Consider the following 115,343-nt stretch of genomic DNA (forward strand, 5'->3'; position numbering starts at 1 on the left):
AGAAATCGTTGCTCGATTGAAAGATGAGGAGAGTGTTAAAAATTGCCGCACTACGTCCAGTCAGCAAGAACCTCTCCGCCTTCGTACCGACTTCGAGCTGCTTTTGGGTACAGGAGGATGAGTTCGAGATTCGTGCTCCGCGCTCTGGTGTCGTAGAGAAGGTCCATTGGACCAAGGGTACTTCCGTTATCGAGGGGTCGATCCGCCTCCACGGTGTATGCCAATGATGATCTTGAACTGGTCGGCAATCTTATCTGCCCAGAGCAATATAACCTCATCGACAAGCACCGGAGCATCAACAGTGTCTTTAACCCGCGGCTCGGCCAGGCCTTCAATGCTTGGTTCCAGGGTGCTCACTGGTGTCCGTGACGATTTTTTTTCAGATGGGACCATCGCACCAGTCCAGAATGACGCGGTAAAGAAAAACGAGATGTACGAAATTCGGTTCTCGCTCAATGAAATAAAGGAAGAAGGAGGATCCTTTATTGAAGGAGAGAAGTTCAGAGGTCATCCTCCGGGAAAATCATGATGTCGGTTAGTGCTGAAGCCTCTATCGTCTTTGGCGGATGTGGGAACAGCCTGATCCTTGGGACAGATTTCGACGCGCTCCGTAAATACAATGAAGGAAATAATAATGACATTCCCAAGACTGGAAGGAATCTCAGCAAGTACATCCTCGGGGCGTGTAACAGCCGTTATCGGCAGTTCCGCCCTTTTTGGTTTGTCTGGTCACAGAAGTCGGCTGATCCGATAGTCACTCCAAAACACGAAGAAGTAACCGTTTATACCCCGAAAGAGCGAAGCGTCGGGGAGCGGACCAACACCTGGTTTTCCAGCCTGTACCGACGTTTCCCGTCCGCACCACTTTTTGTCTTCCCAGGATCCTATCAGTTTACGGAAATGGCGTTATCCACTAAAGTGGAACTGCAGTCCGTCCTGACTGAAAAAACGCTGTACGGGAAAGCCTCAACCCGGTTTGTACAGTGAATCGGCACCATCTCGGTCAAGAACGTCACGGTGGAACGCTATGGCGACTGGGATGTTTCCGTCGCGGTTGAGCCATCAGTGGGGATTCCCTTGAGAGCGCAGCTCGTCCAGGGTTCGCCGATCGTGAATATCTCGGACTTTGTTTCCGACAGAAACCAGCCCCGTGGAGATAGTGTCCAGCCGTCAAGATATCGCCGACGCGACTTCAAAGCGCGGCGACCAGCCGGTACTGCTTATCCAGGCGATGGATGCCGAAGCAACAGAGGGTATCGTCTCTCGGTTCGAATCTGACCGGTACCGAGTGATCCAGCCTCCCAATCTCTACCGACAACACTGATTTCTTCCTCGATCTCGCTTCTGGGATCGAGTTCTGATACCCAGTACGACTGGTCCGAAGATCAGAGTACTGAACGCATCAGACTCGTCACGCTCACCGAGAGTGGTCAGTCAGCGCCCTCACCACCGTCTGGCCACATCACCGTCTGGCGGGTGAGTATGACATCATTTGGGAGCTATTCGACGGTGTATGGTCGTCCTGATCTCGTCCGATCCGATCGATCGAATTCCGCCAGTCACGACTCCAAGGAGCTCCTGATCGGATTCGCCGGTAAGTGACGAGCCGGAACGGGCTAAAATCGAGGAATCTCTCCGCACAGACATGGCGGTATCAACGGAGAGCGACCCATCCGGCGTGTATTTCCGTGGCGCCCGGTTTGGCGGCTTTTAGCGAGCCTCATCCTCTTGGCGGATGCGTACGGCTTGAGGACGAGCGATCGAAACTGCTTGATCTACTCGAGTCATTACCGTCCCGCGCTCGTTGACTTTGCGTATGATGATGCAAAGAAAATGCTCATTGCTGCGAAGAATTCGAAACCGGCAACGAAAAGGGGAATGATCACCATTTTCATTACGGCTACTATCTCCGCTCGGTGCCGCGCTCGTCCAGTATCGTCCAGAGATCCGGGAGAGTTCGTGCCGATTCTGAACGAAATGGCGCTCGATATCGCGAATACCGATCGATCATCTGATCGTTATCCGTTCCTGCGCCACTTCTCGCCGTACGCCGGTCATTCGTGGGCGGATGGGGAAGCGCTCTTTCAGGATGGCAACAATCAAGAATCAAGCTCGGAGGCGTTGAACGCTTGGTACCGCCCTCTCGCTTTGGGGAGTGACCGGCCAAGAAGTCTATGCTACTACGGGGCGGAATCTCTACGCGCACGAACTCCTCGGCATCCGGTCATATTGGTTTGGCGAAGGGAATGCTTCTCCGTCGAATACCGTCACCCGATCGTTTCACTCGTCTGGGGTGGAAAGCGTGACTACGCGACCCGGTTCAGCGCTGACCCGATGCATAATCCAGGGGATACAGTGGCTGCCGATGACACCGGTACCGATCCTACTCGGCCGACCCCCGGGCCATGAGGCACGGATGCGTGATCTGGGGATCGAGTGGAGCTCTTGCAGCGACTCATGAGTGGGGCGACCCATATCGCGTATCTGTCGTATCAGCGATCCGGCGGAAGCGCCCGGAATCTCGAGTTGGCCGTCCCACGCCAGGCAATCAAACCAACCGCACTCCTCCGGCACAGCGTCTACACGAACTCGTCCTCAGGTAATCGCAAGCGGTGAGGAGAAGCTGTAGTAACAAAATCAACTTCCGCCAACTGGCGGATTGATTTTTTAGTGAGGTGGGGGACTCTCTTACAAGAGTCCGACCTGGACGCCGAAGAAAGGAGCGCGAGGACCGGTACGAGAGCGAGGAGGAACGCCATCGACGTTTCCTGACTTTGCGCTTGTTCCTGTGCGACTTTGGCACAGTTCTCACACGCGGGTCCGCTGCACGGAGCCTCCATCAGGGGCTCATTGCCTTTCATCTCCATAGGAGTGTTTGTTTTTATTAATTATTTAAACGACCTGTTGAAAGAAAAACGGGGACCTGGGTCACCCGTTTCGCTCACTTCAACATATTTAGTATACTCCTGTTTTTGACAAAAGTCAACCCCTACCACCAAAGCTTTTCAAGGATTGGCGATTCTGATATTGACCGGAAGCAAGGGCTTCCAAAGACTCGGCGGATAGGAGCTGGCGGCGCTGTCTGTCTGCTGCCGGATGCTGCCCGAACTGGAGAGTGGATAAAAAATAGTGTACAATAGAATACACTAAAGGAGACACATGCATATGCAAAAACGGAAACATCAACAACTGGCGATCTCGATCGCACTCCTCGGTGGAGCCATGCTCATCCTCGCGGGGTTGCTCTTGGGAGAGTGCCCCGGTTGCAAAGGACCCGAAGCCGGCTGAGCTCCCGCTCGACAAACTGAAGCGGGCCGAGACCGACAAGACACTCGCCGAGGAAGCGAAAAAGAAAGAACAAGAAAAAGAAGTCGCTAAACCAGTAACCACCGCACCTGCTATGACAAGCAAACAATATCCGTCAGCGCCTGTGATGAGTATCGATCCAGCCAAGAAATATACAGCCGTACTCCCACACGGAGAAAGGCGACATCGAAATTGAGCTGGCCGCTGCCGCGACACCGATCACCGTGAACAATTTTGTTTTCCTCGCCCGCGAGAAGTTTTATGACGGTGTCGTCTTCCATCGGACGATTCCCGGGTTCATGATCCAAGGAGGTGATCCGACGGGGACAGGGGCGGTGGCCCAGGTTATCGCTTCGATGACGAATCATTTTCTGGGGAGTACAAGCGCGGGACAGTCGCGATGGCCAATGCTGGACCGGATACGAATGGAAGCCAGTTCTTCATCATGCATGCTGACTATGCCTTGCCACCAAACTATGTTATTTTCGGCCAGGTCATGAAAGGCCTCGAGGTAGTGGACACGATTGTATCTGCGCCGACTCAGACTGGAGGTGAAGGATCGAAGCCGGTGACTCCGGTGAAGATCCCGCCATCCGGCATACTGTGTCTGGGGAATATGGTGCGGGTTGACCGAGGCCCTTTCGGGCTATACTGTGATTGCTCAAATAAAAGGCGGAAACGCCTTTTTCGATACATAACGTCTGGGATACACATATATGGAGACACGCAACGTCGCAATTATCGCGCACGTCGACCACGGCAAGACAACTCTGACTGACGCTCTCATGCGCCAGACGGGAGTCGCGATGGCCGTCGGTGCCTCGATGGATTCGAATGCGCTCGAACAGGAACGCGGCATCACTATCTACGCCAAGAACTGTTCATTGTTCTATAAGAACACCAAGATCAATATCGTCGATACGCCTGGTCACGCGGATTTCGGTTCGGAAGTAGAGCGCGTGCTTCGCTCCATCGATGATGTCATCCTCGTCGTCGATGCTCAGGAGGGTCCGATGCCGCAGACCCGCTTTGTCTTGAAGAAATCACTCGAGCTGGGTCTCCGACCGATCGTCGTCATCAACAAGATCGATAAACCAGCCGCTCGTCCAGACGAGGTGAAGGAGATGGTCTATGAACTCTTCCTCGACCTCGGAGCGGACGATCATCAGCTTGATTTCCCGGTGGTCTATGCCATCGCCCGCGAAGCGGTTGCTATGAAGGAGCTGGCTGATCCGCGCACCGATCTCTCGCCGCTCCTCGATACCATCCTCGAGCGTGTTCTTCCTGCTAGCCACGATGTCGATAAGCCGCTCCGTGCTCAGCCGTTCAATCTCGGCTATGACAATTTCGTCGGTCGCCTGGCCATCGCTCGCGTCTATGATGGTCGTCTCGCAGTGAACGATTCGGTCATGCTCCGGAACGTCAATGGCAAACAGTCGTCCGGTCGCATTGTGAAACTCTTCACTTTTCGTGGAATGGAGCGCGTCGAGAGTCAGTCTGTCGAAGCGGGGGATATCGTCATGATTGCCGGATTGCCGGATGTCGAGATCGGCGACACGATCACGACCGATGCGAACGCCGAGCTTCTTCCAGCCATCGCGATCGATGAGCCAACCATTTCGCTTGACTTCATGGTAAATGACTCTCCTTTTGCTGGCCGCGAAGGAAAATTTGTTACGAATAAGCAGATTCGCGAACGTCTCGAAAAAGAGCTCGAGATCAATGTCGGTCTCCGGATCGAATTCGCTGATGACCACTACAAAGTCTACGGTCGCGGTGAGCTCCACATCTCTATTTTGCTCGAAAACATGCGCCGTGAGGGCTACGAAGTCCAGGTGTCACAGCCACAGGTCATCATCAGGATGTCGACGGCGTGAAGTCAGAACCGTTTGAGGAAGTGACCGTCGAGTGCCCGATGGAAGTGACTGGCCCTGTCATTGAAAAGATGGGCAAGCGCAAGGGTATCATGATGGATATGCGTGAAGGCTCGGGTGGGTACCAGCGACTGCTCTTCGAAATCCCAACGCGTGGCCTCCTCGGCTATCGTGGTGAGTTCATGGTGGATACACGCGGTGAGGGGACACTGTATACTCGTGTTCTCGGCTTTCGGCAGTACGCGGGCACGATTGATCACCGCGATGTCGGCGCCATGATTTCGATGGAGACGGGCAAGGCAGCTGCGTTCTCGCTCGACAATCTCCAGACGCGTGGTACGCTCTATATCGGCCATGCGGCTGAAGTATACGAGGGATGGTCATCGGCAACGCCACCAAGGGCGAAGATATGTCGGTGAATCCGACCAAAGGTAAAGCGATGAGCAATATGCGCTCATCGGGGCCGATGAAGCGATCAAGCTGACCCCGCCGTGGGAGCTGAATATCGAACGCGGCCTGGAAGTTATGAACGCGGACGAGTACCTTGAGATCACTCCGCTCTCGGTTCGGCTCCGCAAGCAATTTCTGAAAGAGACTGACAGAATACGGGCGACTCGAAGTAAAAAATAAGATAGGTGAAAGCCCCGAGAGCCGGGGCTTTTTTCTATGTATTGAATGGAAAGAGGATGAAGATCTATTTCTCAACTCGGAAGACTTTCACATAGTTGCCCGGACGGTCATCGAGCTCGAGCGACCAGACGGGTGGGATAGCGGTTTGGCGGTAGTAGCGATGGGCGGTAAGTCCAGAGAGGCGTTCCCAGCGGTCGAAGCGTGACATATAGCGAGCCTCGCCGCGCCGAGTGAGGACATAGTAGTCGGGCTTAATCTGGGTGCCATCAAAGGTATAGGCGGTGAGGCAGCGCCCTACAAAGAATTCGCAGACACCGTAGTAGTCGCTCCAGACGGTGAGTGCGGAAGCGTTCGGGAGCGTGTTTAGGTATTGGGCGGCTTCATAACCACCATAGCCCCAGGCATCAGCGATGAGAGCGTTTTTCGGCAGGAGGGTATTGGCGTAGTTTGCATAGAACGGGTAGATGGCACAGAGCGAAACGGCCGAAGCGATGATCACACTGATCGCGACGATGTTGCGGAAGTAAGACCATTTCCTCTCGCCCCAGAGAGCGAATTCACGCAATCCGAAGGCGCCGAGGACAGCGAGAAGTGGGAAGAGGATAATGGCGTAGCGCGCGGTGGCGAGGATATTGGAGTGGATCAGGATGAACGTGAAACCGAGCATGAAGAGTGACAGTGTGAGAATAATAGATCCGTCAGTGATTGCTCGACGCCGGAGTGCGATAATCCCAAGTCCGAAGAGGCTCAGGAGAAGCACTGGCGGGAGCGAGAAGACAATGGCATTCCATTCGAGGAAGAAGGCTTCGAGAAAGTTCGGTACACTCGCATGGTAACGGGCGTCGGTCAGGTCTTTGATGTCGAAGGGGATCGCATAGATGTTCCAGCCGGGGAAGGCATACCGGCTGATGATGACAGCAGTGAAGAGGAAGAGGAAGAAGATCGGTACGAGTTTGACGCTTGGCGCAGCCTTTCGGAGAAGGTAGCGGAGCTTCAGAAGGCACCGGGACTTGAGGAGGAAGAGATCAATGAGAAAGAGCAGCACGACCGGAGCGAAGGAATAAAGAAGGACTTCTTTGTCAGGGACGGTCGCGAGATACTCGGCCAGATATTTTCGGTCAAGGAAGAAGGCGGGGACGGCAGCGAGGACAAGGACGACGGAGGCTGCAGCGATCATGACGAGACGGTAGAAACCGGTCGAGAGTTGCGTGCGGAGCGAATCAAGAGTCTCCTCTTCCGAAGCAGCGATGAAGTGGATGATGTACGCTAAGCCGAAAGCTGGGAATAGGATAAGCGCAGTGTATTTCGAAAGGAGTGCCAGCGTGGTGAACAGGAGAGTCGCGAAGAGGTCGCGCCGAGTGTCGAATCTGAGCAGCGCGAAATAGGAAAGAAAAGCGGCGGTCGAAGTTGACCAGAGAAGGGCATCGGGGTTTACGATTTGTGTCATGCCAAGAAGCACTGGCGAGAGCGCGGTGAGGCCCGAAGCGAAGAGTGCGGTCCACGGATCGAAGAGCCGGGCGAGGAGGAAAAAGATGTAGATGAGAATGAGGCCGTTCGCGAGGAGGAGCGGTAACCGGAAGGCGAGGAGGAGCGGCGCAGTTTCATCGACCTGGCACTGGTACAGCCGATTGTCTTGCTCCACGCAGTGTGTGGCCGTGTCAGGGAGGGCGAGGAGGGCTGGGCCAGTGATGAGGGCGAGCGAGACTCCGGGTTTGTCATTGATGAAGGTTTTTCGAAGCTCCCAGTCACCCCAGGCATTCCAATATTTCGGTACCCGCTCGTAAAGCCAGTAGTGTTCGTCCGCGGTCAGAAACTGAGTCAGGTGGAGCGAGCTGAAGAGCGCATAGAGCCCCATGACCAGGACGAAAAGCGGCTTGGGTTGGAGGAGGTTGGTGAGGAAGGACATAGGTTGGGATCGGATGACAGTTGTATATGTAGCATAGCATCCACTTTCGAGCGAGACTCCTCGGGAGTAGGGTACAATAGGGATATATGCTCATCGAATGGATCATTCAATTCGGACCGATTACAAGCTTCTTCCTTGTTTTTGAAGCATCAGGATGGAATTTTTTTGCGGCGACTGCGGTACTCATGGCGACGGTCGTCCTCGCGACTGCTGCGAGCTGGTATCGGTCGAAGCAGGTGGCTTGGTTTCCGCTTTGGAGTGCTGGCTTCAGCCTCGTCTTCGGCGGCGCGACACTCTATTATGTGGACCCGCAGTGGCTCATCCTGAAGGACACACTCTATGATGGCCTCTTCGGGCTGATGTTGCTGTTCGGGCTGGCGTTTCGGAAAAACTTGCTTCGGAAATTCTTCATGCCACTCTTTGCGATTACCGATCGCGGGTGGCATATCCTCGCCGTTCGCTGGGCACTCTTTTTCCTCGTCTCGTCGGCGCTCAATGAAGTGGTCCGGCATTGGGTGACACCGGAAGTCTGGGTGCACTACAAGATTGCCAACACACTCGCTCTTATCAGCTTCGGGCTGTATCAGTTGAGGCTCACGGGGCGAGAGCGACTCACCACGGAAGCGAATCGGTTCGGTATGCGGCTCACTCGGGAGAAACGCTGATCCCGGTGATGGGTGATGGTAGGGAAGGAATATCTCTTAGTAACTATCTCAAATCTCCGTATTCTACTGCAAAAATATGGTTTTGGTTGCAAAACGCTCAGGTCTCGTCACGTTACTCTCCGAGTAACCTTCCTCACCCTTTACATTTTTCGCTCAAAACCATACTTCTTCGTAACGAAAGAGAGATTTGAGATAGTTACTGAGGCATGGATAGAAAAGAAGAAACCGCGGACCGAATCATCGGCACCGCGGTTTTCTGTAGGGGATTGAAATGGGGCTACCGCCTCGCTTTAGCTTCAAGTTCCGTGAAAGTTCTTGAGATTTCGGTGGCGTGGCCCCTGACGAGATTCAGGAGGTTTTTCAGGAGAAGGTCAGCGAGATCTCGCATGCCCCTGACAAACATGCTCTCAGAAACACCATCAGGGATATGGACTTGCCCGCCGAAATTGGTTTCTTCAAGAATGCTTCCTCGGATGACCCCAGCCAAGTTCTCGGCCCGGTACTGGTGCGCCAGGTACTCGTGCACCGAATGGGGAATAATCAACGCGTCGGGGATGAAACAGATTTTTCCCCGTATGGGCTCCCTAATACCAACGAAGACGGCAAACGTACCAGTTGTGCTGCTGCCGATAGTGGTCGACAGGAATGGTGGACCGGCATCGCGGCAATTATTCAAACAGGCCGTGTATGTTTTGAGCGTGCTCATAACAAGCTCTTTGCATAGCTCGAGATCTTCCTGCGTGAGACGTTCCACGTGACTCTCCTTGTGTGGTGTATGACGGGTGGGTGGACAAGTTGGGAAAGGACGGTAGAAGAGCGAGTGTACTATGCCACGTTTGGTTTGTCAACGGTTGGCGGCTTTTCTCTCACATCAAACCACATCTCGTAGATGACCGGGATGAAGAAGAGCTTGGCGACACCGGAGAAACAGAGTCCAGCGATGATGGCACCGCCGAGTCCCTGCCAGATCGGGTCGGAGAGAGTGATCGGGATGAGGCCGACGATGGTCGTGAGCGCAGTGAGGAGGATCGGTTCGAGCCGGCTCGTGGCGCCCTCGACGACCGCTTCACGGACGGGGAGTCCGAGGTCGAGGTTCTTGTTGATCTTGTCGACCATGATGATAGAGTTGTTCACCACGATGCCGAAGAGTGCCAGGACGCCGATCAAGGCTGGGAAGGAAAGCGGGATCCCGAAGAGCGCAAAGATGACAAAGACACCGGAAACGGCGATTGGGATCACGAGAAGGACGATCAAAGCTTTCCGGAAGGAATTGAACTGAATCACCATAGTGCCGAAGATAAGGACGGCCGAGAGGATCATCGCGTAGAGGATGGACTGGACGGACTTGTTGTTCTCTTCATTCACGCCCCCAGTTTTCCAGCTGTAATCGGCCGGGAGACCCAGCTCGGTATCGGCGAAGGTTTCAAGTCCTTTGTTGAGTTCAGTGACCGAATAGCCTTCGGCAACCGCGGCAGAGATAGAGATCGTTCTCTTTTCATCCTCGCGGGTGATGAGAGTTGGATTTTTCTCAATGCTGACGGTGCCGAGTGAAAGGAGTGGTATCTGCTTTCCGGCAGGAGTCATCACGGACAGTCGTCCGAGGTCTTCGGGTGAGCTGAAATCCTCGCCGGTAAAGCGGATCACGATATCGCGCTTTTCGCCGTTGAAACGCACATCTTCCTTTACCGTATAGCCACTCCCAAGAGTACGGATGAAGAGGGCGGTGTCAGCGGGACTGAGTCCGCTCGCTGCAAGCGCAGCTTCGTTCGGTGTGAAAGTGAGTTTCTTTCCGGCACTTGAAAGCGAGATAGAGACATTGCTCGTTCCTGGAACGCTCTGGAGATAGGTTTTCGTCTTTTCCGCGAGGTGTTGAAGGGTATCAAGGTCTTTGCCGAGCAGCTTGAGCTGGAGATCGGCACCTGCCGGCGGTCCACCAGAAAGCTGGGAAGCTGTCACAGTGCCGCCGTTCCAATCGGCGAATTCCCAGTCGAGCTCCTTTACGATTTCACCCGAGGATTTCAACCGTTCCTTGGCCTTGATGAGGTGAACCGTAAAGAGGATATGGTTGAAGTCTTTGCCGGTTGTACTCGTATTGCTGTCAGTCGGGGCGCCGGCACCGATTTCCGCAAGGACAAAATCAAGCTCGGCGAGCGAACGGAAGCGAGGAAGGAGTTCGTCGACGACTGCCCTCGCGCGGTCCTGGTTGGAACCGATAGGGAGTTCGGTACTGACGTAGACGGTATCGATATCGTCTTCCGGGAAAAATTCGTTCACGACGAAGCCGAGAGGTAGAAGGGCGTAGGAGGAAAGCATGAAGACGACGAGGAGAATGATGGTGAGTCGTCGCGCTCGCTTCGAAGAGAGAATGCGCTCGATCAGTGCCGAGTACCAGGTACTCAAGCGATCGAACGAGAGGAAACCGTGATCTTTGAAGCCGTCCCAGACTTTACCGGCTTGGGTCTGATGCCAGGCGGTGACGGACAAGAAGAAGGAATGTGCGAGACGGAATACGAGGAAGAGCATGACCACCCCGAGGAGGTAGAAAGCCCACTTGAACGGACCTCCGGGCATGAGGAAGTACAGCAGGGCGGCGACCAGAATGTAGGCAATCGTCTGGAGCAGGAGAACGACGCGACGGGGGAAGTTTCCTTCGAGAAACACTGCCATATACGGGATGACGAGGAGAAGCGCGGTTGCAGCCGAGAGGGCGAGTGCCGAGGAAACGACAATTGGAATCGGCCGGATGAATTCGCCGATGATGCCTGTTGCAAGGAGGAGCGGCACGAATGCCCAGACTGTCGTGATGGTCGTGGTTATGATGACACCACTGAAGTCGCGGTAAACCAGAAGCGCTGTTTCAATCGGGGTGAACTTGCCCGATCGGTGATAGCTCGCCAAGGCCGAGATGACGACGATCGCATTATCAACGATGATGCCGAGTGCGATGAGGAGAGAGAAGAGGGTAATGAAGTTAATGGAGATTCCCGCGGCCCCCATTACGAGGAAAGTGACGAGGAAGGTGAAGGGAATGGCGAAGGCCGTGACAAGTGACTGGCGGATGCCGAAAAAGAGGAGGAGGACGACGAAGACGAGGCCAAAGGTTACGAGGAAGTCATGCTGCAATTGGCTGAAACTCCGATCGATTTCTTCCGCTCCATTGAAATAGTAGGCGGTTTCAAACGGAACTGACGAGGTTGAACGATAACTTTCGATCGCTCCTCGGACGCTATCGACGGTCTCGCGGGTATCGGAGCTTTCGGTCTGATAGACGGAAACGAAGATGGCGCGCGAACCGCTGACGGTGTGGCTCGCCATTGAGGCAGCGAGACTGCCGGGCTTCTCCGTCTCCTTGATGTTCGCTACCGATCCAAGCGGAACGATCTTACCATCGAGAGAGAGGGGAATATCGCGTAAATCTTGAACGGTTTCGGCTGATTTTGCCTGATCGAGAGAGAGGGCGGTGGCGCTTGAAGCGATAGTACCACCAGGAAAACTGTTGAGTGTGCTCGCGACCCGCTGGCCGATGCCGGCAATGTTGAGTCCGTACCCCTTAATGATCTCCGGTGAGAGCAAGATCGAGACTTCGGGATCGCGACGATAGGAAAGACTTGCTTTTTCAACGGCGGGAAGTCGTTTGATCTCCTCGAGGAGGATGTCGGCAATTTCTGGGAGGGCACTTTCGTTACCGGGTGCCGAGAGTGCGAAGAGCATTACAGGCTGATTTGTAAAGTCTATCACCTCGACGGATGGATTCTGGGCGGCGTCGGGGAGCGTACTTACCTTGTCGATGGCATTCTGGACATCGGTCTTCGCTTTGTCCGGATCCATCGATGAAGCAAATTCGACGACAATCGTCGAGACGCTCTCCTGGGAATTCGAAGTGACCCGAGTCACATCAGAAAGACCGCTGACGGCATCTTCGAGCGGGACAGTGACCAGGTCTTCGATATCCTCGGGACCGGCGCCAGGGAAGGCTGTAGCGACGATCACGGTTGGAATCTGAATATCCGGATTGAGCTCCTTCTTCAGAGTGGAATAGGTTGCGACACCAGCAAAGACGAGCGTCACGGTAATGAGCGTGATGGTCCGAATGCTCGCAAAATATCGCCCGATGAGGCTCGTTCGAAGCGATTCGTCGAAGTGAAGACGATCAAAGAAACCTTTGGTGTAGGACATAGTCGGTTAGCGAATGGGTTCAATAGTTTCGTCCGGCAGCACGGATGTTTCAAGCACAAGAGCGTTGCTTTTTTCGAGCCCACTTTTTACCACAACGGAAGCACCAATCGTTTCACCGAGCGTGACGTTTATCTCAGTGGTTTGATGGTTAGCATTCATGGTGACAACAGAGTTTCCGCTTGCGGCTGAACGGATAGCATCAATTGGAATGAGAAAGCCGCGCTCGGTTTCAGAGCGGAGTGGGAGCTCGAGCGTGACATAGCTGTTTTGAGCCACCGTATTGGCGACCGACGCGGGGAGTGGATAGGTGGCAACGACGAGACCGTCGGCATTTTCGCTCCGACTAATATAACCTTGGGAAAGCGCGATCGAACCATCGACCGTTTGAATCAGGGCAATACCCGTATCAACGAGCGCATCGGCAGTCGCTTTGGGGAGCGTCGCTTCAATGGTCGTTGCCTGGGCCTGGCTGCGGATAGTCATCAGGACCGTTCCGGCCGAAACGAGTTCACCCGGACGGACGGCGATGTATTCGACGGTACCTGAGATAAGGCTTTTCGGCTTGAGTGCAGCATCATTTCGTTCTGCGAGGGCGAGATCGAGTGCGGAGCTCGAGCGACTGAGTCGGAGACGTTCCAGTTCAAGCTTTAAGTTTTTCACACTTACTTTCTCTTCGCGGTCGGTCTTGGTATCGTCAGCGCGAGCGATGCGTCGTTCAAGCTCGATGATTTCCTTATCGAGGGCGAACGTCCGTTCGGTGAAGTCGGTTTGAAGACGCGCTTTCTCAACGGCAAGGGTCGCCGCACCGCTGTTCTAATCGCTGGTCAGCGTGGCGAGTGTTTGGCCAGGTGAAACGGTCTGCCCAGGACGAACGGCAATGGTTTTCACGACGCCCGGTGCGACAGCGACAATATCGGTAATGCCAGATTTCTTAACCTGAGCTGAAACGGTCACTCGTCCCTGATCACTTCCAACGGTAAAGATCCGAGAAGTCTTGGTCATTTTTTCTGGGAGGGTCACTTCCGCTTTTGGGGCGCGAAGCCAGTGGGCGAAAGCAATCGTCGCAAACAGAATGACAACGACGGTCAAGAAACTGAGAATTGGCCGATTTTCGAGCCTGGTGAAAAGCGCTTTGAACATAGAGTGGGTGAAAAAAAAGCGGATAAAGGTTTCGTTGGATAATAGCAGAAAAAAAGCCTTTAGTCAAGCCATTGTCATTCCGTGATACCATGGGAATATGCATCGATTCATCCAAGAAAATCCGGCTAGTCTGGCGCTTCTCGCCTTGCTGGTCCTCGGTCTGAGCTGGCAACAACCGTGGCCGTATATCTTGGCCATCGTGGCGGGGCTCATCATCCTCGGGACCCAGTCCTTCGAACGGATCAGGATCGGCAAATGGGACCTCGACTATATCGCGCTCCTGACCTTGGTCACGGCCTTGTTCCTCGGCGAGTGGCTGGCAGGGGCGATCATCGCGCTCATGATTTCGCTCTCGCGGGCCCTCGAGCAGTACGGGACGCGCCGGGCCGAAGCTTCACTCGAGGAGCTCTTTCGGCTGCTTCCGAAAAGCGCGCTCGTAGAACGTGAGGGCACCTTTGTCGAAGTACCGCTCCAGGCCATTCACATCGGTGAGACCCTCTCGGTCCGTCACCAAGAAATGGTCCCGCTGGACGGGACGCTCGTTTCCGCGGGCGGGCTGTTCAGTGAAGCGAATCTGACTGGTGAGATGGAACCGGTCGAATACCGCGCAGGCAAACGTCTACGGAGCGGTAGTGTGAATATGGGTGAAGCCGTGACGCTCACCGTGACCGGAGATTTCGACCACTCAACGTATCAGAGCATGCTCGGCATCGTCATGGCTGGGAAACGCGAGCCGTCGCATCTGGTCCGACTGGCCGGACAGCTCAATTGGCCATTTACGGCCGTCACGCTCATCCTCTCCATCGGCACCTATCTTGTGACGGGCGACATGGAGCGCTTTCTCGCAGTGCTCGTCGTCGCGACACCGTGTCCGCTTCTCATCGCTGCCCCGATCGCCTTCCTCGGTGGACTTTCCAAGGCGGCGCGCCGGCACATCATCATCAAGACACCCGAGACCCTCGAGCGACTCGCCAAGACAACTACCATTTTCTTCGACAAGACCGGGACGCTCACCCTCGGCATCCCGGCGCTGCGAACGATCGTCCCCCTCGATGTCGCTGTCCCCGAGACCCAAGCCTTGGCCCTCGCTTCAGCGCTCGAAGAACACTCGCTGCACCCATTGGCCCGAGCGTTGGTCTCGGCCAATCGTGAACGACACGGTGAGGATCTCGATGCGACTGGTGTCACTGAGAATCTCGGCGAAGGCATCCGGGGTGAGGTGGGCAAAGAGCAGTACCGGATTGAAAAGAGTCTTTCGACCGAAGGGATGGCGGTGGAGCTGGTCGGGCCGGCGGGGCCGATCGCGCGCTTTGTCTTTGACGATGTCCCCAAGCCGGGTATCACTGTGACCTTTGACTATCTGAAGGCACGCGGGTTCACCTTGTCAGTCCTGACCGGGGACAAAGCAGCCAACGCTCATCGTGTCCTCGATCAGTATGGTTTACCGATCATCGCGGAGTGCGACCCCGAACGGAAAGTCGCCACCGTGAAAGCAGCTCAAGCGCGCGGAGAGGTGGTCGCCATGGTGGGCGATGGTGTGAATGATGCGCCGGCCCTCGCTCTCGCTGATGTCGGGGTCGTCTATTCGGGGACCGAGAACAGTCTCTCACTCGAAGCGGCGGATGCCGTTATCTTGAAGCGCGACATCGGACTCTTCCGTGAGCTCATCCATATCAGTCGCCGCTCATATCGGATCGCGCGAGAGAGTATGGTCATCGGTATCGGTCTATCCGTCATTGGTATGTTCGCTGGCGCGTTCGGCTATCTCCCCCCGGTCCAGGGCGCCATCCTCCAAGAGGTGATCGACGCGCTCGTCATCGTGAATGCTGTCCGCGCCGCGTACCGGTAGACACAACTGTGAGCGATGGAGCGGCACTTCTGCACCGTTTAATCTGATGAGCGACACTACGCCTCCCGCCGCACCGACGGGATTGGGGATACAATAGGAGAAAATGGTATACTGACAAAAGAAGAGAGGATCTTTCTTGAATTTTTGAGTTTGTTTTCTCGTATGTCAGAAACGCGCGCTAGAGTCATCCAATATGTTTTTATTCTTACTGCACTCCTTGTTCTGGCGAGCGTCGGTTGGTGGTACTACCACCAGTCCCAAGCCTCGACCAAGCTGCAAAACTCGCAGGCAGGGAGTTTGACCAATGGCCTCCAGGGCTATTGGCCGCTCGATGGTGACACAGTCGTCTGGACAGATACAACGACCGAGCTCAAGGACAAGTCTGGCAATAATCGGCACATGAATTCTTCTGGACTCGGTATCGACGAGTCAGTACCGGGCCGGATCGGGCAAGGGCTACTCTTCACGCCTGGCGGTGGTGCCTATGGCGTTACCACGAATTCTTTCAATGCCTATACGACGGGGACGATATCGATGTGGTTCAAATACAGTGGTACGCCGGGGCAGGTGGGTACCTCTGGGACGCTTTGGGACCACGAGGACTGCGGCAACAACAAAGGCCAATTCCAGATCGCCATGGACACAGATAACAGTGAGCTGTATTTGTGGATGACACAGTCCGGTGCCGGGTGTACCGCGGCCATTGGTGCATCCGTCAATCTGCCCAATCCGACGGCCTGGCATCACTTTGTCTTTACGGATGATACGGGTGGGCACAAGCTCTATATCGACGGTATCTTGCAAACTCTGACGTATGCGAGTGGCAATGCATCTATAGACTTTTTCCTCGACAATGTTGTCGGTTCGAGCAATACGCCTCAGATCGGTGAAGTAAATAATGAGAACTTCAGTGGCACACTCGACGAGGTTCGTATCTACAATCGGGCGCTGTCGGCGGACGAAGCCTGGTCGCTGTACCGCCTCGGCCAAGTGACCATCAACACCCGGCCCGGTGATGATGTGTTGGAAGAGGGTCTGGCCGGGTACTGGAAGGTGGATGAAGGAACAGGGACAAGCACGACCGCCGATGCAACGGGCAATGGGAACAGCGCGACTATGACAAACATGGAGTCGGGCGACTGGGTGGCGGGACAAGTTGGTCCGTATGCGCTTGATTTTGATGGCACGAACGAGTACCTGAGTGTGACAGATCCGGCGAGTGGAGTCCTCGACTTCGCTGATAGTACGAACTTTGCGCTCACGGGCTGGTTCAATCGGGACACCTTTGCAGCTGATCACACCGTGATCGCGAAGAAAAACGATCAGACGACCAATCAGGGATATGTCGTTTGGGTAGACAACAATGGCAGCACCGATACGCTTATCTTCGAAGCATCCGATGGAACTGATACCTATCAGGTGCCCTCCAAGACACAGTTCAATGCGACTGGCTGGCATCACTTCGCGGTCAACTGGAATGATACGGCAGGCGTCAGTCTCTACATCGATGGGCACCTCGACACAGGTACGCCGACGGGTACGTTTGCCAATGTGAACGTGCTCTCCAACGCCCTCGCCTTCCGAGTGGGCGCCGAATCGGATGCCGGCGTTCCCTTTGATGGGAAGCTGGATGAGATCAGAGTCTACCGGCGGGCGCTTTCGGCGGGTGAAGTATCGCTCCTGTATCTCGAGACGCACCCCGATGATCCGAATACGAACTTGGTCGGGTACTGGACGTTCGATGGGATGGATGTGAGCGGTACGACCGCCATCGACCGCGGGCGCGGCGGGAATACCGGGACGCTCACGGGTGGTCCGACCGTCACCCCGGGTCGCATCGGCCAGGCGCTCAAGTTCGATGGGGTGGATGACTATGTGAATGCCGGAGTGTCAGCCGTCCTCGATGACATCGCCACGCTCTCCACCTGCGCCTGGATCAATCCGCGGAGCGCTGGTGAGATCTATAGCGGTTCTGACCGCTTCGGTGGCATCGTGACCGAGGGCATCCCTGGAGGATGGTTTTTCATGACGACCAATGTTTACGGATCAGTCAGGTTACTCTTCTATGTCTACTTTTCCGGAACGGACGGGGCATGGTATCCAACTTCCGACACGATCCCACTGAACACATGGACGCATGTCTGCTTCACCTACAACAATACGTCCGCGAGCAACGACCCCGTGCTCTATATCAACGGAGCGTCGGTGTCTTTGACGGAGGACAGTACGCCGACCGGCACGGTGGATTCCAATGCTGGGAGCGAGCTCCATATCGGCACCAATGACGTGACGGATCAGGTCTTCGACGGACTGATCGATGATGTTCGCGTCTATGATACGGCCCTGACACAGACGCAGGTCACCGAGCTGTATCGCTCGACCGGGGGCAAGGCGATCACCGCGTCCTCGGGCAATGATACGCTGCGGAGCGGTCTGGTGGGTCTGTGGAGTATGGACGGGCAGGATGTAAATTGGGCTGACACGACGACCGAGGTGAAGGATGATACAGCCGGTGCCAATCACGGCGACGCGACCAATATGTCGGCCGCCTCCGTCGCTCCCGGCCGTGTCGGTCAGGCCATCGACCTCGACGGCACCGACGACTACATTAGCGTCACCGACACCGCCACCCTCGACTTCACCGACACCGCCGACCTCACCCTCTCGGGCTGGTTCAACCGCGACACTGCCACGACTGACGATACTCTCATCGCCAAAAGCAACGGCATCACCGCTGGTGACACCGGCTATCTCGTCTACCTCGACGATGCCACCGATCAGCTCATCTTTGAAGTTTCAGATGGGACCGATGAATACTCCCTGACATCGACCACCACCTTTACCACGACTGGCTGGCATCACTACACCATCACCTGGGACCAGGACTCCGCTGCCAACTCTGAAATCTATATCGATGGGACTGCCAACAGTGCCACCGATACCGGGACCATCGGGAATATCGGTGACCTCTCCAATGCCCTCGCTTTCCGCGTGGGTGCGGAGAGTGATAATGGTAACCCCTCCGATGGGAAGATTGATGACGTCCGAGTGTATAGCCGGGTGCTCTCCGCCAGCGAAGTGACCCAGCTGTACAACATGGGGCGGTAGGAAAACCTCAATACTATTTTTCAGTGACACCACCCCTCCCGCCGCTCCGACGGGCTTGGGGGTAGAATAGGGAGGGGATGTCATCGCGAGCTCAACTTATTCCAGCGGACGAAGAATCGAGAAAGTTGATTCTAACCGGTAAAATGCCTGTAGTTTGCTTTATGTAAATTTTGTGTATAATGAATACGTAAATAGAGTATAATGTATGTATCAGAAATACATAAAATCATGATTAAGCGGTTTTATAGCCCGTTAGAGCCATTTTTGAAGCCAAACAAGGTTCTGGTTCTCTATGGACCACGGCGGGTGGGGAAAACAACTTTACTGAAGGAACTCCTGGATACGACGTCACTGAAATATCGCTTTGATTCTGGGGAAAATATCCGCGTCCAGGAAATATTGGGGTCGAATGATTTTCAGGCGATCAAGGAATACTTGGCCGGATACGAACTGCTCGCGATTGACGAAGCGCAGCAGATTCCCAATATCGGTCGCGGGCTGAAAATCATCGTTGATAGCATTCCCGGTATCAAAGTCATCGTGACGGGATCATCGAGTTTTGACTTGTTCAATCAGGTCGGCGAGCCGCTCGTGGGCAGAAAGACGACACTGACGCTCTATCCGTTTGCGCAGTGTGAACTGGCGGAGAGTTTCAATACGTCTGATCTCAAGGAGCGACTGGAGGAATTTCTGCTCTTCGGTTCCTACCCAGATGTACTGGTAGCGTACACACGGGAGCAGAAGATCACGTTTCTCAACGACATCGTTGACGCGTATCTTCTGAAGGACGTCTTGGCACTCGATGGCGTGAAGAAATCGAGGACGCTCGTCGATCTCGTCAAACTGCTCGCGCTGCAGGTGGGAAATGAGGTTTCTTTGAATGAGCTCTCCAATACTCTGGATACCAATATCCGGACGATTGAGAAATATCTAGACATTCTGGAAAAAGGCTTTGTGATCGTGTCGCTCGGCGCATTGAAGCGGAATCTCCGCAATGAGGTGCGGAGCAAGCGGAAGTACTATTTCTACGATACCGGCGTCCGGAACGCGCTTCTGTCCCAATTCAATCGTCTGTCGGAACGGAATGACGTCGGAGCACTGTGGGAGAACTTCCTCTTCATTGAACGCTTGAAGAAAAGCACGTATCAGCAGCACTATGCAAACCGATATTATTGGCGGACCTACGAGCAGCAGGAGATTGACTATATCGAGGAGTATGGAGGAGCGCTCCACGCGTATGAGTTCAAGTGGAACAAAGAGAAAGCGCCGCTCCCAAAAAAGTTTTTGGACGCGTACGGACAGTCTTCTTTCGATGTGGTGACAAAAGAGAATTATTGGGATTTTTTGGTTCGGCTGAGTTCGTGAGCGAGTCCAGAGCGGAATATGCTGTGATCAATACTTCAAACTTTCGACAATTTCTCGCACCGTTGTAATCGCATGCAGTAAAGTTCGCCACCCGCCGCGCCGACGGGGCTTGCCGTCGAGTAATCGAAGGCGGGCAGGGTTATTTTTTTTGGGGGGGTACAGTGAGTGTCGCAGTGTTATTTGGAGGTTCGACCTCCAAGTGGATTGGAGGCTGGTTGGATCCATAATCGTATCATTTTGATAAGAATTCCAGCTTGATTGCCAGTCTATTTTTGGCTACAATAGTGGCATGTCTACATATCCGGTCTCAGCGATAGTTTTTCGGCAGAGCCTTTTTTGGGATGCAGATCCCAAAAGACTCGATACCGAGAAAAATGCCCGTTATATCATCGAGCGGGTGCTTGATTTCGGGAACGCTGAAGAGATACGCTGGCTCTTCCAGCGGTATCTCTCGGAACAGGGAAAGTGGGTGACGACGCTTTGGGAAAAGGGGACATTGTACGGACTCTTTCTGGGAGCCAAGGTGAGTTTCATTGCGTATCCTTCTTTTCGTCCCTTGGACGATCGCGTGCGGTATCAGTCTATACACCTTCTCTCGCCGAGGGATATTGCCGCGATGAAGATCGTGGCCGTGAGCCAACGTGGGAAGAAACGTGATTTCTTTGACCTGTACTGGCTGGCGCATCATGGTATCCCTCTGAAAGAGGCGATTCTTGGGGCTTTGGAGTAGTATAGGAATCAGCAACAGAGCCTGCCACATTTCCTGAAGAGTCTCGTGTATTTCGCGGAGGCTGAAGACGATCCGATGCCTGAGATTTCTTTTCAGACTGATTGGCAAATGGTCAAAGAGTATTTCGAAACGAACGTGCCTACCCTGACGAAGGAGTTGCTCCGGCTGGAATAAACGCACGATTTCGGCGATTTTTCATGTCCGTTCATAGCACGGGTACCGTGAACATGAGTGACTCCCAATCACCATTGGTGGTACTCCGACATCACCCCGCCGGCGGCGCCGACAGCGCTCGGGGTACAATAGAAAGGAAACACATGCACAAAACTCTTCTCCCAACACTCAAGGTCGTTTTCTTCCTCGGCCTCTTTCTCCTCTCGAGTCACTCGGTCTCAGCCGCCGGCCGGGTGTTTTCTGATGGGTTCGAGGACGGCACTACAACTCAGTGGACAGATGGTACGACTGCTGGTGCAGAGGGGAAGTGTAACATCGTCACGTCAGCTCTCGACGGCGGTACGGGACCGAAATCCGGCACCAAGATGGCCCGGTGTAACTGGGATGGAACGCAAGGAGCGCTCTACGGACATTCGCATCAAGAGATGGATACGAGCTGGTCCATGGGGAATGAGGCGCTCATACGTTTTCATGTCAGAGTCGATAGCGACGTAGATGTAAAGGCGGGGTCAAAGTTATTCCGGTGGAACGGCTTCAACAGTTTTGGCGCGATCCAGTTCGAGTATGGTAACGGGGCCACACTGTACACGAGATCACACTCAGAAGATGGAACACAGCTTGGACCGACGAACTACGGGGGCGGAAACGCTTTCCGTAACGGTCAATGGCACCAGATCGAGCTGTATATCAAGAAGGGCAGCGGGGGCATCATCAGGGTATGGGTCGATGATGCATTGGTGTCTGAAGGACTAAATATCAACACGAACGATTCAACATGGAATCAGTTTCACATGATGTCGAATTGGTCGCTGAATGACGGCTGGGAGCATGATGCGAACAACCACATGTACTGGGATGAGTTTGAGGTGTATTCGGACACCGGCACGAGCGGCACGGGTTCGCTGTCGGCTGGGACGGCAGCGCAGGGGTCAAGCGACACCACCGCTCCCGCCGCGCCGACCGGGCTTGGGGTACAATAGAGACATGACGAACACGAACCAAAAACTTCTCACCCTTACCACATGCCTTACCTTAAGCTTTTTTAGCCTGGCTGGTTCTGCGTTGGCGGCACCGTCGATCAGTGGCACGTCCGGGACGTGGTCGCATGGTGGATCGGTGACGGTTAATGGTTCGGCTTTTGGGAGTAAGTCACCTGCGGCTCCGCTCGTGTGGGATCACGGGCAGTATGCCAATTTCACAGCAGCAGGATACGTCGGAGCTTGGCCGAATACTGGGCCAGGAGCGTCGAACATTGTGTATTCAACTGGCGTAAGTGGGGTCGTGATGCCACATGCGCGCACCACGACGTACGCAACAGGGTCACACCTTGGCGTGAACGACGAGACAGGCGGCAACAACGTCCAACTCTGGACAACGTTCAACAAATCCAACGGTCAGCGGGTGTATGTGTCGTGGTACTCACGGCTAGACCCTGCGTGGCAGGGTGGGCTCGGCTCGCCATCAGACGGAAACTTTAAGACCTTTGGGTATTCCGGCGGCGGATACGGCCTGATCGTTTCGGGGGGAACAAATTGGTACCACGCGGGGTTCCTGAACCCAGCGAGTTCCGATGCCCAGTATATAATCAACGACGATAACGGATCGACGCTTGATAACCCGGACGCAAACGGCGACAACTCATTTCATGAAAACATGGTATCTCCCGGTAAGGGGTCGGCTAGTGACGCGTCGAAGTGGGTTAAAAATGAGGTCGAGATGCGGATTTACTCTACCAGCGGCCTGGGCGGCGGTTACGTAAAGGCATGGGATAACGGCGTCCTAGGAATCAACTATGTGGGCAAGACGGACAACTGGTCCGGTACGTCGCGTAGCATCGGCGTAGGCGGATACGCTCGCGCGCAGGGCGCCACGACTCAGCGTCGCTACTTTGCCGATGTCTATATCGATACCAGCGCAGCTCGGGTGCTGCTGTGTCAGGGGTCTACTCTTGCGTCGCGCGGGGTGTGTGAGCCGCAGCCGCCGACGGCGTGGGGCGCATCGAGTGTAGCGGTTACGGTAAATGCCGGGAGATTCACGGACGGCTCGACAGCATACTTGTACGTTTGTGACGATATTGGTTTATGCAATGCCAACGGCACAGCCATCACGATAGCCGGAAGTGGCGGGGGAGACACCACCCCACCCGCGGCTCCGACGGGGCTGGGGGTACAATAAAACCATATGCATAAAACACAGCGGCTTGCATCTCTCTCGGTCTTTGGCATCATCCTCGGCCTCTTTCTCCTCTGGAGTCACTCGGTCTCAGCCGCCGGCCGGGGGGTTTCGGATGGGTTCGAGGGCGGCACTACAACTCTTGGGCAGCTGGTACGACTACTGGTTCTGACGGCAAGTGTGATGTCGTCTCGAGTGGCCCTCGACGGCGGATACGGCAGACGGTGGATCCAAAATGGCGCGATGTAATTGGGACGGGACTCAAGGAACTCTACGGCCACCGCAGCCAGAGATGATCAAGCGCGCCTGGTCGAAGTCGCGCGCTTCATCCGGTTCTGGGCGCTCGACAGCGATGTGGATTAAAGCAGGGCAAAGCTTTTCCGGCCTGGGGCCGTTAGTTTTTCAGGATTCCAGTTTGAATACGGGAGGGGCTACCCTTCTTTCCACTATTTACAAGAGCGATTCAACCCAGCTTGGCACAACGAATTGGGGCGGTCCGAGGTGAGGGACGGTCATGGCACCTATCGAAATCTACTTGTTGGAATCAACACGGTCAGAATAAGGGCATTGCACGAATATGGGTAGACGAGGCTTGTGTTGGGACAAGGGGCAGCTGGGCCGGTTTTCACATGATATCAATTGGTCACTGAATCAGGCTGGGATCACGACGCGAACAATCACACGTACTGGGATGATTTTGAGTTTCCGACACGGGACGGCACTGGTTCGATGTCGGCAGGGACGATCCAGGGCAGCGACACCACCCCGCCAGCGCGCCGACAGGGTTGGTGGTACAATAACGCAAAGAGATAATACCTATGCATAAATCGATGAGAGTTCGACACCTCGCTTGTTTGGTGGTAGTTCTCGGTGTGGGCATGGCTTTCGTTCCGTCTACTCAGGCGGTTGATTACCTCGGATCGACCGGAGTAGGGGAAACCTGGGAGACTCCGACCACCATCCCGACGAACTAGCCCTATCAGCAGTCCGCTTCGAACAGCTGTTCGCAGGCGAGTTGGAACGGCTGGGCAGGACGTGGCCTGGGGTGATACCTCGACCGAAGTGAAGGACACTTCCAGCAATGCCAATCACGGCGATGCAACCAATATGTCCGCTGCCTCCGTCACTCCGGGTCGTATCGGGCAGGCACTCTCTTTTGACGGGACGGATGACACTGTCCTCGTCACGGACCCGGGGAGCGGCGTACTCGACTTCGGTGACACGGCGGACCTTACTGTTTCTGGGTGGTTCTACCGTGGCACGGCGACGACAGACGATACGATAGTCGCCAAGCGTAACGGCATCACAGCCGGTGATACCGGGTATCTGGTTTTTATTGATGATGCGACCGATAAGCTTATTTTTGAGACCTCAGACGGAACGGATGAGTATAGCCTCACTTCGAGTGCGGCCTTTACTGCGGCCGGCTGGTATCATTTCGTCGTCGTGTGGGATCAGGACTCGGCGGCCAATTCCGAAATCTATATCGACGGTGCGGCAGATGGCGCGACCGATGCGGGTACCATAGGCAATATTGGCGATCTTTCCAATGCTTTGGCTCTGGCGATCGGAACGGAGTCTGATGCCGCCAACCCCTTTGATGGCAAGATCGATGACATCCGTGTGTATAGTCGAGCCTTGTCGACTGCTGAAGTAACGGAACTCTATAACCTGGGACGATAAAAGAAGGCTATGAAAACCTACAGAGTGAGGCTTAGACTATCACGGTAGTGTGCCCCTACTGCTTGCGTTAGTTCGAGAGGCGTGTAATAAACGCATCGTTTTGACGCGGTTTGACGGGCTATGTATACTAATAGCGAAGGGCTGGGTATTGACAAGGTCGACCCATAGCCATTTTTTTCTAAGGTCCCACTTTGGGGGGGGTGAGTTCCCTCGCCTTCAGGCGATAACTTCCAGTACGATATACTGAAAGTATGACCACTGAATATCGAAAGTCTTCCCACTCCGTCTTCAGTATCCAACTCCACATCGCCTGGATTACCAAGTACCGCTACAAGGTCCTGAAGGGTGAGATTGGACAAAGAGCCAGAGACCTCATCCGGCGCATCTGTATCGAAGAGAATGTCGAGATCATCTCTGGTGCGTTGCTCCTGATCATGTCCACATTCTCGTCTCAGTCGACCCCTCGACCGCTCGAGCACCCTGGTCAAATGGAAAGGCAAGACATCCCGACAACTCCAGATGGAATACCCTTCACTCAAGAAACAGTACTGGGGCAGCACCTGTGGGCGAGAGGCTACTTTGTCGTCAGTGCCGGCAATGTCACCAAAGATATGATTAGGAATATATCGAACACCATTTTGAATCGAAAGAGACCGAAGATAGTTTCCGGGTCGAGGAGACGAGTTCCTAGATTTCCAATCTAATCCCAATCTGTGCACTTCCAGTGCACAGTGGTTGAAATGTTCGGATTTTTTTAATAAACCATACCGTATGCAGTATCGAAACAGAGACGCCGTTTTGGAATCAGAGAAAGGATGTGGGATAGATCGATGTACTAGACAGCAGCGTGTTTCCGTCGGACTCACCTCTTGTTTGATATTCTTGGGTTTCGGTTTATTTTTTGTCCCAGGTGTTTCTCTGCGACGCCTGTTTTTGATGAGACGACCATCGACGTTACGACGAGCGGTGATGTGAAGGCGGCGGGCGATATCAACAACGATGGCTTCCCTGATGTCATCATGGGTGGGGCAGAGATGAGCTGGTATGAATATCCCGCGTGGACGAAACATACGATCGCCACGGCAATTGAGGAATTTACTACTGACATGCAGGTTGTCGATGTTGATCTCGACGGAGACCTCGACATTGTGACGGCCGAGTTCGTCGCGGGCTCCAATGTCATCTGGCTGGAGAATCCTCTTCCAAGTGCCAGTCCCGCCACCACGCCGTGGACACGACACGTGATCGGTTCGCATGGCACGTGGGCCCATGATATTGAAGTCGGCGATGTCGATCGCGACGGAAAAGTTGACGTCATTGCACGCAAGGCGAACACCTCTATTATCTTCCAGGACACGCCAACCACGTGGACACAAAAAGATATCACGAGCGCAGTAGGAGGGGATGAAGGACTCGGCATCGGCGATGTCGACCGCGACGGCGATATCGATCTGGTGGCAGACGGAGCATGGATCGAGAATCCCACCCATACCCGTACCGGAACGTGGACAGTGCATGCTGTGGCGAGCGGTTTTCCGGCGGACACGACCGGCACGGTGGCTGATATCAATGGTGACACGCGTCCCGATATCGTGTTCATCGGTCAGCACGCGCGGGGAAAATTCGCATGGTATGAAGGACCGGCAGATCCGTTCTCAGGAGCCTGGATCGAGCATGTCGTCGATACCGCCATGGGAAGTCACAAGCTGAGTATCGGTGATGTCGATCGTGACGGCCGGCTCGATATCGTTGCGGGACTTGAGTTGCTTGAACTCGCGGTGTATACACAGGCGCCCGACACGACCTTCACGAAAACTATCGTCTCGACGGTTGGTACGCACAATCAGCGGCTCGTCGATATCGGGAGCGATGGCGACCTCGACATCTTTGGTGCGAACTGGATCGGAAACCCTCCGACGACGATCTGGGAAAACGTGACGAACTTCACCGCGTCGCTCGATCAGTGGACATACGTGGAAGTCACCGGCAGTCATTCGCAGACATTCGGATTGAACTTTGGCGACATGGACAATGATGGAAAGCGCGACATTGTCTCGGGACAGCATTGGTACAAGAATCCGGGCGGCGATCTGACCGGTGCGTGGACACAGTCGGCAGCTTTGCCGAACGCGATCGAGGCGATGCTGGTCGGCGATGTCGACGGCGATGCCTTGGCCGATGTGATCGGACAAAAGACCGAAGGAAGCGTGCTCGCCCTCTACTGGCTCGAGGCGGCGAATACTTCAGGGACAAGCTGGAATGCCGTCCGCATGGGCGATGTGCCGGCCACAAGCCATGTCTTAGGCGCGCAGGGATACCGCTTTGCTGATCTGCGTTCAGGTGGGAGACCGGAGATCGTGACATCGAGCAGCGTGGGAATTTGGTATTTCACGATCCCGCTTAATCCCGCAGTCGATCCCTGGACCAAGGTGCAGGTGAACGCTAATCCCTCCGATGAAGGGTTCGGTGCGGCTGATATCGATCATGACGGCGACATCGACATTGCCGCTGGGACGGGTGATACCAAGCTCGTCGAGTGGTACCGCAATCCCGGGACAGGTCTTGGCAATTGGCAGTCTTTCACGATCGGCAATATGAACGAAGCGGTCTACCCCGATCGTTTCGCGGTGGCTGACTTGAACGGCGATAATCGTCCCGATATCATCGGCACGGAAGAAAACGGCGTGGCCTCGGGTGCGCAGACGTTTTGGTGGGAAGCGCCGGCTGATCCGACCACGGCTAACTGGGTGCGTCACGCGCTGGTCGCGCAGGGGAGTACCAACGCCATGGATATCGGCGATATCGATCGCGACGGTGACATCGACATCGTGCTTGGTGAGCACAAGGGCTCGCTCAAGACGGCGGTCTGGCAGAATAGTGGTACGGGCGCGTTTACTGAACATGTCGTGGGATCCGGTAAAGAGGCGCACCTCGGTGCACGCGTGGTCGATATCGACCAAGACGGCGACGACGATCTCGTGAGTATCGCTTATGACACGCCGCAGTTCATCCATCTCTACCGTAATGACGCGTCGGGAATCCCGACTCCTCCCGACACGACTTCCCCGGTGATTTCAGGTGTGAGTGCGACGAGCATTGCTAGTGCGAGTGCGAACATCGTGTGGACGACAGACGAAGCTGCGAATGGGCAAGTGGAATATGGCACGACGGCTGCCTATGGACAACTCTCCACGCTCCAGAGCGCTCTTACGCAGAACCACGATATCGCTCTCCCTAATCTGACGGCCAATACGCTCTACCACTATCGCGTGCACAGTGCCGATGGTTCCGGGAACACATCCGTCTCCGGCGACTTCACCTTTACCACGACGAACCAGCCTGCCCTTCCGGGTCTGGTCGCTGCCTATAACTTTAATGCAGGGAGTGGCACGACGGCAGCCGATTTCTCGGGTAACAATATCACGGGCACATTGGTGAACGGTCCTTCATGGACAACGGCAGGGAAAAACGATGGCGCGCTCTCGTTTGATGGCGCGAATGATTATGTGAACCTCGGCGCATCCAGCGCGCTGCAGCTTCCCGGAAGTTTTACGCTCTCTGCCTGGGTCTATCCGACAACGTTTTCCGGTGATCGTGACATCATCACCAGGGTGAGCGCGGTTTCCTCCGAATATCACCTGCAGACTACCGGCACCCAGATTCAAGTCGGGTTTTCCAGCGGTGGGAGCTGGTACTATCAGAACGCTTCGACCGCCAGTATGCCACTCAATGCGTGGAGTCATGTGGTCAGCGTCTTTGATGATGCGAATAATACCTTCACGATGTATATCAACGGTGTCCTGCAAGGGACGCAGTCGGTCGCTGCATCGCCCGCTCCCAGTACCAATGAAACGCACATCGGCATGGGCTGGACCGGCCAGTCATGGAGCGGCAAGATCGATGATGTCCGTGTCTACAACCGCGCACTCATAGCGAGTGAGATCGCGACGGATATGAATACGCCCGTAGGAGGCCCCGTCGTCGATACGACGCCGCCAGTACGGACCAACGGCGCGCCGACAGGGACACTCCCGGAGACGACCACGCAGGCCACTCTGTCGCTTGTGACCGATGAAAACGCAACCTGCAAATACGGCACGACGGCGAATACTGCCTATGCTGCTATGACCGCGGTGATGGGCACGACGGGCGGGGCGAATCATTCCACAGCGGTTACCGTTACTGCCGGAACTGCGTACACCTACTTTGTGCGTTGCGAGGATACGGCCGGCAATCAGAACACGACAGACTACGACATCACCTTTGCTGTCGCGGCGCCGGATACGGTAGCGCCGACCGTTTCTATCACGTCTCCTGCAAATGGTGCGATCGTCGCCGGAACCGTGGCAGTCGCCGCCAACGCCTCTGATGACCGGGGAGTGGCTTCTGTTGAATTCAGTGTCGATGCCGTCTCGCATGCTACCGACACGACCACACCGTTCACGGCGAATGTTGACACGCTGCTTCTCTCGGAGGGGACGCATACGCTCTCCGCTCGCGCGCTCGATGCGGCCGGCAATGAAAATACCGCGACGGTCACAGTAACGGTGCAAAATACCGACACGGTCGTCCCAAGTATGCCGACGAATCTGCTCTCTACGGCGGTTTCGACGACGCAGATCAATCTCGCTTGGAACGCGAGTACTGACAACGTCGGTGTCACCGGATACCGCATATGGAGGAATGGTGTTTCGGTCGCGACGACGACCGTGCTCTCCTACCAAGATACCGGACTGACTCCGTCAACGGCGTACACGTATGCCGTGAGCGCCTTTGATGCGGCGGGGAATGAGTCGGCACTGTCCGCGACTGCTTCTGCCACGACGCTCACTCCGGATACGACCGCCCCGGTGATCAGTGCCATCACTGCAGCCGCAATCACTACCACAGGAGCTACGATAACTTGGACGACGAACGAAGCCGCGGATACTCAAGTGGAGTATGGGGCGACCACAAGTTATGGACAGTCGACGACACTCAATACGGCTATGCTCACGAGTCATAGTCAGAATCTTTCCGGACTCTCTCCCGGCACGCTCTATCACTATCGCGTGAAGTCGAGGGACGCGGCGGGGAATCTGGCCGTGTCAGGCGATATGACATTGACGACCACATCGGCCCCGACCGGACTGATCGGACACTGGAAGTTTGATGAGGGGACTGGTACCACGACGAGCGACGCTTCATCGAACGGGTATAGTGGCACGCTCACCAATGGTCCGGCATGGACGACGGGGAAAGTCGGTAGCGCGCTCAATTTCGACGGTGCCAATGATTACGTCAACATGGGGTCGCAGACCGGGCTTCGGCTCCCAGGGAGCTTCACGCTTGCCGCCTGGGTCTATCCCACGACACTCTCCGGAGACCGCGACATCATCACCAAGGTGAATCCAAGCTCGTCGGAGTATCATTTTCAGGTGACGGACAACAAGCTGCAGCTCGGATTCTCGAACGGGAGCAATAACTGGTACTATTATGAAGTTCCCACTACCGGTATGTCGCTCAACGCCTGGAGTCATGTTGCCGGTGTCTTCGATGACGCGGGCAATGTCATGAGAATCTATATCAACGGCGTGGCACAGGGGTCTAAGGCAGTGACCGCCTCTCCGGTCGTGGGTACGAGCCAGGTGCGTGTCGGTATGGGTTGGAACGGCCAGTCATGGAAGGGGAAGATCGATGATGCGCGTATCTATAGCCGCGCCCTCTCCGCGAGTGAGATCACCGCGCTTGCCACAGGCAACTGAGTCCATCTCTATCACATTTGGACTTTGACCGCTCGGAGACAATTCAAACAGTTCAAACCAATGATGGCATGAGACGATCGTTTCTCATCACCCTCTACTCTCTCCCTCTTTTCGTGGGCCTTTTCTTCGCGAGTGACGCCTCCGCCGCCGGGCGGGTGTTCTATGACGGCTGGGAGAGTGGGAATGCGAATGCGTGGGTGTCTGGAGGTACGGGGATATATGGCAAATGTGATGTCGTCACGTCGGCGCTGGACGGCGGGGTTGGCCCACTGTCCGGCACGAAGATGGCTCGATGTAACTGGGACGGCACGGCAGGACCCTTCGGGCACCAGAATCAGGCAATGGCAATTTCAGGGTGGTCAAAGAGCCGCGAGATGCTCATTCGGTTTTGGACGCGTGTCGATAGTGACGTGGACGTTGCAAAGGGAGCAAAGCTTTTTCGCGGGCCGGGGGGCACGAGTTATTCAGGCTGGCAGTTTGAAGAAGGTGCGGTGGCAGCGCTTTTCTCGGCGCTCTTCAAATCAAATGCTCAGTCGATTGGGAGCGCCAATTATGGTTGCTCTGCGCAACCAGGGTATAACTACGACCCGCCGATCCGCAACGGCAACTGGCATCAGATCGAAATATATCTCAAGGAATCGACTTCTGGCAGTACCAACGGGGAGGCTCGGATCTGGGTAGACGATAAACTTTGTTGGGAGGCATTGAATCAGAATACGGATGATCCGCTCGGACCATCCTATTGGGCTGATTTCCACGTGATGTCGAATTGGTCGCTGACCGAAGTCGACTGGGCGCACGATGCCAACAATCACATTTATTGGGACGACTTCGAGGTGTACTCCGACACCGGCACCGGTGGCACTGGCACCCTGTCAGCTGGCACGATGACACAGGGGAGTACCGACACCACCCGCCGGCGGCTCCGACGGGACTGGGAGTACAATAGAAAATATGAACAGGATATTTCTCGCACTTTTCGGTATCACCCTCGCTCTCGGATTCTTTTTCCTCTCTCCACATTCAGCCTTAGCCGCGGGGCGGGTGCTGACAGACGGTTTTGAGTCCGGCAACAATAATCTCTGGTCGCAGAATCCGTTAGGCAAGAACAAATGCCCTGTCGTCATCCAATCGACGTCGGTCGGAAGTGTCGCACCGCATACCGGTAGCTACGCGGCCCAGTGTAATTGGACGAACCTCGACTGGCAGGATCCCAACTTTTATAACGCCAATTTTTTTGAATCCAGTAACTACACCTCAGATGTCTTTATTCGTTTTTGGGTCCGCTACGACAATGATGTGGACTTAAACACTGGTTCTAAACTACTACGTTTTGGTGATCTTGGTGGTTCGTTTTGTGACTTCCAATTGGAACAGGGAGTGAGTGCAGGAGTTATTTGTCAGATATATGCCGTCCGCGGAGGAAATGCCAATTGGCTCAGTCCCAACTGCTACTCAGCGGCGACAAACATCAGGCAGTGGAACAAATTTGAGATCTATATAAAAGAGGGCGTTAGTGGTCAGGCAAAAGTGTGGCTCAATGATAATTTATTCTGTGACCGAAGCGGCAACACGACCCAAGACGAGTCATGGGCGCGTGTGAACGCCGTTTCAAATTGGTCCAATGAAGTCGGTTGGGAACACGACATGAATAATCATACGTACTTCGACGATTGGGAAATCTGGACCGACAATGCCAATGAAGCACACACGGGCACGATGGCAGGCGGTGACATCGCCGCCAACGGCACCGACACCACCCCACCCGCCGCGCCGACGGGACTGGGGGTACAATAAACTCATCATGACCACTGCAAAATACAAATCAATCTTTCTGGCTGTTTTTTTACCCCTCCTCTTCTTCAGCTTGGCAAAAATTGCACTCGCTGCTCCCTCTATCAGTGGCACCAGTGGAACGTGGTCGCACGGCGGCAGCGTGACGGTCAACGGGTCGGCCTTTGGGACCAAGACCACGGCCGCGCCGCTTGTTTGGGATGATGCGACAGGGGGGACGCTGCTGGACAAGTGGGATGGCAAATACCCAAATTGCACAACCGACCATCGGTACGACCCAAACTACACGACCAGCATTCGGGGGATCTCGCTGCCGCATGCCCGTGCGACGAAATACATAGCTGGCGCGCATGCGAGTACAGGATCGGCGAATTCAGAATGCGGTTATGACGTAGGGTTTTGGAAGTTTCGGCCTACGATGCCTGGCTATCCGTCGTATACCTACTTTAGCTACTATTTTCGGGTCGATGACAACTTCCAGTTCGGCCTGAACGACGGGGACAACAACTTCAAAATGGCGTCCGTCGATCAGGGCCATGTCGCGGCGTTGGGTAGTCCGTACACCATGTCGGTCAACATCGGCGTGCCCTATTCACCCCCTGGATCCCCGCAGTACGTCATTTATTCGACCAACGAACGATTCGACATCCCTGATCTGAACGGGCACAGCGGATTCTGGAATTTCAACGGGAATGATTGGTGGTCAGGGGTATGGACGAAAATAGAATACGAATACAAACATTCCACGCCCGGCACGGACGGGTGGCTAAAAGTTTGGGAAGACGGCCGCGTGCTGGTCGATTACAGGGGGCGTTTCGGCCTGCCGCCGCCTGAGAATGACCTGACGCAAACGCATCTTATTGGGGGTTACTCGCGTAATTACCAGATCAACACCACAACTGGAACTAACTACCGGTATTACGCCGATGTGTACTACGACACGTCCGCGGCGCGTGTCCTTTTGTGCCAGAACAACACATACTCATCGAGAGGAATTTGCGAGAACCAGCGCGCGACCTCTTGGGCTAGCGGCTCGATTGCGACGACAGTCAATGCCGGCCGGTTCGCTAACGCGAGTACGGCTTATCTGTATGTGTGCGACGACGCCGGGGCATGCAACGCCAACGGAACGGCGATCGTCATTGCAGCTGGCGGCGGCGGGGACACCACTCCTCCTTCCGCGCCGACCGGACTGGGGTACAATAGAGACATCATGAAAAACTCATTTCAGAAATCATTTCTTATTCTTTTCACGCTCGCTTTAGGTTTGTCACTAGACTCAAGCAGCGCGTTCGCCGCCGGCCGGGTGTTTTCTGATGGCTTCGAGGACGGTACGACGAATGCTTGGGCACCCGGCGAGAGTAGTGGTTATTACGCCAAGTGTGATGTCGTCTCGAGTGCCCTCGATGGCGTGATAGGCCCGCACGGTGGCTCGAACATGGCACGCTGTAATTGGGACGGGACTCAAGGAACTTATGGCCACCGCAGCCAGGAGATGATCAAGAGCGCTTGGTCGAAGTCGCGCGAAAGCTTCATCCGGTTCTGGGTGCGCATCGACAGTGATGTGGATTACAAACAGGGAGCTAAGCTGTTTCGCGGTCCTGGGGCCGTTAGTTTTTCAGGATTCCAGTTTGAATACGGGACAGGGGCTACCCTTCTTTCCACTATTTACAAGAGCGATTCAACCCAGATTGGCACAACGAATTGGGGCTGTGGTCCTGAGGTGAGGGACGGTGCATGGCACTCTATCGAAATCTACTTGTTGGAATCAACACCTAGTCAGAATAATGGCATTGCACGAATATGGGTAGACGACGGCTTGTGTTGGGAAGCGACAAGTGTCAATACCGACGACCCGCTGGGGGCCGGGTACTGGGCCGATTTTCATATGATATCCAATTGGTCACTGAATCCAGGTTGGGATCACGACGCGAATAATCACACGTACTGGGATGATTTTGAGATTTTCTCTGACACGGGTACCGGCATGACTGGTTCGATGTCGGCAGGGACGATCACTCAGGGGGGCAGTGATACCACCCCGCCAGCTGCGCCGACAGGGTTGGTGGTACAATAACGCAAAGAGATAATACCTATGCATAAATCGATGAGAGTTCGACACCTCGCTTGTTTGGTGGTAGTTCTCGGTGTGGGCATGGCTTTCGTTCCGTCTACTCAGGCGGTTGATTACCTCGGATCGACCGGAGTAGGGGAAACCTGGGAGACTCCGACCACCATCCCGACGAACTGGCCCTATCAGCAGTCCGCTTCGAACAGCTGTTCGCAGGCGAGTTGGAACGGCTGGGCAGGACGTGGCCTGGGGCGATACGACGACCGAAGTGAAGGACACCTCCGGCAACGGGGACCACGGCGACGCGACGAATATGTCGACTGCTTCCGCCACTCCGGGTCGTATCGGGCAGGCGCTGAACTTCGACGGAGTGAATGACTATATTGCATTGGGGTCACCTGCTGTACTGGACGATATCGTCAATCTGACAACATGCGCGTGGGTCAACCCGGACGGTACGGCTGATGGGAGTATCGTCACCAAGGATGATTCTACAACCGGCTGGAACGTGTACTACACTGAGGCGGATGGTCGCGCACGCTTCGTACGGGGGTGGTCGGGCGGTGACGCTTTTTGGCAGACGGGCAGTGGGGTAATTCCAGATAGTACATGGACGCATATTTGTCTCTCATACAACGATAGTTCAACCACCAATGATCCAGCGTTCTACATCAATGGCGCCCTGGTCTCGTCCACGGAAACGGTAGCTCCGTCCGGGACGCCCAATAGCGATGCGACCTTCGTAGGGGCGATTGGGTCATATGGCAATGGCTTGAATGATTTTTTCGACGGCAAGATCGACGAAGTCCGGGTGTACAACCGGGTGATCACGTCCGCCGAAGTGACTCAGCTGTATAATCTGGGGCGGTAGCCTCTTATAAAAATGAATGAGCAGTACTGCAGCGACACCACAGCGCCTGCTGTGCCGAGGGGGCTCGGAGTACAGTGATTTGAAATGGTATGACTGGAAATTCCTTCGGAAGGAGACGAGCTTCAGTGGCAGTCGTGGTCATCAGTCTATTCGTTGCACCATCGGCGGCGGAAGCTACAGTCTACATTAACCAAAATGCTGAATCCCTCACGTGTGGAGCGAATATTCCGGAGTCAGTTTTTTGGCCGGGGGGCGATGGGAATCCAACGGCGGCCACGGGGCATGTGAATTGTGGAGGTGCTCCTCAAGGCAATAAGTATTTTGAGTGGACCACGGTTGCCGGGCAGGGGGACGGCGGGAAATTCAACTCCCGTGGGACCCACGAGACCGACCCCGAATTTGCTCGGGACGACGATTTACCTCGGCATGTATTTTAATTTCACTCGGATCAACGGGGTGGATATATGGTACAAGCCTGGAAATGATACCGGCGATAAAGGAACTGAATTATTTGGAAATGGTATTCGCTGGGATATCGGTCAAGGGTGGGGCACGTGGGGTGGTACGCAAGGATCAGTCGGACACTATACGATATGGGAAGCGAATCCGTCGTTTCACCTCAACCCTTCAATCGAATACTATGATGCGATTCCCAATAATCGAGGGGGGTATGGAGTAGGGCATTCCGTGCAGCTCGCGTATGACACCTGGCACTCACTCGTCCGAGTGATCAGGTTTTCGAATACCAATACGGGGTACGTTGCATTGTATGCTGATGGTGTCCTTATTTCAGAATATGACAATATAATCACTGCAGCGAACAATACTCCAGACATCGACATCATCGGACTCGGTGGAACGATGTGTCAGCCAGCGTATGATTGCCCGCCCCATCACCGAAGATATGATGCATTCTTACTCACCGACAGCTGGCAAGATATCGTAAACGGTGGTTATCTCGGTGGGAGTGACACCACCCCTCCTGCGGCGCCGACAGCGCTCGGGGTGCAGTGATTGCGCGAGACACGATGTCATGTTAATCTGTACGTATGAGTACAGAAAAAATGGACGGTAAAAACGAGCGATTCACGTACTTGGCTCGCTCCGGCGAGACGGTGTTCCATGCGCGTGACCTGGCTAACTTGTGGGGAATCACCAGCGCGAATACGCTCTATACGACGCTCAAACGATATGCTCAAACCGGGGTACTGTTTCGTATCTACAAGGGTTTCTACTCTCTCCACCCACCATCAGAGATCAATCCGTATCTCCTGGGTGTTAAAGCACTGCATCAATACGCCTACGTCAGTACCGAAACAATCCTGAGCCGCGAGGGCATCATCAATCAGCCGATGCGACACATCACTCTGGTGAGCGCACAATCGAAACATCTGACCATCGGGCAACGACAGTATCTTTCCAGAAGATTGCGGGCCGCTTTCTTGTTTAATAATGCCGGTGTCGTTGAGAAGGACGGAGTGTACTTTGCAAGTGTCGAGCGGGCGGTTGCCGATATGCTCTATTTCAACCCACGTTTTCATTTCGATGCAGAGGCACTTATTGACTGGAAAAAGGTCAGGCGAGTGCAACAGCAAGTGGGGTATTTGCCAATAACGAGAAATATATGATATTACCCCACCCCGAAGATGCCATTCATAAGGCCTGGCTGTACCGGCTCCTCTCCGCATTGGTCGACGATATGATGCTCGCTTCCGTCTTGCGTTTCAAGGGCGGGACATGTGCCGCTATGCTCGGCTATCTGGACCGATTTTCCGTTGATCTGGATTTCGATCTTGTCGTAGCGACCGCAGAAGCACTTCCATCTATCCGAGAGAAGATGGAAGCGGTATTTACTGGCCTCGGATTGGAGATCAAGGATGCGAGCAAAAATACCGCACAATATTTCTTGCGGTACCCTGTCGTGGGAAACAAGAGAAACTCGCTGAAGGTGGACGTCACCTTTCCGCCGGTATCCGCGAACAAATACCAGACGGTGCGTTTGCCAGAAATTGACCGACTGGTCGCGTGTCAGAGCGTCGAGACGATGTTTGCGAACAAGCTCGTGGCCCTGATTGACCGTTACGAAAAGAACGAGTCGTTGGCCGGAAGGGACGTGTATGACATCCATCATTTCTTTTTGCGCGGTTTTCGGTACACCGATGAGGTGATTCGAGAGAGGCGCGGGACGGATTTGGAGACATTTTTTCGACAGCTTTTTAATTTTGTGGAAAAGCATGTCACCGAGAAAGTGCTTACGGAAGATCTGAATTCGCTTCTCCCATATGCGGAGTTTTCTAAACTGCGCAAAGTATTAAAACAAGAGACGCTGATGTTTTTGCATGATGAGCGGACGCGGGTGTGCGGGAAGAAATAGTCCGCGGTGCCTACCTCTTGAGAAACAGCAGCAACATTGCAGTTGTCAGCGTTCAATTTAAGTTCGATGGTACCAACCTCTCCGTCGAAGACACCACCCCTTCCGACACCACTCCTCCCACCTCACCGACGAGTCTCGCCGTCGAGTAATTGGAGGCGGTCGGGGGGTATGATTGGCAGTGTTATTTGGAGGTCGAACCTCCAAATGAAAATGTGCAGTTCAAGTTCCAGTATAATTCAGGCAGCGGATCACCCGGGACTGGGAACACGGCAATCTGGATCGACGATACCCAGATTTATACGGCGACGGATGACTGGGTCGATGGGAACAAGGGCTTTAACTATATCCTCCTCTCGGACTTCTTCTCGGATCGGGATGGATCGAGCTTCACCGCTCAGATCGATTTTGATGACTTGCGTGTGACTGACACTCGCCCTGCGATGCCGAGCGGCGGTGGCGACACCACCCCGCCAGCTGCGCCGACGGGGCTCGCCAGAGAGTAACCCTCGGAGGCCGACTGGGTTGGGGGTACAATGAAAACTATGCGTTTGAAGAGTTCGGGTCTATTGTTTCAGCTGCCACATAAGTCTGTCATATGCGGAGTGTTTCTCTTCGCCTTGGTCGGACTGTTTGCATTCTCAGGAATGATCGCGCAGGCCGCGACATACTATGTCGGCAAATCCGGTTCAAACAGCAACACGTGCGGGACGGCGACGAGTAGCACGGCAGCTAACCGGAAATTGACGGTATCGGCCGGACTGGGCTGCTTGTCTGCCGGCGATACCCTTACGATTGGCGATGGCACGTACAGCGAAACGCTGCAATCGATTCCCAATGGCACGTCCGGCAACTACATTGTCGTTCGCGCCGAGAATAATCACAGCGTTGTGATGACCGGGTTGTCGATGATCAACACCGATGCCTATATCAATGTCATTGGCATCAATTTTCGCAGCGGCAACAACGGTAAAGAAATCCTCGGCAATCATCTGAAGTTCCAGAAGTGCGAATTCCGTGGCGGGGCGTCGAGCGGTAACCAAGTCAATTTGCTCATTGGCTCAAACGACTTCAACGACACTGCCGACATTCTGCTTGAAGACATCGTGGTGCACGGAGTGGCAAACGGGCGCTACAACGTCCTCGTCTACAACGCTGATCGCGTGGTGCTGCGACGTGCCGTGATCCGCCACGACGGCGGTTGGACCGGGCCGAGCAACCCGTCAAGCGGAATCAATTTCTACGTCAGCAGCGACTCATGGTGCCTCAACTGCGTCGTGCTGGACTCGCTCGCCTCGCTCGACTGGTCAGGCGCGTTCTACATGGTCAAAAACTCGTCGGTGGCGCATGCCAACAATGGTAACGGCATCGTCGGATCAATCATCCTCAATAATCCCGACCTGGGCCTGCGGATGGATGCATCGGCCTCGGGGAATGACATCAGCAACGTGACGTTGACGGACAATGTGCTGTGGGACAACGCCAACGGTGGCATTGCAATGTGTTGTGCCGGCAGTGTCACATCGACCTCGACGCGGCTCACCATTGGACGCAGTACCGTGACGTTGTCCGGTGATTGGAAGGGCGGTATCGGCGATTTTTCAGCTGGGTCGAACACAGCAATCAGCTCGATCTTCCACGATATAGATGCGGATGTCAGCGGCATGACTGCCACTTACTGCGACACGTTTTCCAACCTATCGACCAACTGTTCGACAACTGGCCGACAGACCTACGATCCACTGAGTAATGGCTTGCTCTACCTGCCGCGCATCGAAGCAGCGTCGAACCTCAAGACAGCGGGCAGTGGTGGCGGGCAGCTCGGGGCGCAGATCGTCAACAAGATTGGTACTGACGGCACGCTGCAGGGCGAGAGCGGCTGGAATACGGACACGGGAAATGTGCTGTGGCCGTGGCCCGACGAATCGTGGGTTAAACAGGTGATGTGCACAGATGTGAGCATCACGCGCGGATTTTGTGGCAGTGCGTCGCTCACTCAGTACATCATGAACTACCTCGGTAACGGTAACCCGTATAGTGGCACCGACACTACTCCTCCCGCTGCGCCGACGGGGTTGGGAGTGAATTGAGGAGAGAGGGTTTTTCAATGCCCGATTCACAGTTTTCAATGAAGACGAATTGAACCGATAGTTCAATCATGTGCCTTGCTCCTCGGCTAATTCCGTGTCATACTGCTTTCGCCGTATTTGGCGTTTTCTTTTTTTCTCCACCCCAATGGCTCGCGACAGCGTCGTTCTCCGATTCGACAAGGTGTCCTTCGAACACGGACACAAGAAACCCATCCTCGATGAGGTGAGTTTTGCGGTGCGGCGGGGAGCGAAGCTGACGCTCATGGGGCAGAACGGCGCGGGTAAAAGCTCGCTCTTTGGACTCATCACGGGCGAGTCAAAGCCGCAGAGTGGCCGCATCTCGATTGATCGCGATGAGACGGTCGCCATCGGCCGGCAGACAATTCCTCGACACCAACTCGATCTCACAGTCCTGGACTATTTCCAGCAGTTCTTCCACGAGAAACAGTGGGATCTGCCAAAACATATCGAAAACGTGCTCGAGGTGGTCCATCTCCCCATGCCACCCTTGGATCGGACCATCCGAGAGTTCAGCGGCGGCCAGCAGGCGCGGCTCCTCCTCGCTTCGGCCCTCATTCAGAATCCAGACATTCTCCTCCTTGACGAGCCGACGAACAATCTCGATGCCGAGGGGATCGCTCATCTGACCCAGTTCCTCATTGATTATGACAAGACGGCGATCGTCATCTCGCACGACGCGGACTTTTTGAACTCTTTCACTCACGGCGTGCTGTACCTCGATATCTTCACGCACACCATCGAGCAGTACACGGGCGACTACTACGATGTCATCGAGGAAATCGCGAAGCGCATCGCCAAGGCCGAGAGTGAAAACGTCCGCCTGGAGCGCACGATCAAGGAGAAGAAGGACCAGGCGAATGTCTTTGCCAACAAGGGTGGTAAGCTCCGTGCCGTGGCCAAGCGCATGCGGACGCTCGCCGAAGACCTGGAAGAAAATAAGGTGGATGTTCGGAAAGAGGACAAGACACTGCCAGCGTTTGAGATCCCAACGCACGGTGTTGTTGGACCGATCGTTGATATCAAGACGGTGTCCCTCATTGCACCCTTGGGGCCCGCCGTGAAGCGGGTTGACCTCGTCCTGAAGAAAAACATGCACCTCCTTGTGACGGGGCCGAACGGCATCGGCAAGAGTACCTTCCTCGAAGCGCTCGCGACCGGGGACACGGACCGGGCGATCATCACCTCGGGGGTGAAAGTCGGCTACTACCGGCAGGATTTCTCGACGCTGGACTTCAATGAGACCGTCGCCAACACGCTCCTCGCCGCGATGGATGAGAAGAATATCCAGCTCGCCTATGCTATCGCTGCGAAATTCCTTATCCCCGCGGAACTCCTCCAGAACAAAGTCGATAGTCTGTCCGAAGGTCAGAAGGGACTCCTTATGTTTGCCTGTCTCTATGCTGAGCGGCCGGACCTCCTCATCCTCGACGAGCCGACCAATCACATCAATTTCCGCCACTTGCCGGTGATCGCCGCTGCCCTCGACCAGTACCAGGGCGCGATGATCCTGGTCTCCCACGTGCCCGATTTCGTTGCTCAGATCAGGATCGATGAGGTGCTTGATCTCGAGAAGCTGATCTAGATCGTCTCTATACTCTCTGTCGATGAGATATAAGAAATGGCTTAGATAAAGCAATCTTTGGTTTATCGGGTGTGCTACTATGGAGGTGATTCAATCAGTTACTATGCCCGGGGACACCCAACAGGAAAAGCAGCGTTTGGTGGCCAGAGGGATAGCCGTCTCGGTCATTCTTATCTCGGCAGTGTTCGTGATTTTTTTTCTCCAGCCCTCGCCTCGTTCCAAACCCGCTACGAGTGGATCGGACGGGGAAAAAAGTCGAAGCCTGCACGGGTCTTTCATCGACACCATCGTCGAAGAGACACGGATAATTGGAGAAGAGGTCGTAGAAGCGATCATTCATCCCGGATCAAATAAAGACACTACGGATGGATCGGGTGAGTCGGACTATTATCTCCATGAACAGATCTCGGCGACACTATTCTGGGTCGGAGAAAAGGCAAATGACGACAATCAAGACATCCCCAATAGTCGGAGCGCTTGGGATGACGCTTGGCAAGACCACTATGGTGGATTTGATGATCCTGTTAAGCGAGACACTGATTATTTCCCCAGCGACTTCACGCCAAGAGAGAACCCGTATTACTTTGCTCTGCCCTTCAATGACTTCGATGAAGATGGTGAGCGGAAGCCGGAAGTCCAAACCCTCGTTCCATGGAGCGGGGAGCGAACCTGGGGGACGAGGGAATCCATGCTGAAGAATCGCTGGATCAAGATCATCAGTGGAGAGAAGACAGCCTATGCCCAGTGGGAAGACGTCGGCCCATTTGATGAGGATGATGCCACGTATGTGTTTGGAGAGGCTGAGCCAAAGAGTCAGGAGAATAAGCATGCGGGTCTCGATCTCTCACCGGCCGTGAACGGATACCTCGGTTTGGATGGTGAGGACGCAGTCGATTGGCAATTCATTGAAGAGCAAGATGTGCCGGATGGTCCCTGGAAGGAAATAATCACTCGTTCCCAGATCACCTGGAAATAAAAGTGCCATCCGCTACGGCGCTCAAGAACAAGAAGTAGAAAGTGAGATGGCCGACTGATCCTCTACTGTCACGCCCGAGAACCCTATCCGAATCGAGAGAAAAGAGTATGAACAAGAACGAAGGGAAGAGAATATTTCATGATCAGCATGGAGCTCGGGGACGCTATGTCGTTTCAGGGACAGTCCTGCTTGGTCTATTGACCTTTTGTGTTTTCAGCGTGACAGCCGTGAGTGTATTGGTGACACCGCCGCTCCTCTCCTCTCTGGATCCAGGGGCATCTTCACTGAATCATCTCCCGGATACGGCTCCCGCCGATACGGTCTTGACGACTCCACTAGGAGTGACCCCGTGGCAGACCCTGTTCACGGCGCCTTCCCCGAAAGAGGGCGTAGCTGTGCCGTCGGAAGTGCTCGGCTTCTTCGTCAACTGGGATGACAATAGTTTGTATTCGCTGAAAGCCCACGCGGATTCACTGGATGGTCTCATCCCGGAATGGCTCCATCTCACGAGCGGGACCGGGGATTTCGCTCTCGACAATCCGGATCGGACGCAAGAGACTCGAGAGTTTCTCGATACCGAACACGCTACATTACCGATTTACCCTCTCATAAATAACTACAATCCTCAGACGGACGGATGGGACAGTGAGAGTCTGGCCGGAGTTCTCGCTACCCCCGAGACGCGCCAAGCCCTCATCAGCCATCTCCTCGACTATGCTGTGAGCCAGCGGACGGCCGGTATCACCATCGACTTCGAAGCGGTCCCCGATACTAGCCAAGCCTCTCTCGTGATCTTTATGGGAGAATTGTCACGCCAATTCCATGGGCAGGGGCTGCGAGTCATGCAGTGCATCCCGCTTACTGATGATTCTTTCGATATCGCTGCACTCGGGAGAGCGAGCGATCAGATCATCCTCATGGCCTATGATGAACACGTGCCGAGTGAGCCGACGGCCGGGCCGATTGCTTCCATGGGTTGGTATGCAACCGGTATCGCGGAACGTTTCCGTGCACTTTCTCCGGATCGGTATATCGTGGCGCTCGGGAACTACGGCTATGTTTGGCCGCAAGACGAATCAGAGGATAGCTCACTGACTTTCCAGGAGGCCATGCGGAAGGCGGAGATGGCCCAAAGCCGGATCGGGCTTGAGTCGATTTCGCTCAATCCTACTTTCTCATACACGGATAAGCAGCAGGTCTCTCACCGGGTTTGGTTTCTGGATGCCGTCTCAGTCTTCAATCAGATGGTAGGAGCCCAGAAGCTCGGCGGTGCTGGTCGGTATGCATTGTGGCGACTGGGCTCAGAGGATCCAGCGATCTGGAGTCTCTTCCAACGTCCGCGGTCGCTCGATCGTGCGGCTGCTGAAAAGCTCGAAGAATTGCGCTTCACCTACGAACTCAGCTACGAAGGAACAGGAGAAATTCTCCAGCTGGCTGAGACCCCACAAAACGGTCATCGGGACCTCGAGTACGACGAAGCGACTGGGCTGATTCGGGCAGAGACGATTACGGATTTCCCGACGCCTTTTGTCCTGAGACGGTGGGGGGGAAGTGATGAGAAGAAAATCGCGCTCACATTTGATGACGGACCAGATGCCACCTATACGCCCGAGGTCTTGGCAGTTCTGAAGCGATACGATGTCGCCGCGACGTTCTTCGTCACGGGGCTGAATGCGAACTTGTATCCCGAAATATTAAGAGACATCTTTCGTCAGGGCAGTGAAATCGGCAATCACACCTATACACATCCGGATATCACGGCGATTTCTCGTCGGCAGTTTCGTCTCGAGCTCGATAGTACGGAGCGCATTATCGAAGGGATACTCGGGAGGAAGACACTGCTCTTCCGACCTCCGTATGCCGAAGACACTGAGCCGGCGAATGTGGAAGAAGTTACCCCACTCGTTCTGACTCGTGATCTCGGCTATTACACCGTCGGTATGCATATCGACCCGAGCGATTGGAAGCAACCGTCAGCACAACATATCGCCGACGAAGTGTTGGCCCAAGCCAAAGCTGGGGCGGGTAATGTCGTGCTCTTGCATGACGCGGGTGGCCGTCGCGAAGAGACCGTCGCAGCGCTCCCGATCATCATCGGACGACTGAAGGCCGAGGGTTATGAGATCGTTACGCTATCGCAGCTGATGGGACTCACGCCGGAGACGGTTATGCCACCGGTCACAGCTGGCGACAGACTCCTCTCTCATATCAATGGCCTCACGGTGCTCTCTATGAGTTTCTTCAATGCCTTCATGCGAGCGATGTTTGGCATCGGCATCATTCTCGGCATCGGACGGTTTGTCGTGCTCGGGACACTGGGACTCGGGAACACGATGAAGGCACGCTTCGCAAAGAAAGGGCTGGAGCGAAGAGAACAATCCTACCGTCCGACGGTGAGTGCTATCATCCCGGCGCATGACGAGGAACGCGTGATCGTTCGGACCGTGCGCTCGATCCTTGATTCAGACTATCCGCTTTCGAGTATCATCGTCATCGACGACGGATCAGTGGATCGGACGGTAGCGGTGTTACAACAGTCCTTTCCGAACTGCCCGAACCTGCGGATCATTTCCCAGACGCATACTGGCAAGGCCGCCGCGCTGAATCGAGGCATCCGAGAGTCAGACGCCGACATCATCGTGAGTTTGGATGCGGACACACTGTTCCTCCCACAGACGATTCGGAAAATAGTCCGGCATTTCTCTGACCCGAGAATCGCGGGCGTATCTGGCAATACGAAAGTCGGCAATCGGCTCAATCTCCTGACGCGTTGGCAGGCACTTGAGTATGTCACGAGTCAGAACCTGGATCGGCGCGCGTTCGAGGTGCTGAACTGCATCCCGGTGATCTCTGGTGCCGTGGGAGGCTGGCGCCGCTCGGCTCTGGTGGAAGTTGGGGGATTTTCCGACGCGACTCTGGCGGAGGATGCCGATGCGACGTGGAGTTTACTGCGGTCAGGGTACGAGATTGTCTATGAGGAGGAAGCTATCGCTTTCACCGAAGCGCCCGCGACGGTCAGGAATTTCGTCAAACAGCGTTTCCGCTGGGCCTATGGTACGTTTCAGACGGCTTGGAAGCACAAAGGTGCGTTTGTTCTCGGACCACCAAGCGTGGGTTGGGTGGCCGTCCCAAATGTCTTCATATTCCAAATATTGTTCCCTCTCGTCGCCCCGCTGATGGATCTGCTCCTCGTTTCTTCGCTCGCGTGGTACGGTTGGCAAAAGTGGCAGCATCCACTCGCCTTTTCTGGATTCCAAGGTGTACCTGAGGTTCTCGGTTACTATCTACTCTTCCTGGCACTGGACTTCTTCACCGCCCTCATTCCCTTCCTCTGGGAGCGACATGAGCGACTCAGTCTCCTCCTGTGGCTTCCCTTGCAGCGGTTCTTCTACCGACAACTTCTCTACTACGTGACCTTCCGGGCGCTGTGGACAGCCGCCAAGGGGACACTGGCCCACTGGCGAAAAGTCGAACGCAAAGCGACTGCGGAGATACTCACCTAAAAATTTTTCGAGTACTCGTTGAATAGTGTATTTTCTTCCAGAAGGACAACCTGAATGCAGTGTTTCTATTTGTACCGCAGGGCGTCGACCAGCCGGCAAGAGCTACGCCCTAGCGTTGCTGGCGGGGGCGTAAGAACTTATTTGTATCGTAATGCATCCAGTGCATCAATTCTACTCGCTGAGCGAGCCGGGAAGACCCCGGTGAGGAAGCCGACGAAAGCACCGAAGCCGATGACGGTCATCACAAACCAAAGCGGGGAGTAGAAGAGCGAGACGGCCTCGCCACCGAAGCGCGTCGCCACGGCATTGATGAGGACATTGATGATAAATCCACCGACATAACCAATACCGACACCGCCGACGGAACCCAGAAAGCCCATGAGAGTGGACTCCATCACAAACATGAGCGAGATATCAGATTTGGATGCGCCGATAGCCTTCATGATACCGATCTCCTCGGTCCGCTCGAGGAGGGTGATGGTCATCGTGTTAAACATACCGATGGCTGAAACGACGAGCGCGATCGTACCGAAAACCATGAGGACGATTTGGATGGCGCGGAAAACTTTATTGGCCTGATCGATCGTCTCCGAGATAGAGGAGGCCGTGAGACCGAGGGCATCGATCGCAGTGCGGACGGGCTCGATGACATTCGTCGATCGGCACTTCACTTTGAGCTTGGTGTACTGGTCGATAGTGAGCGAGCCGAGAGAATCGAGTGGTACATAGACGATGTTTTCAGCTCCTTCGCCGATGCCGACGATAGTGTAGGCTTGCCCGAGATCGACCGAGGTACCCCGGCCGGCCGCGTCGGGGTTGATGAAGAGGGTGATGGCCATAGTTTTCCCGAGCATTTCTTCGGGTGTGACACCATAGACCTGGGCGACGGCTTTGGTGATGACAATTTCGTGCACATTGCCCTTGTCAAAGAGGCGACCGTCCTCAATCTTCAATCCTTCACTTTTCAGATAGGCGGGTCCGGTCGAGACGGTCGAAACGTCGAGTGTGATGTTGTTGAAGCGACCCTGGCCGGCGAGCTCGAGCGCGGGGATGACATCGATGACATCGGGGATCGTGCCGAGCTTTTCGATGGTCGTTTGGTTTAGTTTGGCTGCTTTGTCTTCTCCGAGAGTGACATCGAGTGAAACAAGTGCGTCGGACGTGGTGATCTTCTGGAGGAGGGTACGTTGGAGTCCATAACCAAAAGAGACGAGGAACATAATGGCCGAGATGCCGACTGACATGCCGAGGATGGTCAAGAGGGTACGCATCGTGCGCGCCTTGAACATGCGGAGCGAGAGTTTGAGGACATCGAAAAATCGCATAGACTAGCTGTATTTGAGAAGCATGATGATTTCGATCTCGCGAGTCATCTTCTCGACCGTGTCGCGACGGAGGCCGACGCCGCCTTGGATGATGGACTTATCAAGTTTTCTGGATAGCTCGATTTGGCCGATCGCGCTCTCGAGTCGGAGCTTCAGTGCTGCCTGGAGCCGCAGTCGGGCTTCATCGGAGAGTTTCAGATGGAATTCTTTTTCGAGATAGAGCGCGAGAGCGACGGCACCCTCGTCGGTCGTGGTGCGGAGTGCCTGGGTCATATTCAAGATATTTTCGACCCGTTTGGCAAATTTGATAGCACGCAGTTTATTCCAGCCAGCGCCACCCTGATCGAGTTCGAGATCGAGCCGATTGGTGAAGAGCGGTACGTCGATGTTCTTGAAAAGGAGCTCTTTCAGGAAGGCTTCGGCCATCGAGACCTGTTCATCAGAAAGTTCGGAGAGGAGATGGGCGAGGAGTTGTTTGGCTTTGAACGGGATGAGGAGCATGTCGACTTGCTGTGGCAAAAGGTTTTTGAAAGAGTTCATGAGAATCTTCAGCTCGCTGTTCTCCTCCTTTTCTTCCATGAGGAAGTCTTCCATCTTCTTCTCCTTCAGGATTGGCCGCTTTTCCTTGAAGACCTGTTCTTTGATAACACGACCATCCTTCATGTGAATGACACGATCAGCGTAGACGAGGTGGTCCGGATTGTGTGTCACCATGATGACGGTCTTCTTGTCGACGTCGTTGAGCTCCTTCAGAATATCGAGCACATTTTGGGCGGACTCGGAGTCGAGGTTACCGACCGGTTCATCGGCCAGGATGATATCGGGATTATTCACGAGAGAGCGGGCGATGGCGACACGCTGCTTTTGACCGCCCGAGAGCTGATTCGGCATCTTATCGCCCTGTTCGGCGATACCGAAACGGCGCAGGAGTGAAAAGCCGTCTTTCTTCCTCTCGGCCGGCGTTTCACCGCGGAAGACGCGTGGGAGGCAGACATTGTCGAGGATATCGAGTGACGGGATGAGGTAGAACGCCTGAAAAACCATCCCGAGCGTGCTCTGATGGAGGTCAAGCGTTTCGCGTTCTGTCATTTTGGAAATCGGTTTGCCCTTGATGAAGACATCGCCGTAGGTGGCAGACTGGAGGCCGGAAATCGAATAGAGCAAGGTCGACTTGCCGCAGCCGGATGGCCCAAAAATGATCACGTACTCCTGAGGGTAGATCGAGATATTTGTCTCCTCGAGTGCGCGCATCTCATTCGGTTTGCCGCGATTGTAGATAATGCGAAGCTTGTCGATCACAATCAATGGATCGACCGACTGTTTGGTGGGAGCGAGAGCGGGTTCAGGCATGTTCTTTTTCCTGTAGGATAGCATATCTTCGCTTAGTTTGGGCATGATTCGCTGTACGGCCGAGAGTGCTTTCGGTATGATGAGGATGCCTGTATGAAACTTTCGACTCAAACCATTCTCATCCTTGGTCTCGTCCAGTGCATCATCCTGACGCTTGTGCTCGTGCTTTTCTTCCGTTATCAGCACTCACTCGAGTCAGCCAAACCGGCCGCGGTCCCAGGAACCAACCCCGAAGTCAGGAAGTAAATAGTCTCAATGTTGTTATGGAAAACCTTCTCAAATCCCTACAGCCGATCCTTCATTGGGGCTATCAGTTGCATGACTGGGTGAGCGATTTCCTGGTGAAGCATATCTTCGCCGTGAAGCGAACCCTCTTGGTCTTGGCGCATCTTTCACTCTTCGGCTTTCTTTTCCCTGAGATGCGCAAGGATTTCGGCGAGCTCGCAGCCAATCTCCTCATCGTCATTCTCTTCATTAGCCCCTTGTCGAAGATCTTCCGGATGCGGCTCCTTATTCAGCTCATGATGCTGCGGCGCGAGCTCGGCATCATGATGGGGTATCTCGCGACGGTGCACGGTGTCGGTTATCTCATCGATCCCGACTGGGCGGATTTCATCATCCAGCCGATGCTGGCCGGGAATTTTTGGGGAGATGATCCGCGGTATACGTTCGGGATTCTTGCTTATGCTCTGACCTTACCGCTTCTCCTAACCTCGAATGCGCTCTCTCAGCGGTTCCTGGGGACGAAGTGGAAGTTGCTCCATCGGTCGGTCTATCTTATGTTCGCCTTCGCTATTATTCACCGCTTCCTCGTCAAGGGTGCACCGGTATTTGTCATTGTTGAAATCATTGTTCTTCTCGGTTCGTATGGGTTACTGAAGGCACTCGCTTGGAAGAACTTCCTTCCACCCCTTGCCACGGCAATTCGTTTCGTGGCCGAGGACTATCGCCGTTTCAAACAACTGGGCCCTCCGGTGGCGGCGGCCCCACCGTCAGCTACGATTTGAATGGGTTTTCGACCATGCTGCGGCCGCAAGTATGGTATAAACCCTGCTAATAGCCCTGCAGAAGGGTGATATATAGTGACGTATTTGGTGTGATGGTATACTGGGAAGGCTAATTCTTTAGACTGTCGAGGCGTATGGATGAGATGCAACCGATCCCTGAGAGAGAGGATGTGCAGGGAGAAAAGTCCTGTTGTGGTGGCAAGGCCGCCGGCCAGTGTCGTCACGGGGGTGACCGAGAAGAGAAAGGGGCCTGGATCGTTGCGGGCGCGGTGCTTCTTTCGGGCCTCATGGTCGCGGCGAGTCTCCTCGTCTCCGTGAAACCAGGGAAGTTAGTCGAAGCTGGGACACCAGCTGCGCAACAGGCGGCGGCCCAACCAGCGGCCCAGCCCACTGTGACGCTCGATCAGGTGAAGACCCTCTTTACTTCGAAGAACCTGGCCTTTGGAAACAAGGATAGCAAGGTGCTGTTCGTCGAATTCAGCGATCCGAGTTGTCCGTTCTGTCATGTCGCTGCCGGAAAAAACCCGAGCCTCAATAAGCAAGTCGGGGGTCAGTTTGTCATGGTGAAGGAAGGTGGGACCTATATCGCACCAGTGCCTGAAATGAAAAAGCTCGTTGATGCCGGTAAGGCCGGTTTCGTCTGGCTCTATGCCAATGGGCACGGCAATGGTGAGATGGCGACCAAAGCCCTATACTGCGCTCACGAGAAAGGGAAGTTCTGGGAGGTTCATGATCTTCTCATGAATGAGACGGGGTATGGTCTCCTGAACAATGATGTGAAGAATGATGTCGCAAAGGCTGGCACGCTCGCTACCTTTTTGAAGGGTGCGGTGAGCGCGAGTGAGATGCAAGCCTGTCTCGAGAGTGGCAAATACGACAGTCGAATCTCTGACGATATGGCCGTGGCTCAGCAATTTGGCTTCCGTGGGACACCAAGCTTCTTCATCAACCAGACCAATTTTGCTGGCGCGGTTAGCTTCAAGGACATGCAGTCTACGGTGGACGCGTTGCTCAAGTAATCGTCGCTAGGACTGGAGACTGATCGTGACAATGAAAAAACCCGCGTGAGCGGGTTTTTTCATCAATCTTGAAAGTATCTTGGTGCTTACTTTGCCAGCACGCTTTTGACCAGGGTGGCAAACACGGTGGGGTTCTCGACCGCCATCTCAGAGAGGACTTTCCGATCGAGAGCGATGGTCTTGGTCTTCAGGAGGGCGATGAATTTGGCATAGGTCGTACCGTTTTCCCGGAGGGCATTGTTGAGCCGGACGATCCACAGGGCGCGGAAGGTACGCTTCTTGGCACGGCGGTCACGGCGGGCATATTTTCCGGCTTTGATGACGGCTTCCTTTGCCTTGGTGAAGAGCTTCTTGCGGCCCCAACGGTAGCCCTTGGCTTTCTTCAGGATGTTCTTGTGGCGCTTCTTGGTCATCACGCCGCGCTTGACTCGGGACATACGGTGGAAAAATCGATATTAGGAATGCTCTATTCTGTCTCAAAAGGGCGGAGAAGTCAAATCCCTTCCCTCTTCTGTTGTGGCTAGGCGTGTCGGAGGGCCCGTTTGACGTTCTTCACATCGACAGCCAAGACGACATGGTCGGCACGCTTGGCTCGAGTGGCCTTGCCAGTGTCCCGGGTATTGTAGTGGTTCTGGCCGGTCGAGCGGCGCTTCAATTTCCCGGTCCCGGTGACTTTGAATTTCTTCGAGACATTCTTCTTCGTCTTCATCTTGGGCATAGGGTTAACTGACAACCAACCACTGACAACCGACAACAAATACAGAAGACGATTGTCGGGGATGCGAGTGGTGGGTCGTGGGTGGTTAGTGGTGGGTTATTATAATTATTCCGGAGCGATGAGAATGCTGAAACCGCGTGGTCCGCGAGTCACATTCTCCTCGATCTTGTGGGGGACGGTGATCGTTTTCACAAAAGCGAGGAGATTCTCTTTGGCTTTGTCACCCATCGCTTTCTCGCGGCCGCGGAGCATTAGGTCGATCTTGATCTTGTTACCCTTCAGCATAAACTTTTCTGCCTGGGTCTTCTTGAAGAACAAGTCATGCTTTTCGGTCCGGTAGCCAAGACGGACGCCCTTGGTCTCGACCTTCTTCTGCTTCACCTTGGCCGCCTGTGCCTGCTTGGCCTGCTGATATTGCATCTTGCCGTAGTCGGTGACACGACAGACTGGCGGGATGGCTTGCGGCGAGACTTCGACGAGGTCGAGCCCCTTCTCCTTGGCGAGGATGATCGCAGCGGCCGGCGCCATCGTACCCAGGTTCTCGCCTTCCTCAGTGATCACGACAACCTCCGCGACGAGGATTTGCTCGTTCACGCGGTACCGTTGCTTGATGACGACTTTCGGTTTTGGCCTGTGGTGCCTGCGGCGTCTCATGGGTAGCGGGTAGCGGGTAGTTGGTAGTGGTTAGCTTTTCGGGTTCGGCGAACCGTCGTCCGTACAAGCTTTATTACTACAACCTACAAGCTAAGTTTAATTGGTGGAGTTGATGGGAATTGCACCCATGTCCAGTAACGAGTATCTAAAATAGTCTACAAGCGTAGTCGGCTTTGGGTACGATCAGAAGGTAGAAAGCTGACAAAATCCTTCCGAACGCTGCTCCTTTGCAATACAACTTGAGAATGAAGGAGTAGGAAATATCCTCGCGTCGCCTCGATGATATGGCACCGGAGAAATCCTTATCGAGAATGAGGAGTCCGATGCCCGCCAGCAACGCTGGAGCGTAGCCCTTGCGGGCTGGGCTCTCTCACCTAACTTTAGGCGAGAGCAGGAGCGAAAGACGGAGCAAATGCTTGCGCGATTGCGTTCTTTGCTTTGGTGATGAAGTTTGCATTTATCATCGTGAGAGCGAGTTTTACGACCATGCCCTCAAGGTCGGCTTGCCTATTTTAAAAGTACGCCCTGTCGAGTCTAGACAACCCCCGTCCGCAATACTCTGAAGAGGATTCCGGGCGGCAGCAGTCTAGTAATTTTTCATCTCGCGGCGGATGCGGCGGTCACTCTCACGACGGCCGATGTCGGCGCGCTTGTCGAACTGCTTTTTCCCCTTACCGACGGCGAATTCAAGCTTCACGAGTCGCCTCTTAATATACAGACGAATCGGGATCAAAGTCAAGCCTTCGGTGCGGGATTTCCCGATGAGTGAGCGGATTTCTGATCGGCGGAGGAGGAGGGTACGCGGCCGGCGATCCTCATGGTGGATCTTCACGCTTGCCCTCGCATAGCGAGGGATGAGGGCATTGGTCAGGACGAGTTCGGTACCATGGACGGTGACAAAGGCACCCTTCAGGCTCGCATGGCCGGTTTTCACGCTCTTTACTTCGCCGCCGGTCAAGACCAAACCCGCCTCGTACCGGTCCTGGAGGGCGTAATCAAAGGTCGCGCGGCGATTGTAGGCGATTTCCTTGGTCGGCTTCATACCATTTCGTCAACTTCTGTATACCAGATATGGCCCTATAAAGCCATTCTTCAATAATTCCTGGTAGTTGACAGAATATACGAGATATGCTAATATGTCAAGTCGAAGATTTTTCGGCTCTTCTTTACCAATTCAACCTGGCCTTTACTGGTCACAACCAACCGGAGTTCACCATGAACGCTACTACCCTGACCCCGTCCGTTGAAACCACACGGAAGCTTTTCCACTTTGGCATGCTTCTTGCGGGCATCGTCATCGGGCTTGTCGCTGCCACTTCCTCCGCATTCGGTCAGACGAAGACAAGCGAAGCGGAAGTCCTCGACATTTCCGTTCTTCGCACCGAGAGACTCTCGACGGACCTGAGGCGCCCCGACGGTGCCCAAATAGCGGTTGCAGCGATATGCTTGATCTTCAATGGCCAACCGATGGAAGGCTGCGAAGAAGTGAAGGGACACTATCGGATGGCGGTGCAAGTTCTCACCGCTCGAAAGTACGCATCGGTCGTACCGCTCAAAGAAGGAAAGATTCGGCACGATGTCGCATTTTCGGTAGAGTCAAGTACGGCCCACAAGGCGTTTTTCGTTCGTGCTTTCAAGCCAAAGGAGGGGCTCGAATTCCAAATTGCGATTCCGCTTTTGAACAGGGATGCGGATAAGCTCCCTCAGAAGATCGATGAAGCCTACCGAATCATCAAGAGGATGGCAAATGCCTCTGGCGATCCTGGCTCAAGAATCAAATAAGCCGCCCGATCCATCACTGCTGCATGTCCCAACCGGGGTATGCGGCAGTTTTCTTTTTGTTTGCAATATGAAAAAGCTTCACTTTTTGGCTTTTTTTGGCTACGATAGGGAGCATGAAAGCAAAAATTGCCCTTTTACTAAGTGAGGTCTTGAGCGAACTTTCTTCAGAGTTTCCATATCATGGAAACCAGGAGGTAAAGGTTGAACGGCCCACAGAAGAGAAATTTGGAGACTATACGAGCAACGTAGCGCTAACAGCCTACGCCGGTTTTACGCACGTGCTTGATGGTCACGCGGACGAAGGTATTGTAGTAGCTCGGGGAGCAATGAAAGTGAATAGTCCCAGAGCCTTGGCGGAAATTATACAGGAGAGAATTGTTTCGAAGAATATTGATTTCCTGAGAAGTGTTGAAATCGCTGGACCGGGGCATATCAATTTCTATCTGAGTGATGCGGCGTATGCTGAAACGGTTGCGTACATATTGAAAGAAGGTGGCCGTTATGGGAACTCGATGCAGGGTGCTGGGGAGCGAGTCAACAATGAATTTATCTCGGCCAATCCGACTGGACCGCTGCACCTCGGCAATGGCCGCGGCGGCTTCTATGCTGATAGTCTCGCGCGCGTCATGAAGAAGGCCGGCTACGATGTGACGAACGAATACTATGTGAATGATGCCGGGGAGCAAGTGATGAAGCTCGGTCACAGTGTCTTGAAAGACAGCGAGGCGGTCTATGGTGGGGAGTACATTGATGAGATAATTTCGAAATTAGAAATTAGAAATTCGAAACTTTCGGTTCGGGAGGTGGGAGAACGAGCAGCCAAACACATACTTGAACATTTGATTCAACCGATCGTGCAGGACACGATGCGGGTACATTTCGATGTCTGGACTTCGGAAAAGGAACTGATCGAAGACGGGTATGTCGATAAAGCTCTCGGCATTCTTTCCGAAAAGAAACTTACTTTCGAATCAGAGGGAGCGTTGTGGCTGCGTACCACTGAGTTCGGCGATGACAAGGACCGGGTGCTGGTGAAGAGCGACGGCTCGAAGACCTACTTCGCCTCGGATGCCGGGTACATCCTGAACAAGATGGAACGGGGATTCACGACTTTCATCGAAACGTGGGGGGCGGACCATCATGGCTATATCAACCGGTTCAAAGCCGTGGCTCGAGCGCTCGGATTCACGGGCGAGATCCATTTTCTCATCGTGCAGCTCGTGAAGTTGGTGAAAGACGGCGTCGAGGTCCGCATGTCGAAGCGGGCCGGAAATGTTGTCGGGATCGATGAACTCATCGAGAAAGTAGGGCATGATGTCGCCCGTTTCTTCTTCCTCATGTATTCGCCTGATACGCACATGAATTTCGATTTGGGGCTCGCCGAAGAGCGGAGTGAAAAGAATCCGGTGTACTATGTGCAGTACGCGTTCGCTCGTCTCTCGAGTGTTGAGCGGAAAGCAGTTGAGGCGAGCCTCGTGGCTTCATCAGAGCATCTCGAACTCCTCGTTCATCCGAAGGAGCGCCTACTCATCCGCGAACTCTTGGCCTTCCCGGAGATCGTTGAACGCATGGCGAGTGAAAAGACTGTGCACCAGTTGCCGCAGTATGCGGTCCGGCTCGCTGATAGGCTGCATTCGTTCTATGCTGATTGTAAAGTGATCGATGAGACGAATCCCGAACTCTCGAGCGCACGGTTGGTACTTATCGGTGCGACGAAAACGGTGCTCGCTGAAGCGCTCCGGCTGATGGGCGTGAGTGCGCCGGAAAAAATGTAATTTTGCCTTTGAGATGTAAAAAATATGGAAAAGTATTCACTTCAAGCGGCCGAAGATGAAGCACTTGAAATTAAAAAAAATGCGACAGCAATAAGTGTAAGTCCTGACAGGGGGAATGCGAAAAAGCTTTTGTCATCTCCTCGCCACGAGGATTATCAATCGGCGGATGAAGCGTTTGAGGATTCTCGCGAATTGCGTAGATTCCAACTCCCTGAAATCTATAAGATGCCTGAGAGTGGCCGTGATGTGTATCTCACCCTGTATGATGGCACCGCATTGCTTTCTGAGCTAAAGCGGCAACGAGAATCTTTGGGTGGAGAGGCCCGAACACCACTGGCAATGAGTATTTTTAAGAGTTCTTATATAGGTAGCGCCGGCAAGAAGACGCTTTTGATGAAGTCAGCCACAGCGGATTATATTCCTGCTGATAATAATACGGAGCTCGTTGTTTTTTCATCGGATAATGCCCGATTGGCGGAGGATATCATGGCCTTTTTCTCAGATAAACTTGTGAGAATAGCAACGAGAGCAGATGGCATTAGGACATTAAAACCAAATATGACGGATGCATTGAAGGAAGGTGTTTTAAGGAATCTGAAGACTGCCGAGTATGAGAAGTCAACCGTTGACCCGGAATTAAGGGGCTATGATGAATGGTCTATGGACGTTCAATTCAGTGTGTATCCGGGATTGGCCCACAGTGTGAGATTTGGAAGTACATGTAACTCTCAGTCGTCCCTAGAGAGGTATCCTTTTATCGATGTAAAGAATTTACCATATGCAAAGCAACTTTGGTTTAGTGGTGGTTCGGATGCGCAAGGTTATAAGAATGAGGTCTGTGATGTTGCGACATTATTGGAGCTCAATGTATTCTTGAAGCAGCGGGGACATGCGCCGGTCTTGAGGTTAAATGAGAATCCCGGAATGAGTGCTGACCTCCCAGATAAAAAACATTATATGTATGTAGTATAACCACGGGCAATAAGTCTTTATAGATTTCTTGAAACAAAAAGACAAACGCTATGTCGAAAAAACCAGTCCGTGAGGATGTGTACATGCTCTTCTTTGCTGCCAAACTCTATGTCATAGTTGTCGGGGCGTTCATCTTTGCAGTCGGTCTCGATATCTATCACACGGTCGAAGCAATCGAAAAAATGTATGGTAGCTAAGTACGAAGCGAACGTTTACTACCTCGTCCGCCACGGTGAGGCGGAAACCAATGTCCTTGGTATCGTGAGTTCGGTCGGTGGCAAACGCGAGTATTCACTGACACGGCGTGGCAGACGGGCGGTCAGTGAGACAGCGGTGTTTCTCGAGCACGAACAGCCGGATTTTATCATCAGCTCGCCGGTCTTGCGCACTCAGCAGACCGCCGAGATTCTCCGTGACGCTCTCAGTATCCCACTGACAATTGATGAGCGACTCTGTGAGGTGCGCTTCGGCAATTTCGAAGAGACTGACTATCGGGCATTTCTCGACTTTATGGCTGAACATGGTGGACGCATAGCGGGAGCGCCCGAACTCGGCGTCGAAGGATATGTGGATGTACGGGAGCGAGTGACGTCCTTCCTAGCGGATGTGGCCGGAACCTTTTCCGGGAAGAAAATTGTTATTGTCTCACACGGTGACACGCTGCAGGAGATACACGGGGAACTATTGGGGACGCCAGTCGGGCCTTCGCAGGACGGCTGGTATCCGGCCAAGGGATCGTGTCTCTCGGTTTCCCGTAATGGGAAAGCGGAATATATCCCGCCCCTTTATTTCTACAGCGGGCACGACGAACTATCCAACTTCTTCCCTGCGTCGTTTTCTTGGCGTGACCGGGTGTGGCCGACCGCGGAGCATGCGTACCAAGCCGCGAAATATTTCGAAACAGACAAGGAACGGAGCGAAGCGATCCGGAATGCCTCCAGTCCTGATGCTGCAAAGGTGCTATCGAAAGCTGCGAGAGCGCGGCGTGATCCAGATTGGCCAGCGAAGAAGCTGGCTGTCATGGAGGAGATACTGCGCGCAAAACTCGAGCGATACCCCGGCATTCAGCGATTGTTGCTTTCTTGGGGAGAACGGGAACTGGTCGAGGACTCACCAGAGGATGGTTTCTGGGGCCGGGGACCAGATGGTCGAGGAGAGAATCATCTTGGCCGACTCTGGATGAAGCTTCGATCGGAACTCATAAATCCGGCTGTGTAGAAACCGCGAGGAAAGGGTGATAGACTAGTGAATAATTTCCAGTAAGTCGAACATCACCATGGACAAGGCCCGACATGAAGCGCTGTTGAAAACACTGGAAACACCGGAGGCACTTGCTGCGTACAAAGAGTCATACGACAACTACCAAGTCGGTCTCATCCCCAAAATCCTCGGAACTATTCTCGTCACTTGCGGCAATCTGGTCTATGGTCAGGATCCGTCATATGGGAAATTCAAAGCCGTCGAAGTGATCGCCCGCATCCCATACCAGTCCTGGGAGGTGGCGAGTTATACGCTCCTCACCATGTTCTACTCGAACGAGCAAAAGGCGATTGATCTCTCCAAAGTCTCACGTTTCAGCCGAATCTCGCAGGACAATGAAACGATGCATGTCGTCGTGCTTTCGCAGCTCGCGAAGAAGTATGGCGAGAACGGCCTCATCCGCCACACCCTCATCCCGCTCCTGTTCTCCTTTGGCTATGCGGCCGCGTCATTCGTCCTCTATCTCTTCAGTCCCAAAAGCGCGCTTCAGTTGAACTACTTGTTCGAAGACCACGCCTTTTTGCAGTACTCACTCTTTGTCGAAAAGTACGCCGAGGAACTGAAACAGAAACCGGTCATGATCGACTTTCTCGAGTTCTACGGCCGGCACGTGAAGAGCGAGTACGAGCTCTTCGTCTCGATCAAGAATGACGAGATTATTCACCGCAATATGTCGGCCCATCGCGCCGACGAGCTCTAACGAGCTAGCCGCTTACTTCGCGGGCACTTGACAGACGTGAAATATTTCGGTATGGTCATGCGGTACCAAGAACTTTACAGAAGGTTCTTTTCTTTTGCCTTGGTATGAGGAAACAGACTGTTTTTTACAAACCTATATCGTGAGCGCGCTCATGATACACTATGAGGATATGATCATGTCTTTGCGGCAGAACACATGGCGGCTACTCCTTCTCGGGGCCTTCCTAGGACTTTTCGGAATCGGGGCTTGGGCCGCGACTCCACATCTGGCCTGGATACCCGATCGTCTCGCACCCGATAGCTTCGTGCCAGGAACGAATACCTCTTACCTGGTGACGCTCCAGAATCTCGGTCCGAAGCCGCTATCCGAAGCACCACATCTCACCGTCCTGGTCCGGGGCGATATCGCTCCCTATGTCACGGTGCAAGACCCGAAGTTTCCGGGGGCGATCCGTTCCGGCGGAACGATCGGAATCACACTGCGGGTCATGGTGCCGGCTGATGTCCCGCTCAGCGTCAAACGAGGGGAATTGGTGCTCTTGAAGCGCCTGCCTGATGGAACAGTGAAGGAGGAATTCTCGCCGTCTCTACCAGTAGAGTTCACTTTCTCGACTATACCCATGCCGGGGGACCCTGGCGAAGCGGGGAAGCGGGACCTCCTCGGAATCGATGTCAATGGAAACGGCGTCCGAGATGACATCGAGCGTTATATCGTCTTCGCCTATCCGGATTCCACGAAGAAGCGTGAAGCCTTGATGCAGAATGCGCGAACACTCAATGACTATCTGCGCGATCATGAAGACAAGACGAAGACGCGCGAGAATGGCAAAACGGGAGATAGGGCAATCGACTGCCTGGCCCATGTCTTCAATGATGATCTCGAGGCGAGCAATAAGGCCGGAGAAGAGCTAGATGCGAAGTTCCTCAACACTAAGGAGCGCAGTCGGGCGTATCGGAAGGCCGATGTCCAAATGAGCGGCTGTGTGTCGGATACCGGCCTGGCAGTCCATCGTCTGAACCGGCAGAAAGCGGCTTGCCTCTTCAATGCTGATGCTTTGCCCAACTGAAACGACTACGAAAGGAGAGTGTGACATGTCATGCTATTGGAAAGTACTTCTCATCGCGCTGACGTTTGTCTGGCCGATGTATTCCCGGGCGGCCTGTCCAACCCAAGAGACCGCGATTCTCTACATCAATGGGGTGGATAGTTCCAGGGGAGGCGTCGAGAGATCAAGGAAGGAGTTGGAAAAAGAAGTCCTTGCGAAGACTTCGGACAATTCGAAGGATTGCCTCATCTTCGACGACGTCTACAACACCAACGAGCCGCTTTACCTTGATTTCCTCGAAGCCGGGCTGCAGAAGGCTGAGGAGGAGGGGGAGGCCCCAGAGACATTCTGGCGACTTGTCTTCCGTCTCGCGAGTAGCAATGCCTTCCCGTGGTTCAGTCCCTTTGTGGACGATCTCTACGGAAAGGTAGCGCGCGAAGCGACGCTCTATGTGCTGGGCGACCAGACGGATGAGCATCTCGTCAAGTATCGAGAGCATCTCGCACTCGGCCGGCGCATCGTTCTCGTCCCGCATTCGCAGGGCAGCCTCTACGCCAACGAAGAGTGGCAGATGCTCTCGACTAGCGAGCGGTCTCGAGTGAAGACGGTCGCGGTCGCGACGCCGAGCGATCGGGTAGCGAGTGGCGGATCGTACACGACGCTCTTCGAGGATAACTTCGCCCGATACCTCTTCATCCTGGCGTTGCCGGCGAATGCGGCCAACACGGAGCCCTGCGAAGACGACTACCTCTGTCACGGCTTCCGGGAGTCCTATCTCCGTGGGACGAACAGCCGGACGCGGATCGTCAACGATATTCTCGCGCTGCTCCCAGTGCCCGTGACTGGCGGCACGATCGAGGGCGTTGTGGACGACGGGTTCGGAGGCGTTCTCCCGGGCTGGGATGTGCGACTCTACCGTAGCGTCACGACATCGGCGATTGCTGCGACGGTGAGTGATGCGCAGGGCCGCTATCGACTGGCCGGTATCACAGCGGGAACGTATCTCATCCGAGCGACGACCAATGGGGATGCCTATGGCTTCCAGCAGGTGACGGTGACGAATGACCAGACAATAATCGTCAATTTCCCGCCGCCTGTCCCGTTGTAATCCATTTGTACCGCGATTTGATCCGGTCTTCCTCGCGAGGAAGACCGGTTTTTTCTTGATTTCTCGGGGCAGGAATGATAGGCTCGAGATACAATTTCGAAAGGCATCGAAGGGGTAATCACCCCTGAGCCGTGAGCAGAACGCTTGTAAAAGTTAGTAGATCTCACCGGGTTAGCCCGTGATAGCTATGTAATGAGTCCGCCTCGGGCGGAGAAGCAAGGTGGTACCACGGTGAGCTAGTCGAACCGTCCTTAGCACAAGCGTGTTAAGGCTTTTTGTTTTTTTAGGACCATGCAACACATCGCATTTTCATTGGATGACTTTGACCTCGGCATTGGGCTGTTGGTCTTTGTCGCGTACATGCTCATCGACGGATTGTATGTCGCCTACACGTACTCTATCGTGAAGAAAGAACCGGCCATAGCAGCGACGATGGGTGCGACGATGTACCTCCTTATCGCTTTCGGTGTCATAAACTTTGTCGACAATTTCCTCTACGTGGTCCCGCTCGTACTGGGTTCTTGGCTCGGGACATACCTTGTCGTCAGGCGCGAGAGAGATAAGAAGTAACCAACAATTTCAATAACCTATGCCATTCAAAAAAGTTGATGCTAAAGTAAGTTTCCCGAAGCTCGAAGAGGAGATTGTCGAGTACTGGGAAGACAATAAGATTTTCGAGAAGTCGGTGAAGAAGGATTCACCGGCAGGGGACTTCATATTTTACGAGGGTCCGCCGACTGCCAACGGGAAGCCGGGATTGCACCATGTCCTAGCGCGCTCGTTCAAGGATATTATCCACCGTTACAAAACGATGAAAGGGTATCGTGTGGCGAGGAAAGCTGGCTGGGATACCCATGGGCTCCCGGTCGAACTTCAGGTTGAGAAAGCACTGGGACTCAGGAGCAAGCAGGACATCGAGAACATCGTGCCGGGTGATGTGCGGGCGAGCGTGATCGAATTCAACAAGCGGTGCAAAGAGTCAGTCTGGGAATATCGCGACCTCTGGGAAAAGATGACGAAGCGGATGGGGTACTGGGTGGATATGGAGCATCCGTATGTGACGTACGAGAACGAGTACATCGAGTCGGTGTGGTGGCAGCTCGCGCAGATCGCGGAGCTGAAAAATGAAGCGGGCGAATCGTTTGTTTACAAAGGACACAAGGTCGTTCCGTATTGCTATCGTTGCGGCACTGCGTTGTCGTCACACGAAGTGGCGCAAGGGTACAAAGTGGTCAAAGATCTTTCCGTGACGGTCGAATTTGAATTGGTTGGTGAATCAGCGAAGACCTCGGTGCTGGCGTGGACGACGACCCCGTGGACGCTCCCGGGCAACGTCGCCTTGGCGGTGAACAAGGATATCGATTACGTTACGGTCGAAAAGAAAGACGAAGGCGGCAGTGAGACGGTTCGCTTTGTCGTGGCCAAGGATCGTTTGAAAACTATTTTTGGCGATGATGGCTACGCTGTGGTGGGTGAATACAAAGGCTCTGAGCTCGTCGGTAAAGCGTATAAGCCGCTGTTTGATTACTATTCGAAGGATGAAACGCTCAAACATCGCGAGAACGGTTGGAAGATCTATCACGCCGATTTCGTGACGACTGAGATGGGTACGGGTATCGCTCACGAGGCGCCCGCCTTTGGCGAGGACGATATGGATCTGGCGCGAGCCGAAAAGCTCCCGATCATCCATCATGTGAAGTTGGACGGGATGTTCGAGAGCGTAGTGACCGACTTTGCCTCGCTCCTCGCGAAACCGAAGGACGAACCGCAAGCAACCGATGTCGAGTTGATCAAATATCTGGCGCATGCCGGACTCCTGTTTTCGAAAGAGAAATACGAGCATGAGTACCCATTCTGTTGGCGCTGCGATACACCGCTCATTTACTATGCTAAGCCGTCATGGTTCATTCGGATGAGCGAGCTCGCCACGGCTCTCGTCGCGAATAACGAAAAAATTGTCTGGGTACCGGAGAATATCAAGGAAGGGCGTTTCGGTGAATGGCTGCGTGGCGTGAAGGACTGGGCGATCTCTCGCGAGCGGTACTGGGGGACACCATTGCCCATCTGGGAATGTGAGCAATGCGATGCCCGGAAGATCCTTTCATCGGCCCAGGAATTGAGCGGATTGGAGGATCTGCATAAGCCCTACATCGATGATGTGACCCTTGTGTGTGCATGTGGCGGAACGATGAAGCGGACGCCTGAGGTGATGGATGTCTGGTTTGACTCCGGCGCGATGCCCTTGGCACAGTTCGACTATCCAAATGCGGTCACGGAAGATGACAAGCGAAACATCGAATCGGGGAAGTATTTCCCTGCGGACTATATCTGCGAAGCCATCGATCAGACGCGCGGCTGGTTCTATACGCTCCATGCTATCGCGACGCTCCTTAACAAGTCAGGAAAGGTGCCGGCGGGTAATGCGTATAAGAACGTCATTTGTCTCGGGCATGTCCTCGATGGTAAAGGGAAAAAGATGTCCAAGTCCAAGGGCAATGTGATCGACCCGTTTGAGATGTTCGATCAATTTGGCGCCGATCAGTTGCGCTGGTTTTTCTTCGCTATCAATCAGCCGGGACTGCCGAAACGATTCGACCTGAAGGGGATGCGCGATGTGCAGAATCGGGTTTTCCGCATGCTCTGGAATTCGTATTCGTTTTTCACCATGTACGCGACGATTGATAAATGGGAACCGAGTGAAAAGAGTGAACTGTCCAAGAATCTCCTCGATCGCTGGATTCTCTCAGAGCTCGCAGTTCTTGTCCGAGAAGTGGATCAAGATCTCGAGAAATACGATGTCTATTCGCCAACTCAAAAGATCGAAAGCTTTATCGACAATCTCTCCAATTGGTATATCCGCCGAAGTCGTAAGCGCTTCTGGAAGTCCGAGGATGACGGCGACAAGGAACAGGCGTATCAGACGCTCTATACTGTCCTCGTCACGCTCGCGAAACTGATGGCACCATTCACGCCATTCATCGCCGAGGAAATCTATCGCAATCTCACTGATGAAGAATCTGTCCATCTCGCTGAGTATCCGGTTGCGGATGATTCACTCATTGATGAGAAGTTGGCAATAGAGATGGAAGTGGCTCGATTCATAGTATCAGCAGGCCTTCAAGAGCGAGCAGTACAGAAAATACAGGTTAGGCAGCCTTTGAAGTATGTAAGTGCGACAGATTTACCAGAATTTCTGCAAGAAATAATCAAAGATGAATTGAATGTAAAGGAGTATAAAGTTTACGACAACATACAGGATAAAGACTTTGTTGGATTTCACGGACTCGATGTAGAAATCACCCCCGAACTGAAACTCGAGGGGGAGGCGCGGGAAATCATCCGGGCGATTCAGGAGGGGCGCAAGAAGGCGGGGTTCAATGTGGAGGATCGCATTGCCCTTGGCTTTACCGGCAAAGATGCTGTCTTTGCGGATGCAGAATTGAATGAGCTCATCGCCCATGAAGTCCTCGCGACATCCGTAACGTCGGGCGCACTTGCTGATGCTGATTACTCTGAGACAGTCGATATCGAAGGGGAATCGTTTACTCTCTTACTAAAACGAAATTAATGGAAACAAAAATCAATAACTGGGAGGAGTTATCCCGCGAGGTAGTCTTTCAGAAATATGGCCGAGGCGTAGAGAAGCGTGTGTTCCGATTACCAGACGGCAAGGAGGCCGATTTCTTTCTCTCAACGGGACATTCGAGTATCGCCTGTCTCGCATTGACCAAGGATTGGCAGGTTATCCTCGTTCGAGAATTCCGTCCGGGTCCGGCTGAAGTGTTAATTGAACTGCCAGGGGGTGGGGTGAGTCCGGGAGAAAATGTCGAATCCGCCATCGCTCGTGAACTTCTCGAGGAGACGGGGTATCGAGGGAACGTGACATTCATCACAAGCGTACTGCCGAGCGCCTATGCCACCTACAGGAAGAATGCCGCTGTTGTAATCGATTGTGAAAAAGTGGCCGAACCGAAACTTGAGGATAATGGCGAGGAAGTCGAGGCCTTGCTTATGTCTCTCGATGAATTTCGGGCGCATATCCGTACCGGCCATATGACGGATGTCGAGATTGCCTATCTCGGTCTTGATTACTTGGGATTGCTATAGAATAGAATTATGCCTGAGAAATCCGAACCATCTATGTTGGGGTCGTCGCCGAGCACACCGCCCGAACCGCTAGAAGCGCATACGGGGCCGTCTGTTTCTGAACGTTTGCCCGAGGCCGGTATTGATTCTGATCGGTTGCCGGAAGCACTGCTCGTGGACAAAGACATAACATCTTTCGAGATGCGGGCCACGGCTTTTCGTAAAGCGCTTGATGACATTCGGTGGTCCGGGCGTGGCAGTGAAAAACGTGAGATGTTGGCAGCCGCTTTCGAGGAGTTTTTCCGTCCATATCAGGATAGCGATGGAGCATTGTCGGATATTCTGTCTGATGACAAATTGACAGGAGACGCTCTCCAAACCTTGCGAGAGGCGTATCTCATGTATCGGGACAGGGTTGATGGGAGAAGTTGGCAAGAGCGCGGTCCGGCGCCAGAGGCATTGCCCGAATTTCTCTCTCAGGAAATAGTCGGTTCATTGGACGCCCTCGATAAGCTGGATTGGAGTTTGGATTCTACCTCCACGGGTAATCAGAGGGAATTATATAATTCATTATTTCTCGTGAGCGAGGCACTCGATACGGCAGTCGGAGAGAATCGCAAGAAACTCGAAGTGTGGCTTGCCAAACATGCGGGGGATATTGGGAAGTTGAAGTTCGAGTATGAGTATAAGGAGGGGTCATATGATACATCTCTCTATCTCGCATTGGAGAACATACTCGCGCGAGTCGAAGATCAGAATCTCGCCAGGGAGATATTGAAAATAGGGGCAGAGAAAGCGGTTCAGGACAATGAAGGGACTACCGTGAGTGAGTTTTTCGAGCGAGTTGAGGAGCCGCTTTTGAAACAAGTCAGGCCAGATGATTCGAGTTTGGTTCGGAGACAGGAAATGACGGCCCGTGTTGCCGCTGAGATGTTGGGTCTGGATCCTGATACCGTAGACAAATGGAGAGAGGCGAAAAAAAAGATGAAATCAGAAGCGGGTGATGAACAATACGTTCCAAACTATGTGGGTAACTTGAGATCAGCCATTGACCTGGAGACAGAACGCCCTGGCGTAGCCAAGACGCTCAACGAACAGTTTGGTATCGCAGATTTTGCCCGGTACGATAAACAAATGCTGCTGAGGCAGGCAGAGAAAATCGATGCTGATGTCCCATACGGCATCGTGGCGTATCCCGAAAGTGATTATAATGGTGCGTTTTACCAGGATTCGACATCGCTCGCGGAAATGGCTTTGAAACTACGGATGGGAGGACTGGAAACCCGGGTCATCGAGGCAGGCTCGCAGAGAGAGCTGGCACGTCAGCTGGTTGCCTTGCATAGGAAATATTCTCCTGCTGGGAATAAGATCGCGTTCGCAGTTGTTGGCGGGCACGGGGCAAGATCATCAGTATCTCTCGGGTCGAAGGGAGAGTATTCATCGCCACCCCCGCTGTCAGAGGAGGAAGAAAATTATCTTGCTGAGGTCGAGAAGTGGAAGAAGCGAAATCTCACAACGGACAGTGGGCGATTTACAACAGGCGATATCATAAATGGACCAGGTATAAGAAAGGCTGCGGAGAAGTTCTTTGATTCTGACGCTCCGGTCGTGTTGGTCTCCTGCAGGACAGGCGAGGAAGGTGGGATTGCCGAGACAGCTTCGGGGAAGCTCGGATTCGAGATGACCGCCCCAGATAAGCCAACCAGCCTCAAACGCATCGACGTTTCGTTCAATGAATCCGGAAAGTTGAAACTTGATGTTAAGTATGATGATGAGGGGAGTACGAAACAGTATCATCGGGGGAAATCGAAAACAGACAGTTGAGAATTTACGGGGTGTGGTCTTCGGAAAGCGGACACAAAGTGGGGTTTGCTGCATGGCTTTTTTCGGTTGACTCATCCCGTGCCGCGTGGTACGCTGACACTCCAGTTTCTTCACAACCGATCCATCTACACTCGGTATCCGAGTTCTTTCGCAGGAGGCAAATCATGCCATCTTACAGCTCTGTAATTGGGCGCTGGCTCGCGGGGCTTGTCCTCGCCGTTCTCGCACTCATCGGTGTCGTGTCAGACGCCTCGGCACAAGCTGTGACACCATCGGTTTCATCCGATGAAATCGAGTACCATGTCCGCCAGGGTGACACGCTCTCGGACATCGCTCGCCGTTTCTGTAGCGACTATCGGGTTATCGCCCGAGACAACCGCATCGCGAATCCGAATCGGATTTATGCAGGACGCACCGTCCTGAAGTTCAAAAATGGTTGTTCCCTCAACGCTCCCTCGGTTTTAGAGAAACAGTCTGTTTCCCTGAGGGAGCTTGCTGGTAACAGTGAGGCTTCTTCAGGAAAACAATCTTTTCCCACTGAAGCCGAACCGCTTCCCCTGATCCGACTCGCTCGGAAATCCACTCGGTTCACGTCTGCTGACCTCACGCTGATCGAGCGTTCCCAGGTTGCCAGTTGCCAGATGGCCGGCAATCAGCAGAAACGCTGGGCTACCCGCATTTCGGATATCGCTGCCTGTATTCGGAGGCTCCATGGCGAGCATATCCGTGAGGCCGCGACACAGTATGACTTGTCCGAAAAGCTGATCATCGCCGTGATGATCAAGGAGTCCGAAGGTAATCCCAATGCGGTGTCCTCATCGCGCTGCCTCGGACTGATGCAGCTCTTGCCGTCGACGGCTCGTGGCTATGGTATCGACCTAGCCCAGATCTTCGATCCCCGCACCAATATTTTGGTCGGCGCGCGCGTACTCCGTGACTACGGAGCCAGTGCGAATCTCGATCGAGGTCTCGCAGCGTACAATCTTGGGCCCGGTGCCGTGAACCAGAGGATGAAGAATGAAAACTTCAATCCCTCCGCCTTCGACTATGTAGTCAAGGTAAAGAATATCCTTCGTCTCCTCTAAGAGAGGTAAGGATTCGAGCGAGAGGCATCTGACCTCTCCTCGTAATGCCCGTCTGATCTATCACTCTGATATGATCGGCGGGCTTTTGAATTTTTATACGCTTCGAGCTACGCTTTTCTGCGTGCTACACTTTTCTCTGTATGGAATATCGATTCACGAGTATCATGCTCCGGAAGCGCGAAGTGGCGGAGACCGACCGTTTCTATACATTCTTCACGCGCGAGCAGGGCAAGGTGACCGCGATCGCTAAGGGGGTGCGCAAAGCCGAAGCGAAACTCGCAAGTTCGCTCGAGACAGCAACGCTCGCCGAGATCATGGTGGCCCGGACACGCGGTGTGGGCAAGATCACGGGTGCGGTCCTGGAACAATCCTATCCGGCGCTGCATCGTTCCTTTGAGCTCTTGCGTGAGACGGTCCAGTTCTTCGCCGCGGTTGATCACTTGGTCGAGCCAGAGGAGAAAGACGAGACGCTCTTCGCCCTCCTCCGGACCTATCTCGAGACCGGCGAGCGTATTGCGACCGAAGGGAAAGATATGCACCAGGGACGGCTGCTCACTGAGGCGGCTTTCTTCCGACTTTTTGTCTTGCTCGGCTACCAATTTGAATTGAGCCGTTGCAGTATCTCGCATGAACGGCTGAAGCAAGGCGGGCGGTTCTTCCTGAGCTTCGAAACCGGCGGTGTCGTGTCAGAGTCGCATGTCCGTGAGGTGAAAGACGCCCAACCGATATCGGAGAGTGCGATCAAGGCGCTCCGGCTCATGACCGCGCAGTCGCTCGAACATATCCCGAGAATCATCCTCGATGACCGGACCAGAGATGAACTCACTCGACTCAGAACCAGTTATCAGCGCTGGATCAGGGATTGAGTAGCTGTATCGATGACAGTATACTCGGTTCAGGGCGGACCTGACGTCGGCCTTCCTTGGGTCGAGTGACTCTGATAAGATGAAGGCAATACACTATGTCGCTTACCGAAGTAAACGAAGAGCTTCACCGTCGCAGCCGCGAGGCTGATCCGACGCTGCCTGGAGATGCTGATTTCCAGCCGAAATCGATTCTTCCTGAATCAACGGACGTGCCGCCCCCCGTGGTGCCTTTGGGTGATGCTTGGGGAGGGGAAGAGACGCGCAATGTACCGGTCGCTCCCGGGATGAAATTTAACAATCCTCTCGGTCACCTGCCGCGAAAAGCCGCACTACTCTTGGGTGGCATCGCCCTCACTCTCATCGCTGCGGGGGTTATCTTCAAGGTAAGCGGGTGGCTCTTCGTCCCGGAACGCGTCATTGTGAGTATCACAGGCCCGAAGCGCTCCGAAAGCAATGATCCGGTCGAGTACGTGATCCGCTATGAGAACAATAACTGGGTCGATCTCGATGAAGCCGAACTCATCATCACGTATCCGGAATTCTTCCGCTTTGCATCCACCGATGGATTTCAGATGAGCGCGACTCGGGCCGTGCTCCCGCTCGGGACGGTGAAGAAGTCCAGTCAAAACAGCGTCACGATCAAGGGCTCCTTCCAATCATTGCAGGACCAGGTTGCGCTCTTCACAGCGACCTTGCGCGCGGCGCCGAAGGGCGTGTCGAGCCGTATCGATACGGAGTTTCAATACAGTGTTGCCGTAGAGAGCTCGGCCGTCGTCGTGGAGCTCTCGGCTCCGCAGCAGGCAGGGGACAATCAATTCGCAGACTACGTCGCGACGTATCGCAATGAGAGTGTTGAGACCATCAGTAATCTCGAGCTCGTCGTCGAGTATCCAGCTGGTTTCACATATCGCGAATCAGATCCGGCTCCCTCGCGAGCAGAGAATATCTGGCGTCTCCCGACGCTCGCACCGGGAGCCTCGGGCACAGTGACAATCCGGGGTGTGCTGACGGGACTCCAGGGCGATGTAAAGCGTGTCTGGGCCAGAGTCGGAGTACCACAAGGGGATGGTTCGCTCCTGTCTTATGCCGAGATCGAACGACAGACTCGTATCGTGGCCTCGCCCCTCGTCATTTTTCAGAAGATTGGTGAGCATGAAGAAAAACAGGTCGTCGAACCAGGCGAGTCTCTAGCGTATCGGATTGTATTTCGGAACGATGGTGATGTCGGACTTCGCGATCTCATCGTCACCGTCGATATCGACCCGAAGTACTTCGATGTGAACAAGATTCAGTTGAACGAAGGTGGAGGGGCCTACAACATCGCCAAACAGCAGATTGTGTTCCGAGCGGCCGATCGGGCGGTCCTCTCGCACATCGAGCCGGGTCAAAGTGGCGAAATCACCTTCACCGTTCCGGTGCGATCGGATTTTGCCGCGTCGGGCAGGAGCAATGTGGAGATCGAATCGATCGCGCGGATTGACAGTCCGGATGTTCCGACCCCGATCGGGGCGAACAAAGTTATCGCAAGCAATCGGATCGCATTCAAGGTCAAAACAGCGCCAGTCTTCGAGCTGCTCGGATTCCATTTTGATGAGCATGGGAATACTGGTCCAGTCCCGCCGATTGTCGGTCAAGAGACAACATACACGCTGAATCTCCGCGTGGCGAGCACGCTGAATGCGCTGGAGGATGCACGAGTAGTCTTGTCTGTGCCCGGTCAGGTGCGTTACTTGAAGACCTATACGAATGGACAGGGGTCAGTCATTTACAATGATCGGACCGGTGAGATTTTCTGGAATCTGGGGACCATGGCACCGGGAGTTGGCAAGACTATCGGTTTGTCAATTCAAATCGGTTTTACACCCGACCCGAGCCAGGTTGGGACTGAAGCGAGGATTGTGAATTCGGCTGTGCTCACCGGCAAAGATATCTGGAGTGGGGCAATGGTGCAGAGTACTCTCCCAGCCAAACTCATGAATCCTATGGAGGATACTCATTTGATAGATGAGCTGAAGTCCGGCGTGAGAGCAGCGCAGTAGGCACGGACACCAGAAACAGCGATGGATACAGCGGTAAAGAGAAAGCACATACTCGTCACGAGAAACGGCGCCGTCCAGACGCCGGTTTTCATGCCGATCGCGACCCGTGGCACAGTGAAGCATCTTACGACAGACGACCTTCACATGCTCGGGGCGGAGATCGTCCTCGGCAATACCTATCACCTATGGCTACGGCCAGGTGATGATCTAATCGCGCGCGCGGGTGATCTCCATCAATTCATGTGCTGGGGCAGGTCGATTCTCACAGACTCGGGCGGTTTCCAGGTGTTTTCCTTGGGGGCGCGGGCTGGTGAGCGCTTTGGGAAAAGCGGTGTGAAACTTTCGGAGGAGGGGGTGGAGTTTCAGGATCCGACGAATGGCAACACCTATTTCCTTTCGCCAGAAAAGTCGATCGATATCCAGCTCAATCTCGGCTCAGATATCATCATGGTCCTCGACGAGTGTCCGCCGTATCCGTGCACACGCGAGTATGCGCTCGCTTCGCTTGAGCGGACGACGCGTTGGGCGGCGCGAGCTAAGGCACATTTCGAAAAGCGCATTGTCGAACTCGACCTCACAGAAAACCGGCCGCTTCTTTTTGGTATCGTCCAGGGTTCCACGTATCCGAAACTCCGCGAACAATCGGTACGTGAACTGACAGCGATCGGATTTGATGGCTATGCGATCGGCGGAGTCGCAGTTGGTGAACCGCGTGAGAGCCTATCAGATATCCTAGCAGCAACTCTTCCACATCTTCCAGCGAACAAACCGCGCTACCTCATGGGACTTGGCCGCCCGGAGGAAATCGTCATGGCGGTCAGGGCCGGGGTCGATATGTTTGACTGCGTCATCCCGACACGTGAGGGACGGCACGGGCGACTTTTTTACCGGACGGGGAAGACCCTGGATACCATCGGTAGTTTTTATCAGACGGAGAATCTGACGAGCGAAGCCTTTCGCGAAGATTTCTCACCGATCGATGCCGACAGTCCGATCCCGCTCCTCCGGGAATATTCCAAAAGCTATCTCCGTCATCAGTTTGCGGCGGCCGAACCGCTCGCCGGCCGCCTCGCGACCCTGCACAATCTCGCCTTCTATCTCGGGCTCATGCGAGAGCTTCGCGAAGAGTAGGGACTCGCTATTTTTTCAAGATAAAAAAAACGGCGCGGAGCAGGATGCTGCTTCGCGCTTGGTTAAGAATCGATGGCATCAATCAGTCGGATGGGTATGTCTGAGGGATCCAACGCCCGATGTTGCGAGCGAGCCCTTTCATGACTATGACGAGCCGAACGTCTTGGTGGAATGCAGGATGGTCTTGGCTTGTGTATTCGGCCGCTCGATTCTTCAGCCTCCGGGATCGTTGATGAGCAGTCGCGGTGAGTTGTGTCGAGAGGCTGCGCCAATCGCGGCGTTCGAAGAGAACTTGTAGGTGGTCGAGTCCTTGCACACCGAAGAGGTTGAGATACATGATGGTCCGGACTTCTGAGAGTGTGGCGGTATTGCCAGCGCGATTCAGGAAATTGACAGCCTGGTTAAGTGTGCGGAGTTGTTCGGGGAAGGTCTCTGTCATGGAGTGCTCCAGTGGGTTGGATCGGTTGATGGATGGAGTGAATGTTGATATATTCACTATGGTAAAGAATCTGCTGAATATAGGGAAAAAGCGCTTTTTTGTCAACCTTGGAAGAGAGGGAATGTAAAGAATGATTATGACGGAAAAACAAGACGGTCTGATGGACAAGATCATCTCGCTCGCCAAGCGACGCGGCTTCGTGTTTCCGTCGTCGGAAATCTACGGCGGTTTTGCAGCGGTGTATGACTTCGGCCCGTATGGTGTCGAACTGGCCAAAAACATCCGCGAGGCCTGGTGGAAAGCGATGGTCCGCGATCACGACAATATCGTGGGGCTCGACAGTGCCATCTTCATGCATCCGAAAGTCTGGGAGGCATCGGGGCATGTCGGCGGATTTAGCGATCCACTTGCGGAATGCAAAGAGTGTCACACACGTGTTCGAGTTGATCATCTCCTTGAAGCGGTCGATGTCTTTGCTGATGAAAAGATGACCGAAGCGGAGATCAATGCGCTTTTCACAGAAAACAAGGAAAAAGTGAAATGCCCGAAATGTGGCAAGAGTAATTTCACCGAGGCGAAGAGCTTCAATCTCCTCGTCAAATCAAACTTAGGAAACTTTACTGAGAGCTGGACCAAAGAGCCTGCCCGAGACGCTTCGCAGAGCGATGCGGGCGGGCCGACCTACCTCCGGGGTGAGACGTGTCAGGGGATCTATGTGAATTTCAAGAACGTCCTCGATTCGTCGCGGGTGAAGGTGCCATTCGGTATCGCACAGATTGGCAAAGCCTTTCGCAATGAGATCACCGCCCGCCAGTTCATCTTCCGCAAGCGCGAATTTGAACAGATGGAAATGCAGTACTTCATCCGGCCGGAAGAGGCGGCGACGGTGTATGAAGAGTGGCGCGCCAAGCGTTTCCAGTACTATATCGATCTCGGCATCAAACCAGAGAACCTCCGTTGGCACCAGCATGAGAATCTGGTCTTCTATGCCAAGGCGGCTTGGGATATCGAGTACAATTTCCCCTTTGGCTTCAAGGAGCTTGAAGGTGTGCATAATCGGAGCGATTATGATCTGACCCAGCACTCGAAATTCTCGGGTGTCGATCTCTCATATCGCGACCCGGTGACGAATGAAAAATACATCCCATGGATCGTGGAGACGTCCGTCGGCCTCGAGCGCACCTTTCTGGCCGTCTTGACCGACGCTTATTCTGAAGAGAAGATCACTGAAGACGATACACGCATTGTGCTGAAACTCCCGAAACAGCTTGCCCCGGTACAAGTGGCGGTCTTCCCACTCATGAAGAATAAGCCGGAACTAGTGAACAAGGCACGCGAAGTGTATCAGAAGCTCAAAAAAGATTTCCGCTCGGAGTTCGATGACAATGGCAATGTCGGCAAGCGCTATCGCCGCCAGGACGAGATCGGCACGCCGTACTGCGTCACGGTCGACTTCGACACCCTCGGCGAGAATCCGGACCTGGCTGGCACCGTCACCGTCCGTGATCGCGACAGCATGCAGCAGGAGCGGGTGAAGATAGAAGAGCTCAAGACATATCTATCAAGGGATTAATATAATGTTATGCCGATAGTCCGTGTCGATTTTGATCAGGAGAAAGTAAATCCAGCGGATGCTCGGGCCCTCTCGGAAGCAATTCAGAAGATCGTGGCCGAAGTGACAGAAATCGAGGATGTCATCGTGTATGCGAATGATTCGCAAATAAAAGTGAAAGCCTGGCCAGTAGAAGTTTTTGTCCAGATGAACGTAAGTCTTATCAAGGAGGAGGATAAGTTATTTGAATCATTGAAGTCGCGTATCATCGCCTGGAAGAAAGAAAGTAATTTCCCGCACCCGATCAATCTGACATTTATCCCGATGAAGTGGCGGATCGAGGTAGGACTGTAACCTGAGATGATCAAATAAAGAGTAAATACGTATGAGTATGTATAATCCTGAAAAAAAACAACCAGTATCTTCCCCATCCGAATCCGATGAGCTTGAAATCGATTTGGGTACGGCAGACAAAAAAAGAGAGGGAAACGAGATCACTTTGACAGCAGGCAATACTAGCGAGTCGCTGTCTGCATCTCCTATTGATCCAGCAATTGTTGCTAGCGAGGCTGCAAATGATAGGCAAGAGAGTGGCGAGAACGCAGAGAAATTGATTTCAGCCATCAAATCAGGCGCATCCGGTGGAAAGTTGAAAGAGTTTGTAGCAGCACTCGCTGTTGGAACGGCGCTGGCTGTTGATGCTACTGCTGCCCAAGCAGAACCAGTTCCGAGTACTCTCGAGAAGATACAAACGCCCGATACGCAGGAGCAGCGAGGGTGGAAAGAAAAACCATTTTCTGGCAGCGTCGAACATCCAACACTGGGGAAAATCTCAATTGAGCTACAGGCCGTCCGGCGCTCCGACGGGTCCTTTGCTGCGGAGCAGTGTACTGCGAAAATCAATGGGAAAGACCGCAAGGTTTTGGGGGCATTGCAGTCAAGGGCGAAGAATGCGCCGGCCATGAGCTACATCATCGAGGGGGAGAAACCTGGCGCGATGGACTATATCCGTTTACATATTGATGGTAGTAGATACACCACAAAAGATGAGGGAGGGAATGAACTCGTTTTGCCAATTACTGAGTAACTGTATGAACTACAAGAAACACACGTTGAAGAATGGGTGAAGACTGAGGAGTTGAGTCATCAGCTGCGACGGTAACCATTGCTTATTAATAATGTATATGGAACAACAAGACCAATCTTCAGAAACGAATGAAACTTCTATGGGGACGGATAACATAGAGGCTGATGCTGGAGAGAAGAAGATACAATATCGACCAACGGTAGTGCTTATTGCCTTGATTCCCATTTGTATTTTTGGACTATTCTGTTCAATACTAGTTGGTGCTGGTGTTGGTGCACATCTTATGTCTGATTTCCTTATCGTCCTTGGTTTACCGGTTTTGGTTATGTCTATAGGTATTGTGGTCATCGGTCATTTGTGGGGTCGAGCTCGTTGAATATCTATGAAGGTTCGGTTTCTGATCTTAATGGGGATGGTGGTATTAATGCTTAGCCATCCTCGAGCTACATAGTTGTTGACTACCGTATACAAAGCAGCCTCCTAATTAATTACGCTTTACTTCTGGCATTAGTATGAACTACAAGAAACACACTTTGAAGAATGGGTTGCGCATCATCCTCGCACCGATGCAGGACACGCAGACGGCGACGGTCTTCATCATGACGGGGGTGGGGAGTCGCTATGAGACACGTGCCGAAAATGGCCTGGCACACTTCCTCGAGCACATGTTTTTCAAGGGGACGAAGAAGCGGCCGAATGCGATCGATATCTCCAAAGAGCTCGATGAGCTCGGTGCGGAATACAATGCGTACACGGGCAAGGACCGGACGGCGTACTATGCCAAGGTTGAAGCGCGGCATTGGGACACGGCGCTCGATATCGTCTCGGACCTGTTCCTGAATGCCAAGATCGAACAAGAAGAGATCGACCGCGAGAAGGGCGCGATCCTTCAAGAGCTCAACATGTACGAGGATACGCCGATGCGTCACATCAATGACTTGTGGGAGTCGCATCTGTACGGCGATACCCCCTTGGGCTGGGAAATCATCGGGACCAAGGAGAACCTCCATGCATTCCGCCGGGCTGACTTCATCAAGTATCTCGCGCGCGGCTACGTGGCGGAAAACGTCGTTGTCGGTGTCGCGGGCAATATCGATCCGAAGCAAGTGCTCGCGGCGGTCAAGCAGCATTTTGCCACCATCCGTACTGGGAAAAAACCGACGTTCAAAAAATTGAAAGACCAGCAGTCGAAGCCGGGGGTCTTCATCCAGAACAAAAAGACGGATCAGACCCACCTCCTCCTCGGGGTGCGAACGTATCCGATGGGGCATCCGGACCGGTATGCGCTCTCGGTCCTCGCGACGGTCCTCGGTGGTGGGATGTCATCGCGACTGTTCCTCTCAGTTCGGGAGCGGCGCGGACTCGCCTATCGGGTCACGACGAGCAGCGACAGTTATCACGATGTCGGTTATCTCACGACTCAAAGCGGAGTGGAACATCAGAACTTGGATGAGACAGTGAAAGTCATCCTGACTGAGTATCGTCGGATCGCCGATGAACAAGTTGGCGATGAAGAATTGAAGAAAGCCAAAGAACACATGAAGGGACAGATGGCGCTCGGGTTTGAAGGATCAGACGATATCATCGAATACCTGGTCACTCAGGAAACGCTCAAGGGTGAAATCAAGTTACCGCAGGAGATCGCCAAGAAAATCGATCAGGTGACGGCCAAGGATGTGCTCCGTGTCGCGAAAGATATCTTTCGAAACAAGAAACTCAACCTTGCGGTCATTGGACCGAAAGCCGACAAGAAGAAACTCGAGAAACTGGTGAGGCTGTAAGTGTTTAAGTGGAGACGCGCGTATGTTCGAATCGATAAACACGAATAAAATCAAAGGTACCGCCGGTAGCATAGAGCTTCCAAATCAAGGAGGCAGAAACGTGACACCGGAAAGTCTGTGCAAGCAGCAATTTCCGACAGTGAAGCCTGAAAATCAGGCGGGAGAAGACACGGAGAGGATTCAGGCGTTGCTGGCGGGACTCTCTCGTCCGGAGTTTCTGTCTTTGGAATCGCCAGAAGGTACTCAACGAAGAAATGAACAAGAACAAACATTGCGGTTGCTGTTCGAGAGGTTGAGTACAGAGAATCCTATTCGAAAAGCGGAAAGAAAGGTATCCATCGGAACGGGGCGGGACAAAATATTTGAAGGTGAGAAACTTGTTCAAACCAGAGACTTCGCTGTAGGTAGTGAACAGCCACTTATGGTCAGAGAGGAAGAGTTTGTGGTAGATGGAGAAACACATACACGGGTCGCCTTATGCAGCCAAACTGGTGAAAAGCTGTATGTTGATAACTTACTCCCTGAGGGAGTCCAGTTTCGCCCAGGTATCACTGGGCAAGGCGAGGAGACAGAGAGGTATTTTCAGTATGGTAACCCAGAGAGAGGCCATAAGGAGCACGTTGTGTACTATGGGGATATCGATACGCCGGAAGGGGTGTATGCATTGTTTCATGAGGTTGGTCATGCTTGGAACGATGCAGCAGGACTTCCTTCCGGTCCGGACGGCATGACAGTACGGGCGACATTTGGAAGGCTGGCTGACAAGATCTTCAAGACTCATTTTGAAAGAAATGATGCTGAAGCTCAGATGCTCGAAGAGAGGGACGCGAGTGCACACGCGCTGCGTGCTCTGCGCGCCCTCCGTGATGCGGGGTACCCACTACAGGAAGCGACTTCAGCCCGGGTAGGTGATTATATCCAGGAATGTCTGAAAACATATCAAGATTCAGATGAAGAGTTTGGGAATACCGAACGACTGAAACCGCGGAGGAGCTTCGTCTCAGGTCGGAGGAAACAGCTGTAACTCGCGTATGGATGAAGACATGAAAGGGACGCTCTACGTCGTCGGAACACCGATCGGGAATCTCGGTGATATCACGCTGCGGGCGATCGAGACACTCAAGTCTGTGGATTTCGTCTTGGCGGAAGATACGCGCGTGACGAAAAAGCTCCTATTGAAGTATGAGATCGCGGTCTCGGTGTATTCGGCGCACGAACACACCGAGGTGAAGAAGCTGGAATCATTCCTCGGGCGAATCGAAGACGGCGAGAGTGCTGCGGTCGTCACTGATGCTGGGACGCCGGGGCTATCGGATCCGGGGAATGTGCTCGTGTCGCTTGCGATCGCTCGGGGTATCGCAGTCGTGCCCATCCCGGGCGTGTCCGCGCTCGCGGCACTCGTCTCGGTCGCCGGGATTGATATGCGGGAATTCGTCTTCCTCGGTTTCCCACCGCACAAGAAAGGACGCGAGACGTATTTCAAACGGGTGGCGGCGAGCGAGGTTCCGGTCATATACTATGAGTCACCGCATCGGTTCATGAAGAATCTGGAACTGCTCCAGTCACTTGCGCCAGAAAAGCGCCTCATCATCGGCCGTGAGCTGACAAAAGTGTATGAGGAAATCGTCCGGGGAAACGTGGCCGAGGTGATCGCTTATTTTGCCGAGCGGCCAGCAAAAGTAAAGGGGGAGTTTACCATCATCGCTTACGCTTGAAGCCTATGGACCTGATCAACAAAAAATGTGTACCGTGCGAAGGGGGAGTAGATCCGCTCTCTTCGGAAGTGATTGCTACGTACCTAGCGGTCGTGGAGGGGTGGACGAATGAAGCCGACAAGAAGATTCATAAGGATTATGTTTTCAAGGATTTTGCGGAAGCGCTCACCTTCGTCAATCAGGTCGGCGCTATCGCCGAAGCAGAGGGGCATCACCCGGATATTTTGCTTCACGGCTGGAAGGAAGTAAGACTCACGCTTTTCACCCATGCCATCCAGGGACTCCACCTGAACGACTTCGTGCTCGCATCCAAGATCGACGCGATGTGGAAAAAGGACTTCGAAAAGAGTGTATAAAAGGGTGTGATCGGTCGGTGGAAAGTTTCGAAGCCCGAGTACGCAATGCGTATCGGGCTTCGGGTTGTGGGACGACAGTCGACTACTTCCTCGGGCCGAGGACGGCGTTCGCGAGACCGTCATTTGCCAAAGTGCAGCTCCCACCAGTGCTGCAATCAATGGACAGTAGCAGGTAGAAACTGCCCACTACGATTGCGACCCCCAGGGTGACGAACAATGTCCCCCCGTGGTCGTACCAGAACATCCTGATACGACGATATTTGATACCATGGTATCGCATTCTACACCCCTTGTGAGTTGCTAGCCGTTCAGCTAGCTGGTTGGAAATAACAACAAACCATACCAGTATACATCATAGTGACCGGAAAGTCAAGGATGCTATACTGAAAGGGTCTGAATAAGCCATTTATTGCCTCAGGATGCAATTTTATCTCGCAGTAAAAGGGATTGTCCGGAATGCAGCAGGAGAAATCCTCGTTGTGAAGCGCAGTGACCAGGATGATCATCTGCCTGGTGTCTGGGAGACCGTCGGCGGGGGCGTCGACCATGAAGAGACGCCACAGCAAGCGCTCGAGCGGGAAATCATGGAAGAAGCGGGTATCAAGGTTAGGATAAGCGAGCCCTTCAATGTCTTCACGTTTCGCAAGGATACCGGCGAGTTCAAGGTCGGGATCACCTTCCTCTGCGACACTGATGACACGGTGGTCACGCTCTCCGAAGAGCATAGTGAATACCGGTGGATCCGGCCGTCAACATTTAAGGACCTGGAATCAATCCCGTCGCTCTATCAAGAAATCGCTCTCTACGCACAAAAATATGCCGGGAAGTGAAAGTTCAAGCAGCTTCCATTATGTCTATGTGTTGAGAAATATAGCGAAGAAATTTGTTTATGTTGGTGTGACGAGTGACTTAAGGCGTCGATTGACAGAACATAATGAAAGCAAGGTGTTTTCGACAAAGCCATACGTACCTCTGAAGCTGATATACTATGAAGCATGTTGCGAAGGAAAGGATGCGTTGCGTCGTGAAAAGTATCTCAAAACCAGTCAAGGTGCTCGCTTATTGAGAAGGCGCCTGAAAGAATATTTCTACAATAATACTTGAACTTCTACTTCCCGGTATGCCCAAGCCATTTTTCATCACTACCGCCATTGATTATGTGAATGCGGCACCCCATGTCGGGCATGCCGTGGAGAAAGTGCTGACCGATGTTGTAGCGCGCTATCAAGTGCTCCAACGCGGAAAAGAGGATGTGTATTTCCTCACGGGTTCGGACGAGAACAGTCTGAAGAATGTCCAAGCAGCTGAGCGAGTGGGGCGACCAGTTGCGGAGTTTGTCGCAGAGAATGCCGAGAGTTTCAAGGCACTCGCTGGTTCGCTCGATCTCTCCTTTGACCAGTTTATTCGCACAACTGAACCGCGGCATTTTGAGGGGGCGAAAAAAATGTGGAATGCGTTCAAGAAAGAAGATTTATATTTGAAGAAGTACAGTGGCCTCTACTGTGTCGGCTGCGAAGAATTCAAAATGGAGAAGGATCTCGTTGACGGTCTCTGTCCCGATCATAAGGTTGCGCCGGAAGTAGTAGAGGAAGAGAATTGGTTTTTCAAGCTCTCAAACTACGCTGATAGATTGCTTGCACTGATTGAGAGTGGTGAACTGAAGATCTATCCCGATTATCGGAAGAACGAAGTCGTATCGTTCATCAAGATGGGACTGGAGGATTTCTCGATCTCGCGTTCGGTCGCGCGGGCTAAAGGCTGGGGCGTCCCGGTGCCGGGTGACGAGAGTCAGATCATGTATGTGTGGGTGGATGCCCTGTCCAACTACATCACGGCGCTCGATTATGCGACAGATGGCGAACTGTACAAAAAATTCTGGACGAGTGATTCCGAGCGCGTGCATGTCATCGGCAAAGGCATCCTCCGTTTCCATGCGATCTATTGGCCAGCGATGCTCCTGTCGGCCGGACTGCCGCTCCCGACGACGATCTATGCCCACGAGTACCTGACGATCAATGGGCAAAAGATGTCGAAGACGCTCGGTAACGTCATCTATCCCGACGAGCTCGTGGAGAAATTCGGCGTCGACGGGACGCGCTACCTCCTCCTCACCGCGTTGCCGTACTCAAAAGATGGCGATTTGTCCTGGGAGAAAATGACCGAGAAGTATAATGCCGACCTGGCGAATGGTCTCGGCAATCTTGTCTCGCGCGTGATGAAGCTTTCTGAGAAGCTCGAGGTTTCTTTTTCTGTAGAAGATGATTTCGGAACGAAAGAAACATCGGATCTTCTTGAAGAATTTCGAGTGGCTGATGCGTTGGCGCATATCTGGACTTATATTGCCGTCCTTAACCGTTCAATAGATGAGAATAAGCCCTGGGAACTCGTTAAGACTGATTACAAAAAGTTTGAGAGTAATCATCTCGTTTTGATGCAGGAAATCTACAAGATAGCAGTATTGCTCAGGCCATTCCTCCCATCAACATCAGAAAAAATTGAAACTGCACTCAAGACGGGGAAAGTTGAACCGTTGTTTCAGCGGATCAAGACTGAAAAATGAGTATGACTATTGTCGCGACGGATATCGAGAATATCGACAAGGAGCTGCGGGAAGCCGTGGCTGAATTCCGGCGCGACATGGGTGCACTGCGAAAACAGCGCGCAGATCTCGAACACGAGTGGACGAGCGCAGTCGATGAGAGAGCGGCAACGGATATCTTACAAAAAATACATGGAACGACAGAAGCCTGAGAATAGTTCTTCTCAGGAACAATTAAGCCCAAGGCTGGAAATAGCATCGAAGGAGATATCCGCTATCGAGACGGTCCGGCGGGTGAATGCTGCTTTCAAAGATGCAGAGGGGTCAGCGGATTTGCATGATTCGCAAGCGGCAGAGGAGGAGATGCTGCGGAATACGCGGGAATACGGCGCACGGGCCGGAGTATCGAAAGAGACGCTGAGAAGTGTCGACGAAGAAATCGGTCTCGTAGGGAAGCTTGCGGAGATCAGGAAGCAGGAAGAAGGTGCCCTCGCTCGTTTCCGTCAGAAGCTGCAGAAGCTCGCTGGCCCGCTCGCTGGTATGGCGATGATGATGCCCAATGCTGCTGGTGCTGGTGAGAGGGTCGAGGCGCCGAGTGCGTATGTGCAACTCGAACCGGAGAGGCAGCCTGATATACCTGATCGAGGGACTGAGTCAGTAGTGGCGGGTGACTCTGGCAATGAGGTAGTCCTACCAAATGAGTTCGCTCCGGTTGGTAAGGATGTTGAAGAGACGAAGGGGGAGGGGAAGACAGCCGTGGTCCTGGGGGGAGAACAAGAAACGGAGGCTCTGGAGTCGAGACAGCGCGATGCAAAGTACGCATTTGAACAGGAGTTTCGTGATGGAACGTTTTCCAACGAAGAGGAAGTGCTAGCACTTCTCCACAAGGCAGCCCGTGAGTTTGATAACGAGTTTTTTTCTATGTATGCGATCAAACCGGATGGAAGGGTTGAAATCGTATCAGCAACATTCATAGGGAAATACGGTGGTACACTCCCGGATCGGAATGAAAACATGAGAATGTCGAGGACAAAGAATCAAAAAATACTGTTGGCACATACGCATCCGATCAGTTCGGCCGAGTCTCTCGATCTTGAGAAGTCGCACGAAAAGGCATTTCAGCGCATGCCTCCCAGTCTGGTGGATATTCGGGCAGCCTCCGAATTGTCTTGGCTTGATAGATATGATGACCCTCGGGCGTCAGAGGGAATAGAAAGGGGTGGGCAGATCTCGGATCCGACGGAAGGGGTGGTTGTCGATGGGGAAGGTGTCTGGAAGTATCGAGTTGATTTTTTCCATCCGTATCTGCAGGAACAGCGGAAAGCAGCGGTTGAAGAGGCGGTAAAAATGAATGCGGTACAGCAAACAATATCACAAGAGAGGGGAGGTGCTGCGGTTGATGCAGAAAGGGTGAGGAAGTACTATGCACAGATTGTTATTCCTGATGAAACGATTGCTCGGAGACTCCTAAAAGATATCCCAAAAAATATCCAAAGAGATTTCGCTTCCGTGTCGCACGCGAGAATGGCGGGGACAGGTTCCGATGAAGGTTTCGGATATGAATATACCAATGAACAGGTCAAGGTCGGCAACGCGAAACCGGAAGAGAGAGAAAAGGCAACGGAGGATTTTATTCTCTGGTGTCGGGAAAGAGGTATAGAGATAACGTTCACCCCCTTTGAAAAGAAAGTAACAGAATAAGTTGCAGCGGAGGTAACTATATGTACGATATCCACACTCATCTCTACATGCCGCAGTATGACGTGGATCGCGACGCGGTGATCGCACGCGCCCGGGCGGCGGGGATTGATGGCATGTTTGCGATCGGCTGTACGGTCGAGGAAAGCCGGCAGTGTGTCGCGCTGGCCGAGGAACACCCCGAGATCTTTGCCTCTGTCGGTATCCATCCGCATGAGTTTCTTGCAGATGAATCAAGAATGAAGAATCAGGAATTTTGGTTACCAGAGCTGAGAGAATTGGCCCGACATCCAAAAGTGATAGCAATCGGGGAGTGCGGGTTGGATTATTTCGGGCGTGAAAACCCGGTAACGGAGGAGGTGAAGGGGAGACAGAGGGACGGGTTTCTGTTGCAGCTTGATCTGGCGCAGGAATGCAAACTACCTGTCATCATCCATTGTCGCGATGCCTATGGTGATCTTTTTGATATTCTTTCCGATTCGAAATTTCAGAATCAAGATTTGAGATTCATCCTGCACTGCTACATGGGCGATACCGAAGCGACAAAGCAGTTCCTGGAGCTGCCCAATGTCTACTTTTCTTTTACGGGGAATATCACCTATCCAGTAAAAGCGATTGTGGCTGGGACGAAAGACGATCTCCGTGAGACGGTGAAGCTTATCCCGCTCGACCGGCTACTCATCGAGACGGATTGCCCATTTCTCGCGCCGCAGACGAAACGCGGGGAGCGCAATGAGCCGGCGTATGTGTCGTATGTCAGTGAAGCAGTGGCGAAACTGCATGGCGAGGACCAGACTGTCGTAGAGATGAAGACCCGAGAGAATGTAAGGTGCGTTTTCGGAAAGATGACTGACCAGGTATACTACAAATAGTTAACGCAACGCTATGAGCTTGTTTGAGTCTGTTTTCGGTAAGGAGAAAGTGGTTGAGGTAGGAGGGTTGGAGGGTCAGGTCTTGGAGGATCGGACCGCTACGGACGAAACAAAACCAGAGGACCCAGTAGTCCTCGGTTTGCCGCTTGTGACGGTTGAGGCTTCGTTGAATGAGGATGGTTTCCGGGCGGATGCGCCGATCAGTTATGGTACGAATCATGTAGGATCGGGTAGGATCACTCCGGATGATGAATCTGCTCACGCGGGCGATGGTCCGGGAGCGCTCCATCTCAATTTGCCGCCTCTCAGCGCATCAGCTGGGGCACCAGCGGTTGATCCGAATCAGCCCCCCAATGGCAGTATCGATGGCCCCCTGGACGATTTGTACATCACTAAGGGGAGGGGAACTATGGGTACCGAGAGTCCGAATCATTTCCAGCAGATGTTGCGGGCGGAAGAGCTCGGGGAAGTGTATCGGGGTACGTCCGATGAGCTCCAGCTTCCATTGCCGTCTGCGAAAGAGATGATTCATCTGAGAGGTCGAGATACGGGAGTAACTCATTCAGCTTGAAGGAGCCGTGATACGGTGAGAGTGCATAATTTGTTGAAAAAAATCGTATGTTCAAAGAATGGTTCAAAAAATCCGATACATCTGTAATAGCGCCGCAGACAGAGCTACCACCGGAATTATCGCGAGCGCAGGGAGCAGTGGAAGAAGGGATCTATCGGGGGGACCTGTCAGCCCCTACTGGAAAAGGCTTCGACGCGACACCTCTTACACAACAGGCAGAACGGGAGTCGCAGACGGGTGGTTCGATATATGCGCTTCCCAATGCATCGCATGATGATTGGCAGGGTGGGAGGGTGGAGCAAGTCTCTGCCGCACCCGGGACCGCGGAGGAAGACGCGACCGCTGAACAAGAGAAACTCCTCCACAGTATCAAACAGATGCAGACCGATCATCCAGAGAGTTTCGAGAAACCTGCGGCGCGTCCGGGAGAGTCTGACGAGCGACAGGCTGCGTAACTTAGAAACACCATCTCGGACCTTTTCTCGCTTTGAGGACGACTTACCCGGCGGTGCGGAGATGAGCTAATTGACGTATCGCTCGTTCGCCATTAGACTAGAAGCGCTTAAAAAGAAGGGCAATCCTTCTTTTTGCGTATCCAATTCAGATTATGGAAATCTCTATTGCCGCGGAAAAACTTTTCTCGTTTGGCACCTTTCCGGTGACGAATGCTTTTCTCATCGGAGCGATTGTCTCAGGGGCGCTTATGCTCTTCACTCGTCGTATCGTCGAACACTGGAAAGAGGTCCCGCGGGGTGCACAAAATGTCCTCGAGATCATCGTCGAATCACTCCTCGACCTGGTTCAGTCGGTGACTGTTGACCGGAAACAGGCGCTACAGTTCTTTCCGTTGATCGCGACCATTTTCCTGTTTGTGCTGTGTTCGAATTGGGCGGGACTCCTCCCGGGGCTCGGCACAGTCGGTCTCACTCATGGCGAGGCTGGCCATGCGACTATCATCCCGTTTCTCCGGAGCACATCGGCAGACCTGAACTTCACTCTCGCTCTCTCGCTCATCACCGTCCTCACAATCCAATTCACCGGTATCGCAGCGATGGGTATCGTGAAATATGGTCAGAAGTTTTTCGTTAGTCCGCTTCACAAGCCATACGGTATCGGGACCGCTGTCGGTATCCTGGAGCTCGTGTCGGAAGTCGGCAAGACCATTTCGTTTACCTTTCGTCTCTTTGGCAATGTGTTTGCGGGTGAAGTGCTTCTGACTGTCATGCTCCACCTGGTGCCGTATTTTCTGCCGCTCCCATTCCTTTTCCTCGAGATTTTCGTCGGCTTCATCCAGGCGGTCGTGTTCGCGATGCTCACGCTTGTCTTCTTGAAGATGGCGACGATTCCACCGGAGCACTGAAAATAATTGAGATTGGACAAGGTGTTTACTTTGGGGTAGACTGGAGGCGTTTTATTTCGTGTTTCACCCGAGGAAGATAACTCGTATTAATTAGAGAATTGTATGGAACTGGAAGCAGCGAAAATGATTGGCGCGGCACTCGCCATGGGTCTGGGTGCCATCGGCCCGGGCATCGGTCTCGGTATCCTCGCCTCGAAGGCGCTCGAAGCTATCGGACGCAACCCAGAGGCACAGTCGAAGGTGCAGACGACCATGATCCTCGCGATTGCCGTGACGGAAGCGGTCGCCATCTATGCTCTCGTTGTCGCCTTGATGATTTTGTTTGGATAAAATGTTTGTTTCGGCGCGCTGCCTCGTTCTGGTCTCCAGTGCTCGCCGCGGTACCTTTCTGTACCGCTTACTCTGCTCTTCGACCACGCCTTGCATCGCATCCGAAACACTCCATTTTTTCCCGGATTGAAAGTTATTGGGAGTGGGCCCTAAGTCGTCAGCTACTCTATGGAAGTTCTCGCAAAACTCGGCATTGATTGGAAGCTCCTCATCGCTCAGGCGGTGAACTTCATTGTGCTGCTTTGGGTCTTGCGTCGGTACGCGTATCGGCCGATCCTCCTCGCGCTCGAGGCACGGACGAAAAAGATTGAGCAGGGGCTTTCGGACGCAGCCCAGTCTCAGGTGAAACTTCAGGAGATTGTCGAAGAAGAGAAACGAGTCATGGCGGCTGCCCGGGAAGAGGCACGGGATATCCTCTCGAAGGCCGAAACGAGTGCCAAAGAGCGCGATGCCCACATGCTCCGCGAGACGAAGGGTAAGATCGACAAAATGATCACTGAGGCGGATTCACATCTAGCCGAAGAAAAGGCACGGCTCGTCCGAGAGGCAAAGGCCGAGATTTCTGATCTCGTTATCAAGGTAACGGAACGTGTCCTCGGAGATGTGGTGGATACTAAGATCGATACTCAACTTGTCGAGCGATCCTTGAAGTCAGCTGAATAATACCTATGCGAATTGTCGACGCACAACTTGCTCGGGCCGTCGGTGAACTCCACACTTCGGGACAGCTGAAGGGGAGTGACCTCGCCGCGGCCCTCGCTCAGTTCCTCCGTCGCCATCGGCTCGGTCGCCGGGCGGGCAAGATCAGTCGCACCCTCGAGGCACATGTCGCTGCTATGTCTGGCAATCTCTCTATCAAAGCGACCACCGCCCATCCATTGGATGCCTTGTGGCGGAAGCGTGTTACCGAAGAAGCGGCTCGCCTCTTGGGGAAGTCAGGGCAAGGTGTCGCGATCGAATTCCACGAAAATCCCGCGCTTATCGGCGGCCTTCGGTTAGAGACCGGCGATACACGCTATGACGGCTCAGTCTCCCGGGCGCTCAGAGAACTCCATAAATCATTGTGACTTGCTTGCTATGTCCAATCCGCTTATCGAAGAACTGAAAAAGGAACTCGCGCAATTCCATCATGCAGTGGAACGAGAATCGATCGGTACCGTCCTTGAGGTCGGTGACGGCGTCGCACGCGTGGCGGGACTGTCCGAGGTCATGGCGTCGGAGATGGTGGAATTCGAAAACGGGGCGCTCGGTGTCGCACTCAACCTCGAAGAGAGCGAAGTCGGTGTGATGATTATGAGTGAGATGGGTGACCTCTCCGAAGGTACGAAAGTTAAAGCAACGGGTCGTATTCTGTCAGTCCCAGTCGGTGAGGGGCTGGTCGGCCGTGTCGTGAATGCCCTCGGCAAAGCCATCGATGGCAAGGGCGAGATCAAGAGTGATATATTCTATCCTGTTGAAAAGATCGCGCCGGGTGTCATCACGCGCCAGTCGGTGCATCAACCGCTCCAGACGGGTATCAAGGCGATCGACGCGCTCATCCCAGTGGGTCGCGGCCAGCGCGAGCTCATCATCGGTGACCGACAGACGGGCAAGACCGCCGTCGCGATCGACACGATCATCAACCAAAAGGGACAAGGTGTGCTCTGTATCTATGTCGCTATCGGCCAGAAGGCATCTAAAGTCGCTCGGATCAGAGCCGAGCTTGAGAAAGCCGGAGCGATGGAGTATACGACAATCGTCGTCGCGGGTGTTTCCGAGTCTGCCGCGCTGTCCTATATCGCGCCCTATGCCGGTTGTGCCATGGGCGAATACTTCATGGATCAGGGGAAAGACGTACTGGTCATCTATGATGATCTCTCCAAGCACGCGGTGGCGTATCGCCAGATCTCGCTCATCCTCCGTCGTCCGCCGGGTCGTGAAGCGTATCCCGGAGATGTCTTTTATGTCCACTCGCGGCTCTTGGAGCGCAGCGCAAAATTGAATGCCGAGAATGGCGGTGGATCGCTCACGGCGCTTCCTATCATCGAGACACAGGCGGGTGATGTCTCGGCCTATATCCCGACCAATGTCATCTCGATCACAGACGGCCAGATCTATCTCGAGTCCGATCTTTTTTACAAGGGCATTCGTCCAGCCTTGAATGTCGGTATCTCGGTCTCACGCGTCGGATCAGCCGCTCAGATCAAGGCGATGAAACAGGTGGCGGGGACGCTTCGTCTCGACCTCGCCCAGTTCCGTGAGATGGAGGCTTTCGCACAGTTCGGCTCCGACCTCGATGAGAATACTCGTTCACTGATCGAGCGCGGTCGTCGAGCGGTGGAACTCTTGAAGCAGCCGCAGTATGCGCCGCTCACGGTCGAGAAAGAAGTCGCCCTCCTCTATGCACTCTCGCGGGGACACCTCGATGACATCGCGGTCGACGTACTGGGCCGATTTGAACAGGAGTTCCTCACATCACTCGAGTCAGATGGGGCAACAGTATTGGAAGCAATCCGTACCGAAAAAGCACTGACGGAAAATGTCGAAAGCCTCCTCAAGGAACATCTCCTCTCATTCAAGAAAGGTTTTGTTGCCTAAGAGATTTTTATGCCATCCGGGAAAGACATTCGCCGACGTATCAAGGGCGTAAAGAGTACAGGAAAGATCACTCGAGCGATGGAGATGATTTCGGCTGTCAAAATGCGCCGGGCGGTCGAACGGGCACTGGCGATGCGGCCCTATGCGCAGGCAGTACTCTCCGTCCTCCATCGGGTGACGGTCGCCGTGAAACACGAACGGCATCCGCTCCTCCTCGAACGGCCGGTCAAGCGGGAGCTGTATGTGGTCATCACGTCCAATCGTGGGCTGTGTGGTTCTTTCAATACCCAAGTCTTGAGAAAACTGCGTGAAGCACGGGCCGAAGACAAGGATCGGACGGCGGCATTTATCACACTCGGCAAGAAAGGTGAACAGGCGGTTCGTCGGATGCAAGGTGATATCATCGCATCCTTTCCAGAAGTTTTCGAGTATCCACGAGTGACCGATATGCAGCCTATCGTGCGCATCATCCTGGACGAATTCCTCGCGGGCCGGGTGGACCGGGTGGTCATGGTCTACACGGACTATGTCTCGGCCCTGGTCCAAAAGGTGAAGGTCCGGGCGCTTCTCCCGGCGACCGAAAAGGACGCCAAGAAAATGCTCGACGAAATCGGACTGGAAACCAACGGAGACATGGGTGGTGGTGACTTCCTCATCGAGCCGTTTCCCGAGACGGTGCTCGAGACGATCATCCCGCGGCTCATCGAAGCCGAGCTGTATCATGCCGTGCTCGAGTCCAATGCTTCACAGGAAGCCGCGCGCATGGTCGCGATGCGCAGTGCCACCGATGCCGCCCAAGAGATGACCGCTGACCTCACTCTTGCCTACAATCAGCTCCGTCAAGGCAAGATCACTCAGGAGATCGCCGAGCTCAGTGCGGGCATGGCCGCGGTGCAGGGGTAGGGACTGGGATGCATGATGTACGAGTACTATGAAGAAGACGATGAAAAACCTGGTAGCGGTTCCGAGCGAACATATCATCAAGCAGATTTTCTGGCTGCGTGGTGAGAAAGTGATGCTGGACTCCGATCTAGCAGAAATGTATGCTGTTGAAGTTAAGGTTCTGAATCAGGCGATCAAGCGAAATATCGAGCGCTTTCCGAAGGACTTTATGTTTCAGCTGACGTTCGAAGAGGCGAATCTGATGCTTGGTTCAAGGTCACAGTCTGTGACCTTGAACGAGGAAGGAGATAGCCGGATGCAGCCACAAACTGTGACTCCAAAGAGAGGTAAGAACATCAAATATGCCCCCTATGCTTTCACCGAACAGGGAGTGGCGATGCTGTCGAGTGTGCTCAAGAGCGAGCGAGCGGTCCAGGTGAATATCCAGATCATCCGGACCTTCGTCGAGCTACGGAAGATGCTTGTCACGCACGAGGCGTTGCGGAAGAAGATCGAGGCGATGGAACGAAAATACGATAAGCGGTTCCGAGCGGTGTTTGATGTATTGCGGCAGCTTTTGAAGGAAGAGGCAGAGCCGAAAAAGAAAATCGGATTCGAGGAAAAGAAAAGGTAGGGACTGGGATGTGGAATCTGGAATCTTGGGGTGAAGACCAAAATTCTAGATTCTAAATTCGAGACTCGGGTTTAGACAGTTGTTTGGAAAAAAGAAAAAAGACATACTATTGCGGTATGTCAGCGCGTAGTGTTGCTGATGTGGCAGCCTATCATCACTTAGGAAGTGTGGTGGCCCAGGCTACCAGCTCTTGAGAACGACACCGTATGCGTTCTCGAGAACCTGGAAACATTACTTCATGCGCCGCCATTCTTTCTTCTTCGCTCATGCCGGCAAAAAGCTCATCATACGCTTCAAGGTATGTCCTATCAAGCTCATGAATTGCTTCTTCGTTGAGAGCAGCCAGTCTTTTTTCAAGATCAGCCTGGTTTAACGAATCCAATGCTTCTTCCAGTGTATGATACTTGGGGATTGACCGCATTTCCACTTCCTCCTATGTTGAAGTTCAAGGTAAAGGACTAGAAAAATAGTGTAGTATAAAATTGAAAAAAAGTCAATCTCATTTACTATAACTAATCAAGATTTCCCCCTAATCAAGCAAATATATGAATACAGGAAGAGTCATTCAAATCATCGGGCCGGTTGTTGATGTGGAGTTTGCGGATGGGACCGAGTTGCCGAAGATTTATGATGCGCTTGAAGCCGTGTTTGGTGCGGGTGAGAAACAGGAGACGCTCGTTGCCGAGGTTCACCAGCATCTGGGTGGTGGTCGGGTGCGCGCAGTCGCCATGGGTTCGACTGACGGACTTCAGCGTGGTGTCGCCATGGTCGCGACAGGGGCTCCGATCAGTGTCCCGGTTGGCAAGGCCGTCCTCGGGCGCATGTTCGACGTCCTCGGTCATACTATCGATGGCAAAGAAGAGGCCCAATTCGAGAAGCGAAGCTCTATTCATCGCGCGGCCCCGTCATTTGAGGAACAGTCGACCAAGGCCGAAATTTTCGAAACTGGTATCAAGTCGATAGACCTCATCTGCCCATTCATGAAAGGCGGCAAGGTCGGACTCTTCGGTGGCGCGGGTGTAGGGAAGACCGTCGTTATCCAAGAGCTGATCCGCAACATCGCTTCGGAACACGGCGGCTACTCGGTGTTCGCTGGTGTCGGAGAGCGGACCCGCGAGGGCAATGACCTCTATCATGAAATGAAGGACTCGGGTGTACTCGACAAGACAGCGCTTGTGTTTGGTCAGATGAATGAACCGCCGGGATCACGTCAGCGGGTCGCGCTCTCTGCCCTGACGATGGCCGAAGATTTCCGTGATAGTGAAGGCAAAGACGTGCTCCTCTTCATCGACAATATTTTCCGTTTCACTCAGGCGGGTTCCGAAGTGTCCGCGCTTCTCGGGCGCATCCCGAGCGCGGTCGGGTATCAGCCGACTCTGGCCGAAGAGATGGGTGTCTTACAGGAGCGCATCACCTCGACTAAGGCGGGTTCGATCACGTCGGTGCAGGCGGTCTATGTGCCAGCCGATGACCTGACTGATCCGGCACCGGCGACGACTTTCGCTCATCTCGATTCGACGGTTGTCTTGAACCGGGCGCTGACTGAGATCGGTATCTATCCGGCGGTTGACCCGCTCGATTCGAGCTCGACCATCCTCGATCCGCAAATCGTCGGTGAGCGGCACTACGCGGTGGCACGTGGCGTGCAGCGCGTCCTCCAGCGGTACAAGGACCTGCAGGATATTATCGCGATCCTCGGTATGGAGGAATTGACAGAAGAAGACAAGCTCACTGTCTCGCGCGCCCGAAAGGTCCAGAAATACCTCTCGCAGCCGTTCTTTGTTGCCGAGCAATTTACCGGCGCTCCGGGGAAATACGTCAAACTCGAAGACACGATCGAAGGTTTCGAACAGATTCTCTCGGGTGCCCTCGATCACATCCAGGAACAGGACTTCTATATGAAAGGCGCGATCAGTGAAGTCACCGAAGTCGTCAAAAAAGACGCATAACCATGATCTCTCTCACTCTCAAATTGGTCACACCCGAACGCGCCGTTGCTCTGATGGAGGCGGCGGCAGTGACGCTCCCCATTGCGGATGGAGATGTGACTATCCTCCCCACGCACACGCCGTATATCGGTGCGCTCAAGGCGGGCGAAGTCATCATTCGTTTGACGGATGGTAAGACGGAAAGCTTGGCGGTTTCTGGTGGATTTGTGGAGTTTGATACTAATACGCTCTCTATCTTAGCGGATACTGCCGAACGAGCTGAGGAGATTGATATGGAACGAGCCGAAGCGGCACGCGCACGGGCCGAAGCTATTCAGCTCAAGCAAGGAGCGATGGGCGAGGAAGAATACGCGCGTGTGGCGGCAGCTCTGGAAAAGGAAATGATTCGCATCAGGGTAGTCCGCAAGCATCGGAGTCGCGTCGGACCGAATGTCATATCGCAGGAATAATACTGTTCTGAACGGAAGAACGGGGAGGAGTGTTTATTGTTTCGGTACTGGTGCAATTTGCTGACAGGGAGTAGACTGAAGAGGTAGTCGGCCTCTTCGGTTTTTCGTAACACATAAACAAAATCATATGGCAGTGCGACGCTCAGAGTGGCGGAAGCATGTGCGGGTGGGCGGATTCCTTCTTGTGTTTGTGCTTTTCGCTCCGGTACTTGGTATTTTCCTCGTGCAGACGCTTTCGCTGATTCCAAAACGGATACATGTCTCGATGCCGTCTCCGAGCTATCAGGACCAGTCGATGGTGTACAAGGGAGGGGTGATGATGGATCAACCGGGCGTGGCGGCAGCTGGTATAGATGGCGATATGCTGTGGCGCGGCGAACGGGATATCGTCCCGATGCCGATGGATGCAGTGACCATCCCGAGTTGGGGAACGACGACACCAGTTTCGGCGGTTGACCAGAAAATGGTGAAAAGCGCCTCGCTTGATCTACGCGCTCAGAGTTTGGTATGGACAAGTAATCAGATTCAGGCATCGGCGAAGAATGTCGGCGGATATGTCGAGAGCGCCAATGTCTCGCAGCCGAAGAATGATGTCCAGACCGCATGGCTCGTCGTCCGAGTCCCCGTAGACCGTCTCGACGTAGTGATCGAAGAAGCGAAGAAGGTGGCATCGTCGGTCATCAACGAGAACCTGAGCGCCGGAGACGTTACTGATCAGAGTATCGATCTCACGGCCCGGCTGAATGCGAAGCGAGCCGAAGAAACAGCGCTCGTCTCCCTCCTCGACAAGGCGACCAAAGTGAGTGATGTCATCGAGGTGACGGATCGTTTGGCGTTCGTTCGGAGTGAGATAGAGGGACTCGATGCGCAGCAGCGCCGGCTAGAAGGGCAGGTCGCCATGTCGTCGCTCTCGATATCGATTACCGAAGATCCGCGCGTCGTAATCAATGGCGATTCGGTGCGTGACGGCAATGTGATAAAGCAGTCAGTCAATGACCTCACTCGATGGTTGATCGCCCTGGGGAGTGCCCTCGGAGCTATCATCATCAGCGGTCTCCCGGTGGTTCTGGTGTACGGATTTTTCCTCTGGGTTTTCTACCGGATCGGTGTCTTTGTCGCCGAGCGTGTCGTCGGACGGAAATAGTCTTGTACCCTAAAACTGAAAAAGCCCGACTCCTTGAGCCGGGCTTTTTGTCCGCTTTCTTTTTCGGGTGATATACTGCAATCAAATATACTCAAACCAAATTCTACCATGCCCCGCTCTCTTCTCATCTTCCTCGCTCTCTTCATTCTCGCTACCACGACCCTCTCCCTCGTCCCCACCACGTCTCTCCACGCAGGCCTCATTCCCTGCGGCCTCTCCACCCCGGATCCCGATATCCTCGCTAGTACGGATCCTACTCAAGGCACATCCCGTTGCACCCTCTGCCACCTGTTAGTTGGCTTAAGTCGCATCGTCGTCTTCCTCCGAAACATCATGGCCGCAGTCGCGGTCGCCGTCTTGGTCGCGATGGCCATCATCTACCTCACCTCAGGGGGGAATGAAGGTCGCATGACCTTTGCCAAAGGAGGCATGTTCGCGGCTTTGATTGGACTCGGTGTCGTCCTCTTAGCCTGGGTCACGGTCAACTTCATCTTGACGCTTCCCATCATCAATACTACAACCGGTCTCATCCGTACCGGTTGGGATACGGTGAGCTGTAGTACCACATCCCTCTCGACGGGAGCGGTGGCTACAACCACCCCCACCCCTAGTACGGGCGGAGGTGGAGCAGGTGGCACGGGTGGAGGCCTGGGAGGTGGAGGTGATCTCGTCACCTTGCCCAGAGATACATCCGGCGCGGTCATTGTTGCTCCCATCGCTTCGCCAGCGAGCCTTGGTGTGACGGCTCCGTCTGCTTCGAGTGCAATCCTCTCATGGGGAGCAGTGCCTGGAGCGACCGGGTATGAGGTGGAACGCTGTACGGGACTGACCTGTACCGTCTTTACCTCCCTGGGTACGTCCAATACCACGAGTTTTACCGACACCACCCTCACTCCCGGTACCAGCTATTCCTACCATGTCCGTGCGATCACCTCAGCTGGAGTCTCAACCTGGTCGAATGTGGTGGGAGTGACGACACCTGCCAATCCTGGGAGTACGCCCGGGACCGGGGCGATGTGTCCCGATCCGGGGTCTCTCCAATTCCTGTATGGCAAGAGCTGGGTGAGTGATTTCACCCAAGCCGGCAACAACCTGCCCGTCCGTTGGGAAGTGAGTGTCGATGCCAACAACCAGCTCACCTATCGAGTCACCTGTCGGATGAGTCTCCTCGGCTGGGGAGCTGATCTGTCCCCTCAGATCACCGTCCCCATTGGGAGTGTCACAGGCAGCTCCTTCCAGGTCTTGAGTCCGGGGACCCAACGCCTGACGAATGCTCAGGGCAACTACTGTGAAGTGACCCTCAATGCTTCGATCCTTTCCTACACCCCAAGGACGAGTGCCACGATGACCTTCCAGGGGCAGAACTTTGTCACGGGGGCGTGTTCGGGAGGGAGTGGGAGTGATGGGGGTGGAGGGAGTGGGGGGACGGATGGAGGAGGGGTGGTGTTGCCTGGGACGGGTGGCGAAGGGGCTTCTCGCTGGCTTGATCCTGCCGGTGGTGTCACTGTAAATGGTGAGCACTTCAATACGACAGCAGATATCACACGGGGATTGAATGCATATTATACCGGAGTCAATCAACTTGTCAGGAACCGATGTGATGCAAGGCATTTGGGCAATCTGGGTGGGCATACGATTTGGATATACGATGATACTGGTACCGAATGTACCGCATACCGGGAGACGATGTCTGATTACCAGGAAGCTTCCTATGCACTTCAGCGTGCCGAGAATCCTGATATGGTTACAATCAATGAGCAGCCCAGGTCCTGTAGCTTTGCGCAATACGCACCCGGCCCAGATATAAAAAGCACCGCATGGAATTGTAGCGCCGATGGGTTCACCTGCGGTTCCCTCGATCCTGGACAGTGGCGCCGGACAGAAGGGATTTTGATCCAGCTCTCGCCTGGTATCGCGTATACTATTCCCTACACCTATAATCCTGCCACTGATGGTGGTTTGGGATTTAATCTGTCCGTTCATCACTGGTTTGGTGATGCCCCCTACAATAATGTTGATCTCTGGCTGTCGGCATCGCCGGGACAGGCTGCTGATACGGATTGTACATCCGCACTTGCTGGCGGAAGTGGAGGAACTCCCTCGATCACCGTGAAGACAGGTTATTGCGAGCCGCCGCGTACCGGATACATCAATATCAAGGCGACATCGTGCCAGTATTTCAACACGAACGAACCCTACCAATTTAGGAGAGGGGGTGGAGACACTTGTTTGGTTAGGATTTTCGGCCCGGATGAGCTTGGCAGTTCCCCGATGCAAATCACCCTGAGTAACGGAACAACCGGCGGTCGATCCTACACCTGCCCAGCAGATGTGAATAGCCCCAGGTAATGTCAGTGGTTCTATTCTGTTGCTGTTGTCTGACTGAGCTGTTTACCAGGAGGACTGCAAACTTGTATTGTTTTTCTTGCAAATTGAATGGGATGGTGCAGGAGGAGAATCTGAGGATTTGATTTTGGGAGACCAGTTTATCCTTGAAAAGAGCCCCATTTCCCGCTAGAATGGGCGAGTAATCGTCCGTCTTTGCCTATGAAATACGACCCGAAAAAGATTGAAAAGAAGTGGCAGGGATATTGGGCTGCCCAGGGGACATTTCGCCAGTATCGGCGTCCCAAGAAGCAGTATGTTCTGGATATGTTTCCGTACCCATCCGGGGCCGGGCTGCATGTTGGGCATCCCAAAGGCTACATCGCAACGGACGTTTACTCGCGTTTCAAGCAGCTCCAAGGCTATGGCGTGCTGCACCCGATGGGGTGGGATGCATTCGGTTTGCCGGCCGAGCAGTATGCGATCAAGAACCAGGTCCATCCGGCTGTGGCGGTCAAGAAAAATATCGCAACCTTCAAGAAGCAACTGGAAAGAATTGGCTTCACCTACGATTGGGAACGCGAGATCAACACGACCGATCCGGAATATTATAAGTGGACACAGTGGATATTCCTCCAGATGTTCAAGAAAGGATTGGCGTATCAATCTTTCGATCCCATCAATTGGTGTCCGTCGTGTCAGACAGGGCTGGCCAATGAAGACTTGGAAGAAGGGCGCTGCGAGCGCTGCAACAGTCTGGTGGAAAAGCGGCCGATGCGCCAGTGGGTGCTCCGGATTACGGCGTACGCTGACAAAATGCTGCGAGATTTGAAGAAGCTCGACTGGCCGGATGGTGTGAAAGAGGCACAAAAAAATTGGATTGGTCGTTCGGAAGGGGTGGAGGTTACTTTTTATGTTGCGGATTCCGAAGAAGAAGTCTGCGTATTTACGACGCGTATCGACACGATCTATGGCTGTACCTATGTGGTGGTGGCGCCAGAACATGAATTACTGAAGAAGCTCGAAGAACGAGTTACGAATTACGATGAGGTAAAAAAATACTTAGAGCAGACGAAGAAGAAAACTGATCTGGAGCGGACGGAACTCAATAAGGAGAAGACTGGCGTGAAGCTCGATGGCATCGAGGCGGTCAATCCGTTCACAGGCGAGAAGGTGCCGGTGTATACAGCGGACTATGTGCTTGGATCGTATGGGACGGGGGCGGTGATGGCAGTGCCAGGGCACGATGAACGTGATTTTGAGTTTGCGAAAAAGCATGATTTGCCGTCAAAATCTGTCATAGCCCCGTATATCAAACTGACGGGAGACTTTGCGCCGAGAAAAAATAAGACAACGACGACGCGCGAATGCGTAACGGGAATAGTCTTGAGTGAGAACGGAGATAAAGTTCTTATGCTGAGACGGAAGAAAGACAGCATGCATGTGTTTCCTGGCGGAGGAGTAGAAGCGGGGGAATCGTCAGAGGCAGCCATGATGCGAGAAATCCGAGAGGAAACTGGTTACACGGATTTTGAGATTATTCGAGTGATTACACCGCGTCTGTATGGACTTGGGTATAAGGCACACAAGGATGTGAACTGTTTCGATCCGGACACGGTATTCGAGATTCGTCTGAAATCAGAAAAGGGAGAAGAGATGGCCGAAGAGGAACATCAGACACATGAGGTACTCTGGGTAGAAAAGGAAAAGGTAGGCGATTTGCCGCGATTTGCTGATCATCATGAATACATGTGGAAAATGTTCCATGGAGGTAAAGAATCATTCTGCAATGACGGTATCGTTTTTGATTCGGGTGAATTTACCGGGTTGGAGTCTACTGAAGCGCGGAAAAAGATGACAGCGTGGCTCGTGAAGGAGAAGCTTGGGAAGAAAAAGGTGAATTACAAGATGCGGGATTGGGTGTTCAGCCGGCAGCGCTATTGGGGCGAGCCGATCCCACTCATTCATTGTGAACGCTGTGGTGTCGTGCCGGTGCCGGAAAAAGAACTTCCGGTGAGGCTTCCGAATGTAAAGAGTTATGAGCCGACAGGAACCGGAGAGTCTCCGCTCGCCGGTATCGCATCATGGGTGAATGTGAAGTGTCCGAAATGTACGGGGCCAGCCAAGCGCGAGACCAACACGATGCCGCAGTGGGCGGGATCGTCGTGGTACTATCTCCGATTTCTCGATCCGCACAATCAGAGAGCCTTGGTGAGTAAGCAGAAGGAAAAACAGTGGATGCCCGTCGATGTTTATGTCGGTGGCGATCACGCGACGCGGCATCTCATCTATGCACGTTTCTGGCACAAATTTCTCTATGATCAGGGCGTGGTGAGTACGCCGGAACCGTTCAAACGCCTGGAATTTCTGGGACTGATCCTCGCCTCCGATGGACGAAAGATGTCGAAGCGGTGGGGAAATGTCATCAATCCGGACGATGTCGTGGCTTTGTTCGGAGCGGACGCCTTCCGTCTGTACGAGATGTTCATGGGGCCCTTTACCCAGTCGATCGCCTGGAATACGGATGGGGTCGTCGGCACGCGGCGATTTCTCGAAAAGATCTGGAAGCTTCAAGGAAAACTTACAACCAACAACCAACAACCAACAACCAGAGATAGAATAATCGAGAGTCTATTGCACAAAACCACGAAAAAAGTGACCGAGGACATCGAAGCGTTCAAGTTCAATACGGCGATCAGTAGCCTGATGATATTGGTCAACGAAATGGAGAAAACTCCTGCGTTACCGGTCACCAGCTATCGATCGCTCCTGATTCTCCTCGCTCCGTTCGCGCCGCATATCGCCGAAGAACTCTGGAGCGGGCTCGGTGAAAAGAAGTCTGTCTTCCTCGCGGCGTGGCCAAAGTATGATCCGAGGCAAATCCGCGAGGAGACGAAGATCATCGGTGTGCAGGTGAATGGGAAAGTCCGCGGCACGATCGAGCTGGCCGTCGATGCGACCGAAGCTGAGGCGAGAGCACTCGCACTCGCTGATCCAAAGGTGCAGGCTTTCACCGAAGGAAAATCAATCCGGAAATGTATCTATGTCCCGGGCCGCATCCTCAATTTTGTCATCGTCTGAGAGTAGCGTAGTCCTGACACGGCCTCGGCTTTGCGATATACTTGACCCTATGCACTCCATTATCCCAGAACTGTTACCACTCGATCGGCCGCTGATTGTCTTCGATCTCGAGACGACCGGGTTGTCTGCGGGCGAGGACAAGATCATCGAGCTCGCGTATGAGAAGATCATGCCGAATGGCAGCGTCACGGCGCATGTCCACCGAATCAACCCTGGCCGGCCGATCCCGCCGGAAGCGAGCGCGATAAATGGCATCTCAGACGCAGATGTGGCGGATGCACCGAGCTTTGCCAAGCTTTCGTATGCACTGTGGAGCGCCTTCGAGGGGGCGGATGTCGGCGGTTTCAATATCACTGGCTTTGACCTCCCTTTCCTGAAGACGGAATTCGCTTCAGTCGGGAAAAGCTTCGATTATCTCTCGAAAAAAATTCTCGATGCCAAGATTCTTTACCACAAGATGGAACGGCGTGACATGTTCGCGCCGCGCAACCTGAGTGCAGCCTACAAGCTTTACTGCGGCAAAGAGCATACGACCGCGCATACCGGAGCGGGTGATGTGCGGGTGACGGTCGAGGTGCTCGAAGAGGAATTGCGTCGGTATCCGGAATTCCGCGATTGGAAGTATCTCGCCGAGCTCCATGGGAATAAAGATCTCCTTGAATCGGCCAAGACTGAACACGCGAGCCTCGAGGACACGCTGCGCGCCAATACGCTCTTTTGATCAAATCATATGGATAGTCTCGATGCGATCATTCTCGGCGTCGTCGAAGGTCTGACGGAATTTTTGCCGATTTCCTCGACCGGTCATCTCGTGCTCGTCTCGCATCTCCTCGGATTGTCGGAAACGGATTTCTTGAAGTCATTTGAGGTGGTCATTCAACTTGGGGCCATCCTCGCGGTGGTCACACTCTATTGGCGGAAACTTCTCTTTGATCGGGCAGTGATGCAGCGTATTGTGGTCGCGCTCCTCCCGGCGCTTGGCGTGGGGTATCTCTTCTACGCGACGATCCGCTCACTGCTCGTGTCACAGCTGACCGTGGTCATAGCGCTGTTTGTCGGCGGCGTAATCCTCATACTGTTTGAACGGTATCGCCAGGAACCGACGAATCCGGCCGCGGTGGAAACGTTGACATACAAGCAAGCCCTCCTGATAGGACTCGCTCAGGCGCTCTCGGTCGTGCCGGGCGTGTCGCGCGCCGGAGCGACGATTGTCGGTGGGCTCGCGACCGGACTTTCTCGGTCAGCGGCAGTGGAGTTCTCGTTTCTCCTTGGCGTACCGACGATGGTCGCAGCCACGACCTTGGATGTTGTGAAACATCATGCTGATTTCTCGCTCGCAGATATTCAATCACTCGCCATCGGTCTCATTGTTTCCTTCCTCGTGGCTCTCGTCGCGATCAAATTCCTGCTTCGCTATGTCGAGACCCATTCCTTTGTTGCTTTCGGTGTGTATCGTATCCTCGTCGCGGTCCTCTTTACCCTCATCATCCTCTAGGGCTTATGCAACCGATTCTCGGAAAACCAATTGCCGAGCAGTTACTGCAGACGGCCGCCGAACGTATCCGTTCACAGAGCGTGACGCCAGGCCTCGCAGCTATCCTCGTGGGAGGAAACCCGGCTTCACAGATTTATGTCGGACTGAAGGCTAAGGCGGCTCAATCGGTCGGGGTGTATTTCGAGAAACAGGTACTCCCGGTGACCGCAACGACCACTGAAGTCCAGGCAGTGGTACGCTCGCTCAATGGACGACCAGACATCCATGGCATCATCGTCCAATTGCCACTCCCTGAGTCGATTGATGCGGACAGAGTGATCGCGACTATCCAACCGACGAAAGACGTAGATGGGTTTCATCCAGAGACAGTGGCGCGGTTCCTGACTGGCACATCATCGGTGCCACCGGTTTTCCCACGGGCTATCCTCGCCCTGCTCCAGAATACGGGCGTGCCGCTTGAGGGGAAACGAGCATGTGTTTTCGCGAACTCGCCTTTGTTTGCTCGTGTCATGGCGATAGCTCTCGGCCGTCTAGGTGTCCAGGCCGATGACAATCTCAGTCACACCCCGACCGAGATGGCAGCGAAGCTCGGCCTGGCCGATATCATCATCACTGCCACGGGCAACCCACATTCCATCACCGGGAGTATGGTCCGTCCAGGAGCGATCATCATCGATGGTGGGATCACACGAACCGGCGAGCAAGTGATGGGGGATACGGATCCTGAGAGTTTCGTCCGGCTTGAGGGGTATCTCACCCCTGTCCCGGGTGGCGTGGGTCCAGTGACAGTCGCGCTCCTCATCGCGCGCGTGACCGAACTCGCATTGGGCGATAGTCACGAGGAGAGTATACTGTAGCTGTATGACAGTCAGGAAAACAAATCTTAAAGGATCAACGCTCGGTTTTTCTCTCATGCTGCTTTCGCTGCTCCTGTTTTCGGGGATCACGCTCCTCAGCGTTTCGGTTTTGGAGCGGAAAGCGAGTTTCGCGACGCAGAAGTCCGTCATCGCGTTTCAGGCGGCGGATAGCGGCGCGGAACGTGTCTTGAAACGCATCTATATCGATAATTCGCCGCTGATCGCTTCTGTGCCAATCAATGGTCCGATGCCGGATAGCACACTAAACACCCTGGCTGGCAACCTGTCTTCTGTATCTAGTGCGAGCTGTTCGAGCGGTGTGATCAGTGCAACCAATACCAACAGTCCCGCATCGTCAAGTCCGAATTACACCTTTCAGGTCACGTTCTTTGATAGCACTGGTACGGCCATCACTTGTTCGGCGACCGACTGGCGCGACAAAGTGGTCCGAATCCGATCGGAAGGATTCTTTCAACGGACTTCGCGGGCGATCGAAGTCGGAATCCGCGCCCGAAAATAAACGAGCACTTTGCTTCGGATAGATAAACAGGTTTCAATTGTATTTGTGCCGCGGGAGACCCTCCGCCGCTCTTCGAGCCTTGGACGGGCAGGGACTCTCCAACTTGAAACCGTCTGCTTGGAGTGAAAGTTTTTTGTGGGCGAGGAGGGACTTGAACCCTCACAGTATTGCTACTATTGGATTTTGCCCTCCCAAGGCGGGTAAAAGTCCAACATTTCTTCGGTGCCGCGGGAGAGACTCGAACTCTCATGATATTGCTATCGCGGGATTTTGAGTCCCGTGTGTCTACCATTCCACCACCGCGGCATGTGTCTGGAGCATTGCCAGAAAAGGCTCTCTTTAGGGAAGAGTAGGCAATTGATAGAGTGTTGTCAATGGAATATAATGGAACCAACAACCCACGACTCACAACCTACAATCGGAAAGGGTGAGGATTATTTTTTTGTTGGTTATCGGATATAAGTTGTAGGTTAATTTCATGGCCAAAGTCATCGCGTTTGTGAACCAGAAAGGCGGGGTGGGGAAGACCACGACCACCATCAATGTCGCTCGCTATCTCGCGGAGGCGGGGAAGCGCGTCCTGTTGGTCGACCTCGATCCACAGGGCAATGCCTCGTCGGGCCTGGGGGTGCATATCCGGAATCTGGAAAAGAATCTGTACCATTCGATGATTATGGGGCTGCCCACCACTGAGATCATCCTCGATATCGGTATCCCGAATCTCTACCTCATCCCGGCGGCGCAGGACTTGGCAGGGGCTGAGATCGAGATGGTCCATATCGCTGAACGCGAGTTTCGTCTCTACCAGGTCATTCGTCAGATCCGTTCGGAGTTTGACTATATCCTCATCGACTCTCCGCCGTCCCTCGGTCTCCTCACGGTGAACGGGCTCGTCGCGAGTGATGGCGTCATCGTGCCGGTGCAGACCGAGTACTACGCGCTCGAAGGTTTGTCCCAACTTCTCGGCACGATCGAGCTCGTCCGGGAACACCTGCAGCCGAATCTGAAGATCTTCGGTGCGCTCCTCACCCTCTTCGACCGTCGGAATCGGCTGGCGCGACAGGTCGTCGAAGAAGTCAGGCGTCATTTTCCTGGTCCCGTTTTCGACTCGGTCATCCCGCGCTCCGTTCGTCTCGCCGAGGCGCCGAGTTTCGGCAAGTCCATCCTCGACTTCGATGCGTTTTCCAAAGGTGCCCGAGCCTACAAATCCGTCGCGCGTGAGATCATCGCCCGCGAAGAAGCCGAACACGACAGCGCTAAAGTGGTATAGTAGAGAGGATCACGTGTTTGATTATTGAGATTTTCATTTTACATTGACCGATATGGCCCAGCAGTATGGACTCGGACGGGGATTGGCATCGCTCATCCCGCCGAAGCGAAATCCAGTATCTGACCCCGCTCAGCCAGTGGCGATTGGTGACATCCCGGTTTCGGCACTTCCACCGACCACTGTCTCACATCCCGATGTCCCGCTGACGCGAGAGGTCGCCATCGGTGATATCATCCCGAACCCGCATCAGCCCAGGCTGCATTTCGACGAAGCCAAACTCACCGAACTCGCTGACTCTATCAGGGAACACGGTGTCCTGCAGCCACTGGTCGTATCGGCCCTCGGTGATGGGAAGTACGAGCTCATCGCGGGGGAACGACGGCTGCAGGCGGCCAAGCGAGTCGGCCTCGCCACGGTCCCGGTCGTCATCCGCGAGACGTCGGGTGATCAGGAAAAGCTTGAGCTCGCCATCATCGAGAATATCCAGCGGCATGACCTGAACCCGATCGAAGAGGCGAAGGCCTACTTGCGGCTCACGGATGAATTTGGCCTGCATCAGGATGCCGTCGCGAAGAAAATGGGCAAGAGCCGACCGAATATCTCCAACACACTCCGGCTCTTGACTCTCCCGGTTGAAATTCAACGGGCCATTATCGAAGGCAAGATCAGTGAAGGTCATGCCAAGGCGCTCCTCTCCATCGACAATCCGGAAAAACAGCGCGCCCTCTTTGATCTCATCATCAAGGAAGAACTGACCGTCCGTGAGACTGAGGAAAAAGCCCGTGAAGTGTCGGTCCGTTCGCATCTGCGTACGGCGCGTGAGCCAGCCCCTGAGCTCGCTGCCAAAGAGGAGTGGCTGACCGAGCAGCTCGGGACGAAGGTGAAGATCCAGCCCAAGGGCAAGGGTGGCAAGATTACGATCGAATTCTACTCGAACGAAGAACTGAATGGCATCCTCGGAAGACTCGCGTAGTTATTAGTAATTAGTTTTTAGTTGTTAGCCGCGACCGTATCTGCTAGAAACTAGCAACTAATAACTAGCGAGTTGTAGCTGCCATGTCCTCTTACTCTCTTACCAAATCTCGAGCGTTCCAGTATGTTGGGATATTGTTGGCGCTGGCCACCCTCGCGGCGGGTTATTGGTATTTCTCCGTTCGCGCGAGTACGCTCAATAAGTCGCCCACCAGCTCCCTCACGAGTGGTCTGGTCGGTTACTGGACCTTCGATGGAGCGGACATCAGTGGCACTACGGCGACGGACCGGAGCGGCAATGCAAACAATGGCACCCTCACCAATGGCCCGACGAAGACCGAAGGCAAACTTGGCCAGGCTTTGTCCTTTGATGGAGTGGATTCAACGGGTGGCTACATCGGATTACCCGGAGTGGTGATGACGAACACAAACACCATTTCGATGTGGGTCAGAAAAACAAGCAGTTATTATAAAGCATTATTCACTCAGAATGTCAGTGTAGGAATAAACTGGTTAGGAGCAAGCGGAATCTGTGGTTGGGATGGCGATCGAATTAGTTTTACATATTCGGGTTCTGAACATTGCAGCACTGGGACGGTTGTAGCGAACGAATGGACACACATCGTGATTACGAATAACGCAGGGACGGCAACGTTCTACATCAACGGCGCCCAAAGTGGAACGACAACAAGCGCCCCAGGCTTAACAGCGAATTTTATTGCGTCGGATGATGGACTGTACAATAGATTTGACGGCTCCCTCGACGAAGTCCGCATCTACAACCGCGCGCTGTCGGCCGGCGAAGTGAAGTCGCTCTATGACCTGGGTGCATCCGACAAAGTAAACACGAGTGTCTCCCAGCTCCAAGGCACTGGCCGATTGGACTCTGGCCTCGCTGGCTACTGGAAGCTGGACGAAAACACGGGCACGAGCGCCGGCGATGCCAGTACCAATGGCAATAGTGGCACTCTGACCAACGGCCCCACCTGGACGACGGGACAGATCAAAACAGGGGTGGACTTTGACGGCACCGATGACTACATCACGGTCGCTGATCCGGCGAGCGGGGGTGCTCGATGCGGTGGGGGACCAATACTACACGCTGTCGGGCTGGTTCAACCGCGACACCGCCACGACGACCGACACCATCCTCGCCAAGAGCAATGGGACAGCGGACGCCATGGGCTATCTGGTCTATCTCGATGCCACGACGGACAAGCTCGTCTTCGCTACCCGCAGTGCGTTAGGAGACAATACCCTTGAAACGACGAGTGCGTATACCGCGCCGGGTTGGCACCATTTCGCTATCATCTTCAATATCCCGCGGACGGGGGGCAACTTTGGTCAGATATATATCGATGGCGGTATTCAAAATGACAATTCTATCGGTGGTGGGTATGCTGGCTCGATCGAGAGTACACGCGCTTTCGTCATCGGGGCGGAGAGCGATGGCGGCAATCCCTTCGACGGCAAGCTTGACGAAATCCGCCTGTACAATCGCGCCTTGTCCGCCGATGAAGTCGCCCAGCTGTACCGTCTCACCATGCCCACCGGTGTCGACACGAGTCTGAAGGGCTACTGGAGTTTCAATGGGAGTGATACCACCGGTACGACGGCCTATGATCGCAGCGGCGCGGGGAACAACGGGACGCTCACCAATGGCCCAACCATCGCGGAAGGCAAGCTCGGCCAGGCGCTGAACTTTGATGGAGTGGATGATAGTGTTGGAATCACCGGACTCTCGTTTCCCGACTGGCAGTCAGCGAGCGGATATACCATATCATTGTGGGTGAAGGATTTCCCTGATGATCTCCAGGATATAGTCTTGTTTGAGATGTGGAATTCTGGAGATAATGATGAACGGATCCGTCTCGGAAGCAATAACTATCCTCCATACCAGCGGTTGCAAGTGATGGCCGGCCGGCAATATTCCCAGTCGGAGGCGTATATCCCGGAGTACGTATATCCATCTCTTGACGACACCCGGATATGGCATCAATTAGTTGTGACGGCGAATAGTTCAAAGCTGGCGTTATTCCACAACGGAGTGGAAGTGGCAAGCGATACCGCGTTCACGACTTTCGGATCGTTTTCATTTGATTCCATCCGTATCGGTGGCGGCGCGAGTGACTACAACGGCAACCCGAGCAACAGCTACGCCGGGGCCTTGGTCGACGAAGTCCGTATTTACAACCGGACGCTCACGACGTCGGAAATTACCGCACTCTATAATCTGGGTGCATCCGACAAAGTAAACACGAGTGTCTCCCAGCTCCAAGGCACTGGCCGATTGGACTCTGGCCTCGCTGGCTACTGGAAGCTGGACGAAAACACGGGCACAAGCGCGGCTGATACCAGTACCAATGCGAGTACCGGGACCCTCACTAATGGCCCCACCTGGACCACGGGCCGCATCGGGAGCGCGGTGAACTTTGATGGGGTGAATGATGAAATAGGAGTAAGTGATGCGCCGGCTTTAGATTTCGGGGTCGGCGAAGCATTTTCGTATGCTGGGTGGTTCAATCTTAGTGCTGTGGACGGCAATGAACCACTTGTTATGAAGAGTACGAACGATGCCTCACAGGGGTATGGTCTTTTTATTCATACTACCGACCTATTCAATATAATGCTGAATGATGCAACGGATGATTGTAGTGATTATGTTGACCTAAATACCACCCTCACCGGTGCCTGGCATCACTACGTGTGGTCCGTCGACACGAGCCACATCTCGCGCCTCTATGTTGATGGTACGCTACGCCTCACGACCGACTGTTCTGTCTCCGGTGATCTCTCTAATGCGGATGCCCTGTCTTTGGGGTGGATGTATGCCGGTACTTCCCAGTATTTTAGTGGCAAACAGGACGACGTTCGCCTCTACAACCGAGCGCTGTCCGCCGATGAAGTCGCTCAGCTGTACCGACTGACATCACCGACTGGCGTCGACACGAGTCTGAAGGGCTACTGGTCCTTCAATGGGCCGGATGTCTCGGGCACGACCGCCTCTGACAGGAGCGGCGCGGGCAACAATGGCACCCTCACCAACGGCCCAACCATCACCGAAGGCAAACTCGGCCAGGCTTTGTCCTTTGACGGGACAAATGACACTGTTAGTATCTCTCCGACCGGCTTACCCACCGGATCACGTACTATCTCTGTGTGGGCAAAGGCGCCTCTGCTTGATGGTTCCTATCGTGGTGTTATCGGATATGGAAATCAGAATAATGGGGAGGCATTTGCAATCCAGATTAATTCCTCAAACGAATGGGTAATCACTGGGTGGGGCGCTCCCAATGCTGTTAGTGGAGGTGCAGTGGTGCTGAATCAGTGGACTCATATCGTTGGTACGTATAGTGGCGGAAACGCGAGTATCTATGTAAATGGTGTCCTTGTTGGTGGTCCGGCGGCCATTACTAGTGCTCCGAATCTTAACTATTCTGCCATTGGGTCTCGTCTGGATGGAGGAGGAGATTATTTCCCCGGTCAGATAGACGAAGTCCGCATCTACAATCGCGTGTTGTCGGATACCGAAGTGAAAGCGCTCTACAATAGTGGCCGCTAGAAACAGTGATAGACGGAGCAAATGCTGACACCACCCCCTCCGCTGCTTCGACGGGTGTGGGGGTACACTGAGTGCGGCAGCGTCATTTGGAGGTCGAACCTCCAAATGGGTTTGAGGCTTGAAAGAGGGGTTTTGCCAGAAATTTTTGTTGGTGGTATGATAGTTTTGCTATGAAAAAGAAGCTGAAGAAAGTCACGACGATCGAAGACTTGGCGACCCTGATGCAGGGAGAGTTTTTGGTGATTCATGAGAAGATGGATTCAGGCTTCCAGCGTGTCGATGAGCGATTGGATGAGATGCAACAAGAGATGAGGGAGTTGAAAAGGGATGTTGAGGATCTTAAACTCCGGATGGTCGAAGTGGCGTATCGTTTCGAAGTGCGTGAGTTGGAGAAAAGAATTCACAAACTCGAACTCCGTCTTGCAAAATAGTTTCCAGTAGTCGAATATTTGAGCTAAGAGCGATCAGAAAGGTCGCTTTTTTTCAGTCTTGTTTACGTTGTCTCGGTACGGTCCGAGTATGTGCGAAGATGCTCGGAAATATATGGGGAAAACAGTGTCGGGACGCGTGAAAGCGTGGTACAATAATACCGATATAGAGCCATGTCTTGACCACGAACCGTCACTCCTTTGCGTATGGCACAGCCGCCATCACCCCTCAATCCTTTTCTCGGCAGTCAGTCTCCCCCGATACCGGAAAAGCCAGTCGTCTCGGCCACGGTGAAAGCTCCCGCCGCGTCTTCGGCGGTGCCGAGAATCGTCCCTGCCTCAAGACCATCCGAACCGAGTCCAGCTGTGAGTGATGTCGCTACGCCGGCGAGTAAGTGGCGGCATCGGGTAGTGCGACGCAGTCTGATCACTCTCGTCCTCGTCGTGATCATCGCGGGGATCATGTACTGGTGGTTCCGCGATACCGGGAGTGCACCGATAGTCGATGAGCCAAAGTCGGTCACAGAAGTGAAGGAAGCGACACCGCCCGCACTCATACCAGAGCAAGGGACGCTCGCCCTGCCGGATGACAATGCGAATTTCGAAAGTGAGAATTTCAAGGCGGGGGAGATCGTGATCGGAGGCGAGCTGCAGTTCCTTGTCGATGAGGATGAAGTCGGAGCACTCACGGTAGAGGATATCCGCGGCGAAGCCTTCACTGAGAAAAATAAGCAGGATGTGAAGCTGGTCGTGACTTGGACGACCAACAAGCTCGCTCAGGCATCAGTCCGCTACTCCAAGGGTATTGGTCAGACCGAGCGGGGAATTGACGAGGAAGACTACAGCTACAACCACAGCGTCATCATCTCGGGTCTCGATCCAGCTTCGACATATCTCTACACAATCGACGCGAGTGACCGCTATGGCAACCGGGTGAAAAGCGAGCCGCATGCAGTCTTCACCGGCGCGCGGACCGTATCGCTCTTTGACCTCATCGCGGGGGCGATCGGCGAGGTATTCGGTTGGGCAGTGACGTCTCGTTAGAGATGCGTATGATACGTTTGCCTGTGAAAAATATCTCAATCCAGAGTCAGAAAAAATTACCTGAAAAATCGGATGGAACTTCGCCCTCGCTCTAACCGGATGAACAACAAATACCCTCTTGCCAAGATAGTGAAAATGACTGTATTCCGTGGTATAATTCTCCTATGGCATGAATGTCCGCCATGCACTGGTATGTAAAAAATAAAAACCTAAAAACGCATATATTTCTCCTAGCGATCGCATTGGCGACGGGGAGTCTCATTGGTTGGGGATACACTTCCCAATCGGTTTTGGCGCAATCAATAAACCAGATTTCAGTCGCTGTTTCGCTCTTTGACGCCGAAAGCAAGATAATCACCAACGGCGAGTACGATGTGCGGTTCGCTCTGTACCGGACCGACCGGACGACAGCGGATGCCTATCCCTCGAATGCGGATAATCGGCTTTGGGAGGAAACCCAGAAAGTGATCGTGAAAAATGGTGTGTTGCGGGCCTTCCTCGGATCAGCGACAGCGCTGCCGGCGAGCCTGAGTTTTGAAAGCGGGGATTATTATCTCGGTATCCGGGTCGGCACTGATTCGGAAATGGTGCCGCGCAAGAAACTCGGCGCGGTCCCATCTGCTCTCAATTCCCAATTCCTGCGCGGCAAGACATTCGGCACGAGCGAAGGCAATCTGCTCGTGCTCGACAAGAACGGCAAGGTGAATCTTAAACAGCTGCCCGTGGGGACTGGCAATAACCAGCTCGTGCGTGGTGACGATGCACGCTTCGGCGATATCCACCAGCAGAACACGGACACAGGGACAGACTCCGAAGTCTTTACGATCGGGAGCGGTACTGGACCAACGGGTGCAAACTTCGATCTCGCGGTTTCGAGTTCGAGCACACCGCCCGCAATCCGTTACAATGGGTCGACGCAGAGCTGGCAGGTCTCCAACGATGGTTCAGCTTTCTCCGACATTTCGACCACGGCCTCCGGCAGTTTCCTCCCGCTGTCGGGTGGGACGATGACGGGGGACATCACCTTCGCTGGGACACAGGCGTTCACCAATCTCATCGATCTCGGCGCGGATACTGTCGGGAATTATGTCGCGACGATCGCAGGCGGCAATGGTGTCTCGGGTTCGGCCTCGGGCGAAGGTGTGGCAGCCACGCTCGATATCGACCTCCTCGACAGCACGGATGGGGCGGGTGCGACGTCATCGAACAGCGGCTTGGAATTTAGCGGCGCGGGCTCGGACGAACTTTCGCTCCTGCAGGGTTGCGCCAATGGTCAGGGCATCTCTTGGAATGATGCGACCAATGTGTGGGAATGTGCGAGCTTTTCCTCGGGTCTCTCGGGGACAGGGACAGCAGGGAATGTTGCGTACTGGAGCGGGGCGAGTTCACTCGGGAGTGAAGCGCAGCTCAACGTCTCGCGCGGTGGAACTGGAGTAAGTGGATCAGCCGCCAGCAATGGATCATTGCTCATCGGCAACGGTACTGGCTATACACTCAATACCCTCGCGGTGGGCAACGGTGTCACGGTCACGAACGGCGCCGGCACGATCACGCTTGGTCTCGATGTGACGACGACGGGTACGACGATCAATGCTTCATCGAATTCCGGCCTTGAACTCACTGCTGACGGCCTACGGTTGCTCGGTGGCTGCAGCAACGACCAAGTGTTGTCATGGAACTCGACGCTTGAGACATGGGGTTGCTCCAACAAGACCGGCGGCACGAGCGATTGGACGAGTGCTGGCTCATTCACATACCTGACGGATACGGCGGATGACCTCGTTGTCGGCGGCTCGACCACGGACACGGGATTTTTCTTTGATGTGTCAGCTTCAACGCTCGCGTTTGAGGGGACAGCGGCTGATGGTTTCGAAACGACATTGGCGGTCACGAATCCGACCGCTGATCGGACCGTGACGCTGCCGAATGTCACAGGCACGGTCATCACGACTGGCAACCTGACCGATATCACGGCGGTCGGGACGATTGCTTCGGGCGTGTGGAATGGCACGACGCTCGCGGTGGCAAATGGTGGGACGGGGGCAACGAGCCTGAACAATCTCATCGCCCTCACCACCGACACCACCGGTAACTACGTCCAGTCCATCACCAACGGTAACGGTCTCACTGGGGGTGCCGCCGGCAGCGAAGGAGCGACCCTCACCCTCGGCCTCGACCTCCTCGACAGTGCGGATGGCACTGGTTCCACCGCTTCTAACTCTGGTCTCGAATTCCAAGGTGCTTCATCCAATGAACTCGCCTTGCTTCAGGGGTGTGCAGACAATGAGATTCTCTCCTGGAACAATGCGACCAATGTCTGGCAGTGTGCCACGGTCTCTGGTGTCGGCGGTATCACGGGAAGCGGAACAAATGGCCAAGTCACCTACTGGACTGGGACGAGTACGCTCGCCGGTGAGAATCAACTCTCTGTCACACGAGGTGGGACCGGTATCGGTAGCTACACCATCGGTGATCTCCTCTATGCGACGGGTGCCACCACACTCGCTGCTCTCCCCCGATGTCGCGACAGGCAATGTCCTCCTCTCAGGTGGTATCGGTGTCGCTCCATCTTGGGGCAAAGGTGAATCTCACGACTGCGGTCACGGGGACGCTCCCGGTAGCCAACGGTGGAACAGGGGCGAGCAGTCTCACCGATCTCATCGCTCTCACCACTCATACGACCGGGAACTATGTCGCCACGATTACCAGTGGCAATGGTCTCACGGGTGGCAATGGTGGTTCGGAAGGGGCAGCATTGACGCTGGGACTTGATCTCCTCGATGCCGATGACTCGACCGGTGCTATCGCGAGCAACTCCGGTCTTGAATTTCAAGGTGCCGGGAATAATGAACTCACGCTCCTGCAGGGCTGTGCCGATCTCGAAATCTTGGCATGGGACAACACGACCAATGAATGGGAATGTGCCACTGTCTCTGGTGTCGGTGGACTTTCTGGTTCCGGAATCAATGGCCAGGTCACGTATTGGACCGGTACTTCGACATTATCCTCCGAAGCCCAACTGCATGTCTCCCGAGGGGGTACCGGCGTGAATGGTTCGGCCGCCGTCAACGGCTCACTCCTCATCGGTAATGGCACCGGCTATACCCTGACAACATTGACGGATGGTACCGGTGTCTCTATCACGGAAGGGTCAGGCACCATCACTATCGCGTCCACACTCGGTACGGATATCAATCTCGCCTCAGCTGAAGTCACGGGGACGCTCCCGGTCGCCAATGGCGGCACCGGGGCAGCCACCCTCGCGAGTAATGGCGTCCTCTACGGCAATGGTACGGGCATCGTCCAGGTCACCACTGCGGGCACCACCGGTCAATTCCTCGTCGCCAATGGTTCGGGTGTCCCCACCTTCGTCTCCATGGGTACGGATGCGACACTCGCGGCTTCGGGGGCAATCACGATCGCCGCCAATGCGGTCGCCCTCACCACCGACACCACCGGTAACTACGTCCAGTCCATCACCAATGGTAACGGCCTCACCGGGGGTGCCGCTGGCAGTGAAGGGGCGACTCTCACTCTCGGCCTCGACCTCCTCGACTCCGCCGATGGCACTGGTTCAACCGCTTCTAACTCTGGTCTCGAGTTCCAAGGCGCTTCATCCAATGAACTCACCTTGCTCCAGGGGTGTGCGAACAATGATGTCTTGGCTTGGGTGGATGCTTCGAATTCGTGGGCCTGCACCTCCGTTGGTGGCGTCGGTGCAGGTGATATCACTGCCATCGGTGACGCGGTGTCGGGGGATGCGTTTACGGCGAGTGGCACGGCTGGGACGTCGCTCTACTTCTATGATGCGAGCGGTCGCGGGCAACTGACCATTGCGGATCTGTCTGCTCCGCACACGTATACGCTGCCTGACACAACTGGCACACTTATCACCAATGGTGATACGGGGACGGTGACTGGGACGATGATCACTGACAATACCATCGAAGAAGTCGACCTCGAAGCGACGAATGCGGCGACGAATGGCTACATTCTCTCCTATGATTCCGGCACGGGTGGTTTCACCTGGATTTCGAATACCGGAGGGACGGGATCATCGAAGTGGACAGATTCGGGAGCGATTACCTATCTGACGGATACAACAGATAGTCTCGCCATCGGTGGATCGACATCGAACGCTTCCAAGTTTTACTTCGATGTCGCGACGGGTAATCAGATTATCTTCGAGGGGACGGGTGCGGATGATGCGAATGAGACATCTCTCATCATCGCCAACCCGAGCACTGACCGGACGATAACACTCGCTGATCTCTCAGGAACGGTAATCTTGTCGGGACATTCGTTTACGGGCGATGTGACAGCGACCCTTGATTCCGATAATTCGACGGCGCTCACTATCGCTGCTGACGCCGTTGCTCTCGGCACCGACACCACCGGCGACTATGTTTCCTCTGCCACCGCCTCGGGTGGTCTCACCCTGACTGGGACCGAAGGAGCAAGCTTGGGCATTCTCCTTCAACCCTCAGCTGATGCCCTCTCCGCTACCACGAGCTCAGGCTCCGGTCTCCAACTCCTCGCGACGGGACTCACCTTGCTTCAGGGCTGTGCCAACAATGAAGTGCTCTCGTGGAATGAAACCTCGGATACATGGGGGTGTTCATCCGTCTCTGGTGTTGGTGGTGTGACGGGGAGTGGCGCCAACAATCAGGTGGCGTATTGGACAGGAACATCGTCTCTTGCTGGTGAGAATCAACTGAATGTCTCCCGCGGGGGGACGGGCGTCAATGGCAGCGCTGCCGCCAATGGTTCGCTCCTCATCGGTAATGGTACCGGCTATACGCTTGCCACGCTGACCGATGGCACCGGTATCAATATCACTGAGGCTGCGGGATCGATTACGGTTGCGGTAACTTCTGCTGTTCCGACTTCTATCGTCAATGATACGAACGTGACTGGATCCATCTCCAGCAATGTCCTCACGCTCGGGTGGACAGGGCAATTGTCAGTCGCTCGGGGTGGCACAGGCGCTTCTACTTTGACGAGTAACGGCGTTCTCTACGGCAATGGATCGAGCGCGGTCGCTGCGACGGCGGCTGGTACTAGTGCTCAGTTGCTCGTCGCCAATGGTTCGGGTGTCCCCACCTTCGTCTCCATGTCAGGCGATGTCACTATCACGAACGCTGGTGTTTCCGCAATCGGTGCAAATACCGTCGCCCTCACCACCGACACCACCGGTAACTACGTCCAGTCCATCACCAACGGTAACGGTCTCACTGGGGGTGCCGCCGGCAGCGAAGGAGCGACCCTCACCCTCGGCCTCGACCTCCTCGACAGTGCGGATGGCACTGGTTCCACCGCTTCTAACTCTGGTCTCGAATTCCAAGGTGCTTCATCCAATGAACTCGCCTTGCTTCAGGGGTGTGCAGACAATGAGATTCTCTCCTGGAACAATGCGACCAATGTCTGGCAGTGTGCCACGGTCTCTGGTGTCGGCGGTATCACGGGAAGCGGAACAAATGGCCAAGTCACCTACTGGACTGGGACGAGTACGCTCGCCGGTGAGAATCAACTCTCTGTCACACGAGGTGGGACCGGACTCGGTAGCTACACTATCGGTGATCTCCTCTATGCGACGGGTGCCACCACACTCGCTGCTCTCCCCGATGTCGCGACAGGCAATGTCCTCCTCTCAGGTGGTATCGGTGTCGCTCCATCTTGGGGCAAGGTGAATCTCACGACTGCGGTCACGGGGACGCTCCCGGTAGCCAACGGTGGAACAGGGGCGAGCAGTCTCACCGATCTCATCGCTCTCACCACTCATACGACCGGGAACTATGTCGCCACGATTACCAGTGGCAATGGTCTCAATGGTTCCGCGAGTAGCGAAGGCGCCACTCCCACCCTCGCCCTCGGAGCTTTGACCGCCGACTGGAATCAGACCGGAGCATTTGATTTCTCCCTCAACAATGCTTCATCAGAACTGAAGATCCTTGAATCAGCCGGGGCGGCGTTTTACGGCGTGCTAGATGTGGGGGACTTGTCGGGAAGTGACAAGACATATACTTTCCCCAATGCAAGTGGGACAGTCGCATTGCTCGATGGTGGGCAGACATTCACGAATGCGACGTGGAATGGAACAACGATTGGAGTCGCCAATGGCGGCACCGGCGCCACTACCCTCACCCCGAATGGCGTCCTCTACGGCAATGGTACGGGCATCGTCCAGGTCACCACCGCGGGCACCACCGGTCAATTCCTCGTCGCCAATGGCAGTGGAGTCCCCACCTTTGTTTCCATGAGTAGTGATGCTACGCTCGCTGCTTCCGGTGCCGTGACGATCGCCGCC

The 115,343-nt window shown here is 54.1% G+C and carries 102 protein-coding genes, 1 tRNA gene, 1 other RNA gene and 3 pseudogenes (1 of these 107 running past the window's edge); 91 read left to right on the top strand and 16 right to left on the bottom strand.

All coding sequences use genetic code 11. The annotated features are described in order from the left end of the window. Window positions 1–217 precede the first annotated feature (217 nt). From IPJ68_00005 to IPJ68_00025, 5 genes are all read left to right on the top strand, one after another. Entirely contained in the window at window positions 218–529 is a 312-nt protein-coding gene (locus tag IPJ68_00005) for a hypothetical protein (protein ID QQR78663.1), read from the top strand. Continuing rightward, window positions 526–987 (top strand): hypothetical protein, encoded by a 462-nt coding sequence (locus tag IPJ68_00010; protein ID QQR78664.1) that lies wholly within the window; start codon window positions 526–528, stop codon window positions 985–987. The genes IPJ68_00005 and IPJ68_00010 overlap by 4 nt, the downstream gene beginning before the upstream one ends. Before the next feature lie 139 nt (window positions 988–1,126). After that, window positions 1,127–1,324, top strand: a complete 198-nt coding sequence (locus IPJ68_00015; protein ID QQR78665.1) for a hypothetical protein — start codon at window positions 1,127–1,129, stop codon at window positions 1,322–1,324. 446 nt (window positions 1,325–1,770) lie between these two features. Beyond that, window positions 1,771–2,409, top strand: coding sequence for a hypothetical protein (locus tag IPJ68_00020; GenBank protein QQR78666.1), 639 nt, complete (start codon window positions 1,771–1,773; stop codon window positions 2,407–2,409). A gap of 48 nt (window positions 2,410–2,457) precedes the next feature. Further along, a complete protein-coding gene (locus tag IPJ68_00025) occupies window positions 2,458–2,616 on the top strand; it encodes a hypothetical protein (protein ID QQR78667.1) in 159 nt (52 codons plus the stop codon). A 782-nt stretch (window positions 2,617–3,398) separates the two neighbouring features. On the opposite strand, the gene IPJ68_00030 is transcribed toward IPJ68_00025, so the two are convergent. Beyond that, on the bottom strand, window positions 3,399–3,614 hold the full coding sequence (locus IPJ68_00030) for a hypothetical protein (protein ID QQR79259.1): 216 nt from the start codon (window positions 3,612–3,614) through the stop codon (window positions 3,399–3,401). Between IPJ68_00030 and IPJ68_00035 the strand changes: the two are divergent. Together IPJ68_00035 and typA are read left to right on the top strand one after the other, a co-directional pair. Beyond that, window positions 3,606–4,084, top strand: a pseudogene (locus tag IPJ68_00035) (peptidylprolyl isomerase). The gene IPJ68_00030 and the pseudogene IPJ68_00035 overlap by 9 nt on opposite strands. After that, window positions 4,023–5,810, top strand: a pseudogene (gene typA / locus IPJ68_00040) (translational GTPase TypA). Before IPJ68_00035 ends, typA begins: the two co-directional pseudogenes overlap by 62 nt. A gap of 64 nt (window positions 5,811–5,874) precedes the next feature. Here the strand turns inward: typA and IPJ68_00045 are convergent. Continuing rightward, a complete protein-coding gene (locus tag IPJ68_00045) occupies window positions 5,875–7,716 on the bottom strand; it encodes a glycosyltransferase family 39 protein (protein ID QQR78668.1) in 1,842 nt (613 codons plus the stop codon). Window positions 7,717–7,802: 86 nt separating this feature from the next. Here IPJ68_00045 and IPJ68_00050 point away from each other — a divergent pair, with 86 nt between their 5' ends. Next, window positions 7,803–8,381, top strand: coding sequence for a septation protein IspZ (locus IPJ68_00050; protein QQR78669.1), 579 nt, complete (start codon window positions 7,803–7,805; stop codon window positions 8,379–8,381). Window positions 8,382–8,658: 277 nt separating this feature from the next. On the opposite strand, the gene IPJ68_00055 is transcribed toward IPJ68_00050, so the two are convergent. The 4 genes from IPJ68_00055 to IPJ68_00070 all read right to left on the bottom strand — a co-directional run bounded on the left by IPJ68_00055 (window position 8,659) and on the right by IPJ68_00070 (window position 13,697). Then, window positions 8,659–9,087, bottom strand: coding sequence for a hypothetical protein (locus IPJ68_00055; protein ID QQR78670.1), 429 nt, complete (start codon window positions 9,085–9,087; stop codon window positions 8,659–8,661). A gap of 119 nt (window positions 9,088–9,206) precedes the next feature. Next, complete coding sequence (locus IPJ68_00060; GenBank protein QQR78671.1) at window positions 9,207–12,557, bottom strand: efflux RND transporter permease subunit; 3,351 nt, start codon at window positions 12,555–12,557, stop codon at window positions 9,207–9,209. Window positions 12,558–12,563: 6 nt separating this feature from the next. Continuing rightward, a complete protein-coding gene (locus IPJ68_00065; protein QQR78672.1) occupies window positions 12,564–13,217 on the bottom strand; it encodes a hypothetical protein in 654 nt (217 codons plus the stop codon). 153 nt (window positions 13,218–13,370) lie between these two features. Beyond that, on the bottom strand, window positions 13,371–13,697 hold the full coding sequence (locus tag IPJ68_00070; GenBank protein QQR78673.1) for a biotin/lipoyl-binding protein: 327 nt from the start codon (window positions 13,695–13,697) through the stop codon (window positions 13,371–13,373). A 97-nt stretch (window positions 13,698–13,794) separates the two neighbouring features. Here IPJ68_00070 and cadA point away from each other — a divergent pair, with 97 nt between their 5' ends. The 25 genes and pseudogenes from cadA to IPJ68_00195 all read left to right on the top strand — a co-directional run bounded on the left by cadA (window position 13,795) and on the right by IPJ68_00195 (window position 45,801). Beyond that, a complete protein-coding gene (cadA, locus tag IPJ68_00075; GenBank protein ID QQR78674.1) occupies window positions 13,795–15,546 on the top strand; it encodes a cadmium-translocating P-type ATPase in 1,752 nt (583 codons plus the stop codon). Window positions 15,547–15,708: 162 nt separating this feature from the next. Next, window positions 15,709–18,654 (top strand): LamG domain-containing protein, encoded by a 2,946-nt coding sequence (locus tag IPJ68_00080; protein QQR78675.1) that lies wholly within the window; start codon window positions 15,709–15,711, stop codon window positions 18,652–18,654. A gap of 228 nt (window positions 18,655–18,882) precedes the next feature. Beyond that, window positions 18,883–20,019, top strand: coding sequence for an ATP-binding protein (locus tag IPJ68_00085; protein ID QQR78676.1), 1,137 nt, complete (start codon window positions 18,883–18,885; stop codon window positions 20,017–20,019). A 289-nt stretch (window positions 20,020–20,308) separates the two neighbouring features. Continuing rightward, window positions 20,309–20,749 carry a nucleotidyl transferase AbiEii/AbiGii toxin family protein gene (locus tag IPJ68_00090; protein QQR78677.1) on the top strand — a complete coding sequence of 147 codons (441 nt, stop codon included), beginning with the start codon at window positions 20,309–20,311 and terminating at the stop codon, window positions 20,747–20,749. A 317-nt stretch (window positions 20,750–21,066) separates the two neighbouring features. Further along, entirely contained in the window at window positions 21,067–21,903 is an 837-nt protein-coding gene (locus tag IPJ68_00095) for a hypothetical protein (protein ID QQR78678.1), read from the top strand. A 4-nt stretch (window positions 21,904–21,907) separates the two neighbouring features. After that, window positions 21,908–23,098, top strand: a complete 1,191-nt coding sequence (locus IPJ68_00100; protein ID QQR78679.1) for a hypothetical protein — start codon at window positions 21,908–21,910, stop codon at window positions 23,096–23,098. 6 nt (window positions 23,099–23,104) lie between these two features. After that, entirely contained in the window at window positions 23,105–23,344 is a 240-nt protein-coding gene (locus IPJ68_00105) for a hypothetical protein (GenBank protein QQR78680.1), read from the top strand. 390 nt (window positions 23,345–23,734) lie between these two features. Next, window positions 23,735–23,908, top strand: coding sequence for a hypothetical protein (locus tag IPJ68_00110; GenBank protein QQR78681.1), 174 nt, complete (start codon window positions 23,735–23,737; stop codon window positions 23,906–23,908). Between the two features lie 5 nt (window positions 23,909–23,913). Further along, the gene (locus IPJ68_00115) at window positions 23,914–24,069 is read left to right on the top strand and encodes a hypothetical protein (protein QQR78682.1); all 156 of its coding nucleotides are present in this window, start codon (window positions 23,914–23,916) and stop codon (window positions 24,067–24,069) included. 61 nt (window positions 24,070–24,130) lie between these two features. Continuing rightward, on the top strand, window positions 24,131–24,778 hold the full coding sequence (locus IPJ68_00120; protein ID QQR78683.1) for a LamG domain-containing protein: 648 nt from the start codon (window positions 24,131–24,133) through the stop codon (window positions 24,776–24,778). Window positions 24,779–25,029: 251 nt separating this feature from the next. After that, window positions 25,030–25,469, top strand: a pseudogene (gene tnpA / locus IPJ68_00125) (IS200/IS605 family transposase). A gap of 178 nt (window positions 25,470–25,647) precedes the next feature. Next, entirely contained in the window at window positions 25,648–30,522 is a 4,875-nt protein-coding gene (locus IPJ68_00130; GenBank protein QQR78684.1) for a VCBS repeat-containing protein, read from the top strand. A 68-nt stretch (window positions 30,523–30,590) separates the two neighbouring features. Continuing rightward, window positions 30,591–31,586: a hypothetical protein gene (locus IPJ68_00135; GenBank protein ID QQR78685.1), complete on the top strand. Its 996-nt coding sequence runs from the start codon at window positions 30,591–30,593 to the stop codon at window positions 31,584–31,586. Next, window positions 31,477–32,319, top strand: a complete 843-nt coding sequence (locus IPJ68_00140; GenBank protein ID QQR78686.1) for a hypothetical protein — start codon at window positions 31,477–31,479, stop codon at window positions 32,317–32,319. Before IPJ68_00135 ends, IPJ68_00140 begins: the two co-directional genes overlap by 110 nt. Window positions 32,320–32,326: 7 nt before the next feature. Then, a complete protein-coding gene (locus tag IPJ68_00145) occupies window positions 32,327–34,393 on the top strand; it encodes a hypothetical protein (protein QQR78687.1) in 2,067 nt (688 codons plus the stop codon). Between the two features lie 18 nt (window positions 34,394–34,411). Next, entirely contained in the window at window positions 34,412–34,765 is a 354-nt protein-coding gene (locus tag IPJ68_00150) for a hypothetical protein (GenBank protein ID QQR78688.1), read from the top strand. Beyond that, on the top strand, window positions 34,701–35,258 hold the full coding sequence (locus tag IPJ68_00155; protein QQR78689.1) for a LamG domain-containing protein: 558 nt from the start codon (window positions 34,701–34,703) through the stop codon (window positions 35,256–35,258). The genes IPJ68_00150 and IPJ68_00155 overlap by 65 nt, the downstream gene beginning before the upstream one ends. 372 nt (window positions 35,259–35,630) lie before the next feature. Beyond that, on the top strand, window positions 35,631–36,272 hold the full coding sequence (locus IPJ68_00160; GenBank protein QQR78690.1) for a hypothetical protein: 642 nt from the start codon (window positions 35,631–35,633) through the stop codon (window positions 36,270–36,272). Between the two features lie 35 nt (window positions 36,273–36,307). Next, the gene (locus IPJ68_00165; protein QQR78691.1) at window positions 36,308–36,886 is read left to right on the top strand and encodes a hypothetical protein; all 579 of its coding nucleotides are present in this window, start codon (window positions 36,308–36,310) and stop codon (window positions 36,884–36,886) included. Next, complete coding sequence (locus IPJ68_00170; protein ID QQR78692.1) at window positions 36,883–37,632, top strand: nucleotidyl transferase AbiEii/AbiGii toxin family protein; 750 nt, start codon at window positions 36,883–36,885, stop codon at window positions 37,630–37,632. The genes IPJ68_00165 and IPJ68_00170 overlap by 4 nt, the downstream gene beginning before the upstream one ends. 212 nt (window positions 37,633–37,844) lie before the next feature. Continuing rightward, on the top strand, window positions 37,845–38,135 hold the full coding sequence (locus IPJ68_00175; protein QQR78693.1) for a hypothetical protein: 291 nt from the start codon (window positions 37,845–37,847) through the stop codon (window positions 38,133–38,135). A 39-nt stretch (window positions 38,136–38,174) separates the two neighbouring features. Next, window positions 38,175–39,719: a hypothetical protein gene (locus tag IPJ68_00180; GenBank protein ID QQR78694.1), complete on the top strand. Its 1,545-nt coding sequence runs from the start codon at window positions 38,175–38,177 to the stop codon at window positions 39,717–39,719. A 145-nt stretch (window positions 39,720–39,864) separates the two neighbouring features. After that, window positions 39,865–41,322, top strand: a complete 1,458-nt coding sequence (locus IPJ68_00185; protein ID QQR78695.1) for an ABC-F family ATP-binding cassette domain-containing protein — start codon at window positions 39,865–39,867, stop codon at window positions 41,320–41,322. A 103-nt stretch (window positions 41,323–41,425) separates the two neighbouring features. Then, window positions 41,426–42,298 carry a hypothetical protein gene (locus IPJ68_00190; GenBank protein QQR78696.1) on the top strand — a complete coding sequence of 291 codons (873 nt, stop codon included), beginning with the start codon at window positions 41,426–41,428 and terminating at the stop codon, window positions 42,296–42,298. Between the two features lie 107 nt (window positions 42,299–42,405). Continuing rightward, window positions 42,406–45,801, top strand: coding sequence for a glycosyltransferase (locus IPJ68_00195; protein QQR78697.1), 3,396 nt, complete (start codon window positions 42,406–42,408; stop codon window positions 45,799–45,801). Between the two features lie 137 nt (window positions 45,802–45,938). Here IPJ68_00195 and IPJ68_00200 read toward each other — a convergent pair whose 3' ends face one another. Both IPJ68_00200 and IPJ68_00205 read right to left on the bottom strand, forming a co-directional pair. Beyond that, complete coding sequence (locus IPJ68_00200) at window positions 45,939–47,126, bottom strand: ABC transporter permease (GenBank protein ID QQR78698.1); 1,188 nt, start codon at window positions 47,124–47,126, stop codon at window positions 45,939–45,941. Window positions 47,127–47,129: 3 nt separating this feature from the next. Then, entirely contained in the window at window positions 47,130–48,476 is a 1,347-nt protein-coding gene (locus IPJ68_00205) for an ABC transporter ATP-binding protein (GenBank protein QQR78699.1), read from the bottom strand. A gap of 93 nt (window positions 48,477–48,569) precedes the next feature. Between IPJ68_00205 and IPJ68_00210 the strand changes: the two genes are divergently transcribed. The 3 genes from IPJ68_00210 to IPJ68_00220 all read left to right on the top strand — a co-directional run bounded on the left by IPJ68_00210 (window position 48,570) and on the right by IPJ68_00220 (window position 50,502). After that, entirely contained in the window at window positions 48,570–48,722 is a 153-nt protein-coding gene (locus IPJ68_00210; protein ID QQR78700.1) for a hypothetical protein, read from the top strand. A 17-nt stretch (window positions 48,723–48,739) separates the two neighbouring features. Next, the gene (locus tag IPJ68_00215) at window positions 48,740–49,483 is read left to right on the top strand and encodes a ferric reductase-like transmembrane domain-containing protein (GenBank protein ID QQR78701.1); all 744 of its coding nucleotides are present in this window, start codon (window positions 48,740–48,742) and stop codon (window positions 49,481–49,483) included. Between the two features lie 134 nt (window positions 49,484–49,617). Next, window positions 49,618–50,502, top strand: coding sequence for a DsbA family protein (locus IPJ68_00220; protein ID QQR78702.1), 885 nt, complete (start codon window positions 49,618–49,620; stop codon window positions 50,500–50,502). Window positions 50,503–50,588: 86 nt separating this feature from the next. Here the strand turns inward: IPJ68_00220 and rplT are convergent, their stop codons facing one another. From rplT to smpB, 5 genes are all read right to left on the bottom strand, one after another. Continuing rightward, the gene (gene rplT / locus IPJ68_00225) at window positions 50,589–50,939 is read right to left on the bottom strand and encodes a 50S ribosomal protein L20 (protein QQR78703.1); all 351 of its coding nucleotides are present in this window, start codon (window positions 50,937–50,939) and stop codon (window positions 50,589–50,591) included. 83 nt (window positions 50,940–51,022) lie between these two features. After that, the gene (gene rpmI / locus IPJ68_00230) at window positions 51,023–51,220 is read right to left on the bottom strand and encodes a 50S ribosomal protein L35 (GenBank protein ID QQR78704.1); all 198 of its coding nucleotides are present in this window, start codon (window positions 51,218–51,220) and stop codon (window positions 51,023–51,025) included. Window positions 51,221–51,325: 105 nt separating this feature from the next. Further along, complete coding sequence (infC, locus tag IPJ68_00235; protein QQR78705.1) at window positions 51,326–51,814, bottom strand: translation initiation factor IF-3; 489 nt, start codon at window positions 51,812–51,814, stop codon at window positions 51,326–51,328. A gap of 161 nt (window positions 51,815–51,975) precedes the next feature. Then, window positions 51,976–52,420: a transfer-messenger RNA gene (gene ssrA / locus IPJ68_00240) on the bottom strand. Between the two features lie 40 nt (window positions 52,421–52,460). Beyond that, window positions 52,461–52,916 carry an SsrA-binding protein SmpB gene (gene smpB, locus IPJ68_00245; GenBank protein ID QQR78706.1) on the bottom strand — a complete coding sequence of 152 codons (456 nt, stop codon included), beginning with the start codon at window positions 52,914–52,916 and terminating at the stop codon, window positions 52,461–52,463. Window positions 52,917–53,002: 86 nt separating this feature from the next. Here smpB and IPJ68_00250 point away from each other — a divergent pair, with 86 nt between their 5' ends. The 16 genes from IPJ68_00250 (at window position 53,003) to tgt (ending at window position 71,547) form a co-directional block, all read left to right on the top strand. Continuing rightward, on the top strand, window positions 53,003–53,656 hold the full coding sequence (locus IPJ68_00250) for a hypothetical protein (GenBank protein ID QQR78707.1): 654 nt from the start codon (window positions 53,003–53,005) through the stop codon (window positions 53,654–53,656). Window positions 53,657–53,988: 332 nt separating this feature from the next. Then, complete coding sequence (locus IPJ68_00255; GenBank protein ID QQR78708.1) at window positions 53,989–55,431, top strand: arginine--tRNA ligase; 1,443 nt, start codon at window positions 53,989–53,991, stop codon at window positions 55,429–55,431. Window positions 55,432–55,455: 24 nt separating this feature from the next. Continuing rightward, a complete protein-coding gene (locus IPJ68_00260) occupies window positions 55,456–56,403 on the top strand; it encodes a hypothetical protein (GenBank protein ID QQR78709.1) in 948 nt (315 codons plus the stop codon). Window positions 56,404–56,453: 50 nt separating this feature from the next. Then, a complete protein-coding gene (locus IPJ68_00265) occupies window positions 56,454–56,600 on the top strand; it encodes a hypothetical protein (protein QQR78710.1) in 147 nt (48 codons plus the stop codon). Beyond that, entirely contained in the window at window positions 56,590–57,621 is a 1,032-nt protein-coding gene (locus IPJ68_00270; GenBank protein QQR78711.1) for a DUF1768 domain-containing protein, read from the top strand. Before IPJ68_00265 ends, IPJ68_00270 begins: the two co-directional genes overlap by 11 nt. A 58-nt stretch (window positions 57,622–57,679) precedes the next feature. Then, on the top strand, window positions 57,680–58,363 hold the full coding sequence (locus IPJ68_00275; GenBank protein QQR78712.1) for a hypothetical protein: 684 nt from the start codon (window positions 57,680–57,682) through the stop codon (window positions 58,361–58,363). Between the two features lie 169 nt (window positions 58,364–58,532). Further along, window positions 58,533–59,429 carry a hypothetical protein gene (locus tag IPJ68_00280; protein QQR78713.1) on the top strand — a complete coding sequence of 299 codons (897 nt, stop codon included), beginning with the start codon at window positions 58,533–58,535 and terminating at the stop codon, window positions 59,427–59,429. A gap of 25 nt (window positions 59,430–59,454) precedes the next feature. Next, window positions 59,455–60,516, top strand: coding sequence for a carboxypeptidase regulatory-like domain-containing protein (locus IPJ68_00285; GenBank protein ID QQR78714.1), 1,062 nt, complete (start codon window positions 59,455–59,457; stop codon window positions 60,514–60,516). Between the two features lie 291 nt (window positions 60,517–60,807). Then, on the top strand, window positions 60,808–61,086 hold the full coding sequence (locus IPJ68_00290) for a hypothetical protein (protein QQR78715.1): 279 nt from the start codon (window positions 60,808–60,810) through the stop codon (window positions 61,084–61,086). 19 nt (window positions 61,087–61,105) lie between these two features. Continuing rightward, window positions 61,106–64,084: an isoleucine--tRNA ligase gene (locus IPJ68_00295; GenBank protein ID QQR78716.1), complete on the top strand. Its 2,979-nt coding sequence runs from the start codon at window positions 61,106–61,108 to the stop codon at window positions 64,082–64,084. After that, on the top strand, window positions 64,084–64,623 hold the full coding sequence (locus IPJ68_00300; protein QQR78717.1) for an NUDIX hydrolase: 540 nt from the start codon (window positions 64,084–64,086) through the stop codon (window positions 64,621–64,623). Before IPJ68_00295 ends, IPJ68_00300 begins: the two co-directional genes overlap by 1 nt. 9 nt (window positions 64,624–64,632) lie before the next feature. Further along, window positions 64,633–66,426 carry a hypothetical protein gene (locus IPJ68_00305; protein ID QQR78718.1) on the top strand — a complete coding sequence of 598 codons (1,794 nt, stop codon included), beginning with the start codon at window positions 64,633–64,635 and terminating at the stop codon, window positions 66,424–66,426. Window positions 66,427–66,590: 164 nt separating this feature from the next. Then, entirely contained in the window at window positions 66,591–67,511 is a 921-nt protein-coding gene (locus tag IPJ68_00310) for a transglycosylase SLT domain-containing protein (protein QQR78719.1), read from the top strand. Window positions 67,512–67,651: 140 nt separating this feature from the next. Next, entirely contained in the window at window positions 67,652–68,377 is a 726-nt protein-coding gene (recO, locus tag IPJ68_00315; protein QQR78720.1) for a DNA repair protein RecO, read from the top strand. Window positions 68,378–68,472: 95 nt separating this feature from the next. Then, complete coding sequence (locus IPJ68_00320) at window positions 68,473–70,416, top strand: hypothetical protein (GenBank protein ID QQR78721.1); 1,944 nt, start codon at window positions 68,473–68,475, stop codon at window positions 70,414–70,416. A gap of 21 nt (window positions 70,417–70,437) precedes the next feature. Beyond that, the gene (gene tgt / locus IPJ68_00325; protein ID QQR78722.1) at window positions 70,438–71,547 is read left to right on the top strand and encodes a tRNA guanosine(34) transglycosylase Tgt; all 1,110 of its coding nucleotides are present in this window, start codon (window positions 70,438–70,440) and stop codon (window positions 71,545–71,547) included. Window positions 71,548–71,629: 82 nt separating this feature from the next. Here the strand turns inward: tgt and IPJ68_00330 are convergent, their stop codons facing one another. After that, a complete protein-coding gene (locus IPJ68_00330) occupies window positions 71,630–71,986 on the bottom strand; it encodes a hypothetical protein (GenBank protein ID QQR78723.1) in 357 nt (118 codons plus the stop codon). A 136-nt stretch (window positions 71,987–72,122) separates the two neighbouring features. On the opposite strand from IPJ68_00330, the gene IPJ68_00335 reads away from it, so the two are divergent. The 23 genes from IPJ68_00335 to IPJ68_00445 all read left to right on the top strand — a co-directional run bounded on the left by IPJ68_00335 (window position 72,123) and on the right by IPJ68_00445 (window position 89,940). Continuing rightward, on the top strand, window positions 72,123–73,559 hold the full coding sequence (locus tag IPJ68_00335) for a glycine--tRNA ligase (GenBank protein ID QQR78724.1): 1,437 nt from the start codon (window positions 72,123–72,125) through the stop codon (window positions 73,557–73,559). 9 nt (window positions 73,560–73,568) lie between these two features. Then, a complete protein-coding gene (locus IPJ68_00340) occupies window positions 73,569–73,892 on the top strand; it encodes a hypothetical protein (GenBank protein QQR78725.1) in 324 nt (107 codons plus the stop codon). A 37-nt stretch (window positions 73,893–73,929) separates the two neighbouring features. Then, entirely contained in the window at window positions 73,930–74,625 is a 696-nt protein-coding gene (locus IPJ68_00345; GenBank protein QQR78726.1) for a hypothetical protein, read from the top strand. 97 nt (window positions 74,626–74,722) lie between these two features. Further along, window positions 74,723–75,001, top strand: a complete 279-nt coding sequence (locus IPJ68_00350; GenBank protein QQR78727.1) for a hypothetical protein — start codon at window positions 74,723–74,725, stop codon at window positions 74,999–75,001. 136 nt (window positions 75,002–75,137) lie between these two features. After that, window positions 75,138–76,406 carry an insulinase family protein gene (locus IPJ68_00355; protein ID QQR78728.1) on the top strand — a complete coding sequence of 423 codons (1,269 nt, stop codon included), beginning with the start codon at window positions 75,138–75,140 and terminating at the stop codon, window positions 76,404–76,406. Window positions 76,407–76,827: 421 nt separating this feature from the next. Further along, window positions 76,828–77,430: a hypothetical protein gene (locus IPJ68_00360; GenBank protein QQR78729.1), complete on the top strand. Its 603-nt coding sequence runs from the start codon at window positions 76,828–76,830 to the stop codon at window positions 77,428–77,430. 19 nt (window positions 77,431–77,449) lie between these two features. Then, window positions 77,450–78,121 (top strand): 16S rRNA (cytidine(1402)-2'-O)-methyltransferase, encoded by a 672-nt coding sequence (rsmI, locus tag IPJ68_00365; GenBank protein ID QQR79230.1) that lies wholly within the window; start codon window positions 77,450–77,452, stop codon window positions 78,119–78,121. A gap of 5 nt (window positions 78,122–78,126) precedes the next feature. Next, window positions 78,127–78,477 carry a 4a-hydroxytetrahydrobiopterin dehydratase gene (locus tag IPJ68_00370; GenBank protein ID QQR78730.1) on the top strand — a complete coding sequence of 117 codons (351 nt, stop codon included), beginning with the start codon at window positions 78,127–78,129 and terminating at the stop codon, window positions 78,475–78,477. 419 nt (window positions 78,478–78,896) lie between these two features. Continuing rightward, complete coding sequence (locus tag IPJ68_00375; protein ID QQR78731.1) at window positions 78,897–79,307, top strand: NUDIX domain-containing protein; 411 nt, start codon at window positions 78,897–78,899, stop codon at window positions 79,305–79,307. Continuing rightward, complete coding sequence (locus tag IPJ68_00380) at window positions 79,294–79,581, top strand: GIY-YIG nuclease family protein (protein ID QQR78732.1); 288 nt, start codon at window positions 79,294–79,296, stop codon at window positions 79,579–79,581. Before IPJ68_00375 ends, IPJ68_00380 begins: the two co-directional genes overlap by 14 nt. Before the next feature lie 16 nt (window positions 79,582–79,597). Continuing rightward, on the top strand, window positions 79,598–81,037 hold the full coding sequence (locus tag IPJ68_00385) for a methionine--tRNA ligase (GenBank protein QQR78733.1): 1,440 nt from the start codon (window positions 79,598–79,600) through the stop codon (window positions 81,035–81,037). A 2-nt stretch (window positions 81,038–81,039) separates the two neighbouring features. Then, window positions 81,040–81,228: a hypothetical protein gene (locus IPJ68_00390; GenBank protein QQR78734.1), complete on the top strand. Its 189-nt coding sequence runs from the start codon at window positions 81,040–81,042 to the stop codon at window positions 81,226–81,228. After that, complete coding sequence (locus IPJ68_00395; protein QQR78735.1) at window positions 81,209–82,717, top strand: hypothetical protein; 1,509 nt, start codon at window positions 81,209–81,211, stop codon at window positions 82,715–82,717. The genes IPJ68_00390 and IPJ68_00395 overlap by 20 nt, the downstream gene beginning before the upstream one ends. A gap of 20 nt (window positions 82,718–82,737) precedes the next feature. Further along, complete coding sequence (locus IPJ68_00400; GenBank protein QQR78736.1) at window positions 82,738–83,586, top strand: TatD family hydrolase; 849 nt, start codon at window positions 82,738–82,740, stop codon at window positions 83,584–83,586. 13 nt (window positions 83,587–83,599) lie between these two features. Beyond that, on the top strand, window positions 83,600–84,157 hold the full coding sequence (locus tag IPJ68_00405) for a hypothetical protein (protein ID QQR78737.1): 558 nt from the start codon (window positions 83,600–83,602) through the stop codon (window positions 84,155–84,157). Between the two features lie 47 nt (window positions 84,158–84,204). After that, the gene (locus IPJ68_00410; GenBank protein ID QQR78738.1) at window positions 84,205–84,612 is read left to right on the top strand and encodes a hypothetical protein; all 408 of its coding nucleotides are present in this window, start codon (window positions 84,205–84,207) and stop codon (window positions 84,610–84,612) included. 152 nt (window positions 84,613–84,764) lie between these two features. Beyond that, window positions 84,765–85,517 carry a F0F1 ATP synthase subunit A gene (atpB, locus tag IPJ68_00415; protein ID QQR78739.1) on the top strand — a complete coding sequence of 251 codons (753 nt, stop codon included), beginning with the start codon at window positions 84,765–84,767 and terminating at the stop codon, window positions 85,515–85,517. Between the two features lie 102 nt (window positions 85,518–85,619). Then, a complete protein-coding gene (gene atpE / locus IPJ68_00420) occupies window positions 85,620–85,847 on the top strand; it encodes an ATP synthase F0 subunit C (GenBank protein QQR78740.1) in 228 nt (75 codons plus the stop codon). A gap of 168 nt (window positions 85,848–86,015) precedes the next feature. Then, the gene (atpF, locus tag IPJ68_00425; GenBank protein QQR78741.1) at window positions 86,016–86,510 is read left to right on the top strand and encodes a F0F1 ATP synthase subunit B; all 495 of its coding nucleotides are present in this window, start codon (window positions 86,016–86,018) and stop codon (window positions 86,508–86,510) included. 5 nt (window positions 86,511–86,515) lie between these two features. After that, a complete protein-coding gene (locus IPJ68_00430) occupies window positions 86,516–86,914 on the top strand; it encodes a F0F1 ATP synthase subunit delta (GenBank protein ID QQR78742.1) in 399 nt (132 codons plus the stop codon). Window positions 86,915–86,924: 10 nt separating this feature from the next. Then, window positions 86,925–88,424: a F0F1 ATP synthase subunit alpha gene (gene atpA / locus IPJ68_00435; protein ID QQR78743.1), complete on the top strand. Its 1,500-nt coding sequence runs from the start codon at window positions 86,925–86,927 to the stop codon at window positions 88,422–88,424. 9 nt (window positions 88,425–88,433) lie between these two features. After that, window positions 88,434–89,327 (top strand): ATP synthase F1 subunit gamma, encoded by an 894-nt coding sequence (gene atpG / locus IPJ68_00440; GenBank protein QQR78744.1) that lies wholly within the window; start codon window positions 88,434–88,436, stop codon window positions 89,325–89,327. 40 nt (window positions 89,328–89,367) lie between these two features. After that, window positions 89,368–89,940, top strand: a complete 573-nt coding sequence (locus tag IPJ68_00445; GenBank protein ID QQR79231.1) for an ORF6N domain-containing protein — start codon at window positions 89,368–89,370, stop codon at window positions 89,938–89,940. Between the two features lie 154 nt (window positions 89,941–90,094). Here IPJ68_00445 and IPJ68_00450 read toward each other — a convergent pair whose 3' ends face one another. Beyond that, window positions 90,095–90,367 carry a hypothetical protein gene (locus tag IPJ68_00450; GenBank protein ID QQR78745.1) on the bottom strand — a complete coding sequence of 91 codons (273 nt, stop codon included), beginning with the start codon at window positions 90,365–90,367 and terminating at the stop codon, window positions 90,095–90,097. A gap of 118 nt (window positions 90,368–90,485) precedes the next feature. Here IPJ68_00450 and atpD point away from each other — a divergent pair, with 118 nt between their 5' ends. From atpD to IPJ68_00495, 9 genes are all read left to right on the top strand, one after another. Next, the gene (gene atpD / locus IPJ68_00455; protein ID QQR78746.1) at window positions 90,486–91,889 is read left to right on the top strand and encodes a F0F1 ATP synthase subunit beta; all 1,404 of its coding nucleotides are present in this window, start codon (window positions 90,486–90,488) and stop codon (window positions 91,887–91,889) included. A gap of 2 nt (window positions 91,890–91,891) precedes the next feature. After that, on the top strand, window positions 91,892–92,338 hold the full coding sequence (gene atpC, locus IPJ68_00460; protein ID QQR78747.1) for an ATP synthase F1 subunit epsilon: 447 nt from the start codon (window positions 91,892–91,894) through the stop codon (window positions 92,336–92,338). Window positions 92,339–92,465: 127 nt separating this feature from the next. Beyond that, on the top strand, window positions 92,466–93,482 hold the full coding sequence (locus IPJ68_00465) for a DUF4349 domain-containing protein (GenBank protein ID QQR78748.1): 1,017 nt from the start codon (window positions 92,466–92,468) through the stop codon (window positions 93,480–93,482). Between the two features lie 108 nt (window positions 93,483–93,590). Further along, window positions 93,591–95,831, top strand: a complete 2,241-nt coding sequence (locus IPJ68_00470) for a fibronectin type III domain-containing protein (GenBank protein ID QQR78749.1) — start codon at window positions 93,591–93,593, stop codon at window positions 95,829–95,831. 198 nt (window positions 95,832–96,029) lie between these two features. Further along, window positions 96,030–98,888: a leucine--tRNA ligase gene (locus tag IPJ68_00475; protein ID QQR78750.1), complete on the top strand. Its 2,859-nt coding sequence runs from the start codon at window positions 96,030–96,032 to the stop codon at window positions 98,886–98,888. 49 nt (window positions 98,889–98,937) lie between these two features. After that, window positions 98,938–99,609: a 3'-5' exonuclease gene (locus IPJ68_00480; GenBank protein QQR78751.1), complete on the top strand. Its 672-nt coding sequence runs from the start codon at window positions 98,938–98,940 to the stop codon at window positions 99,607–99,609. Between the two features lie 9 nt (window positions 99,610–99,618). Further along, complete coding sequence (locus tag IPJ68_00485; protein QQR78752.1) at window positions 99,619–100,383, top strand: undecaprenyl-diphosphate phosphatase; 765 nt, start codon at window positions 99,619–99,621, stop codon at window positions 100,381–100,383. Between the two features lie 5 nt (window positions 100,384–100,388). Continuing rightward, window positions 100,389–101,240 carry a bifunctional 5,10-methylenetetrahydrofolate dehydrogenase/5,10-methenyltetrahydrofolate cyclohydrolase gene (locus IPJ68_00490; GenBank protein QQR78753.1) on the top strand — a complete coding sequence of 284 codons (852 nt, stop codon included), beginning with the start codon at window positions 100,389–100,391 and terminating at the stop codon, window positions 101,238–101,240. Window positions 101,241–101,244: 4 nt separating this feature from the next. Then, the gene (locus IPJ68_00495; GenBank protein QQR78754.1) at window positions 101,245–101,760 is read left to right on the top strand and encodes a hypothetical protein; all 516 of its coding nucleotides are present in this window, start codon (window positions 101,245–101,247) and stop codon (window positions 101,758–101,760) included. Between the two features lie 223 nt (window positions 101,761–101,983). Here the strand turns inward: IPJ68_00495 and IPJ68_00500 are convergent. Next, window positions 101,984–102,066: transfer RNA gene (locus IPJ68_00500), tRNA-Leu, on the bottom strand. A gap of 172 nt (window positions 102,067–102,238) precedes the next feature. Between IPJ68_00500 and IPJ68_00505 the strand changes: the two genes are divergently transcribed. The 7 genes from IPJ68_00505 to IPJ68_00535 form a co-directional block, all read left to right on the top strand. Then, window positions 102,239–103,030: a ParA family protein gene (locus tag IPJ68_00505; protein ID QQR78755.1), complete on the top strand. Its 792-nt coding sequence runs from the start codon at window positions 102,239–102,241 to the stop codon at window positions 103,028–103,030. Window positions 103,031–103,082: 52 nt separating this feature from the next. Further along, the gene (locus tag IPJ68_00510) at window positions 103,083–104,003 is read left to right on the top strand and encodes a ParB/RepB/Spo0J family partition protein (GenBank protein QQR78756.1); all 921 of its coding nucleotides are present in this window, start codon (window positions 103,083–103,085) and stop codon (window positions 104,001–104,003) included. A 1,032-nt stretch (window positions 104,004–105,035) separates the two neighbouring features. After that, entirely contained in the window at window positions 105,036–107,564 is a 2,529-nt protein-coding gene (locus tag IPJ68_00515; GenBank protein QQR78757.1) for a LamG domain-containing protein, read from the top strand. 170 nt (window positions 107,565–107,734) lie between these two features. After that, window positions 107,735–107,995, top strand: a complete 261-nt coding sequence (locus tag IPJ68_00520; protein ID QQR78758.1) for a hypothetical protein — start codon at window positions 107,735–107,737, stop codon at window positions 107,993–107,995. Window positions 107,996–108,199: 204 nt separating this feature from the next. After that, complete coding sequence (locus IPJ68_00525) at window positions 108,200–109,036, top strand: hypothetical protein (GenBank protein QQR78759.1); 837 nt, start codon at window positions 108,200–108,202, stop codon at window positions 109,034–109,036. A gap of 182 nt (window positions 109,037–109,218) precedes the next feature. Further along, entirely contained in the window at window positions 109,219–111,621 is a 2,403-nt protein-coding gene (locus IPJ68_00530) for a hypothetical protein (GenBank protein QQR78760.1), read from the top strand. After that, window positions 111,570–115,343, top strand: partial view of a hypothetical protein gene (locus IPJ68_00535; protein ID QQR78761.1) — the 5' portion only. 2,733 nt of this gene lie beyond the right edge of the window; the window shows 3,774 of its 6,507 coding nt (coding positions 1–3,774); the start codon lies at window positions 111,570–111,572; the stop codon falls past the right edge of the window. The genes IPJ68_00530 and IPJ68_00535 overlap by 52 nt, the downstream gene beginning before the upstream one ends.

Source organism: Candidatus Moraniibacteriota bacterium, from assembly GCA_016699425.1.
Taxonomy (GTDB): Bacteria; Patescibacteriota; Minisyncoccia; order Moranbacterales; family UBA1568; genus SSEF01.

Coding starts and splice junctions, on each gene's coding strand:
- IPJ68_00470 (QQR78749.1), top strand. CDS start 93,591: ATGCCCCGCTCTCTTCTCATCTTCCTCGCTCTCTTCATTCTCGCTACC.
- IPJ68_00170 (QQR78692.1), top strand. CDS start 36,883: ATGATATTACCCCACCCCGAAGATGCCATTCATAAGGCCTGGCTGTAC.
- IPJ68_00520 (QQR78758.1), top strand. CDS start 107,735: ATGAAAAAGAAGCTGAAGAAAGTCACGACGATCGAAGACTTGGCGACC.
- IPJ68_00205 (QQR78699.1), bottom strand. CDS start 48,476: ATGCCTGAACCCGCTCTCGCTCCCACCAAACAGTCGGTCGATCCATTG.
- atpE (QQR78740.1), top strand. CDS start 85,620: ATGGAACTGGAAGCAGCGAAAATGATTGGCGCGGCACTCGCCATGGGT.
- IPJ68_00410 (QQR78738.1), top strand. CDS start 84,205: ATGTTCAAAGAATGGTTCAAAAAATCCGATACATCTGTAATAGCGCCG.
- IPJ68_00050 (QQR78669.1), top strand. CDS start 7,803: ATGCTCATCGAATGGATCATTCAATTCGGACCGATTACAAGCTTCTTC.
- IPJ68_00395 (QQR78735.1), top strand. CDS start 81,209: ATGGAACGACAGAAGCCTGAGAATAGTTCTTCTCAGGAACAATTAAGC.
- IPJ68_00445 (QQR79231.1), top strand. CDS start 89,368: ATGAAAAACCTGGTAGCGGTTCCGAGCGAACATATCATCAAGCAGATT.
- IPJ68_00095 (QQR78678.1), top strand. CDS start 21,067: ATGCACAAAACTCTTCTCCCAACACTCAAGGTCGTTTTCTTCCTCGGC.
- IPJ68_00330 (QQR78723.1), bottom strand. CDS start 71,986: ATGACAGAGACCTTCCCCGAACAACTCCGCACACTTAACCAGGCTGTC.
- IPJ68_00465 (QQR78748.1), top strand. CDS start 92,466: ATGGCAGTGCGACGCTCAGAGTGGCGGAAGCATGTGCGGGTGGGCGGA.
- IPJ68_00530 (QQR78760.1), top strand. CDS start 109,219: ATGCACTGGTATGTAAAAAATAAAAACCTAAAAACGCATATATTTCTC.
- IPJ68_00295 (QQR78716.1), top strand. CDS start 61,106: ATGCCATTCAAAAAAGTTGATGCTAAAGTAAGTTTCCCGAAGCTCGAA.
- IPJ68_00150 (QQR78688.1), top strand. CDS start 34,412: ATGCATAAATCGATGAGAGTTCGACACCTCGCTTGTTTGGTGGTAGTT.
- IPJ68_00200 (QQR78698.1), bottom strand. CDS start 47,126: ATGCGATTTTTCGATGTCCTCAAACTCTCGCTCCGCATGTTCAAGGCG.
- atpF (QQR78741.1), top strand. CDS start 86,016: ATGGAAGTTCTCGCAAAACTCGGCATTGATTGGAAGCTCCTCATCGCT.
- IPJ68_00390 (QQR78734.1), top strand. CDS start 81,040: ATGACTATTGTCGCGACGGATATCGAGAATATCGACAAGGAGCTGCGG.
- IPJ68_00345 (QQR78726.1), top strand. CDS start 73,930: ATGTATAATCCTGAAAAAAAACAACCAGTATCTTCCCCATCCGAATCC.
- IPJ68_00220 (QQR78702.1), top strand. CDS start 49,618: ATGGATGAGATGCAACCGATCCCTGAGAGAGAGGATGTGCAGGGAGAA.
- IPJ68_00055 (QQR78670.1), bottom strand. CDS start 9,087: ATGAGCACGCTCAAAACATACACGGCCTGTTTGAATAATTGCCGCGAT.
- IPJ68_00495 (QQR78754.1), top strand. CDS start 101,245: ATGACAGTCAGGAAAACAAATCTTAAAGGATCAACGCTCGGTTTTTCT.
- IPJ68_00385 (QQR78733.1), top strand. CDS start 79,598: ATGCCCAAGCCATTTTTCATCACTACCGCCATTGATTATGTGAATGCG.
- IPJ68_00355 (QQR78728.1), top strand. CDS start 75,138: ATGAACTACAAGAAACACACTTTGAAGAATGGGTTGCGCATCATCCTC.
- IPJ68_00400 (QQR78736.1), top strand. CDS start 82,738: ATGTACGATATCCACACTCATCTCTACATGCCGCAGTATGACGTGGAT.
- rsmI (QQR79230.1), top strand. CDS start 77,450: ATGAAAGGGACGCTCTACGTCGTCGGAACACCGATCGGGAATCTCGGT.
- IPJ68_00025 (QQR78667.1), top strand. CDS start 2,458: ATGAGTGGGGCGACCCATATCGCGTATCTGTCGTATCAGCGATCCGGC.
- IPJ68_00215 (QQR78701.1), top strand. CDS start 48,740: ATGGAAAACCTTCTCAAATCCCTACAGCCGATCCTTCATTGGGGCTAT.
- IPJ68_00180 (QQR78694.1), top strand. CDS start 38,175: ATGCGTTTGAAGAGTTCGGGTCTATTGTTTCAGCTGCCACATAAGTCT.
- IPJ68_00210 (QQR78700.1), top strand. CDS start 48,570: ATGAAACTTTCGACTCAAACCATTCTCATCCTTGGTCTCGTCCAGTGC.
- IPJ68_00285 (QQR78714.1), top strand. CDS start 59,455: ATGTCATGCTATTGGAAAGTACTTCTCATCGCGCTGACGTTTGTCTGG.
- IPJ68_00380 (QQR78732.1), top strand. CDS start 79,294: ATGCCGGGAAGTGAAAGTTCAAGCAGCTTCCATTATGTCTATGTGTTG.
- rpmI (QQR78704.1), bottom strand. CDS start 51,220: ATGCCCAAGATGAAGACGAAGAAGAATGTCTCGAAGAAATTCAAAGTC.
- IPJ68_00480 (QQR78751.1), top strand. CDS start 98,938: ATGCACTCCATTATCCCAGAACTGTTACCACTCGATCGGCCGCTGATT.
- IPJ68_00505 (QQR78755.1), top strand. CDS start 102,239: ATGGCCAAAGTCATCGCGTTTGTGAACCAGAAAGGCGGGGTGGGGAAG.
- IPJ68_00155 (QQR78689.1), top strand. CDS start 34,701: ATGTCGACTGCTTCCGCCACTCCGGGTCGTATCGGGCAGGCGCTGAAC.
- IPJ68_00260 (QQR78709.1), top strand. CDS start 55,456: ATGGAAAAGTATTCACTTCAAGCGGCCGAAGATGAAGCACTTGAAATT.
- atpD (QQR78746.1), top strand. CDS start 90,486: ATGAATACAGGAAGAGTCATTCAAATCATCGGGCCGGTTGTTGATGTG.
- IPJ68_00370 (QQR78730.1), top strand. CDS start 78,127: ATGGACCTGATCAACAAAAAATGTGTACCGTGCGAAGGGGGAGTAGAT.
- IPJ68_00280 (QQR78713.1), top strand. CDS start 58,533: ATGATCATGTCTTTGCGGCAGAACACATGGCGGCTACTCCTTCTCGGG.
- IPJ68_00105 (QQR78680.1), top strand. CDS start 23,105: ATGCATAAAACACAGCGGCTTGCATCTCTCTCGGTCTTTGGCATCATC.
- IPJ68_00145 (QQR78687.1), top strand. CDS start 32,327: ATGACCACTGCAAAATACAAATCAATCTTTCTGGCTGTTTTTTTACCC.
- IPJ68_00100 (QQR78679.1), top strand. CDS start 21,908: ATGACGAACACGAACCAAAAACTTCTCACCCTTACCACATGCCTTACC.
- IPJ68_00185 (QQR78695.1), top strand. CDS start 39,865: ATGGCTCGCGACAGCGTCGTTCTCCGATTCGACAAGGTGTCCTTCGAA.
- IPJ68_00165 (QQR78691.1), top strand. CDS start 36,308: ATGAGTACAGAAAAAATGGACGGTAAAAACGAGCGATTCACGTACTTG.
- IPJ68_00135 (QQR78685.1), top strand. CDS start 30,591: ATGAGACGATCGTTTCTCATCACCCTCTACTCTCTCCCTCTTTTCGTG.
- IPJ68_00070 (QQR78673.1), bottom strand. CDS start 13,697: ATGTTCAAAGCGCTTTTCACCAGGCTCGAAAATCGGCCAATTCTCAGT.
- IPJ68_00275 (QQR78712.1), top strand. CDS start 57,680: ATGGACAAGGCCCGACATGAAGCGCTGTTGAAAACACTGGAAACACCG.
- IPJ68_00005 (QQR78663.1), top strand. CDS start 218: ATGCCAATGATGATCTTGAACTGGTCGGCAATCTTATCTGCCCAGAGC.
- IPJ68_00300 (QQR78717.1), top strand. CDS start 64,084: ATGGAAACAAAAATCAATAACTGGGAGGAGTTATCCCGCGAGGTAGTC.
- IPJ68_00515 (QQR78757.1), top strand. CDS start 105,036: ATGACTACATCACGGTCGCTGATCCGGCGAGCGGGGGTGCTCGATGCG.
- IPJ68_00090 (QQR78677.1), top strand. CDS start 20,309: ATGTCTACATATCCGGTCTCAGCGATAGTTTTTCGGCAGAGCCTTTTT.
- IPJ68_00475 (QQR78750.1), top strand. CDS start 96,030: ATGAAATACGACCCGAAAAAGATTGAAAAGAAGTGGCAGGGATATTGG.
- IPJ68_00360 (QQR78729.1), top strand. CDS start 76,828: ATGGTCAGAGAGGAAGAGTTTGTGGTAGATGGAGAAACACATACACGG.
- IPJ68_00195 (QQR78697.1), top strand. CDS start 42,406: ATGAACAAGAACGAAGGGAAGAGAATATTTCATGATCAGCATGGAGCT.
- IPJ68_00510 (QQR78756.1), top strand. CDS start 103,083: ATGGCCCAGCAGTATGGACTCGGACGGGGATTGGCATCGCTCATCCCG.
- IPJ68_00320 (QQR78721.1), top strand. CDS start 68,473: ATGTCGCTTACCGAAGTAAACGAAGAGCTTCACCGTCGCAGCCGCGAG.
- IPJ68_00270 (QQR78711.1), top strand. CDS start 56,590: ATGGTAGCTAAGTACGAAGCGAACGTTTACTACCTCGTCCGCCACGGT.
- rplT (QQR78703.1), bottom strand. CDS start 50,939: ATGTCCCGAGTCAAGCGCGGCGTGATGACCAAGAAGCGCCACAAGAAC.
- IPJ68_00490 (QQR78753.1), top strand. CDS start 100,389: ATGCAACCGATTCTCGGAAAACCAATTGCCGAGCAGTTACTGCAGACG.
- IPJ68_00190 (QQR78696.1), top strand. CDS start 41,426: ATGCCCGGGGACACCCAACAGGAAAAGCAGCGTTTGGTGGCCAGAGGG.
- IPJ68_00010 (QQR78664.1), top strand. CDS start 526: ATGATGTCGGTTAGTGCTGAAGCCTCTATCGTCTTTGGCGGATGTGGG.
- IPJ68_00335 (QQR78724.1), top strand. CDS start 72,123: ATGACGGAAAAACAAGACGGTCTGATGGACAAGATCATCTCGCTCGCC.
- atpG (QQR78744.1), top strand. CDS start 88,434: ATGCCATCCGGGAAAGACATTCGCCGACGTATCAAGGGCGTAAAGAGT.
- IPJ68_00060 (QQR78671.1), bottom strand. CDS start 12,557: ATGTCCTACACCAAAGGTTTCTTTGATCGTCTTCACTTCGACGAATCG.
- IPJ68_00265 (QQR78710.1), top strand. CDS start 56,454: ATGTCGAAAAAACCAGTCCGTGAGGATGTGTACATGCTCTTCTTTGCT.
- IPJ68_00340 (QQR78725.1), top strand. CDS start 73,569: ATGCCGATAGTCCGTGTCGATTTTGATCAGGAGAAAGTAAATCCAGCG.
- IPJ68_00080 (QQR78675.1), top strand. CDS start 15,709: ATGTCAGAAACGCGCGCTAGAGTCATCCAATATGTTTTTATTCTTACT.
- IPJ68_00250 (QQR78707.1), top strand. CDS start 53,003: ATGCTAATATGTCAAGTCGAAGATTTTTCGGCTCTTCTTTACCAATTC.
- smpB (QQR78706.1), bottom strand. CDS start 52,916: ATGAAGCCGACCAAGGAAATCGCCTACAATCGCCGCGCGACCTTTGAT.
- IPJ68_00485 (QQR78752.1), top strand. CDS start 99,619: ATGGATAGTCTCGATGCGATCATTCTCGGCGTCGTCGAAGGTCTGACG.
- recO (QQR78720.1), top strand. CDS start 67,652: ATGGAATATCGATTCACGAGTATCATGCTCCGGAAGCGCGAAGTGGCG.
- IPJ68_00290 (QQR78715.1), top strand. CDS start 60,808: ATGCAACACATCGCATTTTCATTGGATGACTTTGACCTCGGCATTGGG.
- IPJ68_00140 (QQR78686.1), top strand. CDS start 31,477: ATGAACAGGATATTTCTCGCACTTTTCGGTATCACCCTCGCTCTCGGA.
- IPJ68_00350 (QQR78727.1), top strand. CDS start 74,723: ATGGAACAACAAGACCAATCTTCAGAAACGAATGAAACTTCTATGGGG.
- atpB (QQR78739.1), top strand. CDS start 84,765: ATGGAAATCTCTATTGCCGCGGAAAAACTTTTCTCGTTTGGCACCTTT.
- IPJ68_00115 (QQR78682.1), top strand. CDS start 23,914: ATGCATAAATCGATGAGAGTTCGACACCTCGCTTGTTTGGTGGTAGTT.
- IPJ68_00310 (QQR78719.1), top strand. CDS start 66,591: ATGCCATCTTACAGCTCTGTAATTGGGCGCTGGCTCGCGGGGCTTGTC.
- atpC (QQR78747.1), top strand. CDS start 91,892: ATGATCTCTCTCACTCTCAAATTGGTCACACCCGAACGCGCCGTTGCT.
- IPJ68_00525 (QQR78759.1), top strand. CDS start 108,200: ATGGCACAGCCGCCATCACCCCTCAATCCTTTTCTCGGCAGTCAGTCT.
- IPJ68_00375 (QQR78731.1), top strand. CDS start 78,897: ATGCAATTTTATCTCGCAGTAAAAGGGATTGTCCGGAATGCAGCAGGA.
- tgt (QQR78722.1), top strand. CDS start 70,438: ATGGATACAGCGGTAAAGAGAAAGCACATACTCGTCACGAGAAACGGC.
- IPJ68_00405 (QQR78737.1), top strand. CDS start 83,600: ATGAGCTTGTTTGAGTCTGTTTTCGGTAAGGAGAAAGTGGTTGAGGTA.
- IPJ68_00305 (QQR78718.1), top strand. CDS start 64,633: ATGCCTGAGAAATCCGAACCATCTATGTTGGGGTCGTCGCCGAGCACA.
- IPJ68_00430 (QQR78742.1), top strand. CDS start 86,516: ATGCGAATTGTCGACGCACAACTTGCTCGGGCCGTCGGTGAACTCCAC.
- atpA (QQR78743.1), top strand. CDS start 86,925: ATGTCCAATCCGCTTATCGAAGAACTGAAAAAGGAACTCGCGCAATTC.
- IPJ68_00045 (QQR78668.1), bottom strand. CDS start 7,716: ATGTCCTTCCTCACCAACCTCCTCCAACCCAAGCCGCTTTTCGTCCTG.
- cadA (QQR78674.1), top strand. CDS start 13,795: ATGCATCGATTCATCCAAGAAAATCCGGCTAGTCTGGCGCTTCTCGCC.
- IPJ68_00085 (QQR78676.1), top strand. CDS start 18,883: ATGATTAAGCGGTTTTATAGCCCGTTAGAGCCATTTTTGAAGCCAAAC.